96 protein-coding genes and 1 pseudogene (1 of these 97 cut by a window edge) are annotated in these 115343 nt (G+C 42.7%); 52 read left to right on the top strand and 45 right to left on the bottom strand.

Annotated elements, in window-relative coordinates:
* From OCV44_RS20845 to OCV44_RS20835, 3 genes are all read left to right on the top strand, one after another.
* Window positions 1-638 carry the 3' portion of a glycosyltransferase gene (locus tag OCV44_RS20845; RefSeq protein ID WP_139684279.1) on the top strand. 595 nt of this gene lie to the left of the window's left edge, so only the last 638 of its 1233 coding nucleotides appear in the window; the start codon falls outside the window, past its left edge; the stop codon is at window positions 636-638.
* A gap of 205 nt (window positions 639-843) precedes the next feature.
* The gene (locus OCV44_RS20840; protein ID WP_139684280.1) at window positions 844-1320 is read left to right on the top strand and encodes a YeeE/YedE family protein; all 477 of its coding nucleotides are present in this window, start codon (window positions 844-846) and stop codon (window positions 1318-1320) included.
* Entirely contained in the window at window positions 1320-1751 is a 432-nt protein-coding gene (locus tag OCV44_RS20835) for a YeeE/YedE family protein (protein WP_139684281.1), read from the top strand. Before OCV44_RS20840 ends, OCV44_RS20835 begins: the two co-directional genes overlap by 1 nt.
* Before the next feature lie 147 nt (window positions 1752-1898).
* Here the strand turns inward: OCV44_RS20835 and OCV44_RS20830 are convergent, their stop codons facing one another.
* Window positions 1899-2774 (bottom strand): endonuclease/exonuclease/phosphatase family protein, encoded by an 876-nt coding sequence (locus OCV44_RS20830; RefSeq protein ID WP_139684282.1) that lies wholly within the window; start codon window positions 2772-2774, stop codon window positions 1899-1901.
* A gap of 303 nt (window positions 2775-3077) precedes the next feature.
* On the opposite strand from OCV44_RS20830, the gene nrdD reads away from it, so the two are divergent.
* Both nrdD and nrdG read left to right on the top strand, forming a co-directional pair.
* Window positions 3078-5198, top strand: a complete 2121-nt coding sequence (gene nrdD / locus OCV44_RS20825) for an anaerobic ribonucleoside-triphosphate reductase (protein WP_017109601.1) — start codon at window positions 3078-3080, stop codon at window positions 5196-5198.
* A gap of 174 nt (window positions 5199-5372) precedes the next feature.
* Entirely contained in the window at window positions 5373-5843 is a 471-nt protein-coding gene (gene nrdG / locus OCV44_RS20820) for an anaerobic ribonucleoside-triphosphate reductase-activating protein (RefSeq protein WP_139684283.1), read from the top strand.
* A gap of 114 nt (window positions 5844-5957) precedes the next feature.
* On the opposite strand, the gene OCV44_RS20815 is transcribed toward nrdG, so the two are convergent.
* Window positions 5958-7343, bottom strand: a complete 1386-nt coding sequence (locus OCV44_RS20815) for an MATE family efflux transporter (RefSeq protein ID WP_139684284.1) — start codon at window positions 7341-7343, stop codon at window positions 5958-5960.
* A gap of 132 nt (window positions 7344-7475) precedes the next feature.
* Here OCV44_RS20815 and OCV44_RS20810 point away from each other — a divergent pair, with 132 nt between their 5' ends.
* From OCV44_RS20810 to OCV44_RS20795, 4 genes are all read left to right on the top strand, one after another.
* Window positions 7476-8315: an AraC family transcriptional regulator gene (locus OCV44_RS20810; RefSeq protein ID WP_139684285.1), complete on the top strand. Its 840-nt coding sequence runs from the start codon at window positions 7476-7478 to the stop codon at window positions 8313-8315.
* A gap of 268 nt (window positions 8316-8583) precedes the next feature.
* Window positions 8584-9768, top strand: a complete 1185-nt coding sequence (locus OCV44_RS20805; RefSeq protein WP_139684286.1) for an amino acid aminotransferase — start codon at window positions 8584-8586, stop codon at window positions 9766-9768.
* A gap of 11 nt (window positions 9769-9779) precedes the next feature.
* Window positions 9780-10466 (top strand): putative ATP-dependent zinc protease, encoded by a 687-nt coding sequence (locus OCV44_RS20800; RefSeq protein WP_139684287.1) that lies wholly within the window; start codon window positions 9780-9782, stop codon window positions 10464-10466.
* 292 nt (window positions 10467-10758) lie between these two features.
* Window positions 10759-12366 (top strand): ABC-F family ATPase, encoded by a 1608-nt coding sequence (locus OCV44_RS20795; protein WP_139684288.1) that lies wholly within the window; start codon window positions 10759-10761, stop codon window positions 12364-12366.
* Window positions 12367-12611: 245 nt separating this feature from the next.
* On the opposite strand, the gene OCV44_RS20790 is transcribed toward OCV44_RS20795, so the two are convergent.
* The 3 genes from OCV44_RS20790 to OCV44_RS20780 all read right to left on the bottom strand — a co-directional run bounded on the left by OCV44_RS20790 (window position 12612) and on the right by OCV44_RS20780 (window position 15797).
* Window positions 12612-14498, bottom strand: a complete 1887-nt coding sequence (locus OCV44_RS20790; protein ID WP_139684289.1) for a methyl-accepting chemotaxis protein — start codon at window positions 14496-14498, stop codon at window positions 12612-12614.
* A 272-nt stretch (window positions 14499-14770) separates the two neighbouring features.
* Window positions 14771-15295: a hypothetical protein gene (locus OCV44_RS20785; protein ID WP_009845348.1), complete on the bottom strand. Its 525-nt coding sequence runs from the start codon at window positions 15293-15295 to the stop codon at window positions 14771-14773.
* 112 nt (window positions 15296-15407) lie between these two features.
* Window positions 15408-15797: a YgiW/YdeI family stress tolerance OB fold protein gene (locus OCV44_RS20780; RefSeq protein ID WP_139684290.1), complete on the bottom strand. Its 390-nt coding sequence runs from the start codon at window positions 15795-15797 to the stop codon at window positions 15408-15410.
* Between the two features lie 264 nt (window positions 15798-16061).
* Between OCV44_RS20780 and OCV44_RS20775 the strand changes: the two genes are divergently transcribed.
* Genes OCV44_RS20775 through modC form a run of 4 tightly spaced genes read left to right on the top strand, consistent with a single transcriptional unit; the run spans window position 16062 to window position 20146 of the window.
* Entirely contained in the window at window positions 16062-17528 is a 1467-nt protein-coding gene (locus OCV44_RS20775; RefSeq protein WP_139684291.1) for a cobyric acid synthase, read from the top strand.
* Window positions 17529-17585: 57 nt separating this feature from the next.
* Window positions 17586-18344 (top strand): molybdate ABC transporter substrate-binding protein, encoded by a 759-nt coding sequence (modA, locus tag OCV44_RS20770; RefSeq protein WP_139684292.1) that lies wholly within the window; start codon window positions 17586-17588, stop codon window positions 18342-18344.
* A complete protein-coding gene (gene modB / locus OCV44_RS20765; RefSeq protein ID WP_139684293.1) occupies window positions 18345-19043 on the top strand; it encodes a molybdate ABC transporter permease subunit in 699 nt (232 codons plus the stop codon). It begins immediately after the preceding gene.
* Window positions 19040-20146: a molybdenum ABC transporter ATP-binding protein ModC gene (modC, locus tag OCV44_RS20760; protein WP_139684294.1), complete on the top strand. Its 1107-nt coding sequence runs from the start codon at window positions 19040-19042 to the stop codon at window positions 20144-20146. The genes modB and modC overlap by 4 nt, the downstream gene beginning before the upstream one ends.
* 383 nt (window positions 20147-20529) lie before the next feature.
* Here modC and OCV44_RS20755 read toward each other — a convergent pair whose 3' ends face one another.
* Window positions 20530-20967 (bottom strand): DUF3069 domain-containing protein, encoded by a 438-nt coding sequence (locus tag OCV44_RS20755; protein WP_004731036.1) that lies wholly within the window; start codon window positions 20965-20967, stop codon window positions 20530-20532.
* A 131-nt stretch (window positions 20968-21098) separates the two neighbouring features.
* Between OCV44_RS20755 and OCV44_RS20750 the strand changes: the two genes are divergently transcribed.
* On the top strand, window positions 21099-22070 hold the full coding sequence (locus tag OCV44_RS20750; RefSeq protein ID WP_211349756.1) for a diguanylate cyclase: 972 nt from the start codon (window positions 21099-21101) through the stop codon (window positions 22068-22070).
* A 101-nt stretch (window positions 22071-22171) separates the two neighbouring features.
* Window positions 22172-23158, top strand: coding sequence for a Solitary outer membrane autotransporter beta-barrel domain (locus OCV44_RS20745; RefSeq protein ID WP_390903466.1), 987 nt, complete (start codon window positions 22172-22174; stop codon window positions 23156-23158).
* 79 nt (window positions 23159-23237) lie between these two features.
* On the opposite strand, the gene OCV44_RS20740 is transcribed toward OCV44_RS20745, so the two are convergent.
* Complete coding sequence (locus tag OCV44_RS20740) at window positions 23238-24479, bottom strand: GGDEF domain-containing protein (protein WP_139684296.1); 1242 nt, start codon at window positions 24477-24479, stop codon at window positions 23238-23240.
* A gap of 393 nt (window positions 24480-24872) precedes the next feature.
* Between OCV44_RS20740 and OCV44_RS20735 the strand changes: the two genes are divergently transcribed.
* From OCV44_RS20735 to OCV44_RS22310, 11 genes and pseudogenes are all read left to right on the top strand, one after another.
* On the top strand, window positions 24873-25241 hold the full coding sequence (locus OCV44_RS20735; RefSeq protein WP_009845358.1) for a late competence development ComFB family protein: 369 nt from the start codon (window positions 24873-24875) through the stop codon (window positions 25239-25241).
* A 38-nt stretch (window positions 25242-25279) separates the two neighbouring features.
* On the top strand, window positions 25280-25561 hold the full coding sequence (locus tag OCV44_RS20730; RefSeq protein WP_012600627.1) for an HlyU family transcriptional regulator: 282 nt from the start codon (window positions 25280-25282) through the stop codon (window positions 25559-25561).
* 300 nt (window positions 25562-25861) lie between these two features.
* Window positions 25862-27409, top strand: a complete 1548-nt coding sequence (gene pntA / locus OCV44_RS20725; protein ID WP_139684297.1) for a Re/Si-specific NAD(P)(+) transhydrogenase subunit alpha — start codon at window positions 25862-25864, stop codon at window positions 27407-27409.
* Window positions 27410-27419: 10 nt separating this feature from the next.
* Window positions 27420-28817, top strand: coding sequence for a Re/Si-specific NAD(P)(+) transhydrogenase subunit beta (gene pntB / locus OCV44_RS20720; RefSeq protein WP_139684298.1), 1398 nt, complete (start codon window positions 27420-27422; stop codon window positions 28815-28817).
* Window positions 28818-29162: 345 nt separating this feature from the next.
* Entirely contained in the window at window positions 29163-30635 is a 1473-nt protein-coding gene (gene vxrA / locus OCV44_RS20715; protein ID WP_009845362.1) for a sensor histidine kinase VxrA, read from the top strand.
* Window positions 30610-31269, top strand: a complete 660-nt coding sequence (gene vxrB, locus OCV44_RS20710) for a response regulator transcription factor VxrB (protein ID WP_132763201.1) — start codon at window positions 30610-30612, stop codon at window positions 31267-31269. Before vxrA ends, vxrB begins: the two co-directional genes overlap by 26 nt.
* Complete coding sequence (locus OCV44_RS20705; RefSeq protein ID WP_139684299.1) at window positions 31269-32147, top strand: DUF2861 family protein; 879 nt, start codon at window positions 31269-31271, stop codon at window positions 32145-32147. Before vxrB ends, OCV44_RS20705 begins: the two co-directional genes overlap by 1 nt.
* A gap of 59 nt (window positions 32148-32206) precedes the next feature.
* Window positions 32207-33361, top strand: a complete 1155-nt coding sequence (locus OCV44_RS20700) for a conjugal transfer protein TraF (RefSeq protein ID WP_012600631.1) — start codon at window positions 32207-32209, stop codon at window positions 33359-33361.
* A 41-nt stretch (window positions 33362-33402) separates the two neighbouring features.
* The gene (locus OCV44_RS20695; RefSeq protein ID WP_004731009.1) at window positions 33403-33555 is read left to right on the top strand and encodes a YoaH family protein; all 153 of its coding nucleotides are present in this window, start codon (window positions 33403-33405) and stop codon (window positions 33553-33555) included.
* 1028 nt (window positions 33556-34583) lie between these two features.
* Window positions 34584-35204: pseudogene (locus tag OCV44_RS22315) on the top strand (methyl-accepting chemotaxis protein); the annotation flags it as partial.
* The gene (locus OCV44_RS22310) at window positions 35199-35684 is read left to right on the top strand and encodes a CZB domain-containing protein (RefSeq protein ID WP_390903465.1); all 486 of its coding nucleotides are present in this window, start codon (window positions 35199-35201) and stop codon (window positions 35682-35684) included. The pseudogene OCV44_RS22315 and the gene OCV44_RS22310, both read left to right, overlap by 6 nt.
* Before the next feature lie 311 nt (window positions 35685-35995).
* Here the strand turns inward: OCV44_RS22310 and OCV44_RS20680 are convergent, their stop codons facing one another.
* From OCV44_RS20680 to OCV44_RS20660, 5 genes are all read right to left on the bottom strand, one after another.
* Complete coding sequence (locus OCV44_RS20680; protein ID WP_261900941.1) at window positions 35996-37342, bottom strand: ISNCY family transposase; 1347 nt, start codon at window positions 37340-37342, stop codon at window positions 35996-35998.
* Between the two features lie 802 nt (window positions 37343-38144).
* A complete protein-coding gene (locus OCV44_RS20675; RefSeq protein WP_139685074.1) occupies window positions 38145-38996 on the bottom strand; it encodes an HNH endonuclease signature motif containing protein in 852 nt (283 codons plus the stop codon).
* Entirely contained in the window at window positions 38986-40458 is a 1473-nt protein-coding gene (locus OCV44_RS20670; RefSeq protein WP_139685075.1) for an AAA family ATPase, read from the bottom strand. The genes OCV44_RS20675 and OCV44_RS20670 overlap by 11 nt, the downstream gene beginning before the upstream one ends.
* Window positions 40459-41250: 792 nt before the next feature.
* Entirely contained in the window at window positions 41251-41562 is a 312-nt protein-coding gene (gene yciH / locus OCV44_RS20665; RefSeq protein ID WP_009845368.1) for a stress response translation initiation inhibitor YciH, read from the bottom strand.
* A 4-nt stretch (window positions 41563-41566) separates the two neighbouring features.
* On the bottom strand, window positions 41567-41938 hold the full coding sequence (locus tag OCV44_RS20660) for a DUF3319 domain-containing protein (protein ID WP_086051512.1): 372 nt from the start codon (window positions 41936-41938) through the stop codon (window positions 41567-41569).
* 100 nt (window positions 41939-42038) lie between these two features.
* Here OCV44_RS20660 and OCV44_RS20655 point away from each other — a divergent pair, with 100 nt between their 5' ends.
* Window positions 42039-43007, top strand: coding sequence for a tyrosine-type recombinase/integrase (locus OCV44_RS20655; protein WP_139685076.1), 969 nt, complete (start codon window positions 42039-42041; stop codon window positions 43005-43007).
* Window positions 43008-43212: 205 nt separating this feature from the next.
* Here OCV44_RS20655 and OCV44_RS20650 read toward each other — a convergent pair whose 3' ends face one another.
* Window positions 43213-44208 carry a D-alanine--D-alanine ligase gene (locus tag OCV44_RS20650; RefSeq protein WP_139685077.1) on the bottom strand — a complete coding sequence of 332 codons (996 nt, stop codon included), beginning with the start codon at window positions 44206-44208 and terminating at the stop codon, window positions 43213-43215.
* Between the two features lie 179 nt (window positions 44209-44387).
* Window positions 44388-44951 (bottom strand): SPOR domain-containing protein, encoded by a 564-nt coding sequence (locus OCV44_RS20645; protein WP_139685078.1) that lies wholly within the window; start codon window positions 44949-44951, stop codon window positions 44388-44390.
* A 219-nt stretch (window positions 44952-45170) separates the two neighbouring features.
* Here OCV44_RS20645 and OCV44_RS20640 point away from each other — a divergent pair, with 219 nt between their 5' ends.
* Entirely contained in the window at window positions 45171-47852 is a 2682-nt protein-coding gene (locus tag OCV44_RS20640; protein ID WP_139685079.1) for a bifunctional acetate--CoA ligase family protein/GNAT family N-acetyltransferase, read from the top strand.
* Here the strand turns inward: OCV44_RS20640 and OCV44_RS20635 are convergent.
* On the bottom strand, window positions 47844-48731 hold the full coding sequence (locus OCV44_RS20635) for a LysR family transcriptional regulator (protein WP_065679020.1): 888 nt from the start codon (window positions 48729-48731) through the stop codon (window positions 47844-47846). The two genes, OCV44_RS20640 and OCV44_RS20635, sit on opposite strands and share 9 nt — an antisense overlap.
* Window positions 48732-48955: 224 nt before the next feature.
* Here OCV44_RS20635 and OCV44_RS20630 point away from each other — a divergent pair, with 224 nt between their 5' ends.
* The gene (locus OCV44_RS20630) at window positions 48956-51094 is read left to right on the top strand and encodes a TonB-dependent hemoglobin/transferrin/lactoferrin family receptor (protein ID WP_139685080.1); all 2139 of its coding nucleotides are present in this window, start codon (window positions 48956-48958) and stop codon (window positions 51092-51094) included.
* Between the two features lie 423 nt (window positions 51095-51517).
* Here OCV44_RS20630 and galE read toward each other — a convergent pair whose 3' ends face one another.
* The gene (galE, locus tag OCV44_RS20625) at window positions 51518-52531 is read right to left on the bottom strand and encodes a UDP-glucose 4-epimerase GalE (protein WP_139685081.1); all 1014 of its coding nucleotides are present in this window, start codon (window positions 52529-52531) and stop codon (window positions 51518-51520) included.
* A gap of 459 nt (window positions 52532-52990) precedes the next feature.
* Here galE and OCV44_RS20620 point away from each other — a divergent pair, with 459 nt between their 5' ends.
* The 3 genes from OCV44_RS20620 to OCV44_RS20610 all read left to right on the top strand — a co-directional run bounded on the left by OCV44_RS20620 (window position 52991) and on the right by OCV44_RS20610 (window position 55608).
* Window positions 52991-53734, top strand: a complete 744-nt coding sequence (locus OCV44_RS20620) for a 5-oxoprolinase subunit PxpA (RefSeq protein WP_139685082.1) — start codon at window positions 52991-52993, stop codon at window positions 53732-53734.
* A 163-nt stretch (window positions 53735-53897) separates the two neighbouring features.
* On the top strand, window positions 53898-54665 hold the full coding sequence (locus tag OCV44_RS20615; protein ID WP_139685083.1) for a 5-oxoprolinase subunit B family protein: 768 nt from the start codon (window positions 53898-53900) through the stop codon (window positions 54663-54665).
* Entirely contained in the window at window positions 54658-55608 is a 951-nt protein-coding gene (locus tag OCV44_RS20610) for a 5-oxoprolinase subunit C family protein (protein WP_139685084.1), read from the top strand. Before OCV44_RS20615 ends, OCV44_RS20610 begins: the two co-directional genes overlap by 8 nt.
* 140 nt (window positions 55609-55748) lie before the next feature.
* On the opposite strand, the gene OCV44_RS20605 is transcribed toward OCV44_RS20610, so the two are convergent.
* The 3 genes from OCV44_RS20605 to OCV44_RS20595 all read right to left on the bottom strand — a co-directional run bounded on the left by OCV44_RS20605 (window position 55749) and on the right by OCV44_RS20595 (window position 60849).
* A complete protein-coding gene (locus tag OCV44_RS20605; RefSeq protein ID WP_139685085.1) occupies window positions 55749-57203 on the bottom strand; it encodes an FAD-dependent oxidoreductase in 1455 nt (484 codons plus the stop codon).
* Between the two features lie 531 nt (window positions 57204-57734).
* Window positions 57735-60173, bottom strand: coding sequence for an ABC transporter permease (locus tag OCV44_RS20600; protein ID WP_139685086.1), 2439 nt, complete (start codon window positions 60171-60173; stop codon window positions 57735-57737).
* Window position 60174: 1 nt separating this feature from the next.
* On the bottom strand, window positions 60175-60849 hold the full coding sequence (locus OCV44_RS20595) for an ABC transporter ATP-binding protein (RefSeq protein WP_009845334.1): 675 nt from the start codon (window positions 60847-60849) through the stop codon (window positions 60175-60177).
* On the opposite strand from OCV44_RS20595, the gene OCV44_RS20590 reads away from it, so the two are divergent.
* The 5 genes from OCV44_RS20590 (at window position 60848) to mrdA (ending at window position 68753) form a co-directional block, all read left to right on the top strand.
* Window positions 60848-61465 (top strand): arylesterase, encoded by a 618-nt coding sequence (locus tag OCV44_RS20590; RefSeq protein WP_139685087.1) that lies wholly within the window; start codon window positions 60848-60850, stop codon window positions 61463-61465. The two genes, OCV44_RS20595 and OCV44_RS20590, sit on opposite strands and share 2 nt — an antisense overlap.
* 81 nt (window positions 61466-61546) lie before the next feature.
* Window positions 61547-62746, top strand: a complete 1200-nt coding sequence (gene fabV / locus OCV44_RS20585; RefSeq protein ID WP_139685088.1) for an enoyl-ACP reductase FabV — start codon at window positions 61547-61549, stop codon at window positions 62744-62746.
* 178 nt (window positions 62747-62924) lie between these two features.
* A complete protein-coding gene (locus tag OCV44_RS20580; RefSeq protein WP_139685089.1) occupies window positions 62925-64832 on the top strand; it encodes a sensor domain-containing phosphodiesterase in 1908 nt (635 codons plus the stop codon).
* Window positions 64833-64950: 118 nt separating this feature from the next.
* A complete protein-coding gene (locus OCV44_RS20575) occupies window positions 64951-66606 on the top strand; it encodes an ABC-ATPase domain-containing protein (protein WP_086050960.1) in 1656 nt (551 codons plus the stop codon).
* 248 nt (window positions 66607-66854) lie between these two features.
* The gene (gene mrdA, locus OCV44_RS20570) at window positions 66855-68753 is read left to right on the top strand and encodes a penicillin-binding protein 2 (protein ID WP_139685090.1); all 1899 of its coding nucleotides are present in this window, start codon (window positions 66855-66857) and stop codon (window positions 68751-68753) included.
* A 201-nt stretch (window positions 68754-68954) separates the two neighbouring features.
* On the opposite strand, the gene OCV44_RS20565 is transcribed toward mrdA, so the two are convergent.
* Together OCV44_RS20565 and OCV44_RS20560 are read right to left on the bottom strand one after the other, a co-directional pair.
* The gene (locus OCV44_RS20565) at window positions 68955-69578 is read right to left on the bottom strand and encodes a DNA-J related domain-containing protein (RefSeq protein WP_139685134.1); all 624 of its coding nucleotides are present in this window, start codon (window positions 69576-69578) and stop codon (window positions 68955-68957) included.
* 280 nt (window positions 69579-69858) lie between these two features.
* Entirely contained in the window at window positions 69859-70698 is an 840-nt protein-coding gene (locus OCV44_RS20560) for an isopenicillin N synthase family dioxygenase (protein WP_139685091.1), read from the bottom strand.
* 199 nt (window positions 70699-70897) lie between these two features.
* On the opposite strand from OCV44_RS20560, the gene OCV44_RS20555 reads away from it, so the two are divergent.
* On the top strand, window positions 70898-71506 hold the full coding sequence (locus OCV44_RS20555) for a DUF2238 domain-containing protein (RefSeq protein WP_139685092.1): 609 nt from the start codon (window positions 70898-70900) through the stop codon (window positions 71504-71506).
* 79 nt (window positions 71507-71585) lie between these two features.
* On the opposite strand, the gene OCV44_RS20550 is transcribed toward OCV44_RS20555, so the two are convergent.
* The 5 genes from OCV44_RS20550 to OCV44_RS20530 form a co-directional block, all read right to left on the bottom strand.
* Window positions 71586-71837: a hypothetical protein gene (locus OCV44_RS20550; RefSeq protein ID WP_017082269.1), complete on the bottom strand. Its 252-nt coding sequence runs from the start codon at window positions 71835-71837 to the stop codon at window positions 71586-71588.
* 21 nt (window positions 71838-71858) lie between these two features.
* Window positions 71859-72764, bottom strand: coding sequence for a DMT family transporter (locus OCV44_RS20545; RefSeq protein ID WP_139685093.1), 906 nt, complete (start codon window positions 72762-72764; stop codon window positions 71859-71861).
* Window positions 72765-72794: 30 nt separating this feature from the next.
* Complete coding sequence (locus OCV44_RS20540; RefSeq protein ID WP_139685094.1) at window positions 72795-74486, bottom strand: SgrR family transcriptional regulator; 1692 nt, start codon at window positions 74484-74486, stop codon at window positions 72795-72797.
* A gap of 154 nt (window positions 74487-74640) precedes the next feature.
* The gene (locus OCV44_RS20535; RefSeq protein ID WP_139685095.1) at window positions 74641-74874 is read right to left on the bottom strand and encodes a DUF3389 domain-containing protein; all 234 of its coding nucleotides are present in this window, start codon (window positions 74872-74874) and stop codon (window positions 74641-74643) included.
* A gap of 70 nt (window positions 74875-74944) precedes the next feature.
* Complete coding sequence (locus OCV44_RS20530; RefSeq protein WP_139685096.1) at window positions 74945-75370, bottom strand: hotdog fold thioesterase; 426 nt, start codon at window positions 75368-75370, stop codon at window positions 74945-74947.
* Window positions 75371-75556: 186 nt separating this feature from the next.
* Here OCV44_RS20530 and OCV44_RS20525 point away from each other — a divergent pair, with 186 nt between their 5' ends.
* Window positions 75557-76345 carry a M48 family metallopeptidase gene (locus OCV44_RS20525; protein WP_139685097.1) on the top strand — a complete coding sequence of 263 codons (789 nt, stop codon included), beginning with the start codon at window positions 75557-75559 and terminating at the stop codon, window positions 76343-76345.
* A gap of 79 nt (window positions 76346-76424) precedes the next feature.
* Here the strand turns inward: OCV44_RS20525 and OCV44_RS20520 are convergent, their stop codons facing one another.
* The gene (locus OCV44_RS20520) at window positions 76425-77507 is read right to left on the bottom strand and encodes a site-2 protease family protein (protein WP_139685098.1); all 1083 of its coding nucleotides are present in this window, start codon (window positions 77505-77507) and stop codon (window positions 76425-76427) included.
* 357 nt (window positions 77508-77864) lie between these two features.
* Here OCV44_RS20520 and OCV44_RS20515 point away from each other — a divergent pair, with 357 nt between their 5' ends.
* From OCV44_RS20515 to OCV44_RS20505, 3 genes are all read left to right on the top strand, one after another.
* The gene (locus tag OCV44_RS20515; protein ID WP_139685099.1) at window positions 77865-79124 is read left to right on the top strand and encodes an outer membrane protein transport protein; all 1260 of its coding nucleotides are present in this window, start codon (window positions 77865-77867) and stop codon (window positions 79122-79124) included.
* 13 nt (window positions 79125-79137) lie between these two features.
* Entirely contained in the window at window positions 79138-81576 is a 2439-nt protein-coding gene (locus OCV44_RS20510; RefSeq protein WP_139685100.1) for a VolA/Pla-1 family phospholipase, read from the top strand.
* Window positions 81577-81795: 219 nt separating this feature from the next.
* Entirely contained in the window at window positions 81796-82353 is a 558-nt protein-coding gene (locus OCV44_RS20505) for a PhnA domain-containing protein (protein ID WP_004730927.1), read from the top strand.
* 68 nt (window positions 82354-82421) lie between these two features.
* Here the strand turns inward: OCV44_RS20505 and OCV44_RS20500 are convergent, their stop codons facing one another.
* Window positions 82422-83336, bottom strand: coding sequence for a LysR family transcriptional regulator (locus OCV44_RS20500; RefSeq protein ID WP_139685101.1), 915 nt, complete (start codon window positions 83334-83336; stop codon window positions 82422-82424).
* Between the two features lie 237 nt (window positions 83337-83573).
* Between OCV44_RS20500 and OCV44_RS20495 the strand changes: the two genes are divergently transcribed.
* The 3 genes from OCV44_RS20495 to OCV44_RS20485 are packed head-to-tail and all read left to right on the top strand — an operon-like array spanning window position 83574 to window position 86026.
* Window positions 83574-83786, top strand: coding sequence for a DUF1656 domain-containing protein (locus OCV44_RS20495; RefSeq protein ID WP_139685102.1), 213 nt, complete (start codon window positions 83574-83576; stop codon window positions 83784-83786).
* A 10-nt stretch (window positions 83787-83796) separates the two neighbouring features.
* The gene (locus tag OCV44_RS20490) at window positions 83797-84657 is read left to right on the top strand and encodes an HlyD family secretion protein (protein WP_139685103.1); all 861 of its coding nucleotides are present in this window, start codon (window positions 83797-83799) and stop codon (window positions 84655-84657) included.
* Window positions 84658-84670: 13 nt separating this feature from the next.
* Complete coding sequence (locus tag OCV44_RS20485) at window positions 84671-86026, top strand: FUSC family protein (RefSeq protein ID WP_139685104.1); 1356 nt, start codon at window positions 84671-84673, stop codon at window positions 86024-86026.
* An 85-nt stretch (window positions 86027-86111) separates the two neighbouring features.
* Here OCV44_RS20485 and OCV44_RS20480 read toward each other — a convergent pair whose 3' ends face one another.
* The 5 genes from OCV44_RS20480 to OCV44_RS20460 all read right to left on the bottom strand — a co-directional run bounded on the left by OCV44_RS20480 (window position 86112) and on the right by OCV44_RS20460 (window position 92351).
* Entirely contained in the window at window positions 86112-87401 is a 1290-nt protein-coding gene (locus OCV44_RS20480; RefSeq protein ID WP_139685105.1) for a DEAD/DEAH box helicase, read from the bottom strand.
* 143 nt (window positions 87402-87544) lie between these two features.
* Complete coding sequence (locus OCV44_RS20475) at window positions 87545-88285, bottom strand: DUF1223 domain-containing protein (RefSeq protein WP_139685106.1); 741 nt, start codon at window positions 88283-88285, stop codon at window positions 87545-87547.
* 232 nt (window positions 88286-88517) lie between these two features.
* Window positions 88518-88706 carry a hypothetical protein gene (locus OCV44_RS20470; protein ID WP_139685107.1) on the bottom strand — a complete coding sequence of 63 codons (189 nt, stop codon included), beginning with the start codon at window positions 88704-88706 and terminating at the stop codon, window positions 88518-88520.
* 313 nt (window positions 88707-89019) lie between these two features.
* On the bottom strand, window positions 89020-90021 hold the full coding sequence (locus tag OCV44_RS20465) for a TerC/Alx family metal homeostasis membrane protein (protein ID WP_139685108.1): 1002 nt from the start codon (window positions 90019-90021) through the stop codon (window positions 89020-89022).
* A 590-nt stretch (window positions 90022-90611) separates the two neighbouring features.
* Complete coding sequence (locus OCV44_RS20460) at window positions 90612-92351, bottom strand: bifunctional metallophosphatase/5'-nucleotidase (RefSeq protein ID WP_139685109.1); 1740 nt, start codon at window positions 92349-92351, stop codon at window positions 90612-90614.
* A gap of 238 nt (window positions 92352-92589) precedes the next feature.
* Here OCV44_RS20460 and OCV44_RS20455 point away from each other — a divergent pair, with 238 nt between their 5' ends.
* Window positions 92590-94404 carry an ATP-dependent endonuclease gene (locus tag OCV44_RS20455; protein WP_139685110.1) on the top strand — a complete coding sequence of 605 codons (1815 nt, stop codon included), beginning with the start codon at window positions 92590-92592 and terminating at the stop codon, window positions 94402-94404.
* A 197-nt stretch (window positions 94405-94601) separates the two neighbouring features.
* On the opposite strand, the gene OCV44_RS20450 is transcribed toward OCV44_RS20455, so the two are convergent.
* Window positions 94602-95096, bottom strand: coding sequence for a DUF1097 domain-containing protein (locus tag OCV44_RS20450; RefSeq protein WP_102250468.1), 495 nt, complete (start codon window positions 95094-95096; stop codon window positions 94602-94604).
* A gap of 204 nt (window positions 95097-95300) precedes the next feature.
* Window positions 95301-96206 (bottom strand): LysR substrate-binding domain-containing protein, encoded by a 906-nt coding sequence (locus OCV44_RS20445; RefSeq protein WP_009845304.1) that lies wholly within the window; start codon window positions 96204-96206, stop codon window positions 95301-95303.
* 272 nt (window positions 96207-96478) lie between these two features.
* Here OCV44_RS20445 and focA point away from each other — a divergent pair, with 272 nt between their 5' ends.
* A complete protein-coding gene (gene focA, locus OCV44_RS20440) occupies window positions 96479-97930 on the top strand; it encodes a formate transporter FocA (protein ID WP_139685111.1) in 1452 nt (483 codons plus the stop codon).
* A 380-nt stretch (window positions 97931-98310) separates the two neighbouring features.
* Here the strand turns inward: focA and OCV44_RS20435 are convergent, their stop codons facing one another.
* The 3 genes from OCV44_RS20435 to OCV44_RS20425 form a co-directional block, all read right to left on the bottom strand.
* Window positions 98311-98880 (bottom strand): YceI family protein, encoded by a 570-nt coding sequence (locus OCV44_RS20435; protein WP_086050990.1) that lies wholly within the window; start codon window positions 98878-98880, stop codon window positions 98311-98313.
* The gene (locus tag OCV44_RS20430) at window positions 98877-99416 is read right to left on the bottom strand and encodes a cytochrome b (RefSeq protein ID WP_139685112.1); all 540 of its coding nucleotides are present in this window, start codon (window positions 99414-99416) and stop codon (window positions 98877-98879) included. Before OCV44_RS20430 ends, OCV44_RS20435 begins: the two co-directional genes overlap by 4 nt.
* 184 nt (window positions 99417-99600) lie before the next feature.
* Window positions 99601-99846, bottom strand: a complete 246-nt coding sequence (locus tag OCV44_RS20425) for a DUF2164 domain-containing protein (protein ID WP_086050992.1) — start codon at window positions 99844-99846, stop codon at window positions 99601-99603.
* A gap of 289 nt (window positions 99847-100135) precedes the next feature.
* Here OCV44_RS20425 and OCV44_RS20420 point away from each other — a divergent pair, with 289 nt between their 5' ends.
* Together OCV44_RS20420 and OCV44_RS20415 are read left to right on the top strand one after the other, a co-directional pair.
* Window positions 100136-100771 (top strand): hypothetical protein, encoded by a 636-nt coding sequence (locus tag OCV44_RS20420; RefSeq protein ID WP_139685113.1) that lies wholly within the window; start codon window positions 100136-100138, stop codon window positions 100769-100771.
* A gap of 574 nt (window positions 100772-101345) precedes the next feature.
* Complete coding sequence (locus OCV44_RS20415) at window positions 101346-102083, top strand: EAL domain-containing protein (RefSeq protein ID WP_139685114.1); 738 nt, start codon at window positions 101346-101348, stop codon at window positions 102081-102083.
* Between the two features lie 223 nt (window positions 102084-102306).
* Here OCV44_RS20415 and OCV44_RS20410 read toward each other — a convergent pair whose 3' ends face one another.
* From OCV44_RS20410 to OCV44_RS20400, 3 genes are read right to left on the bottom strand one after another with little or no spacing between them, the layout of a single operon-like run.
* The gene (locus tag OCV44_RS20410; protein ID WP_139685115.1) at window positions 102307-105366 is read right to left on the bottom strand and encodes an efflux RND transporter permease subunit; all 3060 of its coding nucleotides are present in this window, start codon (window positions 105364-105366) and stop codon (window positions 102307-102309) included.
* Window positions 105363-106418 carry an efflux RND transporter periplasmic adaptor subunit gene (locus OCV44_RS20405; protein ID WP_139685116.1) on the bottom strand — a complete coding sequence of 352 codons (1056 nt, stop codon included), beginning with the start codon at window positions 106416-106418 and terminating at the stop codon, window positions 105363-105365. Before OCV44_RS20405 ends, OCV44_RS20410 begins: the two co-directional genes overlap by 4 nt.
* The gene (locus tag OCV44_RS20400) at window positions 106418-107506 is read right to left on the bottom strand and encodes an efflux RND transporter periplasmic adaptor subunit (RefSeq protein WP_139685117.1); all 1089 of its coding nucleotides are present in this window, start codon (window positions 107504-107506) and stop codon (window positions 106418-106420) included. The genes OCV44_RS20405 and OCV44_RS20400 overlap by 1 nt, the downstream gene beginning before the upstream one ends.
* A gap of 149 nt (window positions 107507-107655) precedes the next feature.
* Between OCV44_RS20400 and OCV44_RS20395 the strand changes: the two genes are divergently transcribed.
* Complete coding sequence (locus OCV44_RS20395) at window positions 107656-108402, top strand: TetR/AcrR family transcriptional regulator (protein WP_139685135.1); 747 nt, start codon at window positions 107656-107658, stop codon at window positions 108400-108402.
* Window positions 108403-108521: 119 nt separating this feature from the next.
* On the opposite strand, the gene OCV44_RS20390 is transcribed toward OCV44_RS20395, so the two are convergent.
* The 3 genes from OCV44_RS20390 to OCV44_RS20380 form a co-directional block, all read right to left on the bottom strand.
* On the bottom strand, window positions 108522-109793 hold the full coding sequence (locus OCV44_RS20390; RefSeq protein ID WP_139685118.1) for a DEAD/DEAH box helicase: 1272 nt from the start codon (window positions 109791-109793) through the stop codon (window positions 108522-108524).
* A gap of 57 nt (window positions 109794-109850) precedes the next feature.
* On the bottom strand, window positions 109851-110462 hold the full coding sequence (locus OCV44_RS20385; protein WP_139685119.1) for an acyl carrier protein phosphodiesterase: 612 nt from the start codon (window positions 110460-110462) through the stop codon (window positions 109851-109853).
* 174 nt (window positions 110463-110636) lie between these two features.
* Window positions 110637-110765, bottom strand: a complete 129-nt coding sequence (locus tag OCV44_RS20380) for a hypothetical protein (protein WP_017059831.1) — start codon at window positions 110763-110765, stop codon at window positions 110637-110639.
* Between the two features lie 448 nt (window positions 110766-111213).
* Between OCV44_RS20380 and OCV44_RS20375 the strand changes: the two genes are divergently transcribed.
* Together OCV44_RS20375 and OCV44_RS20370 are read left to right on the top strand one after the other, a co-directional pair.
* Window positions 111214-112437, top strand: coding sequence for an aromatic amino acid transport family protein (locus OCV44_RS20375; protein ID WP_139685120.1), 1224 nt, complete (start codon window positions 111214-111216; stop codon window positions 112435-112437).
* A 148-nt stretch (window positions 112438-112585) separates the two neighbouring features.
* A complete protein-coding gene (locus tag OCV44_RS20370; protein WP_139685121.1) occupies window positions 112586-114010 on the top strand; it encodes a methyl-accepting chemotaxis protein in 1425 nt (474 codons plus the stop codon).
* Between the two features lie 428 nt (window positions 114011-114438).
* Here OCV44_RS20370 and OCV44_RS20365 read toward each other — a convergent pair whose 3' ends face one another.
* Window positions 114439-115167: an HAD-IA family hydrolase gene (locus OCV44_RS20365; protein ID WP_139685122.1), complete on the bottom strand. Its 729-nt coding sequence runs from the start codon at window positions 115165-115167 to the stop codon at window positions 114439-114441.
* Window positions 115168-115343 lie beyond the last annotated feature (176 nt).

Here is a 115343-nt window from a genome sequence, read left to right as displayed (position 1 = left end):
TCATGACGATAGGTAACTTTAGACACGCACCGAACTGGGATGCAGTGCTTCAGTTACAGAAGATTTGGCCGAAGATTCGTAAACAGTTACCTGAATCTGAGCTTCATATTTATGGATCGTATCCGCCACCGAAAGCGACAGCTTTGCATAACCCCAAAACTGGTTTCCATATCAAAGGTTGGGCTAAAGACGCTCAAGAAGTGATGGAACAGGCACGTGTGTGTGTTGCTCCTCTACGATTTGGCGCGGGAATTAAAGGCAAGTTGCTTGATGCAATGAAGCTTCAAACTCCAAACGTGACCAGTGACATTGGTAGTGAAGGCATGTTGCCGCAAGGTGAGTTGCAATGGCCGGGCGCGGTTGCCGATGATATCGACGAGTTTGTTGAAGCTGCGGTTGCTCTCTATAAAGATGAAGAGAAGTGGCTTAAGGCACAAAGCCAATGTCATTCAATCCTTGAAGCGCACTACGAGCAGAATAAACTGGGCGACACATTGATTGAGCGATTGATTGCATTAGAGTCGGATCTTGAATCTCATCGGCTGGATAACTTCTTTGGTTCGATGTTCAAACACCACAGCATGGCTAGCACCAAGTACATGTCGCAGTGGATAGCTGAAAAGAACAAGATCAGATAGCTCCACTTTGATTGAGAGGACAGAATAGATCTTAAGCCCTTAGGTTAACGCCTAAGGGCTTTTTCATGTGGGAAGCTTTTTAATTCCAGATTTACAAACAGAAACATAGCGTCATTACATTAGCATTGACTAATTTATATTTATTAGTAAACTCTAATTTAAATTAAGAGTGATGAGTTAATCGACGTTATGGGAGAGGTCAGTGATGAGTTTAATACCTTGGGATGCGTTTTTTGGTGGCATGCTGCTAGGCGCGTCGGCAATTGTTTTGATGTTGGGAATCGGACGAGTAGCAGGTATTAGTGGAATCGTTAGCCGCTTATTACCGTCTACAAAGAATAAAAGATTAGAATCAGGATCTGAATCCAGCTCGGAAACTAGCATTGAGAAAACCGAGAAACATTGGCGACTTGCCTTTGTTGTCGGAATGGTTGTGAGCGGTTGGTTATTGATTCCGACTGGCTATCAACTTCCTCGGTTAGAAGAGATCAACGTAGTCGTGGTTATCGTTGCTGGCCTTTTGGTGGGATTCGGCACTAAGGTTGCGAATGGCTGTACTAGCGGCCATGGCATTGTCGGAATGGCTCGTTTATCTAAACGCTCTATTGTTGCGACCTGTGTATTTATGGGCGTGGCAATCGTAACTGTGTTTATAAAAAACCTGATTGGTTTGGGGGCGTAATGAAAAGCTTTTCATTTACTATCGTTATTGGTTTGGTCGCAGGTATTCTTTTCGGCTCAGGCATGATCATTTCAGGCATGGTTGATCCTAACAAAGTACTTGGATTTTTAGATATTACGGGTGATTGGGACATCAGCTTGGCATTCGTCATGGGTGGCGCTTTGTTGGTCTTCGCTCCGTTTTATCATTTGGTTATTAAAAAGCGCGCTCAAGCCATCAATGGCGAACCTCTAGATAGCAGTAATAACCCACTAATAGATAGAAAGCTAATCTTAGGTTCAACCGCCTTTGGTTTAGGCTGGGGGATTGCAGGCTTTTGCCCAGGCCCTGCAGTAACCAGCCTTAGTGGGGGTAGCCCAACGGTATGGCTGTTCGTCTTAAGCATGCTGATGGGAATGTGGCTGGCGGGTCGTACGAACAAAACCTGTTAGTAGCAAGCTTATAGCTAATTATATTGGCTTTGACGTTATTCGTTCTGAACTGACCAAGCATAGAGGTTGACTCGCTTTTAGCAAAAAAGCCAGTCAGCCTCTTTCTATATCTACCGTTAGCTATGATCTGCCGTTATCTAAAATCTACTATTTAATAGTCGTTGAAACTGGGCAATGGTCGCTAAGTTTGTAATCAAGCACATCTTGCGTTTCAAAGACCTTCTGTTTAGTAGGAGAGGCATCTAAGGATTTGCTCACTACAATATGATCAATCACAGAACGGAACTGGTGTGTGCGATGGTTATTGCGTTTAGAGCGTACCTTACAATCTGCTCGAGTTTTTCTTGTCGCCAACTGAGCATCGGCATTTTGAGTTAAGTCTTTCCACATCCAATCTCTTGAGTAAGAAAGGTTATGGTTGAAATCGCCTAATATTGCGTAATCCTGACCTTGGCGTTCTCTTTGCTGTATCCACTTATTAAGTTGTTGCGCTTGGTCTTTGAGCCTTGAACAGTCACGGTTCGACTTATAAGCGCCGCTGCAACCTGCCTTTAAATGCACAGACAGCATGTGAATTGGTTTTGTATCCGTTTCCACAACCATATAACTGGCAAACCTAAGCTTGCTGTTAGCGCTCGATTCGAGAGGAAAGTCAGCGTAGTCGGTGAGTATGATTCCTTTACGAACCGCGAAGCCCGTATATTGGTTCACTTCTTTGAATTGTCGGTTACTGTTTTTCGGCAATGAACGATCAGACATCAAGATTTCATATTGATCACCAGCGATGCGTTGAATGGCATTGACGTCATCGACTTCTTGAAAAGCAACCACATCCGCATCCAAGGATTGGAAATACTGTTCGAGTTTATCGAAATCCACTTGATCACGTTGGGCAGAAAACTTATTCACAGCCACATTGGTTGATAACCATTCGATATTCCAACTGGATATGGTCAAAGGTTCAGCAAATGCGTGGCTACTGAGTAAGCAAGTTAGCATTACCCACTTTTGAAGTCGTTTCATTCCAAATATCCCTAATTTTGTCGTCCAATATAGTTGAGCCGTTATCCTACAACACTTACCAAAAATTCAACTCTTTTTAGCAGTTTTTTTATTGTTACATTGTTTCTTTTCGACTTGAGAACTCACGTAATAATATTGGATTTATCTTGTTCAGCGTGCGCGTTTTATTGATCCAAATCAATACTCAAAGTTGGTGGTTCTCGTTAAATACGCCACAATATCTAGTGTTAGTTAAACGATAAATCGCTCTATATAGTGTGTTTGTGGATAAGTCTGTGAATACCTCAAGAGTAAGGAGAAGTGGTGAAATCAATCGTAATCAAGCGTGATGGCTCAAGAGCTCCATTCAGTAGAGATCGCATCCAAGCTGCAGTGGAAGCAGCATCAGACAAAGCCGATAAGGAAATTGCTATTTATGCTCTGAATGTGGCATTAGCAGTTGAGTTGAAGCTCGAAGACTACGATGAAGTTCATATCTCTGAAATTCAAACCATGGTCGAGAACGAGCTAATGCAGGGACCTTATAAGTCTCTGGCTCGTGCCTACATTGAATATCGTCATGACCGCGACATCGCACGTGAAAAGCAAAGCGCTTTAACTCGCGAGATCGAAGGTTTGATCGAAGAAAGCAATGTTGATCTGATCAATGAGAATGCCAACAAAGATGGCAAAGTAATCCCAACTCAGCGTGATTTGCTCGCGGGTATCGTGGCTAAACACTATGCGAAAACTCACATTTTGCCGCGTGACATCGTACAAGCTCATGAGTGTGGTGACATTCACTACCACGATTTAGACTACGCACCGTTCTTCCCAATGTTTAACTGTATGCTTATCGATCTGAAAGGCATGTTAACGCATGGCTTCAAGATGGGTAACGCGGAAATCGACACGCCTAAGTCTATTTCTACGGCAACAGCGGTAACAGCGCAGATCATCGCGCAAGTGGCGAGCCACATCTACGGCGGTACTACGATTAACCGTATCGATGAGGTTTTAGAGCCTTACGTAATGGCGAGCTACGAGAAGCATTTATCGTTAGCGAAAGAATGGGACATTCATAGCCCAGAAGCTTTTGCTATCTCTCGTACTGAGAAAGAGTGTTACGACGCGTTCCAGTCATTGGAATACGAAGTAAACACGCTACACACCGCTAATGGTCAAACACCATTCGTTACGTTTGGTTTTGGTTTAGGCGAAAGCTGGGGTTCAAAACTTATCCAGCAATCTATCTTGAAAAACCGCATTGCAGGTTTGGGTAAGAACCGTAAAACAGCGGTATTCCCTAAACTGGTATTTGCAATCAAAGATGGTTTGAACCACCAGAAGCAAGATCCAAACTACGACATCAAGCAATTAGCACTTGAGTGTGCGTCTAAGCGTATGTACCCAGACATTCTTAACTACGACAAAGTAGTAGAAGTGACAGGGTCATTTAAAACGCCTATGGGTTGCCGTAGCTTCTTGAATACTTACGAAGAAAACGGTGAGTTGATTCATGAAGGACGTAACAACTTAGGTGTAGTTAGCTTGAACTTGCCACGTATCGCGATTAACGCGAAGCAAGATATGGCTAAGTTCTACGAGCTGCTTGATGAAAAACTGAAGCTGGCTCGTCGTGCTTTAGAAACTCGTATCTCTCGTCTAGAAAACGTGAAAGCGCGTGTTGCTCCAATCCTATACATGGAAGGTGCGTGTGGCGTTCGTTTAAAAGCTGACGACTCTATTGCCGATATCTTCAAGAACGGCCGTGCTTCTGTTTCTCTTGGTTACATTGGTATCCACGAAGCGATGACAGCACTTTACGGCACTGACGTTCACCTGTACGACGACGGCGAAATGCGTGCTAAAGCACTTGAGCTGGTGGAGTACATGAAGCGTGAAGTAGAATCTTGGACGAAAGAGACAGGTTACGCGTTCAGCCTATACGGCACACCAAGTGAAAACCTATGTAGCCGTTTCTGCAGCATCGATACCAAAGAGTTTGGTGTGATTGATGGCGTAACAGACCGTGGTTACTACACCAACAGCTTCCACTTAGATGTGCAGAAGAAAGTGAACCCATACGACAAGATCGATTTCGAGATGCCTTATCCAGAAATTTCTAGCGGTGGTTTTATTTGTTACGGCGAATTCCCTAACATGCAGAAGAACATCGAAGCACTAGAAAACGTATGGGATTACAGCTACACACGTGTTCCTTACTACGGCACCAACACGCCGATTGATGAGTGTTACGAGTGTGGTTACAACGGTGAGTTTGATTGTACAAGTAAGGGCTTTACATGTCCTAAGTGTGGCAACCACGACTCAACTAAAGTATCGGTAACACGCCGTGTTTGTGGTTACCTTGGTAGCCCAGATGCACGTCCATTTAACTTCGGTAAACAAGAAGAAGTTAAACGCCGCGTGAAGCACCTTTGATCTAACCAAGGATCCTATTTAAGGTCTGCGATCTTTAGCTCGATCACTTAGAAGAGCTACGTTTCAAGAAATAAGATTGGTATCGGCTTCATGTCGGTACCAATTCTTTTGTTTCAGTTCTTACAGCATTTCGCTTCAAACTATTAAGCAATAACGAGTTTTCAATACTGCCTTATGAATTATCATCAATATCACCCAATCGACGTTGTAAACGGCCCAGGAACACGCTGCACTTTGTTTGTGTCGGGTTGTGTACACCAATGTCGTGGGTGCTATAACCAGTCGACGCAAAGGTTGGACTCTGGGCATTTGTTTACTCAAGAACTGCAAGACCAAATTATCGCTGATCTCAATGATCCGCGAATAAAGCGTCGTGGTTTATCACTTTCTGGCGGTGACCCAATGCATCCGGCAAACGTGTCTGAAGTGCTTAAGTTGGTTCAACGTGTAAAAGCGGAATGCGAAGGCAAAGACATCTGGATGTGGACAGGTTACGAACTTGATGAGCTTGATGAAAAGCAGAAGCAAGTATTGAAATATGTTGATACTTTGATTGATGGTCGCTTTGAGCAAGATAAAGCGGATCCAATGTTAGATTGGCGTGGCAGTTCAAACCAAATCATTCATCGATTTACTGACATATAACTGTTGTCGTGACTTAGCACATCCGTAAAGCGAAAAAGGGCGTCATGGTTAGCGCAATGCAACCAATCGGCCCTTGGGTGTGAGTTCTTTTCGTTTATTAGCTCAAACTATTATTCAAGCAGTGAGCTGGTCAGGTTCTTCTATTAGGTTGTTAATCCATTTCTTAGAGTGAATACGTTGGCTAGTTAAAATTATCTTGGCCAGTTCTTCTAACAGCACAATCATTAATACCCATTCTAAAGACCAACCCAACACTAAAGCGGTAAAATAGGCGAGGGGAATACCAATGGCCCACTGGCCGAATATGTCGATGAAGATGCTGTAGTTAATGTCGCCACCACTTTTTAAAACACCGCCAATGCCAACCATGTTGAATACTCTCAATATCATCCCAGCCGCCATGACCAAGGCAACGTTGACCGCTGTATCTTTGAGTTCCAGATGCGTAAAACCGATAAGCTGAACAATGGCTGGTTTGGCGATAAAACAGAGTAACGCGAGTAAAGCAGCAAGCGCACAACTGACGAACACATAGCCCCAAGCAGTATTTTCAACGCGTTGGTAGTTTTTCGCCCCAATCTCATTGCCCAAAATGATCGAAGCGGCGACCGCAAAGCCTAAGAACGCGGAGATTAAGATGCTTTCGACAGGCGATAACAGCGAAATGATCGCAAGCTCTCCAACACCCATTTGCCCAACGATTACGTTATAAATAAGAATCCCGCCAACCCATGCTGTGTCATGAACCAACATAGGTATCGCTATCGTGAAGTACTTCTTTCTATGCTTCGGTAATATCGCATTCCGCCAATTGCTTAATGTCGGAAATAGATGCGCATAATGTTTTCTCGCCATCACAAGCAATGCAACCGTCTGAAAGAATCGAGACACCGTGGTGCCAATTGCCGCACCAACTACGCCCAGTTCTGGAAATCCAAACAAACCAAAGATCAGCAATGCGTTGAGAATCGCATTAACGATGATTGCCCAGATGCTGATCTTGGTGGGTAGCTTGGCTTCGCCGACCGATCGCAGTGCGCTTTCTAGGGGCACTACGATCGCGGTACCAAAAAGGCTGGCTCCTGTTATCCAAAGGTAATCCGTTGCCAAGCGGACGTAATCAGGGTCTGAGGCCACCACAGACACCACTGATTCAGGAACCAATGTATAGATGAACACAAAGGGAATGATGGCAAAGATCGACAGTGCCCATGATTGCGCTAGTGTACGTCGAATTCCGTTGAAATCACCTGCGCCAAAATATTGCGAAGCTAGCACGCTCACTGCTCCGCTAATCCCCGACACCATGATCAAGTTGAAGAAGAAGATACGGTTGCCAACACCAACAGCGGCGGTTGCAGAATCACCAAGCTGATTGACCATAAAAATATCGACCACGCCAAGCAATGAAAACAACATGGTTTGCAGTGAGACAGGTAAACCGATGTGTAATAGTTTTTGCCAAAATTCTTTGTCTAAATGACGATATGTCGAGAGCATCGCATTTCCCCTCTAGTGAATATGCGAGAAGTTTATCGGCATTTGTTTTGCCTGTATTGTTCCTGTTCATCACAAACTTTTGCCAAACTATCCAGTTTGGTGGTTTGCAAATTTATACGAGCTAGCAATGGAATGAATGAGAAACAAGAACGGTATGAGATTTCAGACAAGACGCATCAAGAGTTTGTCGATCAAAGCCATGTCTTAGCATTTGAAGAGCTCGGCATCGTCCAGTGTGGGACGGCATCATGTCGAGATTTCTTTTCTGTCTATCGCAAGAACCAACAGAAACACATGCTGCTGTATACCGTGAGAGGCAAGGGTTGGCTCGAAAGCACAGGATGTCGCTATATTCTGGAACCGGGCTCGTGCATTACCGTTCCAGCAGGTATCGAGAATGGCTTTGGTATTGAAGAAGAAACATGGCAGATAGCGTGGATCTTTCTCTCTCCCGATAAACAATGGGAAAATGTCGTCAGTGAGGAAGTGAGTTATACGCTGTCTCCGGCAGCAGAAGTCGTCTCGTCGTGCATTCACACTCTGTTGAGAAGCATTGCTTTACCCATCGATTTGGGTGGAGCGATTGCCATACACAGCGTAGCCCAAATAGAATTCATGATTAATGCACCGGTACCACAACAACAGTCACGAAATTTGATTCGCTTAAGACGAGTGTTCGACAACGTACAAAAGCAGCTTCACAAAGAGTGGAACGTTCATGAACTCGCAAGTTTATTCCCGTGCTCAGAGCCACACTTCCATCGTTTGTGCCAGCGCTATTACTCACACAGTCCAATGACTCATATCATGCGTATGAGAATGGAGTATGCAGCACGCTTACTGAAGTCGAGTGATTGGTCGATTCAACATATTGGTGAGATAGTCGGATATCCAAATGCCGCTAACTTTAGCACTCGGTTTAAGGCGTGGTCAGGAATGACACCAAGACAATTCAAACAAAGTGCCCAATAGTAATCTTAATAGGGCGCATGGAAACATAAAACACATAGCAGCATAAGATACACAGAGGCATAAGATACATAGAATAAAGCGCTTCGAATCGTGTCATTGGTTATTAGGTGTTTGAAATTTGGCCTATTTATCCGTTTGAATTGACCAATCTCTGATTACTTCTAATTACTTATGGTAACTAAGCGCTTCTATTAAAAAATGTTTCTGATTTGTCTACGATAATGTTAACGTGAAACTCATACTTGAATTTCAAAGGGTTGTGACTTTCATGTTTTCACATCTACCAAAACCAACTTTAGATCCAATTTTATCTCTTTCTGTCGCTTACCGCGGCGATCCTCGTACTGACAAAGTCGACTTAGGCATTGGCGTTTACAAAAACGACCAAGGCGAAACACCTATCATGAAAGCCGTTTCTATGGCTCAAGATATTGTTGTCGAGACTCAGAAAACCAAAGCTTACGTCGGCCTAGCAGGCTGTGAAGAGTTTAACCAGAGCATGGTTGATCTGCTGCTTAAAGGAACTTCTGCAATAGGTCGCGTTGCTGCGATTCAAACACCGGGTGCAAGTGGTGCACTTCGTATGTTGGGTGACTTAATGAAAGTTTCTCAACCAGACACCACGGTTTGGATTTCAAACCCAAGCTACGTTAACCATAAACCAGTAATGGAAGCGGCAGGCTTAAAAGTCAGATATTACAATTACTTCAGTCCTGAAACGAAGCAAGTTGATACGGCTAAAATGTTGGACGACCTTTCAAAAGCGGGTCCATCAGACGTGGTACTGCTGCACGGTTGTTGTCATAACCCAACGGGTGCTGATATCAACTTTGAAGCGTGGCAGGAAATCACCAAACTCTCTCAGAAAAATGGTTTCTTACCATTCGTTGATATTGCCTACCAAGGCTTTGGTGATGGTCTAGAAGAAGACGCAAAAGGTCTTCAACATATGGCGAACAACGTCGAAGAGATGTTAATTACAACGTCATGTTCGAAAAACTTTGGTTTGTACCGTGAAAGAACGGGTGCCGCGATTGTTATCGGCAAGAACAGCGAACATGTTGGCAACGCCAAGGGTAAGCTTCTTACGCTGGCCCGTTCAACTTACACAATGCCGCCAGATCATGGTGCAGCTTTGGTTAAAACAATTCTTCAGAATCAAGAGTTAACGTCGATTTGGAAACAAGAGTTGAGTGAAATGCAGCAACGTTTGTTGAATCTGCGCCAAAGTTTATGTGATGAATTACGCAATACTTACAACACGTCACAATTTGACTTCATTGAAAGCCATAAAGGCATGTTTAGTGTACTAGGCTTTAAAGAAACTCAAATGAATCAACTACGTGAAGAATATGGAGTCTACGGTGTTGGTGACGGACGCATCAACATCGCAGGCCTTTCCGAATCTCATATTCCTTATGTAGCTAAAGCGATAGCCAACGTTTCAAAATAGAAGGTGACTGAATGTATAACTGGAAAGCGATTGTAGTTTTAATGCTAAGTGGTGGCCTGTTTGCTTGTTCGGCGACGACTACAGCTCCTGTCGAACCAGAGCAAAAACCTAAAGTAGAACAACCTGTTGTGGACGACTCTTCAAAGACAGACACAACGGAAGGCGAGAAAGTAACGGAACCTACAGAGAAGCCTGAAGAAGTAAAACCAACGGAACCAGAAGCGAAACCAAAGCCTGAACAAAAACCGGCAGCAAAACCAACGAAGACAAGTGATGGCAAGCTGATTCTTGGCGAAGAAGAGTGGGTGTTTGTTCCTGGTTTGAAAGAAGCATTTAAGGCGCGAGTTGATACAGGTGCAACAACATCATCAATCAGTGCGGTTGATATTGTAGATTTCGAACGTGATGGCAAAGATTGGGTTAAGTTCAAAATTGAACACGACGGTATCACAACTGAAGAGATCAGCTTACCGGTAGAGCGTTGGGTTAAGATCAAGCAGTCCAGCGCAGAAGGCACACAACGACGTGCTGTTGTTGTCGCTTCAATTCAAATCGGCGATCTAAAAGATAAGACTGAGTTTACGCTAGCAGATCGAACGCATCTTTCTTTCCCAATTCTGTTGGGTAGAAGCTTCTTTAGAGACGTTGCCGTTGTCGATGTTGGTCAAAAATACGTTCAGAAAAAAATAACTAAATAGCGTCAATTGGTATTCATTCGAATTAGAGTGTGATGCTTTTATTGATGATAAATGAAATCCCCACTGATGGAATGAGTGGGGATTTTTTCTTTTTATGATGTAATAACAGACGAAATACACTTTATTGTGCGTTGTTCTTCATTCGTTCACTGTTTAACCTCGACAATGTGATCCTGATCTCTATATAATCCGCGCTTCGTTTTATGTTTAATCCATACTTTCGTACTTCTTATTTTGGCTAATTGAAATAGCTAAATAATTATCTGTCAGTACACGCTTAGGAATTAGTTCTTTGATATCTACCGCGAACATCACAATGCAATTTGGCGCAGAGCCGCTGTTTGAAAACATCTCTGCTAAATTTGGTAACGGAAACCGCTATGGTTTGATCGGCGCCAATGGTTGCGGAAAATCAACGTTCATGAAAATCCTAAGTGGTGCATTAACGCCAAGCTCAGGTAACGTTTCTATCACTCCTGGAGAGAAACTGGGTGTTTTGAGTCAAGATCAGTTCGCTTTTGAACAGTACAGCGTTATCGACGTTGTGATCATGGGCGACAGAAAACTGTGGGAAGTAAAACAAGAACGTGAGCGCATTTATTCTTTGCCAGAAATGAGCGAAGACGATGGTATGAAAGTCGCGGAACTTGAAAGTGAATTCGCGGAAATGGATGGCTACACAGCAGAAAGCCGTGCAGGTGATATCCTAATCCAAGCGGGTATCGAAGAAGAGTTTCATTTCGGTCTGATGCAACAAGTTGCTCCAGGTTGGAAACTGCGTGTGCTATTGGCACAAGCACTGTTTGCAAACCCAGACATCCTGCTTCTTGATGAACCTACCAACAACTTGGACATTCATACGATCAACTGGCTTGCTGAAGAGCTAAACCAGCGTAAATGTACAATGATCATCATTTCGCACGATAGACACTTCCTGAACTCTGTATGTACACATATGGCGGACATCGACTACGGCGAGCTACGTGTTTACCCTGGTAACTACGAGTACTTCCTAGAAGCATCTGGTTTGATTCGTGATCAACTTCTAGCGAGCAATGCTAAGAAAGCGGCTGAGATCAGCGAGCTTCAAGATTTCGTAAACCGTTTTGGTGCTAACGCATCTAAAGCAAAGCAAGCAAGTTCACGTGCTAAGAAAATGGACAAAATCACGCTTGATGAAGTGAAATCATCGAGCCGTATGAGCCCATCAATTGATTTTGGTGAAGGCAAGAAACTGCACCGTCAAGCGCTTGAACTTAAAGAGCTTGGTCACGGCTTCGATGGCGAAATACTGTTTGCTGGTGGCAATTTACTGCTTGAAGCGGGTACACGCCTTGCAGTTATCGGTGAGAACGGTGTGGGTAAAACAACGCTACTGAAATGTCTAGTTCAAGAACTAGAGCAAAACGAAGGTATCGTTAAATGGTCTGAAAACGCATCTGTAGGCTACTGCCCACAAGATAGCTCGTCTGACTTTGATAACGACCTGAGCATCTTCGATTGGATCTCACAATGGCGTACAGTGAAGCACGATGATCTTATGGTACGTGGCATTCTTGGTCGTCTATTGTTTACTGCTGATGATGCGAATAAGAAAGCGCGTAACTGTTCTGGTGGTGAGAAGAACCGTCTGTTATTCGGCAAGCTAATGATGCAAGACATCAACGTGCTTGTGATGGACGAACCAACCAACCACATGGACATGGAAGCAATCCAAGCCTTGAACGACGCATTGAAGGTTTACACGGGGACGCTTATCTTTGTAAGCCATGACCGTGAATTCGTTTCTTCACTAGCAACACACATCATTGATGTAAAAGACCAACAGCTAGTGAGCTTCCAAGGTACTTATGAAGAGTACTTGGATCATCAGAAAAAGATGCTGATGGTTAGCTTATAACAGTCTTAGTTGGTCTATAACCGTATTGGTTGGCCTATCGTTGCATAGATAGATAGATAAATTGATAAACGGTTAAGCTAACCGTTTATTAGCTAACTATAATAAGAATGCAATGAGAAGAAGAAAGCCCCCGAACACAATAGTGGTCGGGGGCTTTTTGTTATTCTAATGTTGGCTCTAATTCTTAACCAGGGGTAAACAAATTTGCTTATCCCTGGTTAAACTAGAATCTAATATCCAAACATCTAGTATTTGAACAACTGAACTTGAGTATCTAACTGTTGAGCAATACCGCGCAACTCTTCAGAAAGATGACGAGAGTTATCAGCCTCAGTAGACATGTTTTCTGATACATCATTAACCAACTGAATGTTCTTACTAACTTCGCCGGTTACCGATCTTTGTTCAGAAGCTGCGTTCGAGATATGAGAAGCCATCTCCGAAATCTGCTGTATCGATGTCGCGATCTCTTCTAATGCAACTGTCGCATTGTTCGCATCATCGACACTTGATTGTGCCAAATCTTGGCTACGCTGCATTGATTCAACCGCACTGACGCTGTTTTTCTGCAAAGTTTCAATCATTTCGCGAATTTCGTCTGTAGAACTGTGGGTGCGTTGTGAAAGAACACGAACCTCGTCTGCAACAACAGCAAAACCGCGTCCTTGCTCACCTGCACGTGCCGCTTCAATCGCTGCATTTAGGGCAAGTAGGTTGGTTTGTTCTGCAATATCAGAAATGGTTGAAAGAATCGTGTTGATATCTAACGCGTTTTTCTCAACCTCTTGAATGATCCCTGAAGCGTTTTCAACTTGTTGAGCAAGGTTAGTGATCGAATCTTGGTTGCGAATGATCACTTGCTTACCTTGTTCACAGTTTTCTGTTGAACTGATCGCTGAATCAGCCGTCATTTGCGCATTGTTTGCTACTTCTTCTGCTGTTGCCGACATTTCATGTACGGCTGTAGCAATTTGTGAGATTTCGTGAAGCTGGACTGATAAGCCTTCACTTGTTTGACGAGCAACATTGGTGCTAATTTCAGATTGCTGGTTAAGCTGGTTTGAAGAGCCCGCAATATCACGCACTATCTCTTGAAGTTTTGCGATGAAAGCGTTGACGTGATGCGCTAGAGTGCCGATCTCGTCTTTACTATGAACTGTCATACGCTGTGTTAAGTCGCCGTCACCTTTAGACAGTGCTTCCATTGCTGAACTTAGTGTCGTTAGTGGCGCGAGTGCTTTCTTGATGATAAACATCGCAACAAATGCGATCACAGCAAGTTGTATTAGGCCAAATATTACCGACTGTCGTACTAATGAATAGTAAGAAGCAAAAGAGTGATCTTTATCGATAACAACAGTGAAGTACCAGTCCGTATGAGGCACTTTCTGAGCAGAAAGAAGGGAGTCGGTACCTTCAATCGTTAGCTCTTCAAATTCTGGATTTTGCGCAAGTGATTTGATTTTCTGAGCAGAAAGGTTGTTTGAAATATTAGAAACAGGCTTTAGCGTTAGGCTACGGTCTCTATGGGCAACAATGTTACCTTTACCATCGACAAGAAAAGCGTAAACACCAGGTTGCTCAATACTGACAATATCATTGATGAGGGTGTTTAAGTTCAAGTCTGCACCAATAACGCCAGAGAAACCGTTGGTACTGAATGGACTTGCAATTGTTACCACTAGGTCATTGGTAGCCACATCAACATAGGGTTCAGTGACTACTGTTTGACCTGCCGCCATAGGCGCTTTGTACCAATCTCGAGTACGTGGGTCATAGTCTTGAGGTATTGGCAAATCTCCACCTAGAAGAAAGCGACCGTCGGAAAGCCCAGCGTAGGCAATTTGGAATTTACCAGCACTTGTACTTTGAGTTAAATAGCTGGTTGGGTCATCGGTAAAAGTGAATGCATTTTTGGCTGCATTTACAACGTTGATCCGGCCTTCAATCCATTTTTCTATACCCGATACGGTCGTATCAGTGAGTGTATTTGAATATTGCTGAATGGAACGATAAGTTTCGTTGAGAAGTTGCTTACCTGTTACGTAAGTCTGAATCATAGTCATCGCGAAAATAATGACAACAAACATCAATGTTAATTTGTTTTTGATCGAAATATTGTTAACACCCATTTACGGTACTTCACTCTATTAGAAATTTGTGAGAGAGTAGCAGTACGCCGTATTAGGGTAAAGATATTTTATTAATAGATTTTAATTAATAAAATAATTATATAAACAACTAATACTAAAGTGTTATTCAGGGGGAGGGTCCTGCGGGTTTTACACTATGTTTCAGGTGCAGTGACGAGCACTTATTAAGTACTAATGGAGGCAAAACCGAGTATCTACTAGCCTCGAAGACGCAAAGGCACCAGCTCGTTGCAGATTTAATAATGTACAGTTTAAAAGCCAAATCGAGCTGACATTAAGAACTGGTGTCCGTAAGTACCGTTATTTCGAAGGTCAATACCTACTGAAAGCTGTTCTGTTGAGTGGAAGCGAGCCCCTACACCGACAATTGAACTCGTGTCGTCGCTGTCGACGAGTTGACCAAGGCGGGCGTTAACTTCAATGTTTGCCAGCAACCAAGCTCTTAAACCAATATTGATTTCAGTTTTAATGTGGTTACCATCATTACGTTCGATGTTGTGCAGTAACATCTGTCCAGTAATATCAGCCAACTGATTAATTGGGCCGTTGAACCCCATACCTACAGCCGCATCCCAATCCCCTTCAAATTCAGAATCGATTCGAGCAACAAAGTGTGAGTTTTGAGTGAACATTGTTGTGACTTCGCCACCAAATGTACTAGGGCTAATACCTGTGCGTAGCTCAAATGTGTTGTAGTTAAAGTTGTTTGCATACGCAGAGAATGAACACAGTGTAACCAACCCCAAAAGGACCGTCTTGTTTGCGCTACCTAGCATGGTGACTCCATATTAATTATATTTTTCGGCATTATAATGCAAAAAAGCCTGCAATATGCAGGCCATTTGTTATAAATCGTGTCTAGGAAGTCAACTGGACGGAGTTTAGAGCTTACAAAACTTGAATATGATCAACTTCGATCTCTGGCGTTTTGCCACCTTCGTATTCGCCAAATATACGAACTTTTGTATCTGCAGTGAGCGGCTGTGCTAGAAGGATATCGTCATCCAGTTCGATTTGAATTTCACTCTGACCATCAGAGAATACAAACGTATCATTCTTTAGTTGACGAACAATCTTGCCATCTACAATCGCTTCTTGCTCTGCGAACATGCTGGTGTCTGCTAGTAAAGTCGCAACCGAAACTGTTTCAATCGGTCCTGTGTAAGCAATAGCGCTCTGATGCTTGTTGTTTTCGCTGTTGTTGTGATGGTCACTAGCCATTGCGAAAGTAGGAGCAAGGATAATAGTAGATGCGATAGCTAATACAGTTTTTTTCATGGTGAATCCCTTAATGTTGTTTTTTTAGTAGAAACGTTTTTCTGAATTTGAAACGTTTCTTTTCGTTAGTGCGCTTATTTTGTTTGTAAGCTTCGTTTCGATGGAGCTATTAAACAACACTGAGGTTGAATCCATAGTGAGTAACACATTCATTTTCCATTCATTTTATTGAGCATCTACTTGGTAATGACGTTAAGATGGAAGCAGAGAAACATTGCCCACAGCTATAAATTGAAAATTAAGAAATAAAGGATTTAAGTACAGATGCGATCACCGTTAAACGCCCTTATGGTTCAAGGGACAACATCAGATGCCGGAAAAAGTGTTTTGGTGGCAGGTTTATGCCGTGTTTTGGCAAGGAAAGGCATCAAAGTGGCACCATTTAAGCCACAAAATATGGCGCTAAACAGCGCAGTAACAAAAGATGGTGGCGAGATTGGTCGTGCTCAAGCAGTTCAGGCACAAGCTTGTAATATTGAGCCTACCGTTCATATGAACCCTGTATTGCTAAAACCCAATTCAGATACGGGCGCGCAAGTGATCCTACAAGGTAGAGCACTGACGAATATGGAAGCGATCGGATATCACGACTACAAGAAAGTTGCGATGAATTCGGTTATCGATTCATTTGATCGACTTTCCGATGAATACCAAAGCGTGATGATTGAAGGTGCGGGCAGTCCCGCAGAGATCAATCTTCGAGAAAACGATATCGCGAACATGGGCTTTGCTGAAAAGGCAGACGTCCCAGTGATCATCGTTGCTGATATTGATCGTGGTGGCGTTTTTGCACATCTCTACGGCACGTTAGCTCTGTTATCTGAATCTGAACAAGCGCGCGTAAAAGGCTTTGTGATAAACCGTTTTAGAGGTGATATTGCGCTTTTACAATCGGGTTTAGATTGGCTAGAAGAGAAAACAGGTAAGCCTGTGATAGGGGTTTTGCCTTATCTACATGGTTTTAACTTAGAAGCGGAAGATGCCATTACCTCAGCCCAAGAATCTGACGGAGAAGCTAAACTCAAGGTTGTGGTGCCTGTACTAACTCGAATCAGTAACCATACAGACTTTGACGCTCTGCGACTTAACCCGTCGATTGATTTACGTTACGTAGGCAAAGGCGAGCGCCTGAACAACGCGGATTTGATTGTATTGCCGGGAACAAAATCGGTAAGAGCCGATTTGGAATACTTAAAACAGCAAGGCTGGGATAAAGATATTCAGCGTCACCTACGACTAGGCGGCAAAGTCATGGGTATTTGTGGCGGTTATCAGATGCTAGGGAACATCATTCATGATCCAGATGGTGTTGAAGGGAAACCTGGAAGCAGTGAAGGGTTGGGGTATCTTGATACTGAAACGACACTAACACAGCAGAAAACCTTAACTAATGTGTGTGGAACCATGACACTTGATGGCAAAACTGCACAAGTAAAAGGGTATGAAATCCACGTAGGTAGGACTGATGTCAATGAAACGGTATTACCGGTTCAGTTAGAATCTGGGAGTGTTGATGGTGCTATGAATCAAGATAACTCAATTTTTGGTACTTACCTGCATGGTGTATTCGATAACAGTGATGCATTGTCGCTTATTTGCGAATGGGCAGGCGCCAATGATGTGACAGCGATTGACCATGAACAGCTTAAAGAGTTGGGTATCAATCGAATCGCTGATGCCATCGAAGATCACTTGAACCTTGACCTGCTTTGGCCTGAATTAACAGCTTAGGCCGCAACTTAGAAGTTAGCTCAAGAATTTAAACGAACAATAGATTAAATGAGAATAATGAAAAAACGAGTCATCCTTTTAACTATCGTCTTAGCTTCGGCACTGAATTCTACTCATCTTTTGGCTGCCGAAAAGCTACGAGTTTATGCTGCGTCGTCTATGACAAATGCGGTTAACTTGTTAGTTGAAGAGTTTGAGAAAGATCACTCTGTCGATGTGATTCCAGTCTATGCGAGCACGTCTTCTTTGGTGCGCCAAATCGAAAGAGGTGCGCCAGCAGACATCTTTATCTCGGCAAACGAAAAATGGATGACGCATTTAGTCGATCGTCAATTGGCTTTTAGTGACAATGTCACTAATTTATGTAAAAACGAGCTTGTGCTGATTTCCCCTAAAGAGATGCCAATATCTTTGGAGCTATCAAACGGTGTTCAATGGTCTAAACTACTTACTAATGAAAGGCTTGCGGTTGGCAACACCATGTCGGTTCCTGCGGGTATCTATGCGAAGGAAGCGCTAGAAACGTTAGGCGTATGGGATGATGTGAAGACTCGATTGGCACCAAGTAACAATGTACGTATGGCATTGGCTTTGGTAGAGCGTAGTGAAGCTAAGCTTGGCATTGTCTACAAAACAGATGCGTTGCTTTCTAAGGAAGTGAACCTAGTGTCGACGTTCCCATCCGATTTACATACGCCAATACGTTACCCTGTAGCGAAATTGAGTGATAAAGTCGTCGCAGAACAGTTCTATACTTTCCTAAAGAGCGAAAAAGCGAAGGACACCTTGAACAGTTTTGGATTTGAAGTGCGCTAAATGATGTATTTATCGGAATACGAATACCAAGCGTTAATGCTGAGCTTGAAAGTCGCTGGGTTTGCCATCTTGTGGCTTATTCCTATCGGTATCGGCTTAGCATGGTTGCTTGCTAAGAAACAATTTGTGGGCAAAAGCATTGTAGAAAGTATTGTTCATTTGCCTTTGGTGCTTCCACCCGTGGTTATTGGTTATTTGCTACTAGTGATGATGGGTAGGCAAGGCATTATTGGATCGTGGCTTAATGACGTGTTTGGTATTGTATTCAGTTTTAGCTGGAAGGGCGCTGCTCTGGCGTGTGTGGTCGTGGCGTTACCTCTGATGGTACGTTCTATACGACTGAGCTTAGAAACCGTAGACAGTAAACTTGAAGAGGCTGCAGCCACGCTAGGCGCTTCACCTCTTCGTGTGTTTTTCACCATCACTTTACCTTTAATGATCCCTGGGATCATTACTGGCACCATGCTTTCATTTGCGAGAAGCTTGGGTGAGTTTGGTGCGACCATCAGCTTCGTTTCCAATATACCTGGAGAAACTCAAACCATTCCTTTAGCCATGTATACCTTTATTGAAACCCCTGGAGCTGAAATGGAAGCGGCGCGTTTGTGTGTCATTTCTATTGTTATCGCACTGAGTTCACTGATGTTATCTGAATGGCTCAACAAAAAGTCAGCAAAACGTTTGGGGGGCAACGCATGAGCGCTTTGGTCCTCCAATATCAGCAACAGCTTGGTGAAACGTTTTTTGATATTGACTTAGAATTGCCAAGTACTGGTATTACGGCAATTTTCGGTCGTTCTGGTGCAGGTAAAACTTCACTTATCAATGCCATTAGTGGTCTCACACAACCAGATAATGGCTTGATCAGCGTATCTGGAACCATTCTGTTTGATAGTGAAAATGGCATCAACTTACCAACTCACAAACGCAACGTCGGCTATGTATTCCAAGAATCGCGATTGTTCCCACACATGAAGGTAGCGGCGAATTTAAAGTACGGCGTGAAATGCGTCGATAACGTGCACTTTGAACAAATAGTCTCGCTGCTATCGTTGGGCTCGCTGCTTGATCGCTATCCAGCCCGCTTGTCTGGGGGGGAGAAGCAACGTGTAGCGATTGGCCGAGCACTGTTGTCTAAGCCCAGCATTCTATTGATGGATGAGCCATTGGCGTCTCTGGACTTACCTCGTAAGCGTGAAGTAATGCCGTTTCTGGAAAACTTATCTGAAACCGTCCAAATACCGATTATCTATGTCACTCATAGCCTCAATGAAATATTACGCTTGGCAAATCACCTTGTGATCATTGATCAAGGCAAAGTTATTTCATCGGGGATGACAGAAGAGGTATGGGCATCGAGAGCCATGCAACCGTGGCAATCTTTTTCAGAGCAAAGTTCGTTGTTTGAAGCGACGTTAACGGAACATAATGATGATTATGCGTTGTCACGTCTAACATTAGGTAAATCAACGTCACTTTGGGTTCAAAAGGTATCGAGCGAGCTTGGCACTACAGTAAGGCTGCAAGTGAGGGCAAATGATGTCTCTATCACGCTACAGCAGCCGGAAGGCACTTCGATACGTAATATCCTACCTGTCACTATTAAAAGGGTAGAGACGCACCAACAAGGCTCGAATAAGCAGAGTGTCGCTGTCGAGTTAGAACTTGAGGCCGGATGCTACCTATGGGCAACCATTACATTGTGGGCGCTGGATGAGCTGAATTTAGAAATTGGACAACGTGTCTACGCACAAATTAAAGGCGTGAGTGTCGCGCAAAGAGATATCGCGATTACGCACTAAACTTATGCACTAAGTTTATGCAGCAAGCTCATGCGACAAGATATTCAGATCTAGCGGTAATACATTAAGATCCCACGACGTACCTGGTTTTTGGTTTCATTTTAGAACGGGTAAAACTCGATCTTGATTCTGTGACTCGATGTTGATTCCATAAATGACTACATGCGTCATTTTTATACGGTATCACTGCCAGTTTTGCGTCATACTATATGAGTGTTTATGCGTATTTTTTGTGCAATGAGAAAAGTTAGAATTATAAGAGCCACAAAAGAACGTATAGAAAAAGCTGCAGGTACAAAAAAGCCGCATGTTTTAAATAACATACGGCTTAATCATTAAGCTTTCGTTAAGCATTCAACCTAAATTTAGATGCTCTGAATAGCTTAGCGGATGAAAACTTCTTTGAAATCACGCTTCAAGATAGCATCACGGCGCGCTTTCTTGATTTGCTTAGCCATGTCTTTTACACAGTTATGTAAAATTTGGTCAAGCAGTTGAGCTCGGTACTCTTCTTTTTCTTCATCAGACATGCCTTCTGGAAGTTTAAGAGTAGGGAACTCCTCCATCATGTTTACGCCAGCGAAAGCTTGGCTAACAGAGATTAGAGCGTGGAATTGCTCAAAGTTGTCCAAAACATTTTGTGCGCTTGCTGGAAGGCTGCTCCAAGTTTCACGCACTGCTTCTTCAGACACTTCGTGAATAGAAGTAACCATGTTGTGCATCTCTTTAGGCACTTCATCAAATTCGATAACTTGGCGAAGCTCTGGTGAGATAGTGGTTAAATCGATTTCTTGTACTTCGTTGTTTGTAGCGTCTGACATAGTATTTCTCTTTAAAAAGAAACAATGCTAAAAAGATCTGTAAAAAAGTCAATATAATATAGAGATTAGGGCATGATTTAAGCCCAAATTTGAGCTACTTTGAATATTCAACACTAGATAAAGGTGATGTGATGATAGAAAAGGGATCTTCGATGCGCATATTGCTAGTTGATGACGTTCAACTGGATAGGATGCAACTCGCTATTCGACTCAAGCAACTGGGTCATGTTGTAGAAGCTGTTGGTAGCGGAAAAGAAGCCCTCAATGTTTATTCTGATTTTGATCCTGAACTCGTGTTATTGGATATCAGCATGCCAGACATGGATGGTTTTGAGGTCGCTAACGAAGTTCGTCGACAATTCCCAGAATGGGTTCCGATCATCTTTTTGAGCGGTCATGAAGAGCCTGAAATGATCGCAAAAGCGATTGATGCCGGCGGCGATGATTATTTGATCAAACCGGTAAACAAAGTTGTTTTGAACTCTAAGTTGATTGCGATGCAGCGTATTGCGCACATGAGACGAGAGTTAAAACAGAGTACCGCCAAACTCGAAGAACTGAATATTTTACTGCAACAACAAGCCAACGAAGACGGCCTAACCAAATTATACAACCGTCGATATATGGATACTAAGCTTGAAGAGAGCATTGCGTGGCACGGACGACGTAATATATCCATGACCGTCATACTACTCGATGTTGACTTCTTTAAGCCTTACAACGATAACTATGGCCATATTCAAGGGGATAAGTGCCTGCAAGGGCTTGCCAATACTTTGAAAGATCTCTTTGTTCGAGCTGGAGAGTTTGTTGGACGTTACGGCGGTGAAGAGTTCGTCATCATTCTGAGTGATACCGACAGCTCCGCGGCTAATTTACAGGCCAATCGTGTAAAAGAAGCGCTGCATCAAATGAACTACGTCCACGACTACTCCACCGTGTCTGACAGGGTGACAGTGTCACAAGGTGTGCTGTCATTCGTGCCTGAAGGCGGTGAAGCTATCGCTTCTATTTACGAAAAGGTAGACCAAGCGCTTTATCAGGCTAAGCAAAGTGGAAGAAATACCTACATACAACGCGATATTATGGAGCTTGAGCAATAGTTGACGAGCTTCGGTAGTAACCTGAATTATACTTCTAGTAGCTTATAAGCCAGGAAGTGACTTAAGTGATAAAAGAAATGCAGCATTCCAAGTCATTCGTCATGACTAACTCAAACAAAGGTCTTGTATTAACTCTGTTTGTTTCCGTGTCTCCAACAACTGTTAACTCAGCTTCACTCTCTGAACTGGTCAGAAAAGACATTGAACAAACCTTCGCAACGAGTGTTTTGCTCAATGATACGGATGTGTTTACCTTTGGCATAAATAATTTTGATCCCAACAAAGTCTTTAGTTTGGACAATGAAGATATTGGCTCTAATGACTCAGTAAGTCGCAGACAAAATATCGCGTCCCTTAGCCTTCCTTATACCTTTGAAGTGCCAAGTTATATTGAAGACAACCATCAAGAAGTAACACTTCGTTTATCTGCGTTGCGGATAGAGAAGGATGTTCAATATGCCAGTTCAACGATAAGCGACTTTCAAAAAGAGTCTGTTGTTTCTGGTTACGTTGAGTATGCGAACGTATCCCAGTTGAACGAATACTGGAGTTTTAGTTCTGCAATTGGTAACCATATTTCCTATTATCGAAACGATTTTGAATATCGTTCTTCGTTGCTTGCACCAATTCAAGGTCAACTGGATGGTCTTTATCTGAACACGGATGCTTGGGCATACATAATAGAGCCTAAGATAAAGTTGATGTTTGAAGATAAGAATGACTGGGGTAAATATAAACTCAGTACCAGTTGGCATTACTTTAATGGTATAGGTTGGGGAGAAGCCAATAACGGTAATATTGGTCACCCAGAAGGTTGGTACATAGCAAATGAAGCTAAGATCTTCTATGACTTAGTTCGTTGGGACAAAAACATCACATCCATGTATTCGAGTATAAGAAGAATTGATATTGGTGGTGATACTGTCGCGTCTATGGGCACTACAGCTTACTACGAAGGTAGTGTAGGTTGGTTGCTTAACCCAAATCTGTTTAATGACTGGGTCGACAATGTAGGAATAGGGTTTACTATCAATTACGGAAGTAGTTTGAAAGGAGGGAGCTTAGTCATCTTCTTTAACCAAGACTAGTCTAAGCACCAACGCTTTCGATGTTCACACCGTTAAATTTCGATGTTCAGAGCTTTACATTCCACGAGTTTCAACGTCTTTAAATATCGACACACAGCTTGTTTCGGCCAGTTTCTTTTGCTTTGTACAGTGCGTTATCGGCAAGTTTCAAGACTTCTACGGGTTGTTTAGTGGTTCTACTATCAGACAGCCCAATGCTCACCGTTACGTTTACGACTTCAGTTGATTTGTTGTTCTGGCCACGCTTTTTAATGCCGACTTCATGGTCGTCAGGGCGATCGTTGCTATTTCGAATCGTCATATCGTAGTTTTGTACTTCGGAAATGAGAGCCTGTAGGTGTTCTTTAACCTGTTCCGAGTATTTCCCTTTAAAAATAATCGTAAACTCTTCACCACCATAGCGATAAGCTTTTGCACCACCGGTTGTTTCACTCAATATACGTGCTACCAACTTCAACACATCGTCGCCAATGTCATGCCCGTAGGTATCGTTAAATTTCTTGAAGTGGTCGATATCAACCATCGCCATTGAGTATTTTCGCCCTAAGTGCTTCATATCCACTTCTAGTGCGTGTCTACCTGGAATGTTAGTTAAACGGTCATTAAAGGCCATATCATGGCTAGCAGAGACGACATAGATAATGAATAGCGTACCAGACAACGAGAACATCGTACTAGAGATGTATTGCACATCAAAAAATATGAATGTACTAGTTGAAAGTAAAATTGCGCTGTATACGACAACATCAATCGCGCGGTTGTATACCAGCACTAAAATCGAAGTAAGACCAAGTAAGCACAGGCTATACAGAACTAAAACGAAAGGCAGCCTCGAGAATCCGTTAACGATAAACAGGATACCTTCGCTCCACGACTCAAATCCACCTGACTGGAAATGAGAAACAATTAATTGTGCCCATACCGTAAACAGAACGAGAACCAAAGCATATAGGAACATGGATTTCGAGTTAACGCCGTTATCTGGGAAGGCATACACCAGTAAGCACGTTACAGGAACTAAAGCGGTTAACAGAGACAGTTCTAATAGAGTGGTGCCTGTGTTGAGTGGCGTTTGTAAACGAACTTGAATGATGAGGTATGCGACGAGCATGGTTAAGGACACCATGGCCATACGACCTTGCTTAAATGTGTGGCACAGCAAAACCGCAACGCTCAATAGAATGTATGGGAGGTTGCTAGCAAACCCTAAGTTTGAATCCGTCACTAGGATGACGTTGTTCATACCTGCAAGTAATATTGCTAATAGAAGTAAGGGAAAGCAAAATCGAAATATGCTCGACGTGACGAAAGAAGATGTCATTTATGTGGTGAGCCTAACTATAATGATGATCTTATATTTTAATTTTATACGTAGGATACGGGTAAACAAGCAATTGCCAAGCTTTTTCACTAAATTATAGCAAAAACATGATCATAGCTCGCTAATTGTACAATTAAATTAATATGTGTTTCGGTTGCTATTAAGCTAAGAACGAGCTAAACAGTATATATGATAAATGAAACAGCTGTTATTGCTACTTAACTAGATTTAGATAGTTTGTGCTTAAGAGTTAGGTGGTTACGTAAGTAGCTATGAACAGATGTTATAACGACTAGCTGCAGAAGCGGTTAGCTACAACGGCGATTAGTTACAACAATGATTAGCTGCAACAACGATTAAACTAGAAACAACCGCTCAACATGGAGGTGTATTATGCAAATCAGTGTCGATGTCCATAACTATATGGAAACTTTGGTGGGAAATGTATTAGCGACAGAGGAGTATGTTTCTGGCTATACCAACGAGCAGTTAGCCGATCTTGCGTGTTTGGCTTTAGGTCAGCTTAAACCCATCTATATTCGCTTCGATGTCGATTTTCTATCGGCATTGCCAGAGGATAAATTGGTACTGTATAAACGAAATAGTGAGATCGCGGTCAAAAATGCAGAAAGTATGATCATTGACGACAGAAGACGCGAGCGTGACGACAATGTGCCCGTAATCTTTAGTCAACATAATTTTGATGATGACGTTGAATTACAATGGTATGAAAAGCCATTGTTGAGCGGCAAACAGTCATGATAGTTTACGGTTAATGCGGTCATTTTAGGAGTAAAAACGTGGGATTCTTTTCTAGATTATTTAGTGGCAAAGAAAAAACCGAACAAAAAGTAGAAATTGAGCCAGTCGAATACAAAGGCTTCAATATCTATCAAGATGCCATTGCTGAATCTGGTCAATACCGTGTAGCTGGGCGAATCGAGAAAGAATTTGATGGTGAAATCAAAACCCATCGTTTTATTCGTTCAGATGTTGTTTCAAACAAACAAGACGCCGATGAACTGATGCTTAAAAAATCGCAGATGTTCATCGACCAAATGGGCGATAGCATTTTTAGCTAACCAAATAGGGTTAGAATTGATGTTGGTCATAATTAGAAGGGCTTTCAGTGTATATGCTGAAAGCTCTTTTTAGTTTTAGGAACAAAGAACAGCTACTCGGTTGTTATTTAAAGGATTATTTGCAAGTGGTTTGACCTCTCAGTTCGAGACGGTCGTCATTTCTTCAAATGAAGCGCTCAAATTCCATCCAAATCGTTATAAGTAATAACTTTTTCTGTTCTTTGAATAAAACACTTGAAGTATTAGTTGTCGTTAGATACAAACGAATAAGTCATTCGTGCCAATAGTCAAGGAATAGCTATGCAAATTGGTGTACCAAGAGAAACACTCGCAGGTGAAACGCGAGTTGCTGCTTCGCCGAAATCGGTAGAACAGCTTCTAAAATTAGGATTTGAAGTTTGTGTTGAATCACAAGCAGGTGCGTTAGCAAGTTTTGAAGATTCAGCTTATGAACAAGCTGGAGCAAAAATTGTCACCGCTGATGAAGCTTGGAAATCCGATATTATTTTTAAAGTTAACGCTCCGATCGTTGACGAAACTAAAAATGAAATTGATCTTCTTAAAGATGGCGCAACATTGGTCAGTTTTATTTGGCCAGCTCAGAACCCAGAATTAATGGATCAATTGTCCACTCGTAACATCAACGTGATGGCGATGGATTCCGTACCTCGTATTTCAAGAGCTCAAGCACTGGATGCATTGAGTTCTATGGCTAACATCGCGGGTTATCGTGCTGTGGTTGAAGCGGCACATGAATTTGGTCGATTCTTCACGGGTCAAATTACGGCGGCAGGTAAAGTTCCACCTGCGAAAGTATTGGTTGCTGGTGCGGGTGTTGCTGGCTTAGCGGCAATTGGCGCTGCAGGCAGCTTAGGTGCGATCGTTCGTTCATTCGATGTTCGTCCTGAAGTAAAAGAGCAAGTCGAGTCTATGGGCGCTGAATTCTTGGAAGTGGATTTCAAGGAAGATACCAGCGCGGGCGACGGCTACGCAAAAGAGATGTCTGAAGCATTCAACAAGAAAGCTGAAGAACTTTATGCAGCTCAAGTAAAAGATGTCGATATCATTATTACAACGGCACTGATTCCAGGTCGCCCAGCCCCTAAGCTGATTACCAAAGAGATGGTAGACAGTATGAGTGCAGGTAGTGTGATTGTGGATCTTGCTGCTGCCAATGGCGGTAACTGTGAATACACGGTTGCGGATCAAGTTATTACAACGACTAACGGCGTGAAGGTAGTCGGTTACACCGATATGGTTGGTCGACTACCGACTCAATCATCTCAACTGTATGCAACGAACCTAGTTAACCTGCTGAAACTGCTTTGCAAAGAGAAAGATGGCAACATCAATATCGACTTTGAAGATGTCGTTTTGCGCGGTGTTACTGTGGTCAAAGAGGGCGAGGTCACTTGGCCAGCTCCGCCAATTCAAGTTTCAGCTCAACCACAACAAGCTAAGCCAAAAGCGGACAAACCTGAGCCTAAAGTTGAAGAACCTGCTTCTCCAATTAAGAAAGTGGCGGGTATGGTGGTTGCTGTTGGTGCATTCGCTTGGGTAGCGTCGGTTGCTCCGGCTGCGTTCTTATCTCACTTTACCGTTTTTGTTCTCGCTTGCGTGGTGGGTTATTACGTCGTTTGGAACGTAAGCCATTCTCTTCATACGCCTTTGATGTCGGTAACTAACGCGATCTCAGGGATCATTGTATTAGGCGCACTATTACAAATAGGACAAGGAAGTGGCGTCGTCACGTTCTTATCATTTATTGCCGTATTAATTGCAAGTATCAATATCTTTGGTGGCTTTACTGTGACCAAACGTATGCTTGAAATGTTCCGTAAAGACTAAGGAGTAGCAGATGTCTGAAGGATTAGTACAAGCAGCTTATATTGTTGCTGCTGTATTCTTTATAATGAGTTTGAAAGGGTTATCGAAACAGGAATCTGCGCGCGCAGGTAACTATTACGGTATCACGGGTATGGCAATTGCGTTGATCGCGACGATCTTTGGCCCCCATTCAGCAGGTATTGTGTGGATCATCATTGCTATGGTGATCGGTGGTGGTATTGGTATCCACTACGCACGAAAAGTCGAAATGACTGAAATGCCAGAGCTGGTGGCAATTCTCCACAGCTTCGTGGGTATGGCAGCAGTACTTGTAGGTTACAACAGCTACATTGATCCACCCGCTGCTGTTTCTATCAACCCTGCCGATATTCATGCAGAGCACGTTATTCACTTGGTAGAAGTGTTCCTTGGTGTGTTTATAGGTGCGGTAACCTTCACAGGTTCGATTGTTGCGTTTGGTAAACTTCGTGGCGTTATCTCTTCCTCGGCAATGAACATCCCTCATAAGCACAAGTGGAACCTAGCAGCTATTGTTGTTTCGACCTTGCTAATGATCATGTTCGTTAATGCTGACGGTAGCATGCTTGCGTTGATGGTGATGACACTCATTGCATTCGTATTCGGTTACCACTTAGTGGCATCGATTGGTGGTGCAGATATGCCAGTGGTTGTCTCTATGCTTAACTCGTACTCAGGTTGGGCAGCAGCGGCGGCCGGCTTTATGCTTGCGAACGATCTACTGATCATAACAGGTGCATTAGTTGGTTCTTCAGGTGCGATTCTGTCTTATATCATGTGTAAGGCAATGAACCGCTCTTTCATCAGCGTTATTGCTGGTGGCTTCGGTCAAGACGTGGTTGTGTCTGATGGCGATGAAGAGCAGGGTGAGCACCGAGAAACATCAGCTGAAGATGTGGCTGACATGTTGAAAAACTCGAAGTCAGTCATCATCACTCCTGGATACGGCATGGCAGTAGCTCAAGCTCAATACCCAGTGCATGAAATCACTGAGAAGCTGCGAGCGCAGGGCATCAATGTTCGATTTGGTATCCACCCAGTTGCCGGTCGGTTACCGGGTCACATGAATGTGTTACTTGCTGAAGCAAAAGTACCTTACGATATCGTTCTTGAAATGGACGAACTCAACGATGACTTCAATGAGACCGATACTGTTTTGGTTATCGGTGCAAACGACACAGTGAACCCAGCAGCACTTGAAGATCCAAACAGCCCAATCGCTGGCATGCCAGTACTTGAAGTTTGGAATGCTCAGAACGTTATCGTATTCAAACGTTCGATGAACACAGGTTACGCAGGTGTGCAAAACCCACTGTTCTTCAAAGAGAATACGCAGATGTTGTTTGGTGATGCGAAACAGAGCTGTCTCGGTATTCTAGAGCATCTATAGGAAACACTTTTTAAGTATTTTCTAAGCAAAAGCATTAAGTCGTAACCAAATAAGGAGCTCATTAGAGCTCCTTTTTTTTGTTCATCTGAAAGTCGCTGTATCCTAAAGCAACAATCTATGACCCATAAGCAGCAATCTATGGCCCATAAGCAATAAGCGCAGTCCGATCGACGGACGCAAAACTCATTCGAATGAAGTTATGACTAATCAAACGACTAGCGAGTGCACCTGTGCAACATGACCCTAATATGATTGAATTCGTCGCTACAACTCGCCATTCGAGCGGCTTTCATGCGCTTATAAATTTATCTTTGATAACGAATGGTATATATTTGATTGATCTATATAAATTTGCGTTGGTTTGTGATCATCAAAAGAACATTTACTCTGCTTATCGCTACGTTATCAGTTTCAGTAAACGCGTTTGCTGACTCTTTACCTGAGCGTATCGATAACTTCACCAAACTTTTTGATCATGAAATGGCAATTGAATCTTATGATATTCGATTGCTTCAGGCTGATTACCCGACTCGCTTGATCATGCCATCTTCTATGTTGCCGCAAACTGCAGAATACCCACTCAAAGACATTCAACGCTTATACCGGTTGTCAAAAACATGTAGCGGGAAGCTGCCATTAAGTCCTTTAATCACCGAGCCTTTAGTTTTTACTCGTGCAATGTGCAAAGGAACTAAGCTTTCTGATCGTTGGTTTACTCGTAGTGGTTTGATCCATCCTGGTGGCGGTTCATATGCCGCACGATACGTTGAGTTATACCCAGAGAAGTTTGACTCGTTAAAGCGCTACATGCACATTCAAGAGCGACCAAACACCGAACACGATGAACTACTGTCTCGTCTACAGAAGATGGACAACGAAGCCATAACAGCTTTGCTAGCGGGTGCGAGTATGTTTGTTGAGCTTGATGAAATGTGGGTCAAGCGCGGTGATAGATATTACCTGTATAAAGAATCAGTTTGGAACGAAAACGCTACGCTCGCGGGCTTATCCTTTAGTTTGTCCTCAGAAGGCAACAGCTGTTTCGTCCAGCGAGGCAATGTATGTTGGGAAATAGAAGACCATTCAGAGCTTCTACAAATCGCCATGTTTATATTGGTGATCGCCAACATCCTACTTGTGTTGGGTTGGGCGGTTTACCGTTGGAACAGTAAAAAACAAGAGATGAAGAGCCGGATGCTAGTTCTTCAAATTCTAACGCATGAATTAAGAACGCCGATTGCGAGTTTGTCATTGACGGTTGAAGGGTTTAGGCGAGAGTTCGAACACTTGCCAGAATCGGTATATGATGAATTTCGTAGGTTGTGTGAAGATACACGCCGTTTAAGGCAGTTGGCAGAAGCAAGTAAAGATTATTTGCAATCAGACAACCAGCCGCTTGCAACAGAGTGGGTGCCAAGTGTTGAAGAATGGCTTCAATACAAAGTTGAAGAAGACTTTGCACCGGGCATTGAACTCCGTGTAAATAAAGATATTGCTGCAAAAGTAAACGTATATTGGTTAGGTACTTGTATTGATAACCTGATCAGAAATGCCGTGAAATACGGTGTTGCTCCAGTGATACTAGAACTGAATACTTCTGACAAGAAGCTGACATTCAAAGTTATAGATAATGGAGACTTGTCTCGCAAAGATTGGGGGCAACTAAGAAAGCCATTCGTAAGTAAGAGTGGACTCGGTTTAGGTCTGACGATAGTGGAATCTATGGTCGGAAAAATGGGCGGTCACATGACGCTTATCGGCCCCCCAACAACATTTATTTTGGAGATACCTTGTGAAACAGACATTGCTTCTCGTTGAAGATGATAAAAATTTAGCTGACGGTTTATTAGTTAGCCTTGAGCAAGCTGGATATGAATGTTTGCATGCCGAGCTGATCTCTGAAGTTGAAGGCTATTGGGAACAAGCGGATCTTGTGATCCTAGACCGTCAACTTCCTGATGGTGACTCGGTAGATTCACTTCCAGGTTGGAAGAAAAAGAAAGACATCCCCGTTATATTGCTAACGGCGCTCGTGACAGTAAAAGACAAAGTAGCGGGATTAGACTCGGGTGCGAACGATTACCTAACCAAACCATTTGCAGAAGCTGAACTATTTGCTCGAATCCGTGCGCAGTTGCGCTTACCTGATGCTGAAGATCAAGACGCATCAAAAGTGATGGCTCAAAACCTTGTAATAGACAAAGCGACGCGTGAAGTGTTTTTTAATGAACAGGAAGTCACATTAACGCGTACGGAATTTGATTTACTATTATTCTTGGCAAGTAACCTTGGTCGAGTGTTTACACGTGATGAGCTACTAGACCACGTTTGGGGTTACAACCACTTCCCAACAACTCGCACCGTAGACACGCATGTTCTGCAACTAAGACAGAAGTTACCAGGTTTAGAAATTGAAACCTTACGTGGCGTTGGCTACAAGATGAAAGCGTAATGAAAAAAGCCTTACTTCCACTACTCATTTTATCCAGCGTCATCAATACTGCACAAGCAGCTGATTGGTTTAAGGATAGTGATACACTGACACAAGTACACAAGCACCTGCTAGATAACGATTTAGCCTTGATGTTTGATTCACTAGTGGAAGTTTGGCAAATTAATGCTTCGCAATCTCGCGAAGATCATCTCAATCAACTGTTCGATCAAGCATTGAACAAAGATTGTGGTAAAACGCTCACAAAAAAAACGTTACCGGATTGGGTCAGTTCGGTCGTCGTTAAAAGACACATTATTCAAAGCCCAGGTAGGGAAACATTCCGCGTGGCGATTGATGTTGAATCGGAAAGCAACATTCAAGACATCACCTTTGAGAAGTGGGTCGACAAAGTCGTTTCGTCTGATAGTGAGTTCACCAAAGGCAATCCAGTAATCAACAACGCTTCAGTGAGTATGTACAGCAAGCGTTATAGCTTAGCGTCTCAACTTGATTCAGGACTTTATCGCCTGACTGTGAAAGGAGACAGCGGTAACTCCTGGAGTACCTGGATCATTCTTGGCGAAGTGGTTATGCGTCAGCAAGTACGTTGGGCATCGAAAGATACTTGGCTGATCGATAAAAAAGCACTGCTTAATCCTTATTGCCCATTACCAAAGCTAGAAGTAGGTTTGTACGATTATGTCGATGAACGATATAAGCAGGTGTGGGGGAAAAGTTATGAATCCGATTATCCGACCAATTTAACGGGTGAAGAACTGCCCAATGATCGTTATGTTTTAGCTGTTTCAATGGTACATTCGCGCTGGCAAGGTGACATAGCGATAGAGCAAGCACAAACTATCAGTAAAACTTATGATATTTCTAGCGAAGAGTAGCTAAAGTAATTTAGAATTGAGCCGTTAATAATGTAAGGGATCTAACAAAGATAAACGGCATGAAAAATACAACTAAACTACTCGCAGCATCAATTGCATTCGCCAGTCTTCCTCTTTCAGCAGCAAACTACGCCATTGAAGCGCGTGGTGATGCGATGGGTGGTGTTGGTGTTGTTTCAGCAAATTTCCTAACAGCTCCATTCTATAACCCAGCACTTGTTGCTATTTATCGTCGTAACGATGATATGGGTATGATCACGCCAAGTTTTGGTGGTAGTTATAATGACCCCCAAGACATGAAATCAAATATTGATTCCGCTCTGGCTGCAACAAACACTGCAGATTTAGATGCAGCTCTTAAAAAACTCGATGGTAACCAAGCTAATGTTGAACTTGGTGGTGTTGTCGCATTCGCTATCCCAAATCAATTTATAGCGGCGAACCTATTCGGCAAAGCCTATACAGAATCGTTTGCTACACCAAATGTTTATAATGAAGCGTCAGCGACAGATGCCGATAAGCTTGAGTTGTCGACGGTAGAAGCCGTTGCTATTGGTGTTACCGAAGTTGGATTAACTCTCGCTAAATATCAAACCTTTATGGGGCAGCATATTTCATTTGGTATCACGCCTAAACTTCAACGTATTTACACATACAACTATGTTGCTTCTGTTAAGAGCTACGATTTGTCTGATGTAAGAGACAATGGTGAAGGTGAAACTTCTTTTAATATGGATGCTGGCGCGCTTTGGTTCACAGGTCCATTTCGAGTTGGTTTTTCGGCTACCAACTTAATATCTAGAGATATCAATACCAAAGATACATCTCAAACTTTAACGAGTACGACCAGCGGTGTGACACACAAAGTCGGTGGCCAATACGCATACAAACTAGAGCCTGTATATACCGTAGGTGCTGGTATCGTAGCGGACTACTTCACGCTTAGTGTCGACTATGACTTAAATGAAACCGAAAAGTTTACTTCGTTCAAAGATAACGAACAGATGATTCGTGTTGGTACAGAAGTTGATGTTCTACGCCAACTTCAGCTAAGGGCAGGGTACTACAAGAATTTGGCATACTCTGGTTCAGAAGGTACAGTCACTGCTGGTATCGGTTTGTCGCCACTCAATTTGTTCCAGTTAGATCTAAGTGCTAACTACACCAATGAAAATGCAATGGGTGCTTCAATCAATTTCCTTGCTAGTTACTAACAGTCCTTATATAGTTCTGCTCCTAAATAAAGGAGCAGACTATGCTAAACGACTTACCAACCCTTTCTCACGAAGAACAACAGAAAGCTGTTGAACGAATTCAAGAAATGATGACTCAAGGCATCAGCACAGCACAAGCGATCAAAATCGTTGCTGAGCAAATTCGTGAAGAAATGAGTAATAAAGAAGAGTAGGGCATCAGCCCTTCTTTTTTCACACCTTCGTGCACTATAACTAAATATTTTACCCTCTAGTAGATTATCTCGTACATACCAACTCTTTAGTTGCCCTAAATTCCTAGCTATTCAAAACCATTTAAATGCCGTTTATTCAGTAAGTTATGTTGGAGTAATCCACTTATCAGGCTTTTTTGGGCCTCTATTTGTAATTAAATTACAGCAAGATCTGAAAACAATACAACCATCATTTTTGGTGTCAGTATTTATGTCACCATTTCTAAGTGGTTAAATCTATGGCGTTTTTAAGGCTAGTGACGTTGTGACTTCTGTTTTGGCTAGGACCTGGCTTCGTTCGTTGTCTTGTAATTGATGGGGCTTTATTTAAGAGTATGTTTGGTGATAATTACGTTACACTGTAGCTTAATTTGTTGTGTGCAAGATAAGGCAGTTCGCGTGCGTGGTGGCCGTTTACCGTCTTAACATGGTCTAAATCGTCCAGAGTAATGTCAATTTTAACGGGCTTTAATCGGCACACGAATTTATCTTCAGAAAGGTGAATTCGTGTTTGCGAGAGTAACACTGTAATCAAGGTTGTCTTGCTAATGACATCGAGTTGGAATTAGTCATCGTAGTTATTTTGTATTCAACGTTTAGCACATACCAAAATATCGATTTTTGTATGTTGTTGACTAAGAAGTGCGATTTTACGGGGGTTGTGTTTAAACTGTTTATTTATAAAGTGTTGTCTGAGTGACCGGGTTTAGCTTTCTACGTACCTAACATATTAATTTTAATCTAAATATTAATATTCAAAAGACATCTAATTTCCAACCTCTACATGCATTTTAGTTGCAGTGTCACTTTAAAGAGTTGGTTTTATATGTTGGATAGTTACTTGGATTAAGTGAATAGAGAAACCTTAATCTAAGATATTGATTTTAGAGTTATAATATACTTGCCATAGCATACTATACACATATAATAACCACGCCTTATAACCATCTAAAAAGTGTGTTTATTTTTCCTCTATACGAGATTAATCCATGTACAAATTCATTTCCTCAAATAAAATCAATTCATTAACAAGTGAATTATTGCAATCTAAGCAAGACTTAAAATCTAATGTGAATATCCAAAATAACTTAAAGCAAAGGATTGCTGAGCTCGAAGCTGATAAAAATGCCATTGAAGAGAGGTATGAAGCAAGCCAAGTCATGGTCAACCGTGTCATAAACACCACATTGCCATTGCAAGATATTCGCAGTAGCCTAGCTGAATCAGCAGAGCAAACCGCTGCATTTCTGTCTTCGTATGAAGAAGAAACTCGTGATGGTTTAGCGCTGCTCGAACATTTTAAATCTAAGCTGCTCGAAACGAAAAGCAACACAATTAAAATTGGCGAGCAGGTTAATATACTTAAACTAAATGCAGAAGATATTGCTAAATTTGTCGTCACGATTGATGCCGTATCTGAACAAACTAACTTACTTGCACTCAATGCTGCGATTGAAGCTGCAAGGGCCGGTGAACATGGCCGAGGCTTTGCTGTTGTTGCTGACGAAGTAAGATCCCTTGCACAAACAGCAGGTCAATCAGCACAACAAATAAAAAGTGTAGTTTCAAAGATTAGTGATAATACAACGGCATGTCATGATGATATGCAAAAAGTTAATATGGAATTCGATACATTAGGAGACCAATCTGAAGAACTCGTTGATATTATTACTATTTTAGTAACCAACTCACATAAACTTTATGTGCTTGTAAAAAGAAGCTATAACCAAATATTTTTGAGGCTTGTTGCCTTAGACCATGTTGCTTGGAAAATCGACGTTTACAAAAATATTAACAGTAACATAACTGATATCGACAATATTGTAGACCACCATAATTGCCGATTAGGTCAATGGTATTATAAGGGGCGTGGTCGTGACTTATTATCCGATATAACCAGCTTCAAGAACCTAGAAAGACCTCATGAGGAAGTGCACCTTTACGGTAAAAAAGCGGTTCAAGCAAAAATTGATGGTGATCTAGAATTGTCATTTCAATATTTGGAACAAATGGAAAGCTCAGCAGATAACGTTATTTCTGGTTTGGAAATATTAGCTCAAGAGCTAAAAGCCTTGCTTACTCGAACTTAATCGGTTCAATTATGGTGAGTGGCTTGCTGCGCTTAACCGAATAAGATCGTGGGTACGTAACATGCTCAATGAGAAGGTCGGCTTGTCCGGCCTTTTTGATGCTCGTTAGAAAATCATTGTTAAACGTAATCAGTAACATAAGTTTCGAAGCACAGATGATTTTTCGTGCCAAGATCAATCAAGCCTTGTGGTGATGAACTTAAGGGACATTTTAACTTTGGAAAATAGTGACATTACAACTTTGCGCCTACATATTCTGTCAATCCCATTTTAAAATGTCCTTATTTGTCCCCAATAGAAATGTCCCCTTGTTAAGTCTTTCGACTGGAGGCTTTGAAGGGGTCAGTGAGGACAGGGTTGATGGCTCGAGGCGCGGTTTGTAAGGCTCTTTGTTGTGCACGGCGCTTGGGCGCTTTCTTACTGCGGGTTCGTTGCTGTTGTTGTTCGAATTCTTGTTGTTGTTGCTGAGCAAATTTTAAAACTTGGCCGAGGCGTTTGTTGTCGACGATTTGGGTTTGTTGAACGTGCTCGAGTTTGTCGAAGGTTTTGAATTCGAGTTTTCGATGCCCGTACTGAATGGCGATTTCTCCATTTGGGTAGTCGAGTACCTTCACGGTTTCGTGCATTAATCGGCTGTTTTCTTCGGTGGGCTCAATGAGATAAATTACTTTATCGTATTGAAATGTCAGTGATTTTGAGAGCTTGCGGCTTTCTTGCCAACTGAAAATATCGTCGAGTTCTTGCTTGGATTCTCGAACCGGACGATGCATGTTTTTCGGGTATTGAGCGGGCTTAGCAAAGCGGTGGTTAAAATCGGCGATGAAGTAGGGAAGCCAGGCGTTGGCTTGCTCGATGGTGTTGATGCCTTGTAAGCGCATCTCTTTAACCAGCCGGTCTTGCAACGTGAGATTGGCTCGCTCAACACGGCCTTTGGCTTGGGAGCTGTTGGCACAAATGAGTTCTATCGCCAGCTCTTTCAGCACGCGCCCGTATTGGGTCTGGCCAACTTGTTTGTGTTTCTCCTGATTCACTCTAAATATGGAGTGTTTGTCGCTGTAAAATGCGATGGGTTTACCGTGCTCATTGAGGTATTCACGCGTCGCCAACATGTAGTCAAACGCGGATTCCGTTTCGCTGAATCTTAGGTTCATCAAGCGGCCAGTTGCATCGTCAATGAACACCAATAGGCAGCATTTGTCGCTGCGGCCTTCAAACCAGTCATGATGGGAGCCGTCAATTTGAATAAGTTCACCCAAGCAATCACGACGGTAACGAGGCTGATAGATCCGAGGTTTTCGTTGTGAGTGCGGGATCCAAAGGTTATCGGCAATCATCCATTGGCGAAGTGTCTCTAACGAGATAGCTAAATTATGATTTTCTATGATCTTTTCACGTGCAAATGTGGGCGAGAAATCAGAATAGTGTTTATGGATAGTCGAAAGAATCTCTTTGCGATATTCGTCAGAATAACGTCGATTACTGGGTTTACCTCTAGAAGCATGGGTTAAACTAGCCGCACCATGTTCACGTAGTTTGTTCATTAACCTTTGAACTTGACGCTCACTTAACGAAAGTATCTCTGCCGCATCAGTACGACGCAAACGATGTTCACAGACGTCTTGAATAACTTTGAATCGACTAATTTCTTTTTCACTCATGGCAATCAACATCTCAGGAGTCCTTAGTAACCGAAGCTGGTACATGAAATGTAGTCAGCAACCAGTGCTAAGGTGACATTTTAATCTGGCTCAAAAGTGACATTACTATCTGGGGCTTACAGATTCGGTGCGTATTATGTACGTTATGTTAAATTCGCTGGGGTTAAAGATAAGTTCATGAGTGAGGTAGGATCAATGACTTACCCACACGGTTTGTCCGATACAAAACTTTTATGATAGCTTACCACTCACCATTACGGGTTTCTTATAAGTTCATATTCATCGAGATTTAACAGTATTTACCATAAAGCACTGTAAAGAGCTGCGATAACATCTTCATTCTTATGGGACTTTAGCTTTACAAAATCTAGGTCATCTAGTCCCTTGATTACTTTCTCAAATCCTTTGATGTTGCCCTGTTTGTACTATGATATCAGTCTTTTTAAAGTACGGTGATGCTCTCCAAGTTTGTTAAGAAGGTCTAGTCCTGATTACAAGTGATAGAACGAATCGTGCCCAATAGAGCTAACGACACGCAGGACAAGCGAACTGAAGTGGCTGAACGTCACGGTTAGAGAATCCTATACGACAATCTATCAAGGTGTCGCATGTATCGCATTTATAGCGAGTGCAAATATTCATGTTAAATCACTTTATAATAAGGACTTACTTCAATAATTCTTACTATATGCATCACTAATATAGTGAGTACAAATCCCCCCCCTCAGGTATGATGCACGGGTACGAAGCATGGTTTTCATTGATACAGAGCTCTTTGACCAGTTAAAACACACCATATTACCTAGCTATAATAACTATTGCAGAACCAATCAGAGCTGTATAATGCATCGAACAACGCATATTCTAAGTTTATGGGAAGAAATTTATTCTTATGATTTTCAACGAAAGCTGTTTTTCTAAGAGAACCAATATATTTTTTTAGGTTAGCTCCTCCTTTAGAGTCATATATTTCTTTAAAATCTTCGTCAACATCCACAAAGATACTATCTACATGTGTAAATAGTGTATCTTCTAAGTCATACGCTAAGATATGGTTAATTATCTTTAGTCTGTTTTTCTTGCTGAGGTTATTTGGAATTTTAAAAGTGAAATTTAATGGTTTTCTATTATAAACTTCAATCTCCAACCAGTGATTTTTAAATAAAAAACCATCAAAGTATGGGTGTGGCAAATTATCTAGGTGACTTGAAGGAAGCTCATCATTCTTGATTCTATTACAATCGCCACATGTTGGAATTAGGTTAAGTGGATAAACATAAAAGTTTGGGAAAATCGAAGAAGGAAGAAAATGATCTAAAGATGATCGTTCAGTTGCATATCCTTTTTGACAAGCTGGACATATTAAACTGGTAGAAAAAACTTTCTTTCTCATTCCGGTTTTAGGTAAATATGATTTATAAAGTAAATTTAGAGTAGTTTTGTTTTCGTCAGATATCGTTGATATATGACGTGATATGTTATGTAACTTGCCCAATTGACCGAGGGTTTTGTAAATTTTAAAGTCGTCTAAAAGATCTTTTTTAATCAGTTTTAATTCTTTTCTCTTAACCTTAGAACTACCTGTATTATTAAGGTAGAATTCAATTACACGGTCTTGTTGAAATTCGTGAATTTTATGGAATTTATTTATCATCTTCATTCCTATATAACTGCGTCCATGCCAGTTTTCTAGCTTCAGAACCGATAGTGTCTATCTCATCAATATTTTCCTTTGTAATATCTTCAGATGCTACTAAATCACTAATAGTTTTATGAAAACCGACCTTCTGGTAGCCGAAGGCGGTTCGTGTAAGCTTAGAAACGTTTTGACCGTATGTAGTTATATGAGGACGATCAAATATAGCTTCGTTATCTACGCGGCGGAGAACATAGACATTAGAAGACAAAATCTCTTGAAGGATAATTGGAGAATGTGTTGCAAATATGATCATTCCATTGTGAGTGTTACATATGACTTGCAATGATTGGAGGAAAGCACCTAACAAAGGTGGATGAAGATGAGTTTCTGGTTCATCGAACAGTGTAATCATACCTTGACGAAGTTTATTCATTAATAATACTAAAGTATGAATTACTATACGGTGACCAGAACTTAACTCATTATAGATAGAAATGATTTCATCAATGTTACTAAAGTTAGTCTGAATGTTATTTACATGCTCATATAAATACTCAACTTTACATAGAGGCTCGAATACTTCAGATAAATACTTTTGATCTGACCTTTCTATCAATTTCTCGAATGCAGACTTAAACTCATCTCGAAGATCTGCTGGACCTTTAAAACTACCTGAATCATTGTGCAACCCTAAGTAATCATACTTATAACCTTTTGGTATAGAAGGCAAGTTATTATCAAATGCAGAAAAGCTTGCATATATAACTCTATCTATATATGGTATTTCTAATTCTTGATTTAAAACATCAGATAACTCTGGAATACAAAGGTGACAAGTAAAATCATTGTGAGCAATTTTATTTACAAGCTCTTTTAAAATTGTTGTTTTACCAACACCATTATTCCCTATTAACGAATGGATATTTGAATTGCGATATATATTATCGTTATGATTTACAGAAAAATCAATTTCCTCATTATCATAGGTGAATTTGACGGTATAGCTTAATTTATCGTTTTTACCATTAAATACAAGATTGAAACTGACGACATCTAATGCTGTGACATCTCGCATCAATGAAATAATTAAAGCTGATTCACTGTAGTTCTCTACCCATAATTTATAGTTGAATGAAATATCATTTAAACTTGATAGAAATAGACTACCATAGTTTGTAGATAAGCTTCTTAGATTTGTATAGAACTCTTTATCTTGCCCTAAAGAAAAGTAATTTCCGTCCAAAGCTTCAAGCTTACCATTTTGTAATGGACGCTCGCCTTCAGTAAGACCTTTCTTTGCGACTTTAACATGTCCTATTATTTGATAACTTTTATCTTCACCTATAAAGTATAACTCGTAGGTCGTACGATACGAATAGTCATCCCACGAGTTATTTTTCAAGAAAAAAGAGTTTTTGCATCTTTGTGTAAAATCAGGGATGCTACTACCAACAAAGCAAATGAAGTCATTAGACATATCTACATAAATCCTTATATAACAATTAGATAATGAACAATTATAAATGGAATTACATAATTAAATACAGGTATTTTATAGCTATCTTTTTTTGAAATGTGAGCGCTAACACTAAAGTTGTATCAGCGTAACTAGGGATATATGAAGATACTACTATAGTTAAGTTTACTTGTTTTAGTTGTGAATTCGAATTAGTAAACTCGAGGGAACTATTGCTAGATTTTGCAGGCTAAAGTTTTGTCAGAAAACGGAGTTCAAAGTCGCTATTGATTCAAAATTCGCTCTTTGTGTTCTCGGGATTGAATAGTTGCTGTACTATAGCTTATACACACTAACTATTTAGGCACATTAATCGATCACAACTGGCGTTAAATGGTAAGTAATTGTTCGAGTTTTGAGTAAAGTAGGTTCAGTTTAGTTGTGTCATATCTCACGTATAGTATTCGTGAAGCTCATGAAGTTGAATAGACAGTTTTGGTTGATATTCATACAGCCATTCATAAGTTCATGAACTAAATTTTGGTTCATGAATTTTAGCGCGTCAATCCACTTGAGATAAAATATATTAAATATAATAGCTTATATGACTTGTACGCCACTCACTCACGTACCTTGACGAAACCCAGAATTCGGTATTTATAAGGCAGGTATCTTTGTGTGATGCCCTGCCTTTATTTCGTATCTGTACTCTCTGAATTCTACTGTGTATTTAACCATAGTGGCTATTTACCATAAAATACCTAATAACCAGTGATAATAATCTTCGATTTTACCCCTGGCATTAGTTAGAGCTTAACCGCCAGCAAATTTAACTTTGTAGCCTTTCTTTTCAAGATGCGCTTTGAGCTTGTCACGAGCGTCGCCTTGAATCTCGATGTTGCCATCTTTTACTGAGCCGCCACAGCCGCACACTTTTTTTAGTTCTGCCGCCATTAACTTTAATGGTGCGTCATCTAGGTCTAAGCCTGTTACGATAGAAACGCCTTTGCCTTTACGGCCTTTGGTTTCTTTTTGGATTCGAACAATACCATCACCTTTAGGGCGCTGGACTTTCTCTTCTTCAGGTTTAATACGACCTGTTTCAGTTGAATATACTAGGCTCATAATTTTACTTCTTTTGCTGTGCTGCTTTTTGTTTTGCGAGTAAGAAAGCCTCTATATGACGCTGGATTGCAATCTTGCCACCTTTAATTAGGCGCCCGTTAAACATGCAATACCAAGCGTTAGGCTCACCGGTATCATTTTTAATTTGGTAACCATGGAAGTTTTCAGTTAAGCCGCCACCAGACGCCCTCGACCTGTTTAACGCTGTAAACTCTTTCGGGTCAATAAGGGTCGCAGTATCAATCCACCAATCAATACTCTTTTTCACAGCAGGTAAATTGCCTTGAATAATGTTGTTTTTTAGCTTGGCACGCCAAACGGTGTTGTTTGCATCCGCTGATTGTAGAGGAACGCCTCGGTAAACTGAATTCGCCATATCCATTGATCATCGTTTTGTTTTCATTACGTTAATCATAAGTATACTTCTAATGATATCAAGCATAATATGGTAAAAACACCTGTTGAGGTACGGTAATTTGAGAAAAAAAGTCCCGATTTTAACCGACTCTGTGACAATTAATTCATTTGTTGAAAAATTAAACAGCCACGCGACAATTGAAATTATAGATGAGTTAACAGGATATCAGTACTCTCGAAACTCCTTATTGGGTATCTACAGTGACTGGAATCGCTACCATGCGTACTGTACTAAAAATCGTATCAACACACTTCCTGCATCGATTACTGCTGTTCGGCGTTTTCTTGAGACTGAATCCAGTGAAAGAAAATTTGCGTCTTTGAAACGTTACACTGCAACACTTAGCTTGTTACATACTGTGTTGAGCTTTGCCAACCCAATCAAGCATAGGCAAGTTCGCTTTACCCTGCTCCACTTGCAAGCCAGGATGGCTGGTGATGCGAAACAAACCAATGCCATGACATCCACACACCTCACAGAGTTAAACACGTTACTTTCCCATGAGAAATCGAGCTTAAAAGAGATCCGAGATATCGCGATTTATAATGTGATGTTCGAGTGTGCTTTAAAGCGATCAGAACTAAAGACGTTGTTGATGGATAATGTCGAGAGCGTTGAGAATGATTACCAGATTACAATAAAAGATTCAGTGTATAGGCTATCGCGAGTAGCAAGCGCCGCACTTGAACGTTGGTTTTCGTTTACTGGAACACAAGACGAGTTGCCTGTGTTTCGTGCGATAGATAAACATGAAAATATCAGTCTGCAACCTTTAGATGATTCGTCGATCTACAGAATATTGAGAAGAGCAAGTGACTTACTTCAATTGGCTGACAACCACCACTTCTCCGGGAATTCGATTCGTGTAGGTGCTGCACAAGAACTGTCGAAACAAGGCCTTAAGGTGAGAGAAATCCAAGATTTTGGTCGTTGGCTCAGCCCTGCAATGCCTGCGCAATATGTGGGTTATTCGGGTACATCTGAGAGTGAGAAGATGAAGTTTAAAGCACTAATCCCTTGGCAATAAGCTGATGGCCTTGTTCAGAGGCGGCTTGTTTATCTGCAGTTTTTTATAGGCAGGTTTTTTATAGGTAGATTGTAATAAACGACTTGGTCAATCAAACAACTGACTTGAAAAACGAAAAGCTTCCGACTTACATACAAATAGCGCCTTGGCAGGTAAGCTCAAGGCGCTATTATGCTATCTAATGAGTTATTTAAAACTGGATAAACTAAGCAAGGCTCGTTCTCACGCAGTTCTCTAAGAACTGGCTGAATTTGTGGCCATCATGTTCAACCATTTTTGGGAACATGGAAATTGGCGTCATACCTGGGAAGGTATTCACTTCGTTCAGGTAGATCTCATTGTCTTGTGTTAGGAAGAAATCGATACGAGACAAGTGACGAAGCTTCATCTGTGTGAATACCTTGCGGGCGCTGCCTGCAATCAATTCACGTTGTTCATCGGTTAAGTTAGTTGCTTCAACTTCAGTAATTGAGTGGCTGTCTGCACTGTACTTCTCTTCGTAAGAGTAAAATGCGCCATTCGGTGCAATCACCTCGCCTGGCTTACTTATCTGTAGCTTGCCATCGATTTCATAAGCGGCAACTTCTAGCTCTCTTGGCACCACTGATTTCTCAATAAGTACTTGATCAGAGAAGGTAAATGCCTTGTTGATTGCTTCACTTAAATCATCTACTTGATTGACTTGGTAGCAGCCAACGGAAGAACCCTGACGAGCCGCTTTGACGAACACTTTCCCCCAACTTTCAAAGGCTTGTGTCGCTTGCACATGAGCTTGTTCAGTATTGTCGGATAAGAACAGATACGGCGTATTTGGGATACCCAGAGCGTCGTACCAAAGTTTTGATGTGATTTTATTGAAGCTGTTGTTGCTTGCTTCAGAACCACAACCTAGGTACGGAATTTTAGCCATTTCAAACAGTGATTGAATGTCACCTGTTTCGCCAGGGAAACCATGAATACAAGGGACAATGAAATCGACTTTAGATGCTAAGTTGTCGCCACGTAAGGTTTGATCGTTAATATCAAGATAAACCAACTCACCAGAATCAAGACACCAGCCTTCGTTTTTAATTTCAACTCTCACAACGTTAAAATCTGCAACGCTATTAAGTTGTTCAAAAAGATAATTGGCTGAAACGATAGACACTTCATGCTCTGAAGATCCACCGCCGCAAAGTAGAAGGATGTTTGTGGTGTTCATGGGTAAATTCGGTCCTTGAAACTAGGAATACTGACTTCAATGATAAACAAAAGTCGAAATAGGTACAGTGTTTTGAATGCTAAAGTTGTCATCTAAGGAGTGAGCGATTAACTATTAAACAAAACCAACCGTCATAAAACAAAAGAAGGAGCATTTGCTCCTTCTTTATGATTTAAAACTTAGTTTAACTTGTTAAGCGTTGGGTATTCAGAGTTCTTGATGTCATCAATGCTTTTTACGAATGGCTTCAAGTTTTGAAAGCTGGTAGGCAGAGAGGAAATCGCCTTTTTAGCATCTAAGCGTGTCGCGTAGTCACCGTAAAGTACAGTGAACCACTTGGTACCGTTAACCATTTTGTAGTTTTCCCAAATTGGCTGGGAAGTCGTTGGTAGCATTTTCACAAAAGAATCGACTTTGGCTTGGCTGCCAACAGCCACAACTTGAACTGTGTAACCAAAGCGCTGGTTCATGTCTTGTTGCTTCTTGGTTGGAGCTGTGATTGTCGCAACCGGCTTAGCTCTAGTCGTGTGAGTGATTTTTTGTTCTACAGGTGCGGTTCTGACAACGTTAACCACGTTCTCTTCAACAACGGCAGTTTGCTCAGATTGAGATACAACAGGAGCTTCAACTTTAGCCGTTTTGAACTCTTCTTGATAACTATCTGACGTTACGTTGGTAACGTAGTTGTCAGATACACATGCAGCCAAGAGCAGTGGCAAAGTCACAATTGCAAGTTTTTTCATGGAAAGCTCTATATCCTTAATAATAATTACTACTATAAATCATGCCGATACGTCGGTTTAGAATCAAGTTAACTTTAAGATTATACACCATTAGTGGGTGACCTATTTCACAAACTTTATGCAGTGTCTGCTTATTCATCTTAATTCGGTGAATTTGCAATCAACCCGTGAGTGAAAAGTAAGTTACGATGAACTTACGTGCATTGCTAGGATATGTCTATGAATCATCTTGATCCCCTACTTAAACCCCGTTCAATCGCTGTTGTTGGTGCTTCTCAACGAGAAACGCGTGCAGGATATATCGTCATGAACAATTTGTTACACGGGGATTTTAAAGGTGCGGTGATGCCGGTAACACCAAAATACGATTCTGTGGCGGGCGTGCTCTCTTACAAAAACATTCTGTCACTGCCTATCGTGCCTGACCTTGCTATTCTGTGTACCAACGCGACACGCAATGTGACCATTTTTGAAGAGTTAGCCAAGAAAGGCATCGCTTCTGTCATTGTACTCTCCTCCGACATGCAACAGCAAAGTGATAATGGTGAGACGTTTGATGAGAGATGTATTGCAATAGCCAAAGCAAACAATATCCGGGTACTTGGTTCCAATAGCTTGGGAGTTATTCTTCCGTGGTTAAATTTGAATGCCTCTTTCTCTCCGGTGACGGCGCTGCCAGGTAAAATTGCCTTTGTTTCTCAATCCGCAGCAGTGTGTACCACGATTTTAGATTGGGCGAACGATAAAGAGATCGGCTTCTCGGCGTTTATCTCGATAGGTAATGGCAATGACATCGAATTCTCGGAGCTGTTGGATTATCTGAGTACCGACTCTCACACCGAAGCAATATTGCTTTATGTCGATAGTATTAAAGATGCGAGGCGCTTTATCTCTGCTGCGCGTGCAGCGTCACGTAATAGACGAATTCTGGTGTTGAAAGGCGGACGAACCGCTAAAGGCCGGGCGGCAGCAATGCTACATACTGGCGGTGCCGATACGTTAGATATTATCTATGACTCAGCGATCCGACGCAGCGGCATGCTACGAGTTAAGAACTTACACGAACTGTTTGCAGCGGTAGAGACTCTGACTCATTCAGTGCCATTGCGTGGAGAGCGCTTGGCTATTGTGACCAATGGCGGCGGCCCTGCGATCATGGCGGTGGATACCCTTTTTGACCGTGGTGGTAAGCTTGCCGAGTTTTCTGAAGATACGCTAGAGAAACTCAATAAGGTTTTGCCATTGAGTTGGTCTCAGAGTAATCCAATCGATATTGTGGGCGATGCAGGTGAGCAACGCTATATCGATACGATAAACATCTTGCTTGATGGTGATGAAGCGGATGCGATTCTTATCATGCACAGCCCTTCTGCGATCGCACATTCAGCTAAAACAGCTGAGCGAATTATTGATGCCATAAAAAAACATCCTCGCCACAAGCGTTTTAACATCCTAACGAATTGGTCTGGCGAGCTAACAGCAAAGCCAGCACGAAAGTTGTTTACTGAAGCGGGTTTTCCAACGTATCGAACACCTGAAAGTTCAGTGGTCGCATTCATGCACTTGGTCGAGTACAGACGTAACCAGCGTCAGTTAATGGAAACGCCAACCACGGCAGAAAAAGTCCATATTGAAGACTTAGCCGATGCAAAAAGTTGGATAGAACGACAACTACTGGATAAAGATACAGTTAGCCTTGATACGCATCAAAATAGCCAATTTTTCAAGCACTTCAACCTAGATGTATTACCAACTTGGATAGCTTCTGACCCAAGTGAAGCGGTACATATTGCCGAAACGATTGGTTACCCAGTCGCAGTTAAACTACGCTCGCCAGACATTGCACACAAATCGGACGTGCAAGGAGTCATGCTTAATTTAAGAAACAGCAATGAAGTCGCGAATGCGGCTCAGGCGATTCTCGATCGCTCTCAACTGTCGTTCCCTACTGCGCATATTCATGGCTTGTTAATTCAAGGAATGGCCAAACTCGCCGGCGGGCAAGAACTACGTGTAAAAGTGACAACGGACGAAACCTTTGGTCCTATCATTTTACTTGGTCAAGGAGGTTCAGAATGGGATGAATCCATTGATGCTGCTGCCGCCTTTCCACCACTCAATATGACACTGGCGCGTTACTTGATCATTCGGGCGATAAAAAGTGGCAAGATTCGCCTGCAAAAACTACCTAACCCGATTGATATTGAAGGTCTCTCTGAATTGTTGGTGCGTATATCTCAGATGGTAGTGGATTGCCCTGAAATACATGATTTGGATATCCATCCAGTACTGGCCAATGGTGACAAGTTCACGATATTAGATGCCGATATCATCTTGAAAGCATACCAAGGCGATCCTCAAGAACGTCTTGCGATTCGCCCTTATCCAGTCGAATTGGAAGAGAATATCGTACTTAAGGACGGCACTGAGGTGTTGTTACGCCCGATCCTTCCTGAAGACGAGCCGCTTCATGCTGATTTTATTCATCGTGTATCCAAAGAAGACCTTTACAAGCGTTTCTTTAGTGATGTGGGTGAATTCAATCATGAGGCGTTGGCTAACTTTACTCAGATTGACTTTGATAGAGAAATTGCATTTGTGGTCGTTCGAAAGGAACAAGGCGTACCCGCGATTATTGGCGTATCGAGAGCGCTGATTAACCCAGAGAACACCGATGCAGAGTTCGCTATTCTGATACGTTCCGATCTGAAAGGCGTCGGATTAGGCCGCATTTTGATGACTAAGGTTATTGACTACTGTCGTACAAAGCAGACCAAGCAGATGTCGGGCATGACGATGCCGACCAACCGAGGGATGTTGACACTAGCCCAGAAGCTGGGCTTTGAGCTAGATATCAGTTTTGAAGACGGCACTGCAGATATGGTGTTGCCGTTACTTTAACGCCCATGTTTTTTTTAGGTGTTGAATACACCAAGACTTGGCGTCGCCCATCTTGTTGCGTCGCCAAGCCATTACGATGTCGATAGGCTGTGGTTCGGTACCCGAAATTTGTTGTAGAACGCCAGATTCAATCAAAGGTTTAGCTACACTATTCGGTAAGGTGCCGATCCCTAACCCTGCAGTTAGAGCCTCTACCTTGGCTGGGAAGCTTGTTACGGTTAAACGTGGCTGCTTTTCTAGAATATTGATGCTTAATGCAGGTTGGTCACGCGCTGTATCTGCAATTGCGATAACCCTGTAACTTTCTCTCGCCTTTTGGTCGAAATCACCAGATCGCTTATGAACATAATGATTCGATGCTGCAACCCATACCATTTCCATCTTACCGATAATGTCACTTTTCATATCGTTTGGTATGGTGTCAACCTTTGGGCACACCAATAAATCAGCTCGGCCGTCTGAAAGAGATTCCCAACATCCAGCTAGAATCTCTTCTTGTAATCGAACCCTAGTTTTACTTATTTTTCCGAGTTCATCGACTAATGGGAAGAAATTAGCAATCGGAATAATGCCATCAAAGGCAATCGTTAAATCCAACTCCCAGCCATTAGCAAGAATACTCGCGTCATTAACGAGCTGTTCAGTGGCACCAAGAATGATCCTTCCTTGCTCTAATATTAACTGCCCCGCTTCCGTGAAATTTGCACGGTGGCCTGAGCGATCAAAAATCATAATATCTAAGTCTTGTTCTAGCTTCTGGATTTGATAACTCAATGAAGAAGGTGCTCGGTCCATTTCATTAGCCGCTGCCGCGAAGCTTCCACGACGATCAATGGCATCTAATATGTGTAAGGCTTCAAGTGTTATTGGGCTATGCATAACTTTCCTACTTTGTAAGTGAGATCTGAATCACAAAAAGAGAAGCATTCACGTAGTGAATGGAACTGAAAAACTCTTTTTAATACATGTGTTTAATGACGCTAATTATGAATTAGTTGATAACATTGAAAATTATTTAAATGCAAATAATAGTAATTATCATTTAGATCCAATATCATCTTTCGCAAATCAAGATGATATTATGGAACTAAGGTAACTATCAGATGTATAAGCAATCCCTACTCTCTGCTTCAATCGTTTTAGCGCTTTCATCAACATCAGCCTTTGCTGAAGATTATGCCCTATTTGACGAGGTTGTTGTATCAGCAACGCGTACCGAACAAAACAAAGAAGACGTTTCAAGCTCAATTGAGTCTGTCTCTGCAAAAGACATAGATAATCAAATGTCTAGCGACATAAAGCAAGCTCTTCAATACACGCCAGGGGTAGAAGCTCAAGGCGGTGGCCGTTTTGGTATTTCAGGCTTTAACATCCGCGGTGTTGAAGGTGATCGCGTTAAACTTATGGTAGATGGAGTTCAACAACCTACACCATATAACCCTGGCGCTTCTGAGCAACGTAAATATTCGAATGCGATCGAAGTCGATACATTAAGTGTCATAGAGGTGAATAAAGGCCCTGCTTCTACGCTTTACGGTTCAGATGCCATTGGTGGTGCAGTACTGCTAAGAACTAAAAATCCAGAGGATATGCTTAGAACTGACGGGGATGAAAACCGTTTTGGCATCAAATCTACCTATACATCTGCAGATGAACAGTTCAAGAACACAGTTTCTTGGGCGATGCGTAAAGATAAGTTAGAAACGATCGTTATGGCGACATACGCTCAAGGCCACGAGACAGAAACTCATTCATCAGGAAGCGAAGTTCAAGGTCCAGATCGTGGTGCAGAGAACCCGGCAGATACGGAATTAAGTAATATATTAGCGAAAGCATTCTACAATGTATCAGATTCAAATAAGGTTGGTATTACAGTAGAGCATTACCAACGTCAATATGATGAAGATGAGCTAAACTACAATGGCTATCAGCTTATGCCGGGTTTTGTATATACTGATAATTACAACAAAGACACCAACAAACGTTTTCGTGCAACATTGGAACAACAGCTTAAGCTAAGCTCTTCAATTGCTGACTCTTTAGACTGGTCTCTAAGTTACCAAGACTCAAGTTCTCTGAATAAAAACTACGATACAACTCGCTTCAACGGACGTCGACTTCGTGAGCGTGATGCTTCTGATGTAAACATGCAAGTTGATACACAGCTTTCTAAGCTAGTGAATATTGATGGTGCGGATCACGAATTCACATATGGTTTCACATACCTGAAGAATGACTTTGAGCTCGAAAACTACGACCATAAGTTTGACCGAGGCACTGTTACACCGGGTAGTACTGGTATCCCTGATGCAGAAATAACGCAATGGGGTGTGTTTGTTCAAGACCAAGCATTTTTCATGGAAGACAAGTTGATTGTAACTGGCGGTCTTCGTTATGACTCATTTGTTGCTGACCCATCAACGGATGAAGGCTACAAGACTCAATATGAGAAGAATAAAGATGACGCCATCACAGCTAAGCTAGGTTCAGTTTACCACATCAATGACAACCTATCGGTATTTGGTCAAGTTGGACAAGGGTTTAAAGCACCTTCAGTTTACGACCTCTACTACTTCTACACTCGAGGTGCCATCATTGAAGCCAACCCTAACTTGAAAGCAGAAAGAAGTATCTCTTACGAACTTGGTCTTCGTGGCAATAATGAACATGCTCGTTTTGAACTAAGCACTTTCTACACAGATTACTCAGATTTCATTAACCAGACGAAATCGGGTAAACAAGGCGGTAAAGACGTATACACCAAAGAGAACTTAGATAAAGTGACAATCTATGGTGCAGAGCTTTCGTCAACGATTAATCTTGACACCCTGTTAGACGCACCATTTGGTACCTACACTCGTTTAGCTGTGGCTTATGCTGATGGTGAAGATAAATCTACAGGTAAATCCATTGATTCAGTAGCACCACTAACGGGTACGCTAGGTCTTGGTATCGAACGCGAGACTTTCGGTTCAGCTTTAAATGTTAAGATGGTTGCTGCGAAAGATGAGTGGAACTCTGATGACAACGTAAACGTGGCTGGATACACAGTTGTTGATTTGACTGCTTATTACCGCCCTGTCACGGATTTAACCTTGCGAGCGGGTCTATTCAACGCATTAGACAAAAAATATTGGCTGTACAATGACATGTCAGGCCGTGGGCACGATTCTAAGTTCAACACCGATATTAAGTCTCAACCGGGTCGTAACTGGGGTATATCTGCAAACTACGAGTTCTAACTGGTTAGAAATCTAGTTCGTTGTAGAGCTAAGTTTATTAAAGGCCTAGGTCATTAAAGATCTAGGTCGTTCCAGAATAAAGCCATACAAAAAATACTGTAGAAACTAAAAAGCCAGCTTACTATAAGCTGGCTTTTGTTATTTCACTAAAAGTTGTATCAAAAAGGGGTAAAGTGAAATTATTTCTCTGCCATTTCTTTCTTTACCATTACTGCAGCAGCAATGATGAAAGTGATGATTAGGCCTAGTTCCATGATTAACTCCAAAGAAAATTAACATTAAACATATAATTCGCGAGCATGATAACAACAACCGATACAGAATGATACTTTTTAACCACCAAATCACTTTTTATTCGATTTAGATCAAAAAAGATGCCCTAGAGCATCTTTTTGTACGTTAACTATTCATGAAATCACTCAATCAACCAGGGAAACCATCAGGGTTTGTTGACTGCCAGCGCCATGTATCTTCAGTCATTTCAGCCAGTGTGCGTGTCGCATTCCACCCCAATTCTTTCTGAGCTTTCGCTGGGTCGGCCCAACACTCTGCGATATCTCCTGGACGACGCTCAACGAGTTTATAAGGTATCGCTTGGCCGCTCGCTTTCTCGAAGGCTTTAACCATATCTAATACACTTGAACCGTTTCCAGTACCTAGGTTATAGATGTGAAGACCGTCTTTACGCCCTACTTTCTCAAGTGCTGCAATGTGTCCATCAGACAGATCCATAACGTGGATGTAATCACGAACACCAGTGCCATCCTTTGTTGGGTAGTCACTACCAAATACAGATAGGAATTCACGTCGGCCAACTGCAACTTGAGATACAAATGGCATTAAGTTGTTTGGAATACCTTGCGGGTCTTCACCGAGTTCACCACTTGGATGTGAACCTACTGGGTTAAAGTAACGCAACAGTGTAATGCTCCAATCTGAATTAGCCTTTTGGAAGTCAGTTAAGCACTCTTCAACCATGAGCTTACTGCGACCGTAAGGGTTAGTCGCACTTGTTGGAAAATCTTCTGTGATAGGAACACTAGCAGGATCGCCATAAACCGTTGCTGAAGAGCTGAATACTAAGGTTTTAACACCAGCATCACGCATTGCATCGACAAGCACTAACGTACCGTTTACGTTGTTGTCATAGTATTCAAGAGGCTTAGCAACAGATTCACCGACCGCCTTTAGACCAGCAAAATGAATCACGGCTTCAATGTTGTGTTGCTTCATGGTTTCAGTTAAAAGCGCTTTATCACGAATATCGCCTTCTATGAAATCAGGGCGAACGCCAGATACTTTTTCGATGCGCTCTAAAACGCTTGGTTTACTGTTGTACAAGTTATCGAAAAGTACAGGTGTCATACCTGCGTTTATCATCTGAATACTTGTATGGCTACCAATGTAACCCATGCCACCTGTAACTAAAACATTCATGTTTAGCAGACCTTTTAATTAAAACACTTAAGCTAATGCTTATGATACAACAGCTTAAGGTAAGTCCACAAACTCTGAGCTGATAAACTTTTATTAGACAATGTTAACTGACCTTTTTCCTATGTGTTTTACTTGGTGTTTTCCCTATCGCCAACCCTCAGAGCTACATCAATGTTTCCATGTGATTCATCACCTTATGTTTGCTCCATAAACCGGAAACAAAATAGATGGAACGCTGTTTGTCGAACACTTCTTTTTCAATTATCTTTAACCATAGTTTCTATGCGTTATTGATGAAAGGAAGCATTTTTCACAATCCATACTTTAGCGGGTTTGAACCATGCAATGACCTTATAGCGAATGCAGTTTTTGGTGTCGAAAATTTGAGTTAGGTCACTGTTTATTTATGGTATTTATAAGACCGTCATTACTCAACTCAACGTAAAGGATTAGCATCACGTGACAACGAAGATTTTGCTTAATTGCGACATGGGAGAAAGTTTCGGTAATTGGAAGATGGGCGATGATGAATCGGTCATGGAATGGGTCGATATGGCAAACATCGCTTGTGGCTTTCACGCGTCTGATCCGCACGTTATGTCCAAAACCATAAAACTGGCGCAGCACTATCACACCCAAATCGGTGCTCACCCTGGTTATCAAGATTTAGTCGGGTTTGGTCGCCGTTCTATTCCTCATACTATGGACGAAATCAGTGAGCTGGTTTGTTATCAAGTCGGTGCATTACAAGCCCTTTGCCGCTATCACCACACCTCTGTTGGTTATGTGAAACCTCATGGTGCCCTTTACAACGATATGATGGCGAACATTGATGTGTTTAATGCGGTAGCCCAAGCCGTCGCTGAATTTAACATCCCCTTAATGATCCTCTCTTCATCCGACAATCAGCAGTATTTAGATATTGCTGACGGTTATGACTTACCCCTCTTGTTTGAAGCGTTTGCCGACCGTGCATACTTGAATAATGGGCAGTTATCGCCGCGAACTCAAAAAGGCTCTGTTTACGTTAATCAGGACGATATCTACAACCAAGTCATGCAAATCATTAACTACGGTTCAGTCACGACCATTGAAGGTGAAAGACTGCCTATTGAAGCCGATACCATTTGTGTTCATGGTGATAATCCCCAATCTATCGCATTAATTAGAAAAATCAGACAAGACCTCAACGCTTTTAACTAATATGAAGCGTGTGATTGGTATGGCGCATGGCCTAACCACTCGCTTAATCGAGCACCTAACCAATTGCTCGTAAGATCTAATTGCTTTGTATTGGTTTGGACACGGAAGTGAGACTCGCCAAGTCAGCTAATAAAAGGCAAGATAACAAACGTATGGAAACGAAATGACGACGAATCAAATTGAATTCAATATAGCGCCAGTCGCGGAATGCAGCGTTTTGGTCACCTTGGCGTTATCAGACACAAACCGCCAATCTAGCGCCGAATATGCGCAGTACATGGCTCATTTTTCCTGGGCTATTCGTCAACACTTAGCATCTGTATTGATGAATGTGACGCCGGCTTACCAAACAATATTAGTCGATTATCTACCTTATCGAATATCAGAACAGCTGCTCATCGAACAACTCAACTCTTTGTTGAGTCATGCTATTTCGTCCTTCTCTAGTGTTAGTAACACTCGTGACACTATCGAGCTTCCCGCTTATTACTCACCAGAAACGGCTCTCGACTTAGGTCGATATCAAGACAAAGGCCTGTCGCTCGACGATATTATTCAATATCACACCTCACAGACATACAGCGTCAGTGCGATTGGATTTACGCCTGGCTTTGCGTTTATGTCTGATGTGGTCAATGAGCTTGCTTTGCCCCGTCATTCAACCCCACGTTTAAGTGTACCGAAAGGCAGTATCGCCATCGCAGATACGAAAACGGCGGTATACCCTTCGGACTCACCGGGTGGCTGGAATATTATTGGCAATTGCCCGCTTCCGTTGTTCGATCACAGCCAATTGAAGAACGCTGATACCACGCAAACGCCGCTGTCTCTACTTAATGTCGGTGACACTGTTCGTTTCAAATCGATATCAAAACAAGAATTTGAGGAGCTTAGGGTTATGGATATGAGTGGAGGTGTCACTAATGGCTAAGACAAAAGCTAAACCAACGCTGACAGTCATTAAGCCCGGCCCGTTGAGTTTGATTCAAGACTTCGGACGATTTGGTGTCGCTCATCTCGGGTTGACACAAGGCGGTCCTGTTGATGATTACTCATATAGCTGGGCCAATCACCTGCTCGGAAACCCAGTCAACCAAGCGGCGTTGGAAATCACGCTTGGGCAATGTGCGTTACGAATCGATTTTGATTGTGAGATGGCATTATGTGGTGGCGATTTACAAGCGAAGCTCGATGGTGAGCCACAGTCGAACTGGCGTACTTTTCAAGCTTTCGAAGGGCAAGTTCTCTCATTTGGTTTACCTAAAAATGGTCTAAGGGCGTATTTAGCCGTGAAGGGTGGCTTCGATGTACCATCAACTCTTGATAGCTGTTCTACGGTGACTCGTGAAAAGATTGGTGGATTAACGCAAGATGGAGCGCCATGCCAGCAAGGGCAACAAATTGCGTTTACCCAACATGAACTCTCTCGCCCGTTTAAAGCGTTGAGTGTCACCTTCCGATACACGCCTGATTACAATCTACCAGTGAACTTACGAGTGATTGAAGGCTATCAAAGCGACCTGTTCTCTGACTCAGCAAAAGAGGCTTTGTATAACGCAAAGTATCACGTTGATCAAAATTCAAATCGCATGGGTTATCGACTGAGTGGTGAATCGGTTGATTCACCTGATATTTCGCTATTGTCAGAAGGTATTGCTTTAGGTGCGATTCAAATCCCCCAAGATGGGCAACCTATCGTGTTGCTTAATGACAGACAAACTATTGGTGGCTATCCAAAGGTTGGATGTGTCGCCAGAATCGATTTACCGCGCTTAGCACAAGCCAAACCTGGACATGAGGTGTCGTTTTGTAAAGGCGATCGCTTAGGCTTACAAGATGTGTGGTGTCAATGGGCTCAATTTTTCGGTTATTGATGTGCCCTGTAGATAGAAGCCTCTTAAATTAAGAACATGAAGCAAGACATATAAACTAAAAATCCAACTTACTGTTTGCAGCAAGCTGGATTTTTTTGTGAGGCCATCATGATTTATACGCTAGGTTAATAAGCGCAATTTTAAGCGTGATCTTGGCCTGATACCTTTGCAAGTGCATCTGGGTATCCACGTTCTTGTGTCAAATCTATTGCTCTGTTTTCAATCTCATTCATATTAAGTGACATTGTCACTGAGTGCGTATCTTCAATAGATACCGCCTCTGATACATCAAACCATTGCTCAGCGACCTTTTGTGCTGCCTCTAGGGTTGAAGAAGCTTTCACTACTTCAAGTCGAGCATAGCGATCACCACAGAATGAAACGTCTGAAGCTCTTAAGCTAGGATCGGTTCCCGGAATCTGTTGTGCTCCAAACAAAGGCTTGCCACCTACCAATGCCGAGCTGAAACTTGGGATGAACTGAGACATATGCGTTATCGCTGCGCGAGTTCTTAATTCAAGCTGCTCTTCACTCCAACCAGATACGATTTTCTTAAGAAGCTTAGAAGGCAGTTGAGGCTGTGATGAATCTGTTGATGATGAAACAAGCCCACCCTCAAACAGAGTAATCCCTTCTGTCATACCGTGAAGTTGGAACACACCATCAGCGTACGGTGTTAATTGAGCCATGCCTTGTGGTGTGCCTCTCGGGCCATGGAAGATAACCTCTGGCCACTCTTCCTTACATTCTTGTGAATACGGCCACTGCGTAACGTATGCGGCTTTGAACTCAACAAGCCTTTGTTGCTTAGAACCGACGAAGTCATCCACGATGCCCGTTTCAAAGCCACTTGCATTAATCAAGTAGTCGGTCGTTAGGTGACAGCTTTGGTTCTCAGCGTCTGTATAAGTCAAAGACCAACCTTGCTCTAACGATTCAACAGATTGCAATCGGCTGTTGGTTAACACGGTACAATTAGACTGTTGCCCCAAAGAGAGTTGAGCGGTTGCAGAAAGTCGGAATACACTCCAACCATACTCTTGAACCATAGCAACAGGATACTTAAGGGTTTCTAGATCCGTATGTTTAGCGAAAGGAATACACCACTCATCAAGCGATGTTGGTTTCAGAGGCTGTGTCTTTGTAGAAAGCGCTAACAAATCCTCTTTGCTATAAAGCTTGTAATACTCTTCCGGATCGCCAAGCACTTGATTGCTTTTATCTTGTTTAACAAGATCTGCATACGCTTGTTTGATGAGCTTAAGGCGAGGAAGTAGATCCAACGGCTCTCCACCATCACTGTGTGGAACAGCAATAATTGTCGGACGAATATTGAGCGTATGAGGAAACAAACGAACGGTATCAATTGACTGCTTGAGCAACTGAAGACATTGCTCTACAGAAATATCTCGATACAAATTGCCACCAGCGTGCAGATGGCAAATTGGTGGACCATTAACCAAACTCGGTCCTTTTTCCAAGATAGTGACCTTATAACCCAACTCACTAAAATGAATCGCGCTCGTGGTTCCGGCAATACCACCACCAACAATGGCAATAGAAGGCTGATTTGTATCCGTTTTGTTGTGGTTCATCGTGTTCTATAGAATATGATTAACTGCCACTATTCTACTTTTGTTCTGCTACGAATTAAAACACATTTTTATCAAGGTCTTAGATAGGCAGTATTTAATATCTATGTAAAAAACCTAAATAATCTCTTGACTCAATAACTCAAGATTGAGTTTTAAAGGTTATTATAACCGTCACATTTGTCCTAAGTGACGCCACATAAAGGCTGCCTCTGTACTCTTAAAACATAGAGGTTAACTTATCCCTAAAGTTATCCACCGTTTTTGTGGATAACTGTTGATAACGTTCTTGCTAAGTTGCGCAAACCCTTTGTTTACAGGGACTAACCGCTGTTCATTAAATCGGCATTATTGTGGGGTTAGTTTTAAAAAATGCTGAAAAGAGTGGAGAATAAGGTGCGATATTCGTTACTTGTGCTATGCATTGGTCAAATAAAAAACGGTCTAAAGCGATGCCTTATAAATAGTGCATGACTAAATATAAATAATGTCACTTTTAGACCGTTTTAAGCATTGGTTAGATCTTGCTAACGACTAACCAAAATCCTTGTTTACTGGTGCCAACAAACGTTTGATTAAGCTATTCACTACCGCGGCCAATGTGATGAACGTTAGCACGGGTAGCGCTATCCATAGCATTGGGTGGAGTGAAGGTTCTAACTCGAAACCAAAGTTTATTACCCCTGCAACACTGAGTTCAGAACCCAGCGCAGCAATTGAGCCAGCTACTAAGGCCATTAGCCCGTATTCACACCAAATGGTGTTAAGAATTCGCTTCTTACTCGCACCTAAGGTTCGGTACAAACGTATTTCTTGTTGTCTTTGAGATAAGCTCAATCGCAACAGGGTGAAGATAAGCAATAGCCCCGCCACCACACCTAACGCGGCAAGTACGGTTATCGACCAAACAATCTGTTTGAGCAACTCTTGTATCTTGCTACCCATTTTACGAATGTCCATCAAACTCACGGTCGGGTGATTTCGAGATAATTCGTTGAGCATTTGATTGTGTTGCTCTTCTAGTCTGAAACTCACCAACCAAGTAGAAGGAATAGCGCTCAAAACATCGGGAGTAAAAATGAAATAGAAGTTTGGCTTCATTTCACGCCACTCGACTTTGCGGATGCTATTCACCTTGGCAGAGACGTTCAGGCTGTTGATTGTGAATGAAAGATCATCGCCAATTTTCAAACCAAGTTGCTCTGCGACATCGGATTCCACAGATACGCCCTGCTCTTGTGTCCAGCTGCCTTCTAATACTTCATTGTACTCAGGCAGGCTATCTCCCCAAGTGAAGTTGATCTCGCGACTTAGTGCATCTGTTTCTTCTGAGGTCTCGCTGTATTTCGCCGCCTCAACGCCGTTAATGGTTGTGAGCCTTCCTCGTATAATTGGAAACGCTTGAGTACGCTCTACTTCGTTTGCATCAATCGTCTCGAGATAACTGTCTTTCTCATAGCTCGCAATATTCAGCGCAAACGCATTAGGTGCGTTCTCGGGCAAAGTTTGCTGCCAATCTGACAACAAGTCACTTCTCACTAGCCATATGATCGATAACAGCATCAAAGACAGCGCTAAAGAACCAAATTGAATCCCTGTTGCTAATGGTGTGCGATTAATTCGGCTTAATGCCAAACGCATAGATGTCGACGTCGGCAGTTTCCCGACCAAACGCAGAACGAACGTACTGACAATCACGAGCACTAAGAACAGGCAAGCGATACCCGCTAGGACTATCCATACCAACAGATTGTCACCGTACATCAGCATCATTGGAATAATAGGCACCAGCAACAACAGGTATTTCTTGTAGCTTTCATTGGACTGGTGACTTGATTGAATCACGCTGATTGCCGAGGTGTTGACCAAGCCAATTAACGGAATGCCAAGCGCAGGCACACCAATGAGGATACTTGATAAAATCGCCAGAATGACAGGTTCAATACCATAGCTTGGAAGTGGTGTTGGTAATAAGTCGCCCAGAGGTATACGAAGCAAAAATTCTAAGCCGATACCGATGGTAATTCCCAGTACTGCACCGATAACCACCAACAGAGACACCTGTACAGACAACCATTTAACGATCCACTGCTTGCTCGCACCTAAACTCTTAAGCATCGCAATAGTTTTACGACGACTCGCAACATAATGTTGGCAAGTGAGTACCAAAGTGGTCGCCGCCATGATCACAACGATAGCAACGGTTAGCGATAAGTATTGAGTAGTGCTCTCGAACATGTCGTTAGTGCGGCTCGCTGAGTCTTGCGTGCGCCAGCGATCGCTTGGTGTTAATTCTACGCTGTCTTGTGCGGCTTTCAGTTTAGTATCATCACCGTTTAGAAACAGCCTAAAACTAACACGGCTGCCAGGTTGAATAGCGCCAGTGGCATCGATGTCACTTGCATGAATAAGCACTGCGGGCATTTGTTGGAAAGGGTTAAAACTCAAGCCCGGTTCTTGCGTGATGCGCCCTGTGATTGTTAAATCGGCATCGCCTATCGTGACATTGTCACCTATATCAACTTCTAATTGCGAAAATATACGCTCATCAAGCCACAATTCACCCGGTTCAACATGATTGCTTACCGCGCTATCTGCTCCTTGCAGTATCATTTCGCCGCGTAAAGGATAATTGCTCTCTACGGCTTTAACGGTAACCAACTGCATCGAGTTATCACTGAATGCCATGGTTGAGAAGCGAGTTAACTGAGAGCTTTCTAACTGTTCAACCTGAGTCAGATCTAACAAGGGTTGCGGGATTGGGTTTGCCGATACAAATACACTGTCGGCGGTTAACGCATCTTTGCCCTGCTTTACGATCACTTGTTCCATACGCTCAGCTAAAGCTGAAAGCGCGAACACACAAGCTATAATGAGCGTTAGAGCAATGGATACCGGCCATAGCTGACCATGTCGAATCTCTTCGATACTCCATGAAAACAGTCGTTTGTTCAGTCCGTGTGATGAATTCAATTTACACTTCCTCTATGTGACCGACATGCATTTTCAAGGTTCGTTGGCAACGCTGTGCGAGCTTAGGGTCATGCGTGACCAGAACAAGCGTTGTACCGTGCGATGAATTAAGTTCGAACAACAGCTCGACGATTTTCGCTGCCGTTTGTTGGTCTAAGTTGCCTGTAGGTTCATCGGCGAACAAAATTTTAGGCTTAATCATAAACGCGCGAGCCAATGCGACCCTTTGTTGTTCACCACCGGACAGTTGAGACGGCAAGTGATCAAGCCTGTCTTTCAAGCCGACTGATTCAAGCAAAGCCGTCGCACGTTCGATGTCTTCGTCTTCACCTTTCAACAAACAAGGCAGCGTGACGTTTTGCAGGGCAGAAAGGCTTGGGATCAATAAGAAGCTTTGGAAAACAAACCCAACGGATTCACTGCGGATTTTGGCTCTCGCTTCGTCATCAAGCTGTGATAGAGGTTGGCCTAACAAACTGATTTCGCCAGAAGTTGGCACATCGAGCCCTGCAAGCAGTGTCATTAACGTGGATTTACCTGCGCCAGACGTGCCGACAATCGCGACAGTTTCACCTTCACGAATATCAATATCGACGTGCTCTAGGATTGTTAAATGTTCTTGATTAGTAGACACTGTCTTCGAAACAGCTTCTGCTTTAATGATGGATGTATGCATGACTCGACTAATTTCCTTTTTATTCTTTATTATATTTTCAACCGCTTCTTTGGCTCAAGATACCGAGTTAGATTCTAAATTACTGGTACTTGGTGATAGCTTGAGTGCTGGTTATAACATGGACATCAAACAGAGTTGGCCAAGCCTGTTACCAGACGCATTAGCAAAGCATGACAAAACGGTAACCGTGGTCAACGGCAGTATTTCAGGTGACACAACCGGCAATGGTTTAGCGCGTCTACCACAACTGCTTGAAGAACACGCTCCAGACACCGTTCTTATTGAACTTGGTGCGAATGATGGTCTTCGTGGCTTCCCACCGAAGCTGATGTCAGCGAACCTTGATCAAATCATCGAGCAAATAAAAGCTGCGGGCGCTAAGCCAATTATGATGAAGATCAAAATCCCACCGAATTACGGTAAGCGTTACAACCAGCAATTTGAATACGTTTTTGCAGCGCTTGCTGATCAACAAAATGTGCCGCTTTTGCCGTTTTTCCTAGAGCATATCATCCTCAAACCGGAGTGGATGATGAATGATGGACTTCACCCAAAACCAGAAGCTCAACCTTGGATCGCTGAATTCGTCGCCAAAGAATTATATCAGTATCTTTAAGTTTTAATGGTCTAGCTCAATAAATTTTACACAGCTTTACGTTAGCCTGAGTGCATATCACCGTTAACTGTAAGGTTATTTATGCTGATCGAACCTATTATCAAGGGTGTGGTAGCTAAAAGCGCTCACCCTCTAGGCTGTCAAGAAGCCGTAAAGCAACAAATCAAGTTTGTTAAGAGTGCGCCACAGATCAAAGATGGCCCTAAGCGAGTACTGATTATCGGTGCTTCCTCTGGCTTTGGCCTTGCCGCTCGCATTGCCCTTACCTTTGGCGGTGCAAAAGCTGACACCATCGGCGTCTCATTCGAGCGCGGTCCTAACGAAAAATCCCTTGGTAGTGCTGGTTGGTACAACAACATCTATTTCAAGAAAGAAGCTGAACGAGAGCAACGTACTGCTATCAACATCGTTGGCGACGCATTTTCACAAGAAACACGTTCTCAAGTTGTCGAAGCTATCGAAACCTACTTCGAAGGTGAAGTGGATCTGATTATCTATAGCTTAGCGGCGGGTGTTCGTCCTAAACCTGACTCTGATGAGTTTTGGCGTTCTGCTATTAAACCGATTGGTGAAAGCGTTACCGGCGCCACCATTTCTCTTGAACACGACAACTGGGTGACCAACACACTTGATGCTGCGACGGAAGAAGAAGCCGAAAGCACGCTCAAAGTCATGGGCGGCGAAGATTGGGAACAGTGGATAGATGAGCTGATCAATGCTGAATCTATTGCCCCAGGTTGCAAAACCATTGCTTTTTCTTACGTTGGTCCAGAAGTCACGCACCCTATCTATTTAGACGGTACTTTGGGCCGCGCTAAAATAGACCTTCATCAAACCAGTCACGCACTTAACCTTGAACTAGCAAACTTTGGCGGTAATGCTTACGCGACCGTGTGCAAAGCATTAGTGACCAAAGCGAGTGTGTTCATTCCGGGGCTAAGCCCTTACCTACTCGCTTTATATAGAGTGATGAAAGAAAAAGAGACCCACGAAGGTTGTATCCAACAAATGCAACGCTTATTCAGCAGTAAGCTGTATGGACAAACCAAAGTACCACTCGATGGCGAGCGCCTAATTCGGATGGATGAATGGGAACTCGACCCAGAAACCCAAGCTCATGTGACTGAACTACTTGAAGCTATGGATGAAAACAACTTCCAATCAATCGGTGACTATCAAGGTTTTAAAGAAGAGTTTTTACAGCTGAACGGTTTTGCTCAACCATCGGTAGACTATAAAGAGAAACTTAACACTGATGATTTTATAAAGTTAAAGCCTTAATCGAAACTTATCTCATTACTGAGACCCATATTCACATTTGAAAACCTCCGCAAAATAGCGGAGGTTTTTTTGTGCAACATTTCTTATACTTAGTTAATGTAATATTCACAGTTTATTTGGTTCATCTTAATTAACACAGGATGTGTTGATGCATTTAGCATAATTGACTCGGAGTCATATGAAGAAGATAAAAACGATAGACTTAGATATCCCTGACGATATGACCTCCAGTTGGCAGAATATTGTCGACCTATTGGCTCAAATCACTAAAGTGCCTGCTGCACTTATCATGCGTGTTCATACTAACTACATTGAAGTTTTCTCTACCAGCCACAGTCAGGCTAACCCTTACAACAAAGGCGATTCTGAGACATTAGGAAATGGGCTTTACTGCGAAACCGTAATGGAGTCTCAGCAGCAGCTTTTAGTACCCAATGCGCTTGCAGATGTTGATTGGAAAAATAACCCCGACACAAAGCTTGGTTTAATTTCTTATTGTGGCATTCCACTATTTTGGCCTAACGGCGAATTGTTCGGTACCATTTGTATCTTGGACTCGAAAGAAAATCACTACACACCTACCTATATTAAGCTATTAGAAAGCTTTCGCACCTCGATAGAATCTCAATTAAAAACCTTGTTTCAACACGCTAAGCTCACTCAAATGAATCGTGACTTAAAAAGCCGCGTTGCGACTCGCACTAAGGACCTCGCGAGTCTTAATTATTCATTAAACCAAGAGATTGATAAGCGAAGAGCGGCAGAACAAGAGATCAATTTCCAAAAAAATCACGACCTCGGCACGGGCTTTTTGAACCGAAGTGCTTTTGAGTCGCGCTTAGATCAGAAGTTGATGTCACAACAAAGGTTTACAGGTGGCTCACTCGCGGTAATCCATATTGGATTTACTAATGGCAGGCGCATTCAAGCTCGATATGGCTACAACGCGTTAGACCAAGTGCTGGTTGAATACCGACAACGCATCGACAGTATCTCTGATGTCGAGGTACTAACTGCGCGCCCTACTTCGGTTGACCTTGTGTTGGCGTTCAGCGTTAAAGATTTGCACCAGCGTATCGAAGAACTCTGCCAGACATTGGTAAAAGTGGGTCATTCAGAATTTGACATCGGTAGTGACAAAGTTCATCTGCATGCCTTTATAGGGATTGCGATTACTGATAACGACGATGGTGCTGATAGCATTATCCAAAAATCTTCAGAAGCGATGCTGGCATGTAAAGATTCAGGACAAAAGTTCGCTTACTACTCTCAGTCTCATGCTGAAGAACAAAGTCATATCAATAAGATTGAAGGTTATTTGCTCCAAGCTGTTCGTAATGATGACCTTATGCTCTATTTTCAGCCAAAAGTATGCCCGTTGACTCATCGCTGGGTTGGTGCAGAGGCTCTACTGCGTTGGCGACACCCCGTTCTGGGAGACATCTCTAACGAAACCTTAATACACATGGCCGAGCAAAATGGGTTGATTTTCGAAGTGGGAAATTTTGTTCTGCGCAACGCGATTGAGCAAGCGAAAGAGTGGTCCGAATACGTTGAAGATTTCAAAATTGCCGTAAATGTGTCGGCGATTCAATTAAAGAATGTTGATTTCGCAGAGCAAATTATACACCTGCTGGAAACCTATCACCTAGAACCTCATTTCTTAGAACTTGAAGTCACGGAAAGTTGCCTCATAGCTGATGAAGTCGTCGCGAAGAATACATTGGAATCGTTACACGACATCGGCGTTACATTGTCACTGGATGACTTTGGTACGGGCTATGCCTCATTTAGTTACCTTAAGAAATTCCCATTCGATACGATTAAAATTGATAAGAGCTTCATCGACCAAATGCTCAACTCGCAGGAAGACTCGGAGATCGTTCGGTCGATAGTCCAAATTGCGAAAAAGCTCGACTTAAAAGTCACGATTGAAGGCATAGAATCGGAAGTTCAGGAGCAATTTATCATCAATGAAGGCTGTGATGTGGGTCAAGGTTACCTTTACGGCAAGCCAATGCCGAGCCAAGAATTCGAACACAGCTTAATCAATCAAAACTATTTGGGGACAACTCGTTACGCTTAAAGCGAAAAAGAGCAGTTTGTTTTGGATTTAGGCCTAGTTTCTCTTTACTCTATAGGTGGTGATTTTTATAATCGCCGCCTTTCTGTTTTATCTTCCCTTTATATAGGCATTCCTCGTTATGGATCAGTTGACTGCAAAGCTTAAAAAGCTCGAAAAACAAAACTTCCGCGCATATCAACAAATTAAAGGTCAATACGACTTTGCTGATTTCGAATTACACATCGACCACGTTCAAGGTGACCCGTACGCATCATCTTCACGTTTTCGCGCAACACGCGCTTGGTCGTTAACAGGGTTAGGTTGGCTGAAAGAAAAGTCTTACGAATACCAAGTAGCAGCTCGTGATTTCATTGCACGTAGCTTCTCTGAATTTGCCAAGCAAGAAGCGACTGTGTCTATCGCGCTAACAGGTCAAACCGTTTTAGACAACACTGCTGTTGTTTTCACTGACCACGGTATCGAAATTCGTTTTCGTATTAACCTACCTGCTGATGGTCGCAGTATTCTTGCAAAGAAAGCAATCAACATCATTACATTCTATTTGCCTAAGTTCATTCGTCGCGCAACGCTTGAACGCGAACTCAACATTGAAGCGATGATTAAGCATTGTGAAGCCGTTGAAGACCAAGACGCATTGCGTGCTCAATTGGAAGAAAACAACCTAGCGGCATTCGTTGCAAACGGCAGTGTATTACCTCGTATTGCAGGTAACTGTGATTTACCAATGAAAGGCGCAGTTCCTTTCCTAGCACCAGAGTCTTTGAGTGTTACTTTAAACACACCAAACCAAGGTGATGTGACGGGTTTAGGTATTCCTAAAGGCATCACGCTGATCGTTGGTGGTGGTTTCCATGGTAAATCTACATTATTGAATGCCGTTGAACGTTCTATCTACAACCATATTCCAGGTGATGGTCGCGAAGGTATCGTGACTGCGACGGATACGATGAAGATCCGTGCGGAAGATGGCCGCTGTGTACATAACTTGAACCTGTCTAACTACATCAATCATTTACCGATGCAAAAAGACACGTCTGATTTTAGCACTCAAGATGCTTCAGGCTCTACGTCTCAAGCGGCTTGGTTACAAGAATCGATTGAAGCAGGCGTTCAAACACTACTTATTGATGAAGATACGTCAGCGACTAATTTCATGATCCGTGACGAACGTATGCAAGCGCTAGTATCAAAAGGTGCAGAGCCTATTACTCCACTTGTTGACCGTATTGGCCAACTACGTGAAGAGATGGATATCTCTACCATTGTTGTAATGGGTGGTTCTGGCGATTACCTAGATGTGGCTGACACTGTGATTCAAATGCACGACTACCAAGCGGTAGACGTCACTGAAAAAGCACAAGAAGTGATCGCTCAACACCCTACTCAACGAACTAACGAATGTGAGACCGCATTAGAAACGTTTGTTCCTCGCTCGTTAAACCGCGCTGCATTGATGAACATTCTTACTGACGGTAAGTTCCGTGTTAACGCGAAAGGCAAAGAGTCGTTGCGTTTTGGTAAGGAATTCGCTGATCTTTCTGCATTGGAGCAGTTAGAGTCAACGTCAGAAGTGAACGCGATTGGTTGGGCATGGTTCCAGTTTGCACAAACTCCAGGTTGGTCAAACAACCCTGCTAAAGAGTTTAGCGCTATCTTAAGCGATGAGTGGCACGTCAACATGCCAAGCTACGGTGACTTAGCGAAACCAAGAGTATTGGATGTAATGGCCGCTCTAAACCGTATGCGTAAATCTCAGTTCAAACCTTCGAACTAAGTTAGATTCAAGCATCATAAATTGTATTGACGGCTCTCATTGTGAGGGCCGTTTTTTTTATTCGCTAACTCTTTGCCTAAAGCGTTAAGGCTGACTCCTGCATCACTTTCTCTTGTTTAACGATAAAACCCACTAATATTGTGCTTATCCTAAAAATCATGACACAGCTTTTACAAAACTATGGCGTTATTCAGATAAAGTTCCGACTCGATAGGTGTAACTAAATGTAACAGACTCTTGAGGCTTCAATGAATCATAAACGCGTTAAGATGCGTGACCATAAAATCGAAGTAAACCTATTCAAAAACCGTGTAATCGTCGCGTTTTGTGGGATATTGCTGTTCACTCTCGTCTTAGTTGGCAACTTGTACCGACTTCAAGTCGACAATTTTGAAAGCTATCAAACTCGTGCCGATGGCAACAGAATCAAAGTATTACCAATCGCCCCTACTCGCGGGCTAATTTACGATCGTAATGGTGTGTTGCTTGCCGAGAACAAGCTTGTATTTAACCTGACGATGATTCCCGAACAAACAGATGATGTCGACGCTATGCTCGCCAAGCTAGACAAATACATCCCGCGTGATGTTGAGCAGATCGCTCGGTTCAAAAAACGTTATCACAACACGCGCCGTTTCAAATCTGTCACTATATTAGAGAATCTAAGTGAAGAAGAAATTGCTAAGTTCTCTGTGCACCAGTACCAATTCCCCGGCTTATCGATTGATACGAACTTAAAACGCTTTTACCCAAATGGAGAGGTGCTAACGCATGTCTTAGGGTATGTGGCACACATCAACGATAGTGACCTAAAGAAGCTAGAAGAAAAAGGCATTGAAACGAATTATCAAGCGACGACCATTATCGGTAAGCTCGGTGTCGAACGCTATTACGAAGATATCCTACACGGAACCAAAGGTTATCAAGAAGTTGAAGTAAACAGCCGTGGGCGCGTTGTTCGGACTATTGAGTACGTGCCGCCGGTTGCAGGCAAAGACATAGTATTAAATATTGACCTCGAGTTGCAAAAATACGTCTTTGAACAACTTGATCACAGAACCGGAAGTGCAGTGATTCTTGATCCGAAAGACAACAGTGTACTGGCGATGGCATCTAGCCCAAGTTATGACCCTAATCTATTTGTCGATGGCATTTCGAGTAAGAATTACCAACGTCTATTGAATGACCCTGCCCACCCGTTGGTGAATCGCACCACACTGGGCGTTTACCCTCCCGCATCCACCATAAAACCATTTATGGCCGTTGCTGGATTACAAGAGCATGTCATATCAGAAAACACCATTCGTGATGATCACGGTTCGTGGCAAATTCCCGGTTCCAAACGCAACTCTAAATCATGGCGAGACTGGAAACGCTGGGGTCACGGCCCTGTCGACGTAACTCAAGCCATTGAAGAGTCGGTGGATTCATTCTTCTATCAAACCGCTTTTGATTTAGGCATCGACCGCATCTCAAGCTGGATGAACCGTTTTGGATTTGGTGAACCTACCGGCATCGATATCTATGAAGAAAGCACCGCCAATATGCCGACTCGAGAGTGGAAGATGATGCGTTATCGTACCCCTTGGTATCAGGGTGACACCGTCCCTATTGGTATTGGCCAAGGTTATTGGACATCCACGCCAATGCAACTTGCCAAAGCAACCTCGGTACTGGTTAACCATGGGAAGGTAATGCCACCTCATATCTTGAGAGCGACCTTAGATCACGGTGAAGATTTTGATACGCAGCAACTTGTTGTACCGAAGACGATGACATCTATCACTGAAGTACCAGACGAGATATGGGATGTACCTATTAATGCGATGCGACTCGTAAACCACGGCAGTCGAGGTAGCGGAAGACGTGCATTTAAAGGAACTGACTACACTAGTGGTGGTAAATCGGGGACTGCCCAAGTATTTGATCTCGCGAAAGATCAGGTCTACAACTCCAAGAAACTGGCTCGGCATTTATTAGACCATGCGCTTTATACGGCCTTCGCACCTTACGAACACCCTGAATATGTCGCGACTGTGGTCATCGAGCACGGTAATGGAGGTTCAAAAGTCGGAGCACCTTATATCCGTAAAGTACTCGACTATGCATTTAAGCATAAAAGTGGCGAAAGCAAAGATCACTCGTAGCACAATAAGTGACACTGTGACGACGATTAATCTAGTAACAACATATATAACCTAGTAACAATGCGTAACCTAGCAACACACAAGCGTAATGACGATAAAGCCCCACTTGTGTCACTCACAACATGGGGCTTTTCAATTTTATCTATTAAGGTCTAAGTTTTACTCTAAAGGGTCAATAAACAGCGCAGTTGGATCTAGGTTCTATGATGAACTTCGTAATACATGCCACGCTTCACAAAGCGTCTGGAATTTTGCCGTATTGCCCTCATCTCTATCGGGATGCCATCTCAACGCCAACTGTCGCCAACGCTTTCTTATTTCCTTATGCGTTGCGTCTAAAGGGAGATCAAATAACTTCAATGCACGGTTTTTATCTAAATTGAGCGTATCGGCGCCAACAAACTTTCTGTACCGAGTCCAAAACTCGTTAAGCAGCCTTTTGACTTCACCTTCATCCGCTTCATAGTTAGTCCAATTAGTGTAGTAGTCTCGAAGTGGATCTTGGTGATCAATACTGTGGCTATTTCCATGATAGCTTCCATTCATCAATTCAATATCCATTGCTTGAACTTGAAGCCAACTATCAGGGTGTAACGTCTCTTGGAGTTGATACAGCGCATTCATAATGAGAAAGTTCTTTTTAAACAACTCCTTCTCGGGTACTGCGTCTAATACTGGCATAAACCCAAGGTCGTTTAGATGAGCCGCCAGAGTGTGTACTTTCCACCCACTCGGTTTTCGCTTAAGCACTTCCATAATGGGCCAAAGCAAAGGGTTCTCCATATGGCTATGAAAGCTTTCTCTCACACCTTGATTATTCGACATAGCTGACTCGTTTGAGGTAATTAGATTATTAGGCATGATGAATTGCCCTAGGTCAGTGGGCTGACTTTCTTTAATTGAAAGCGATTTTCTATGATTTGTCGAGCTTAATGAAACGGCACATTCAATAGCTTGGCTCAAAAGCCCGTTATCCATCAAAATTACGCAGCTAAGATGACCAGTGATTGACAATGATTGGTGTTGCTCTTTGGAAAATCAAAAAGGCCAGCAATTTTGCTGACCTTTGATATCTTTACCAATTTTAGAGCAAGACACTAGTTAATTAGATAACACCAAGCTCTCTTAAACGTTCCATTAGGTATTCATTTGCTGTGTACTTCTCAGACAGTACAACTTCCGGTTTTGGGTGTAGGAATAGCGGTAAAGAGATGCGAGATTTCTCTTGGCGTTCACCTGATGGGTTGATTACACGGTGAGTTGTCGATGGAAAGTAACCACCTGATGCTTCTTGAAGCATATCACCAATGTTTATGATCATGTTACCGAAGTCACATGGAACATCTAGCCACTCGTTATTCTGAGCTTTAACTTGAAGTCCCGGCTCGTTTGCTGCAGGAAGAACAGTCAGTAAGTTGATGTCTTCGTGTGCTGCTGCACGGATAGCGCCAGGTTCTTCGTCACCTTGCATTGGTGGGTAGTGAAGAACGCGAAGCAGTGTTTGTTCGCTGCCGTTGATCATTTCAGATAACGCGATGGAGAACTTCTCTTGTACTTCTTTAGGAGCATGAGCTTCAACCCAACCTAGAAGCTCTTGAGCAAAAGCATTCGCACGTTGGTAGTAATCTAGAATCTGTTCTTTCAGCTGCTCAGGAATTTGGCCCCAAGGGTATACGTGGAAGTACTCTTTGATGTCTTTTACAGTGTGCCCCTTGGCAACTTCAGACACTGAAGGTGGAAAATATCCATCTTGTGTTTCAACATTAAAGTGGAAGTTCTCTTTCTCTTCAGAAATAAAGAATTGGTACCAGTTTTCGTAAATTGACTCAACAAGCTCTTTCGGAATTGGGTGGTTCTTAAGAACACCAAACCCCGTTTCACGTAAAGAGCGAACAAATTGTTCTGCTGCGTCGTCAGCAAGGTAATCGACAGTTTCCAGTTTCATGACTTTCTTTCTTGTTATGTAGTTATAGAGCGATTTTAAGGATCGCTTTGTTGTAAATCAAACTTTTGTGAAACTCTAGCAACCGTTTGTCTAGATACTGGGCGATAGCACCAGTTTTCAACAATTCTGGTGATTAAACCACAATTGAACACTGTTCATTATTGTGTAACTATACATAAAACTTATACAGGATATGATGATGACAATTACGCCACTTGTTCAAAATAGACCTCTACTCTCATTAACTGCTGTCTATCTTGTTATCTTTCTCTTTTCAGCGTTTGCGCCATCTTCAAGAGCCGTTTGGATCGCTGAGATCGTCCCTGCTCTCGGTATTCTTATCGGGTTATGGTGGTTATCCACCAAGCTCACCTTTTCTAAGACCGCTTATGTTCTGATGTTTATCTGGCTTATTTTGCACACGATAGGCGCAAAATACACCTTTGCAGAGGTACCTTTTGATTGGTTCAATAACCTGATTGGCTCTGAGCGCAATAACTTTGACCGAGTCGCTCATTTCTCTATTGGTCTTTATGCCTATCCACTCGCAGAGTATTTGATTCGTAAGAAATTGGCTCAGCCGATACTAGCCTGTTTCTTTGCGCTATTTGCAATCATGAGTGTAGCCGCTGGCTACGAGATTATTGAGTGGTGGTACGCGGAGATAGCAGGTGGTGATGAAGGTATCGCGTTCCTTGGCTCGCAAGGTGATATTTGGGATGCACAGAAAGACATGCTGTGTGATACAACGGGTGCAATTGTCTCGCTATTCCTTCTTAAACTTCAAGGCAGAGTTAGAGCTCATTAACTTCGATTCTTTATCCTGAGCATAAAAAGCAACTTTGAAATGCCACACGCAAACTGTGCTGTGGCATTTATTTTCTCTACTATTTCATAGTTACCTTGCCACCCACAAACTTGTAGGCTGGCGTACCTCTGACTAAGGTATCTCGCGCAAATTCAATCCCACATTCCGGGCACACACATGGCTCTTTCGTGAAATCTTCAACAATACGTTCCTTAAAACACTTCACGAGTGCACCTTTGCCGCCTTTTCGATACTTAAAAAGTTGCGTTTTGCATTTGGCACAGAAAATCTGAACCGTTTTGGTCGGTTGTTTTTTGTTTGGTTTAGCCATAGAAGATAATGATTGAACCCTTTATTTCTTAAGTTTAGGTGCGATAAGAACCAAGCTTATCCCAAGTAAGATAACAGTCGATGAGATAATAAATTGCATAGTAACAGGTTCAGATAACAACAAAACGCCACCAAGTGTCGCGATAACGGGAACAGAAAGCTGTGCAATGGATGCAACCACTGTATCCAGTTTTTTCACCACGTAATACCACAAACTATAACCCACACCAGAAGCCACCGAACCAGACATTACCGCGTAAATTAGTCCTTGCTCGGTAATAGAGATTCGCGGTAACGCATTAGGTATCAAAACGAGCAAGCTTATAACCACAAGAATAGCTAACGAGCTGAAACTAAAATTGGCAGTCGTCGATTGCAGTGCGTTTGGTGATTTCTTTCCTGCCAATGTGTAAATGCCCCACCCAACTCCAGCCAGAGACATCAAGATGATGGAAACTAAGTCCGGTGCCTGCCTCGACTCCGTTGGCATGAGTAAGTAAACAAGCCCGGCGACGGATAACAAACAGCCGCTCCACTCAAGCAATGACATTCTGTTGCCAGAAAATAAGTGCGCGGCAATCATTGTAAATTGAACCGCGACAAACAGAACCAAAGCACCGAGACCTGCACCAAGCTCTAAGTAAGCAAACGAGAAGCCAAACATATAAACGAGGAGTGACAATATTGATGTGAATTGAAACGGTAATTTGAGCTTTGTTTCTACCGACGTGTCGTTGTTTACTAGCTCCTCTCTAGACTTACAGTGGGAAGATAAAGTTAAAATCAGAAGTGTAAGCGCACCCGATATGATACGAACGATCGAGAAACTCAAAGGATCAATGGTTTGATCCATCAAAGCCCAACGACACAACACTGAATTTGCAGCAAACGCCACCAGCGTTATAAATGTGATCATCACCGTTTGCATCGTGTTGTCCTAATCAAGTTATCTCTGGTCTTAGTCAACGTCCGGTTTTACCCAAACTTGGCTAAAGTCGAACCAACCCAATGCATTGCACTTGGCGTTCTGCAGCGTACCGCATTGATCTTTGTTAACGCCTAACCAACAGTGGAACATTGGAATCAATTGATTGCTTTGCACCAATTGTTTACCTAACTGTCTCGCTGGGAATTGCTCGAATTCGCCCGAGCGCCAACGATCGATCATGTGACACCATTGATCGAAGTCTTCTGCCGGGCTAGATTCATCGAGAAAGCTGTAATCCATCAACCAGCCCGCTAACGCGTCATCTCTATTGTTAGCGATACCCATTGGATTAATCCAAATATCGACATTATCGGCGTGTGGAGGATCGGTTTCGTAACCATAAAGTTCAACGTCGACGTCATATTGCTTCAACACTGTAACAATAGCCTTCGCAAGTGTTGGAAACATTGGGTGTTGGCATTGGTAAGCCAATCTAATGGTTGGTTTCGCATTCGCTGGTGGACAAACCGGCGTGTTCAACTTGATGTCATACCAACCGGGCTTTATCCCATAAGCGTGTAACACTCCCAAATCGATAACAGTTTCTTTCGGAATGTGTACAAACAAATCGGCGGCATTCAAAGTATTAGATAAGAATTGCGCCCATGCAGGATCATGTGCGATGCCCTTTTTTCGATTCAACAGTAAATAGGTACAGCCGGGGTCAAGTTCGACTTCGTCGCTATCACCACGGTCAGCCATTACAGGCTTAGAAAGACTTGGGTAAACCATTGAAGAGTAGGCCTCATCAACGACCCAAACCTCAACACGATCAATCAATGGCCTAAAACCAAAATATCCGTTGAAAGCCGTTAATACGAGTTGTTTATCATCATTCTTTTCAATGCGATACGGGCCTGTACCAATCGGTCGAATATCGTAGTCTTCACCACGTAAAATCATCGGTAAGGTGACTTTGGCAACGGATTCAGTCAGAGCGACTGGGAAGTGTTTATCTGGTCGCGTTAAAAAGACATCAACCACGCAGTTTGCTGGAGAAGAGACGTCTTTTATGTGTGAGAACATATTGAGAGGTTCGAGCGCTAGCAGCGTATCCACAACATGATTGGTTAAGAGAGGCTCGCCGTTATGAAAACGGACTCCAGGTCTCAAGAAGAATCGCCATTGATAATCGCTGATTTTTTGCCATGAATGAGCAAGATCGGGCTGTAATTGATCGTTCTCATCCAAACGTGTTAACCCACTGAATACCTGACAGGTAATATGCTGCTCAGATCGTCGCATCGACTTTGTTGGGTTAAGCATAGAAAGCGGTCGGTAATAAGGTAAACGAATAACCTGCTCACCTTCTTGATACTGTACACCCAAGTAATTTTGAATAACCTGAGTCAACTTGGCTGCATTGTGATCAAGCACTGACAGCGCTTGTCCAATTTTACCTTCTTGTAAGTAGCGTCTCGCTAAATTTTCACTGACATCGCAACGATTCTGCTTAAAAATAAGTTGAGATAACTTGCCTCGACCCGCCGCAGGTAACCACTCAACCCACCCTTCTTCTTCAAGCTTATTGAGTACCATCCGGGCATTACGACGGGTACAACAAAGCACATCCGTGATGTCGTCGAGCTGAACATCAGAATCTTTACCATCGAAGTATTCAAACAGGGTTTCAAATTGAACGCGAAGTCTTGGGCTGCTCATAAAGAGGAAAACTTATTCAAAGGACATTGAATTCAGTTTCCCTATTTTAAGACTTAAAATCAATCTTACTGATGTAATTTTCTTACGATTTATTAGGTATGGTATCCGAAGATTTGATTAAAATAGAAGGTCTAAGTACTTTTTCAGTATACGATTACATCACATCGCAGCCGATTTCACTGGCAATTTCTCGAAGCTGCTGTTCGTTGTCTAATTTTATCGACCACTTGCATTCAGAACCATTCGCTGAAATGACATTTGCCCCTTTTCCTATCAGTTGGATTGCATCAACTTGAGCTTGTAGCGTTACTCTGTGCTCACCATCCAAACGAACAACCAGCTCATGTGCCGTTGCAATGACTTTTCCACTTTTAAACGTTATGACCATGGATTTCTCGGACTATTCTTAAATACAGATTACTTCTTATAAATACACCAGCTAACTAATGCTTAACTTATTATCGCTTATGTTTCTTCACGGCAATAGTTAAACGGCTGGTACAGACTAAGCGTTGACGCTCATCAGTAATGTTTATCTGCCATACTTGGGTAGAGACACCTAAGTGAATAGGCTCAGCAGTACCAATAACATAACCTTCGCGCATGGATCTAACGTGGTTTGCGTTGATATCTAGCCCAACGCAATAGTAGCCTTCTGGAACGCAAAAATTAGCAGCCAATGAGCCAAGCGTTTCAGCTAAAACTACCGATGCACCGCCATGAAGCATGCCAAGTGGTTGATGCGTAAAATGACAAACCGGCATGGTTGCCACCAAGGAGTTGGCGTTAACCTCGGTATATACAATGTTGAGGTGCTCAATTAAGGTGTTTTTTGAGGTCGCGTTGAAGGTATCTAGGTCAACGGGCTTTTTCCAAATACTCATGTAGGTTCCTTAATTATTGACTTTGTTAGTGCGTGAGCAGTTTCATTAACGTTAATACTGTCGTTGAAGATAACTATGTTCTTAAAGAAAGCTGTACTCTTAAAAACAATAGTTATCTTACAGCTATTAGTTATTACACAAGTTGATGTTAACATGCATAAAAACCGAATACACAGAGGATATTGTATGACGTCATGGATGAAGTTTGCCTCGCTTCTTACACTCGCAGGGCTAAGTGCCTGCAGTGCTTCCCCAACAGGCAGAAACCAATTACTGCTTTTTTCAGATAAAGATATGTCTCAGCTTGGAGCACAGTCTTTTGAACAAATGAAGAAAGAACAACCCATCAGCAAAGATGCAAAAACGAACGCTTATGTACAGTGCGTTGCAAACAGCATCACGCAATACATTCCTAAACAAGGTTTTAGTGAATGGGAAGTTGTTGTCTTTGACAGTGACCAAGTAAACGCATTCGCCCTACCAGGCGGAAAAATTGGCGTCTATACCGGGTTACTTAAGGTAGCGGTTAATCAAGACCAACTCGCGACAGTTATTGGACACGAAGTGGCGCACGTTTTAGCGGATCACAGTAACGAACGTCTATCTCAATCTCAAATCGCTAACACTGGCTTATCCGTTACTAGCGTCGCGCTAGGTGCATCAGAATACAAGCAATATCAAGGCCTGACGATGGCGGCCTTAGGTTTAGGCGTTCAGTACGGCGTTATTCTACCGTATGGGCGAACTCAAGAGTTTGAAGCCGATGTTGTTGGCCTAGAGTATATGGCTAGAGCAGGGTTCGATCCTAACCAAAGTGTCGACCTATGGCAAAACATGGCGAAGGCATCGGGTGGTAATCAGCCCCCAGAACTGCTTTCTACACACCCTTCGCACAGTACGCGCATCAAAGATCTGCAAGCGACGATCAAAACGCTTCCTCAATCGGGTTCTCCAAGGCCAAATTGCAAAGTGTAATCCGAAGTTCTCTTCGTACCACGAATACAAAAACGCCCTATCCATATTGGCTAGGGCATTTTTTTTGTTTTGATTCTTGTTAAGTACCAAGAATTTGTAATGGTAGGCTTAACAACTGGTCACCCGTTGACGCGAAATACCAGATAACACCAATCAAGCTGCTCACTAAACCTACATACCAAACAAACGACACGACTTGACCGTATTTGTCTAATGGCAACAAGTGACTGTGGTGACGCCCTTTCCATTCGAACAGTATTTCCACACTACCCATAATCAATAAGAAACCAAACAAGGTCAGATTCAACTGGTAACTCAACACTACGCCAGCAACAGCTGCTGCGATACACAATACAATACCAAGCACGCTGTTCATTGAGAAACTGATACTTTTCAGTACATGACCGCCATCGAGAGGCAGAATTGGCAATAGATTAAACAAGTTCAATAGCGCGTTGAATACCGCAAGCCCAGCAAAGAACATCTCGCCAGTGATCCAGTACAACACGGTAAACACCAAAGACAATATCAATCCGAACAATGGCCCCATGATTGAGATAACTACATCTTGCCAGCGCGTATTGATCTTCTCATCGGATAACGCTAAACCACCAAGGAACGGTATCAAATAGATACCTTTAGTCTTCATGCCAAAGTATTTCATCGCTCTAATATGGCCGTATTCATGGAACATAAGGCAAGCGATTAGAGCTAAAGCAAACTGAATTGAAAATAGCCATGAATACGCAGCCAAGCTCGCTGAGGCAAGTACGACTTTGATTAGCTTGGCACTCTTTAATGCTTTCATACCAAGCGACACTAATCCAATTAAGCTAAAACGCTTCTCAGGTTTAGGTGCGACAACGGGGGTTTGTTGTTCGATGTCTTTAGTGTCGCGGTTACCTTCGGCAATCATTTGACCATTGACGGAGGCTTTGTAATACATCTCAAATGGCTGCCATTGAACTGACGCCTCAACGTGACACTGCAACGTATCTTCGCCAGATTGCAGCATAAATGTGTGAGTGCGAGCATTCTCTTGCTCTGAGGTCGCATCCAGCTGAGACACAAGTGTATTGTCCCAGAACAGCTGTTGCCAACCTGCCATTGAACCTTCTAAACGAAGCGGTTTTCCAAGAAACTCTATCGCGAGTAATTCCAAACTTAAATTCCAATTTAATGCCATCGTAAATGAAACCGTATTATGCCGATTTAGCGATTAACGGTAAACACAAACAAAGTTGTTACATATTTAAGCAATTGAACACTATTTATGCCGATAATGCGCATAAACATTCTGGTCACACCTCCAACCACGAATAAACCATTGATTGTATGAATATTATTAGTGTTAAAGTCCCGCCCCTTAAAATTATAACTTCACAAAATGATAACTCATTCTTTGACTTTACATGAAACATGAATTTAACATGTTATTTACATTGACGCATCACTAATAAGAATGCTCAGTGTGTTTTCAACAATAAGAATGAGATTTGATGCCCTAGGAGGGTCAAGGATGAAAACAATACAACGCTCTCTCGTTTCGCTTTCTGTGCTATTTGCATGTAATTCACTTGCGGCTGGTTTCCAAGTTGCTGAGCACTCTGCCTCAGGCCTTGGACGCGCATTCTCAGGTGAAGGTGCAGTTGCCGACAACGCGAGTGTACTTGCGAGAAACCCCGCTGCAATGACCCTATTTGATACAGCCCAATTTTCAGGCGCGGTTTCTGTCGTTGATCCAGAAGTAGACATTACTCAAAACAATGTTCCAGGTTCTGGCGGGCAAAGTCAGACATCTAAAGACGTCGCTCCCCTTCAGATTGTACCTGGTGCTTACTACATTAGCCCAATCAATGAGCAATGGGCTTGGGGTATTGGTATGTTTTCCAACTACGGTGTTGCTACCGATTACCCAGATGATATCTACGCAGGTGATCTAGCCGGTGATACATCACTCATGTCTGTCAATTTAAACCCCAACGTAGCGTATAGAATCGACGACCAATTCAGCGTCGGTGCTGGTGTAAACCTTGTTTATGCAGAAGCTGAACTCAATCGCCACCAAGGTGCTATTTCGAATGTTACTGGTGATCCTGCATCGACGAAGCTAATCAGTATGACCGGCGAAACATTCGCATTTGGTTGGAATGTGGGTGGCTTATATGAATTGAATGAAAACAATCGATTTGCTATCGCTTATCGTTCAGAGGTCGACCTTGACTTTGACGATGGTGAGTTTACTGATTACACAGGTGGCATAGTCAAAGGTAGCGCAACAGCAACGACTGGCCGTCTAAAAATCACGCTACCTTCAATTCTAGAAATTTCCGCTTTCCACCAATTGACCGATCAATGGGCTATTCATTATGGTTGGCAACAAACGGGTTGGAGCAGCTTTAAAGAACTTAAAGCGACTAGTCCAGATTGTACAAATGGCGAATGTTTTAAAAAGACGGAACACTACGAGGATAACAACCGTTACTCGTTAGGTGCGACTTATCAGTTAAATCAAGAGTGGACACTAAGAGCTGGATTTGCGTATGACGAACAAGCTGGTCAAGCAACGTTAAGTATCCCAGATAGCGATCGTTACTGGTACAGCACTGGCTTAACTTACCAATACAGCCCTGACCTTTCTATTGATGCAGGTTTCGCTCTTGTTCAAAGTAAAGGTGATGACTTCACGGAAACCAATAAACTGGGTCAAAAGCTTGAGTTTTCTGGCGATGCAGTCGCTTACCTATCTGCAATTCAATTGAACTACACCTTTAACTAAACGGAATTCACACATGAAAAAGTTATTTAGTGTTTCGCTGCTTGCTTCAGCGATATTTCTTGCTGGTTGTGGTGATGACTCTTCGAGTTCAGGTGCTTCAACTACCGTTAAATACGATCAATACATTCAAGATTCACTTGCTCGCACAACAAGTATCAAGTTTCACCTAAGTGGTGCTAACAAAGCAGTTCCATTGCCAAGTTTCGCTCTGATGGACGCGACGGATGGCACTCTTGGGTTACCAACGGGTGGTAAAGATTCATTAACTAACCCAATTGCGGCAATGAACACAATGGATGGTTGGTCTACTTCGATGCCAATCGTAATGAATTTCGAAGGTACAGGTCTTGCCGACGGTGTCGCAACTGGTGGGATTTATATTCTAAAGCTTAGCAGTTCACTTACATCCACAACACCACCAACGGTTGAAGGTGTGTTGACTCTAGGTACACATTTTAATGTGTTATCGAGCGCGGCAACCGATGCCTTTACTATTGTATTTAAAGATTCACTCGATGCTTCAAGCGAATACGTGTTGGCACTGTCGAATGAACTGACCGATGTGAATGGCGATCCGGTAGGAATGTCGTCAAGCTACGCGGCTCTGAAATCAAGCTCAGTAACGTATACTGACGGTAGCTTAGCTCAGGCACAAAAAGTAACTCAAGGTGTTGAGAAAATCTTTGCAGGGGCGAATGCAGCGGGCAAAGTTAGCCTTGATAGCAAAGACATCATCTACTCGACGTGGTTTACCACCCAATCTGTTGGCGGTTCCCTTTTCGCAACAAAAGCAGCAACAGCGACCGGGTTGGCTTCTGCGAATCTAAATGGTGTATGGAAAGGCAGTGCAAAACCTAATTCGGTTGACCTAAAAGCCGCTTACACTATGTCGTTCCTTCCTGCAGTAACATTCAAAACAGCATTAGCAAATGACACTGATTTTGACAAATACATTGGTGGTGGTGACGCAACTAAGATTGCCAAAGCCAAATTTGCAATCGGGGCGATGTACGATGCATCAAGTGCAGATGTCAATGTAAGCCAAGGATCGGTTAAGTTACCTTACTACTTAGAAACAAGCAGCAGTAAATGGAATTCTCAGCCGTTTGAATCCGCTATGCCTAGCCTAGCTAAGGTTTCAAGTGCCCTAAGTAATAGTGCAGAAAAGGCGAACATGGCAGCTCAGCTTATTGCTGCGGGTATTGATGCAAGTATATTATCGACAAGTCAAACAGAGCAGCTGAAACTCATTGGGTTAAACTTGACTCTCAAAGATGGTTCAGCACTTGATAGCGAAAGAGTCATCACCAAATACTCTCCTGTCCCTCAAGTTAAATCATTGGAAGACGTCGAATTATTACTGTTTACGCCAAATGGTTCTGATCCGACGAATGTAGTGATCTACCAACACGGCATCACTTCGGCTAAAGAAAACGCTTATGCTTTCGCTTACAACCTTGCAAAAGCGGGTGTAGCAGTATTAGCCATTGACTTACCTATTCACGGTACACGTAGTTTGGATGATACTCGTTCGGCAAACGCTGACGTTTTGGCTTATCTAAACTTAGCGAACTTACCCGTCGCTCGCGATAACGTACGCCAAAGTGCGCTTGATGTTATGGGCTTACGCGCAGCTTTAGCTGTATCATTAAAAGCTGGGGCACTCACAACGTCTCCACTGAAGGCATTTAATCTAGCTACTGGCTCACAAGTGAAGTTCTTAGGCCACTCACTCGGCGGTATTGTTGGAACGACTGCAGTTGCAGCCTCTAACCGTACACTCGGTAGTGTCGCAGCTAATTCGCTTTACTCATTCAGTTCAGCAGCGATAGAAAACTCAGGCGGCCAGATATCGAACCTTCTATTAGGTTCTACAGAGTTTGGCCCTCAAGTTAAGCACAGCGTGGCATTGAGCGCTTCAACGGAATACGCAGGTTTTGCAACGGCGAACTGTGGAAGCCTCTCTAGCAAACAGTGTTACACAACGTTTGAAGCAAACGCGACCGCTGCGCAGAAAGCAACCATGACAGCCGCTTTTCAACAGTTCGCTTATGCTGCACAAACTGTGTTAGATACTGTTGATCCGTTTACCAATGCGGCTTATCTAGTTGCTTCTGGCTCACCTGTTCTGCCTATTTATATGGGACAAGTTCAAGGTGATGATACAGTACCAAACACAGTCGCAAACGCTCCGTTCGCGGGAACCACACCGTTAGCAATGAAGCTGAAACTAAAAGTCGTTGATTCGAGTAATACGAGCCCAGACGGAGCGAAGGATTTTGTTAAGTTCAGTGATGTTGCTGCGCACAGTACGTTTGTAATACCGCAAGATAAGACGACACCGACACCTTTGGACGCAGGTCATCATGTAAGCATGCAGACACAAGCTGTAGACTTCTTAATAGACAACGCGTTAACTTCAGCATCTATTACTGGTTCCTTCCTGGAATAATAAATAGAGCAACTCAACAAATGCCAGCCTAACCGCTGGCATTTTTGTTTCTATGACCAACCAACCTTCCCTAGTTAACCGTTTGCATAAAACGCTAAAACACAAATGGTTGATCTCGGCTAAAATTAATCAAGACAGAATACCGTACGACCTCTTTCTTTATTGTAAATAAAGTGGATAATAGCCCCGTAATTAATACCTAATAAATGTGAGTCCATTATGTCTTCTGAAGCTACTATGCTTGAACGCTGCCAATCTAAATGTGAACTATGTGGTTCTGATTCTTCTCTTACTGCGTACGCAGTGCCGCCACACAGCCACGTAACAGTGGATCACGGCATCATGGTATGTGACAAATGCCTAGGTGAGATTGACGATCCAAAAGATATCAACCACTGGCGTTGCCTAAGCGACAGCATGTGGAGCCAAGAAGCGCCAGTTCAAGTAATGGCATGGCGTCAACTTACTCGTCTGAACTCTGAAAGTTGGGCTCAAGACGCGCTAGACATGATGTACCTTGAAGAAGAAACATCAGTTTGGGCACAAATCGGCATGTCTGCTGATGATAAGCCTCTTGATGTGAACGGCGTTGAGCTTAAAAAAGGTGACGACGTAACAGTAATCAAAGACCTGCCAATCAAAGGGACTAACCAAGTGATTAAGCAAGGTACTGTTATCCGTGGCATCAGCGTTGGTGACGATCCTAAGCTTGTTTCTGGTAAAACAAACGGCGGTCAATCAATGTACGTAATCGCTGAGTTCTGCCGTAAGAAGTAATCTTACTGTAAGAAAGTGATAGAAAAAGAAAAGGCGCTAATTAGCGCCTTTTTTAACATCTCAAGTTCTTACAACTTAAAGCTATCAATAAGATGTTTTCGATAGTTCTTAATGACCGATACCAAAGAGCCTTTGATACCACTGATTTGCTTTGAGTGCGGGCACCATAATGCAAATCCAAACTTGAAACCTTCTTCCATTTGTTCGGAACAAATAGGTTCGATCGAATATTTAGAAAATTCATAGTCAGTAAAAAAAGCCTTAGGCAGCAACGACCAACCTAACCCCGCTTCAAGCATTTTAATAATCAGTGCGAGTTGATCGATTTCTTCATAATCAGAGCTCACAATAATCTTCTCAGACATCCCTTCATCAACCAGAGACTTCAATACGAACTGTTTAGAATTTCTGAGTGCCACTAATACTTCATCTTTGCTCAAGGTAGATAACTCTCCACCTTTTTGCGCAAATGGGAAGAATTCGAAATGCCCTAGAAAAGTAGCATCTAAACTGTGCATAGCACGGCTATCATGAACATTAACCAGACCAAAATGATAATCGCCAGTCTGTAAGCCAACTTTAATTTCGTTCTTATTCCTGACGAGGAAGTTTACTCGCATCATCGGAAAATCGTGTTTTAACTGCTTACGAATATCCACCAGTACGCGCTGTGGTATCACACTAGAGTAAGCAATCGTAATGTTTTCTAATCCACCATAAGACAAACTCAACGCGACCTTGTCAAAAGTACGAGCTTGTTCAATCGTCTGTTTTGCGTAGTGATAAAGGAGGTGCCCGTCCTCTGTTGGTTCTACAGAGCGACCGATCCTTTCAAAAAGATTAACAGCAAGGTGATCTTCCAAGTTTGTAATAACCTGCCCGACGGTCGTTCTGTGCTTGTTGAGTTTTACGGCTGCTTTGCTGAATGACCGTTGTTCATAGACGGTCACAAACGCCAGAAGTTGTTCAATACTGAAGTTCATTTTGATGTGCTTACTTTCTTAGTCATGCATATGAGATAGAAAAATATCTACTGCATCAGAATAATAATGATAAAAAGACAGAGCTAAATAGCTAATGATTTGTGCCTTTTGCTAACCCTTCTTTCTAGTATATACCTAAATCTACCTACGTTTGATGGATCTGATCCTCTATATACGATTATTAACATTGCCATAGTTCCTTTATCGTCACCTTATTCAAACGATAGAGACAGAGCCATGAACACAATGCCACATGAACTCGTGTGGGGTGAGATCTACTTCCCGCCTTTGCTTTTAGTTATCGCGTTAGCGTATGTATTGACGATATTGACTGGCTCAATCACGACAAAGCTTGGGCTACATAAATATGTCGCCTTTCCTGCAATCGCCGAAATAAGCTTACTCGTTATTTTCGTCGGCGTTATCGGCCAATTTATTACCATTTTCTGAGGCATTCACCTTGATTAAACGTTATCTCATTACGCTACTACTGGTCGTTTCCGCAAGCTTTGTGGTTTATAGCTATTACCAATCTTATACAAGCAACCCTTGGACGAGAGACGGGCAAGTCAGTGCCTACATAGTGTCTATTACTCCTCGTGTAACCGGACAAATCATTAAAATCCACGTAAATGACAACTCTCAAGTGTCTAAAGGCGATCTACTTTTTGAGATCGACCCTAGTATTTATAGAGCGGCTTACAACAAAGCACTAGCGACACAAAAACAAGCGCTTGCTCTACTTGCGAAAGCAAAAAATGAAGAGCAACGTGCAGCGAACCTTGAAAAAAGAACCCCTGGTGCCGTTCCCGTTTTAACGTTGAACAACTTAAGTAATGCTGTCGAAACCTCATCAGCGAATGTTCAACTAGCCAAAGCCAATGTTGAAGAAGCTCATTTAAACCTCGAATTTACCAAAGTCTATGCACCTACGAACGGATACATAACAAATTTTAACCTACGTGTTGGTTCTCAAGTGGTAGCGAACTCGCCCGTGGTTGCATTGATCGATGAAGATAGCTTTTGGATTGAAGGTTATTTTAAAGAAACCGACCTCGTTGGGGTCTACCCAGACAATACAGCGTTTGTCACACTCATGATGCACGACAAAGTCCAACTCAAGGGGCATATCCAGAGCATTGGTTTTGGCATTGCTAAACAAGATGGCAGCACAGGTAACGACCTTCTACCTAACGTGAATCCAAACTTCCAATGGATTCGCCTTGCTCAACGTATACCAATTAAAGTGAAGCTCGATATGATTCCTGAGGACATACAACTTCGCGTTGGGATGACAGCTTCAATCAAAATAATCAAATAGTTGGATGGCTTTTATGTTCAATGCATCGACCAAAGAAGCAATTAAGGCTTCTCTCGCTATTGTTATCTCTATCTGTCTTGCGTTGTGGTTTCAGTGGGAAAAGCCGTACTGGGCGGCAATTGCGGTTGCAGTCATGGCATTGAACGAGAGTTTTGCCCATTCAATAAACAAAGGCCATAACCGACTAATGGGAACCTTGTTAGGGACGGGTTATGCGTTTTTCTTGATTGCGATGTTTTCTCAGGACCGCTTTCTATTTCTGATGTTTTTCACCTTATTTCTTGGTACATGCATCTTCATGTCGAGTGATGAAAAATACGGTTATGTCTTTTCTATAGGCTTTGCTGTCTGCTCCATCATCTCGTGCATGGGCGGATTCGATAACCAAATTACATTTTATTTTGCGGTGCTACGAATACAAGAAACTTTGCTAGGCGTTATCACCTTCTCAATTGTTTATCGTCTTATCTGGCCGGTAACCACTGAACAAAACTTTGTACAGCGCTTTGAAGTAAGCAGAGAGACATTGTTAACTGCAATGCGTAACACCGACAGCTTGGATATAGAAGCCTTAGAATCCAACACCGCGAATATTGATAAGCTTTACCAACTGCTAGATTTACCATTAAACGGCAGTTATCACCTTAAAGCGAATATTCTAGACTGGCGTTTGAGAATCCATGAAATGGCGCATATTCAGGCTCGACTGCTTGAACTCGCCTCAGATGAGCTAACTCAAGCTATTGATTGGCCAATTCTCACCGAAAAACTGGAAAAATTAGAATTGCTGGCGCCACACTTGTTATTGATTGATGATGTGCCGTTTGTGAAGAGTGAGAAGATAAACGTTTCTTGGCACCATGAGCACCGTACCTTTGTTCAACATCTGAATGAGGATGGGAGAAAGGTTTTACAAGGTGTCTCGATGTTCGTAACGTCGCTATTGGTTTGGATATATCTACCTGTTCCGGGTGGTTTTATTTTTCCGATGATTGCAGGCGTATTTTCTTCCATGTTGCCGACGATGCCACCAAGTGTTATCAAAGATGCGTTTTTCGGGGTGATAGGCACGGGTACCATTATTTTACTTCAATACGTGTTTATCATGCCGATGATGACTGAATTGTGGCAATTGGCACTGTTCTATTTCATTAATAGCATGGTGATATGGAAAGTGTTCGCAACACCTAAACTGATGGTACACCGAATACTTGGCATTAACTTGTTGGTCGTCCTGACATCTGGCGCGCTCAATCTAACACCAGTTTATCAGATTCAAACACCATTGCTGATGTTGACCACAGTCCTTGTTGTCTTGATGATCGCTAAGCTATTTACTGACCTCTTCAGAGTAAAGAGCGCTGCTTAAGCACGTTATTTTAAGAACCGAACGACAGGCACAAAAAAGGCGCAATTAAGCGCCTTTAAAAAATCTATTTTTTACTGACTCAAAATCAGTTATTTCTCAACCAAACATCTTGGTTAGTCTGTGGTTTTTTCTTTTTCTTCTTCTTGCCTGTACCAGCCGGTGGCGCTACGGGTTTTAGCGCAGCAACAAGTGCAGCGGTTGCCTCTTCATCCACTTCAAAGCCTTCAATTTGCTCGCGCTCAAGACGAATTTTGTTCTTCTTCTCGATGATTGTGAAGTGGTGGTAATCTTCGTGATCGATTAGTGATAACGCAAGGCCCACCTCACCCGCACGACCGCTTCGGCCAATACGGTGCATGTAGTCTGATGGACTACGTGGTAAGTCAAAGTTGATTACTACAGGAAGCTTTTCAATATCCAGACCACGAGCTGCGATGTCTGTCGCGATCAGAACGTCAATCTCGCCAGATTTAAAATCTTCTAAGATACGAGTACGTGAACCCTGACCTTTATCACCGTGGAATACTTCTGCAATGATACCGCGCTTGTATAGCTTGTCTGCCAAATGTTCACAGCTGTTCTTCGCGTTAACGAAGATCAGAGCTTGTCGCCATTCGTGCTGTTGAATCAGGTGCGCTAACAAAGCTGTCTTACGGCCTTTTTCGACTTCGAATACTCGCTGAACTAGCGTGCTCGCATTGGCACTTTGAAGTTGGACTTCAATTGGGTCGTTCAGTAATTCGTGAGTCAACGTTTTAACTTGCTCAGGGAAAGTCGCAGAGAACAACAGAGTTTGCTTCTTGCTTGGCAGCAGCTTCAAGATCGCGTCGAGCTCTTCGGTAAAGCCAAGGCTCAACATTCGGTCAGCTTCATCAAGCACTAACGTTTTTACTTTATCGAGTTTGATAGCGTTGCTTGAGATTAGATCAAGCAAACGACCCGGTGTTGCCACCAAGATGTCTGTGCCGCCACGTAGCGCTTGCATCTGAGTGTTGACCGATACACCACCAAATACACAAACCGTTTTAATCGCACCATTGAAATGCACAGCGTAAGACTTAACACTGTCAGCGACTTGCTTAGCAAGTTCACGAGTAGGAACTAAGATAAGGCCGGACACAAAGTTACCTTTGCCTGCTCTTCGGTCTAAAGGTGCAGCTTCATGGATTTGTTGTAACAGCGGCAGTGCAAATGCTGCAGTTTTACCTGAACCTGTATTTGCGCCTGCAATTAGGTCGCGTCCTGCTAACACACTTGGAATAACTTGCGCTTGGATAGGCGTTGGCTGTTGGTATTCAAGCTCGGTAAGACGAGCCATCAAAGGAGAGATTAAGCCAAGATCAGAGAAGTTGGTTGGTGTTGTGGTGTTAGTCATTAATTGCAGGAACTCAAAGCTAAAATATTAGCGCGCTATATTAACGTATTTCAGCAGTATTACGTAACTAAATCGCCCCTTTCTCTCGTGTTTTAGCAATTAGCCCCTACTACAACACACCCAGCTATCACGTTATCGCAAGTTTAATTCAGCCATCCTGCTACCGTTTGTTCCGGTGTATACGAGTTAGGTTCAGTTAACCACACGGCGACGGCGTCTGGTGTGGTGACTAAAAGAGAGAAATCGATATTGAATTGCCATTCAGATTCACCACGTTGATAGCCGTCGTAAACCACGACAAAATCGTGCTCAAGTTTCTTACCTCTGTTCTCGCCCGCTTTAACGGTGGTGACTTCGTTCATCGCCAACAAGGCAATATGAGCGACATAATCCCCTTTACCTTCGTAATTCACACTGAACGTATCGCCTTTATGATTGACGGTTAGCTTAGGGTTACTTTGTTGTTGGATCGAAGGGAGATTTCTATCGAGCCAGTTAAAGTAACCGCGCCACTCTTTGCCATCGACGATAAAGCCCGGAGTATAAACGCCACTTGTTACTCCATAAGCTTTGTACAAGCGTTGCTTCTGACTGAATGCCTTGCTAGCGAATTTGTCTCCCCACCCTAGGTAATCCCAGTAATCGACGTGATAGGCGAGCGGAATGACTTGTGTCCAAAGATTAGGGTGGTCTTCAAAAGTACTAAGGTAGGCATCAGCAGGCGGACAACTTGAACAACCTTCAGAGGTGAACAGTTCGATAACCTGCGCAGGTTGACCTTCATTACTCCAGGTTTGTGCATTCGACACAGAAGAGTAAAAGCCGATCGGTAAGGCAAATAAACAGAATTTAATCAATGGTGAGTTGCGACTGGCGTGTGACATACCGTGATCCTTGTACAAAGCGAATTTACTGGCGCTCAAATACAGACCGTTATGCCTAGATTTTTCTTTCAGGTGCTGAGTTTATTTCAGGTGCTGGGTTTATTTCAAATGCTTAGTTTCTTTGAGATGCAAAGCTTATTCCAGATACACAGCTTCTTTCAGATACAAAAATGCCAGCTTCAGAAGCTGGCGTTTTCTTAAAATTCTATATTTTTACATGTTAACGCAGAGATTAACGGTTGATACCGATATCGCGTTGCATGTGACCAGATAGTTCGCTTGAGTAGTAACTACGTGGAGAGTTGTCTACAAAAAGAATATCGAAAATGTGTGCAATCAATCCTTTGAAGTTAACCGAGTAGGTCTTCTTATCCATAGAGTTAGGAACAGCGATAGTATTCATTTGCATTGCTTGAGCCATGATTGCCTCTCTATAAATTTGTTTAAGTGGTTCGTTCTGATGACAAGAATATTAGGTGATTTTTTGCACGTTAAAAAATGACTAAATTTGGATATTCAGATTAGTTTTTCTAATAAAACAAGCCGTTAACAACGCATGAAAATAGATATTCACAAATGGTGGGTATAAATTCACAATGACGTTAATATCATGCATTTAGTACAATTAACCCTCAAACAACGGTGGCTGATGTCACATAAAATTTACATAAATAAATTTTCCACTTCATCAGCCACGTGTTCATTATGGATTTTTCGATAAGTTATATTTGTTTTTAATTTACTTGTTCAATAGCTGGCTTCTTCACATAAACCGACGCTATAACTGCAATCGTCATCGTAGAAACCAGCACTGCTAGCGACCAATAAGTTGGGATAGCCCACTCACTGTCAACCAGTAGCATTTTTACACCGATGAAGACCATGATGAATGCCAATGCAGGTTTCAAGTAAATGAACTTATCCATCATGCCCTGAAGAACAAAGTACAATGAACGAAGGCCAAGCAATGCAAATACGTTCGCGGCCAGTACTAAGAATGGCTCTCGCGTAACAGCGAAAATGGCAGGGATAGAATCCAATGCAAACATCACGTCCATGACTGCAATCGCGCCGATCACCAACATCATTGGAGTGAATGCCCATTTTGCACCCTGTTTAACCATTAATGCAGGACCTTGGAAGTCTTCTGTCACAGGCATCACTTTACGAAGTAACTTCTCAGGTAGCGTATTCACACTCTCCTCTTCGCCCTTATCTAGCGCCAGTTTAATACCTGTACCAATTAGGAACGCAGCAAATACATAAAGCACCCAGTGGTATTCAGCCAAGAGCTGAGCACCTAATGCGATCATAATTGCACGAAGCACCAATGCACCAATTACGCCCCAAAGAAGCGCACGAGGTCTTAGATGCTCAGGAACTTGGTATTGAGCAAAGATCATCGCGAAAACAAACAAGTTGTCTACGCTCAATGATTTTTCTAGCAAGTAACCGGTAATAAATGACACGGTTGCTTTTTGGGCTGTGTATTCACTATTCGGCGCATAGATGTCCCAAAATAGGTAAATGGAACCAGCAAATAAAAACGCGAGCACAAACCAGAAAACGCTCCAAATTGCCGCTTTCTTGATGGTTACACTACCACCACGAGTCTGATAGATATCAATAGAGACGAGAATGACTGTCAGCAGGAAAAAGCCCGCATAAGTCGTCATGATTGGCGATGAAAAAAAGGATTCACTATGTGTAGATAATAGAGATTGAGTTGAGTTCATTATTCCTCCGGGCGGAAGAACTGTACAAAGACCTTCCGCAAACAAAACTATCAAGTTCCACGACGGATCTTGATTGTGATTGCGTTGGTCTCGTTGAAGTGAAATATGGGATTTCACCTTTACATACCGGATAGACTCTTGGCCTAACGAGATGACGATATGTAAACTTGCGCTAACTACTCCCCAAACGCGTGGATAATATTCCTCTATCTTTGTTTCGTCTAGAAAAATTTGCACTAGAAATGCAAAAAGGAGCAAGTGCTCCTTTCTTATTGATGCCACTCTGTCAAATAGACACTCGAATTGATTCTAAGAATAAATTCACTATCCAAACTCGCTATGGCACTGCGTGATCAAGTTATAATTTTGAGTAAATTACAATTCTGCGTAAATTATAATCCTGCCGTCGGTATCAAATACACTAACGCAGACCAAACCGATACCCAGCCAACAACCGCTACCGCATCTAACCAATCTTTCTTATCCATGTTTATCTCCACAAGAAGGCGACCTGCAGGAATAAAGCATAAACAATGCCAAATTTATAAATAAACTGCAGCAATAATATCAAGCACAAGTATTATTGCTGATTATCTAAAGCACTCCATGCAATTTAATGGCTCATTGTGTTGAAGCGACTCTGGGTGGTCTTGTAGAAACTCGATGAAACAATCTGCCATTGAGTCGGTCGTCACCACACCATCACCTATCATATCCAAAACGGCGTTATAGCCCTCTTTTCCTTTCATAGTGTAGGCTGACGACGTGCCCCGATAGACTCGATCTCGAGAAACAGCCTGCCATCCCAATGCTTCAGAATGAATTTCTAAATGATGGATTCTATGCCCAAGAGGCGCTTCCTTGTGGTAACAAAACCTTAGGTTATGCGTATAAGGAAAGCTGCCTGAGCCTGTCCCTACAACGCCATTATCCAATGCGTTATTGATTGCCCCTTCAAGCATACCCGCGATCGTTTCACCTTTTACTTCATACACACCAATGGGTACGGCAAACGGTAGTAGTTTTCCGGCAATATCGGCAACGGATACATCACCACTATTGAGTGAATTTCGCACTCCACCAGAGTTGTGGATAGCAAACTCAACTTGATGTCCTTTCTTATTCATCAAGTAGTGAAATGATTGAGCAACCAACGGAGCAAGCTGACTTGGACCTTTCTCATCCGGGATCCGAATATGGCGCAGTGTAGTGTCTGCATGAGCAATAACTTGTTGTTGAAGTTTTCGAACTCTCGGCTGGTATTTATCCGTCAGAATGCTCTGCAGCTCAGGATCTTTTTTACACACTGCAATATTAGGGTGATTGTTTAAAAACTCACACGCCATGTCGTGGGCATCGTCTTGCCCTACTTCACTCAATTTCGCGTCTATAAACAGTCGACGTCCTAACAGCAGCTCATTTTTGCCGTTAAAGTGCGTCACTTTGCCTTGAGAATCGAACTCGATTTCGCAGTGCCCTAGGCTAATGGCGTGGAAACCCGCTTGTACTACATAGGTGTCACCGACTTTCACGCCGTAATCATCGTCTTTAACTAAGCCGATATCAGAGAAGTCACCTTGCAAACGGTGGCTATGCCCTCCAACAATGACGCCAATACCTGAAACGTTGGCCGCTAGCTCTAAATCAGCTTCGTAACCAAGGTGACTGAGCAACACAATCTTGTTGATGCCAGCTTTATGAATCTGCTCAATGGTCGCTTTTGCGGTTTCTAAAGCATTTTCAAATGGTGTATCGATATCTGGATTAGCAATGCCTGCCATCTTGTCGATGCTTAAGCCGAATATTGCAACCTTCTCGCCATCAAACTCTTTCGTTATAAAAGAGGCACTTCGCGTTACAGTCAGATAAGGCTTAACAATTTCGTTGTCCGCTAAGGTATGAGTTTTATTGATATCCTCATTCGATAGGTTCCAGTTACCTGCTAACAATGGAAATTTAATTCTTTTAGCGAAAATCGCAACGGGCTCATTCCCCATGTCTAACTCATGGTTGCCAAGAGTCATGGCATCTATATTAAGGGCATTCAACAGATCTGCGTTGGCTTTTCCCTTGAATAAGGAGAAGTACAAAGTGCCTTGAAAGCAGTCACCAGCATGCAGGAACAGGGTTCCAACCTTCTGACGCTGAGCATCTTGTTCAATTTGCTTAAAGCGTGTTGAGATTCGAGCAAAGCCACCAGTACTCACATAAGGTTCTATGATGTGGCTGTTCATTTTAAGTGATAACTGTAATGAGGTTGGTTCAAAGTATGAGTGGGTGTCGTTGATGTGTGCCAACACTATTTTTGTCGGCTTATTCTTTTTAGTCATATTTTCTTCTCTCTTTGTCCCTTCATACTAGGTCGAGAATCATGACAGAATCGTGAATTTTATGAAACTGCACTGCAAAAAAATACTCGAGATAGATCAAAAATCTCATTTTGCACCGTATAAATAAACAACGGGTTTTGTGACAGATGAGCATACCGGATTGGTGTTTTTCGATTATGATTAAAGATATCTGTTAGCTTTCAAACAATTAGCAGAGCCTTCCGTTAGGAGTAAGCCTATGCAACTAGAAAGAATCGAGATTTCTGGCTTTCGAGGTATTAAGCGCATGTCTCTTGCGTTTGATGAGCTAACCACGCTTATTGGTGAAAATACTTGGGGTAAGTCTTCATTATTGGATGCCCTTTCCGTCGTTCTTCCTTCAGACGGTGTTCCATATCACTTCGAAATGACCGATTTCCATGTCGATTACTCGGTTTCACATCCACAGTCTCAACACCTTCAAATTGTTCTCGCATTAAAAGCCAACGATAAAAGTGAGCTAAATGCAGGACGTTATCGCAAACTGAAGCCGGTGTGGGTTCAAGACGAGTTTGGTGTCTTTCGTATCTATTATCGAATCAGTGCCACGTTAGAGCAGTATGAAACGACCACACACTACGCATTTTTAGGTTTAGACGGTAATCCGCTTAAACTTCATCACTCCGAAAAACTCGCTCAAGAGTTAATGACCTTGCATCCTGTGATCCGTTTACGGGACGCAAGGCACTTCGATCGTCCTTTTAACAGCAATTCACTTAACCACAATGCTCACCTGCCGACTAATGTTCACGCGAATAATGCAAACGGAAATGGGAACAACAATCCAAATAACGGACATGGGAACGGACATGGGAACGGACATGGGAACGGACATAATCACACGACCAATGGTCATGGCACGAATGGAAACGGCAGCAGCGGCAATGGCAATGGCAATGGCCGTCAGGCAAGAATAGAAAAGCGCATCGACAACACCTGCCGCCGTCTTATGGCGATACCCGGACATGTTAATAAAGGTGAAATGCGCAGTAGTCTTGAATCAATGCAAAGCTTAATAGAACACTACTTCTCATTTAAGAGTGTCTCACGTAAGAATCCGAGAAAACCGCGTGACGGGCTACTGTACTCAGCTGGTGCGAACGACAAGAGCATTCATCAATTGGTCGAAGAGACCAAAAACAAACAAACGCGCTTATTATTCATGGGGTTACTTAATGCCTATTTGCAAGCAAAAGGGCCAAATGACTTAAGACGATGCGCGCGCCCTCTTTTGATCCTTGAAGATCCAGAGGGCCGACTGCATCCGACGCATCTAGCAAGGGCTTGGAGCTTGATGCAAAAGTTACCCATGCAAAAAATCCTGACCACCAACAGTGGCGATCTACTTGCTGCTGTGCCACTTCAATCGATTCGTCGCTTGGTGCGTCAGTCGGATAAAACCATTGCCAACCAACTTAACATGAACCACTTCAGCAAAGATGAACTTCGTCGAATTGGTTTTCATATTCGTTTTCACCGGTCCGGTGCTCTGTATGCTCGCTGTTGGTTGTTGGTAGAAGGTGAAACCGAAGTATGGTTGTTTAACGAGTTAGCCAACCAATGTGGGTATAACCTTGCTGCGGAAGGCGTTCAGATTATTGAGTTCGCTCAATCAGGACTCAAGGCACTGATCAAAGTCGCGCAAGAGTTTGGAATAGATTGGCATGTCGTCACCGATGGCGATGCTGCCGGTAAAAAGTATGCCGCAACGGTGCTCTCTAAACTCGGTAATGATCAAGAGCGACATCGCCTGACAGAACTGCCTGATAGGGACATCGAGCACTACTTGTATATGAATGGGTTTGAGAACTTTTTCAGAGACATGGTTAAGATTCCTTATGATCACCCTATTCCAGCAAAAAAAGTTGTGGCAAAAGTTCTCAAGAAACACGCAAAACCCGATCTGGCTTTAGCGATCGTGTCTCATTGTGAAAATCAAGGACAAGACTGTATTCCATTGTTGTTGAGATGGACTTTAAAACGCGTGATCACCATGGCAAACGGAAATACCTAGCTTCTTGCTTATCTGATAAGTGCTATTAGTTCTTCTGTTTATAATTTCTTGAATTGACTAAGGAACCAAAACCAAAAAAGGCACACCAAGTGGTGTGCCTGTATAAATCGATATACAAATTAATTGGGGGTTATCTTGCAAGAGTTCACAGTGACTAAACTAAGGTTAGGTTAACGAATTAAGGCTAGGTTAACGAATTAAGCCTTAGCTTGCTTAGCGTGTTGTTCAACCGCTTCCGAAGATTGAGTCGATTTCTCGTGAAGCCATAGCCCCGTTGCTTTCATCAAGTATCCAAAGACACCACCAAGCAGTAAAGATGGCACGACAAGTTGCCAATCACCGCCTGCAGCAAACGTCGCACAGCAACCAATGAAGGTGCCTGGGATATAACCTAACCACGCTTGTTTGGCTTGAATACACATAAAGAAAGCCACAATAGCAGTAATCATATAGCCTAAAATCTCTAACCCTGCGAAGGTTGAGCTTTCGATAATCACCATTGCCCAGAATACACCTGTCATGTTGGTCAGTAAGCTGCCTGCTAGTCCTTTAACACCGCCTGTTGGCGAAGCAAAATAACTGGTGCAACCTAGGAAACCTGCCCATGACAATAAGCCGAAAGAGATAGCAATCCATCCCCAAAGACCAGACAAAATACCTGTTGTTAATGAAATCGCGACTAATGTACTCATACTATTTCTAAAGCCTAATTACGAAATTCATCGCAACCGGATTTAGCCTCACTTAAAATCAAGTAAGCATATTATGGGAAGAACGCCTTCTTTTGGCCGATCATGATCACATTAATAATGTATGCGGATGTGCATTTATCACCAGTTGGAGACCGGTATCGCTTATTCAACACAATTGGTTATCAGAAATTTGTCGAATATCCGCTAAAGAACCGACGGCTTGCCTTTCATCATGCGCTTACCTTCTCGCTTAATACACTCAGCAAGTGGGTTTTCTGCCATGTCGGCACGCCAAATAAACGAAAGCGTACGTTCCATTTCAAGCTCAGGAACATTCAGGGTCACGAGCTGGCCAGATTCAACAAACTGCTCAACATCTAGATAAGGCAAACACGTCAAATATGGGCCGTTTGCAACCAAACTTCTTAAAACAGGAACGTGTTCATACTCTCGCCAAACATCAAGATCGCCAATTAAATGATGAATAGAGCTATCAAAAACTTTGCGAGTACCCGAACCATGTTCACGCAATACCCACTTCGCTTGTTCTAGTTGCGCCAAGCTTACTCGTTCACGTTTTGCAAATGGGTGATGAGCCGATGCAACCACCGTTAAATGGTCGGTACACCACACTTCTTGGTGAACACGGTTGTCGTCACAGCGCCCTTCGATAACACCAAGGTCATATTGATAATCTAATACGCCATCTATAACCGCATCGGTACTTTGTACACCAAGCGAGATTCGCATCTCAGGAAAGTCGTTATCAATAATACTGATGAGGTCTGGAACCAGGTGTTCCGCCGGGGTTTGGCTCGCACCGAGTTTGAGCTCTCCACTCAATAAATGTTGCTCGTAAAATCCCATCTCAATTTGCTGCGCATCTTGCAGTAAACGCTTCGCTTTTGGCCTTAGCCACATGCCCCAATGAGTGAGCGCCATTTGCTTGCCCTGCCTTTCAAACAAAGGCCTGCCGAGCATTTTTTCCAACTGTGCAAGAGACATACTGGTCGCCGACTGAGTCAATGCAAGCCTATCAGCCGCCTGACTTACGCTTCCCGAATCTGCTACCGCGTCAAAGACGGCGAGTTGCTTTAATGAATAACGCAAAATCTATCCTTAATTCTTTTAATAACTTGTGTCCTGTTGCTCGTTTTTTGTTAAGCCGATGAGCAATCAATTTCATTCTACGCCTAACCCAAGCTATATCAATAAATTTGATGTGGTTTCTAAAAATTATCAATTTTACCTCTACCCCTCAACACCCTAATCTGGAATGGCAGGACACAACGAGCCCTGCAAACATTACTGATTAACCATTACGGATTAACCAAGTTACTAAGACTAGGAATTACACATGACGGATTGTTCAAGGGGGGGATATGGCAACCAGCACTTCTGAAAATCAGCAACTGTTCTCACCAACAGAAATGATGGCGGAAGCCGAGAAGTTTGCATTAAGCAAAGCAAACAAAACCAGCAGCATGACATTGAGTTTGGCAATCATGGCTGGCGCATTCATCGGGCTTGCTTTTTTATTCTACATCACGGTGACCACAGGTAGCGCTGATGCAGGATGGGGATTAAGTCGTTTAGCCGGTGGTCTTGCATTCAGTATGGGGTTAATCCTGATTGTGATTTGCGGTGGCGAGCTATTTACCAGTTCGGTGTTATCAAGCATCTCATGGGCTAACAAACAAATCACCTTCACCAAGATGCTGTCTATCTGGGGCAAGGTTTATGTAGGCAACTTTATCGGTGCCATGTTCCTACTGGCTTTGGTAAGCGCAGCAGGCTTGTATCAACTGGATGGCGGGCAATGGGGCTTGAACGCTCTTAACATTGCTCAACACAAGCTACATCACAGCCCTGTTCAAGCGTTTGCTTTGGGTGTGCTTTGTAACTTGCTGGTGTGTTTAGCGATTTGGTTAACGTTCAGCTCTGCTAACGCCATGACCAAAGCAATGATGACCGTGTTACCCGTTGCGATGTTCGTTAGCTCAGGCTTTGAACACTGTGTGGCGAATATGTTCATGGTTCCGCTAGGCATCACGATTCAAGCATTCGCACCAGAAAGTTTTTGGACGCAAATTGGCGCAACCTCAGCCCAGTACGCAGACCTAAACATCATGAAATTTGTCACCGCAAACTTAATACCAGTGACAATTGGCAACATTGTAGGTGGTTCAGTATTGGTTGGCTTAGCCAATTGGAGTATCTACCGTCGCCCGCAGCTTAAAGCAGCAAAAATTACAGCAATAACTCAAACAACAGAAATTACGTCAGTTAAGGAAATCACTATGAACACTACAACAACTATCAAGCAAATCATGAACACTCAACCAATTACACTGAGCGTAGAAATGCCTACTTCAGTCGCGATTGATTCACTTTTAGACGCTCAACTTGTTAGCGCTCCTGTTTGCGATGTTGAAGGCCGCTTAGTAGGTATCTTCTCTGTTCACGACGTAATGGTTGATCTTTGGTGCCAAGACTACATTCCGACTAAAGGTCAGAAAGTGGTAGACCTAATGAGCCGTGACGTCGTCGCTATCTCTGCTAACGATAAGCTAGTTGATGTTGCTGAGTTCCTATGTATCGACAAAGAGCAACTGTACCCTACGACAAGCATGGGCTACGCAACTCGCCTGACTTCTCTTTCTTTAGAAGAACGTGCAAAAGCGATGAAAGTAAGCCAACCGCACATGCTTCCAGTGCTAGAAAATGGCGTGATGGTCGGCGTGCTGACTCGCACTGAAGTGATGCAAGCACTACGTCCTATCTACGGTGACCGCTTAAACGTGGTTCCAAAGGCTGAACTAGAAACGGCTTAACTAGCTAATGGTTTAACTTACTGTGGCTTAATCTACAGTGGATTGACTTGCAACGGTTTAACTAGGAAGCGTATAGCTAACGACTGTTTTACTAGGAAGTGGTTAGTTAACTAGTACAAAGTTGAACAATTAGGGATTAGTTGTTCACTTAGATAAATCAGTCATGGCAACGTTGACTGGCTAAAAGTAAATGGTGGCTTAAGCGCAACTAAAGATTTGACACAAAACAGGTCTAAACGCGTGACCATTTACCATAATAAAAAGGCGCAAAGTAAATACTTTGCGCCTTTCTCTTTTTCTAACTGTTGCTTCTAGGTATCTATTCAATTTTTGATGTTACATAAAAGATTGATACCAGCCAGCGATGATTAATAGCTAGATTACTTCTTTACACCTTCAACGTGTAGATCCATGTCTACGTAGCTTGAAGCACCCATTACTGGAATGTTGAAGTCAGCAAGCTCTAGACGAGTTGTACCTACGAAACCAGCACGCTCACCGCCCCATGGGTCTTGACCAGCACCGATGAATTCAGCTTCGATAACGATAGGCTTAGTTACGCCGTGAAGTTTAAGGTCGCCCATAACTTCAAGTTTACCTTCGCCTTTATCAACCACTTTTGTGCTGTTGAAAGTCGCATCAGAGAACTTACCTGCATCGATGAAGTCTCCGCTACGGATGTGCTTGTCACGCTCTGCGTGGTTTGAATCAAGGCTTGTAGTATCAACCGTTACGTTGATTTTAGACGCTTCAACATTGCTTTCATCAAATGAGAAGTCACCAGAGAACGTGTTAAAACGTCCTTGGATAAAGCTGTAACCTAGATGGCTAACTTTGAAGTTAACTGAAGCATGCGCACCTTTTGTATCAATCACGTAATCAGCGGCGTTCGCAGCGAAAGGCATTGCCATAGCAAATGCTAATCCTGTAGCGATAATTGACTTTTTCATTTTGAAGCTCCTATCATTTTTCGTAGCGTATCGTCTTTGTCGATAACGTGGTGTTTTATCGCCGCTAATGCGTGCACTGATGCCATAATGATCAGTACCCATGCAGCATAGTAGTGAACCGTTCCTGCGAGATCAGATTGGTTTGCAAACAGTTCACCCATACTTGGTACAGTGAACCAATTGAATACCTCGATCCCACGGCCATCTGATGTCGAAATCAAATAACCTGAAATAAACAAAACCGCTAAGTTAATGTACATAAAGCCGTGAGCTATCTTCGCGGCTACAACTTCATAGCTTTTACCATCCACTTTTGGTGACGCGGTAACTAACTTCCAAAGCAAGCGAATAATGGTCACTGCAGCCAAAAGAATGCCTACCGAACGGTGGTAGTCTGGTGCTGTTTTGTACCACTCACTGTAGTAAGAAAGATCAACCATCCATAGGCCTACACCAAATAAGCCAAATACTGCGAGTGCTGAGATCCAATGCATTGCTCTTGCTAAAGGATTATAATTTCTGACGTTGCTGTTCATACATCTCTTCCGAATGTTAACGTGTCGTGTAGTTTTGAAAAGCGTACCCTACACCAAGTTTGCGTAACATATTATTTACCAAGTTTTACATTAGTCACATCATTTCAAATTAAACGAGTTATTCAAAAATGTTGAACAAGTTGCTTTATGGGCAAATTTCTTTGTCGAACAATCGCTTTCTGATTTATATTTCAACGATTTGTTCAATTTCATAGAGCTCGTCCGAGATGTCTAACATTTTTCGTTCCATGACTTTTTGAGCGTCTTCTATCCCCTTGTTGTAATAGACTGCACCAAACTTTTTACTAATGAAGTCGACTAAGAATTCAGTGTCGAACTGACCAAGATCTACATCTAGTTCATCTTGCAGGTACTTTTGTAATGTCTGAGTGAGCTCAGACTTTTGTTTCGAATCTAATTGAATGGTCATGAATGTGTCCAAATAAAGAGTAAGTAGAACAATTGTGATTAGCCGACTAAGCTATAATTTCGTTAGCTCACTGCAACTCTGCCAATCAGCTGAAATTTTCTAACTAGCTATAATTCCTCATAATTTAGTTTACAGACCAGTAGAGTGCCAGTGCTATCCATAAAATCGCTTAGTAATGGTTAATTTTGATAGAGGGATCAAGAACTCGCACTTTGGCGATAGGTAATGGCGCCAAAATTACCGTACTATTGCCCATCAATAAGATAGCAACTGTGTATAAGAGGCTTCATTGTTATTAGATCTGGTGATTAAAAGCGTCAATCAGTTTCAAGACGATTGCTTGAAACTTTGTGAACGTCATTACCCTACCGTACACAATCAAGGGATCAGTGAACATCACATAGGCAAAGCGTTTGCCAGACGAATGGAGCACACTTTCGTCAGCTTCAATCATGCAAGTAACGTAAGCCCATTAGAAATGCTCTCTTCTGGTGAAACACCACGACACTTTCGAATCTCTTCTGAAATTGGTACCGTTTGGATGATTAGCCACCATATGGTGAGCGCAGGAAAGACTTGTCGTAGAAAGTTGATGTTGGACATCCATAACTGGCAGCAAGAGTACGGATTTGCCATTCAACCCAATGACCTATTGATCATTGTCTCCGACCATTGGATAAGTCGAAGCAAAAACAGTGGTGAACTCTTGCATTGGTGGATGGGGGAACTCCCAGACCAGATTAGCGACTACAGCCTACAAGGTATCACGCTAAGAAAGAGTGATACTCAATTCGCAGATGATTTAAATAGTAACTTCAAAATCAGTCCGTGTTTTATCAAATTCGCTCACCCGCTAAAACGCTCTGGAAATCAACAGCTAGTTCGTAAATACTTACAACTTTATGCGGTAATACAATGGCAATAAAATACAAATAAACTTTTCCATAAAATATATAAACCAAATAACCATATCTAAAGTTTATCGTTTTATAAAATATAACCTATGTTTTATATCATTTATTATTCGCGCTATTAACTTTAATAATTAATAACTTAACCTCCCGCTATTATTAATTTTTAGACATTGTTTCCATTTCGATACAACACCATTGCCTACTTATATTATTACTTTGACATTCATCTACAATCTAAGCCTTTATCGCTATTTTTCTCTTGTTCATACACGTTAAACCTTTTCATTGACTCATTGGATATAAAACAGGTCACTCAGCCATTAAATTCACTGAGCTTATGAAAGCCAGTCAATAATAACCAATTCTAATGGGTAATGGCATTTATCATGCTGATTTTTAAGAAAGTTTATTTAATTAAATATTGGGTCTAAAGATGAATTTTTATTATTTGACAATTTGTCAGCACCTGTCAATATTGTGACAGCCGCGACGTACTTTCTCGTCACTGAATAAACACCTTTTATAGCGATTATGATTTTATCAGACAGAAGTGAATTTATTAGTTGTATATCTGTGGATGCTGATATGCAGTTTATTGCGAAATACCAAGACTTAACACTTACAAGTGTCTACCAACCTATATTTGACTCTACGATGGTTCAGATAGGTGTAGAGGCTTTAGTTCGAATTTCAAATACTAACGGGGATACTGTTCGCCCTGATCACTTCTTCCATTCCGACGAAACCTCGTACACCGATAAAATCAACGTAGAAAGGCTGAGTCGCGCTATCCATGTCCGCAACTTTGCACAATCGACAGTCCGTCACTTAAACCTGTTTTTAAACGTTCTTCCAAACGTTGGTGAGTTGTTTGCTTCAGAAAAAGTAAAAGACACTCTGTTAGCTAAACGTCTTCAAGAGCTTAACTTACCGTGCGAACAAATCGTCATGGAGTTGGTCGAGCTTAATGTAGAGAGTGAAGAACGTTTAAAAAACGCGGCCCACTCACTTGCGGATAATGGTTTTCAAATCGCTGTTGATGACTTTGGAACACAGGCGTCAACAGAGCAACGTGTTCGCCATATCACCCCTCATATCATCAAAATCGATCGCTCTGTGATGTTGGATTTTGAAAACGGTGACACAGGGAAAATGGAATTGGTGCTTAAACTTGCCAACCAAATCGGTGCAAAGACGGTAATCGAAGGTATAGAGACTCAACAACAACTGAATGCGATGCAAGATTTGGGTTTCGATATGTATCAAGGCTATCACTTGGCAATGCCAAAGCCGATTGAGTTGGATATCCGCCTAGCAATCTAGAATATGGCCCCTATTCTCAATTATACCGGAAGCCGCTTTACCATTGGCTAACGACTTTTGTAATACCTATCTTTTAAAACGCTCCTTGTTAAGTCGCGCATTGCTATCGCAACGTCCTCTTAGTTCGGCCTTATCTTCGTCTTGTTTTATCAAACCATATCCGTAAAAAAGCCCAATCAAAATTGACTGGGCTGGCTTAAAAGAATCTGTTTTATATCAATCCCTAATAACCCGCAGTGGACGGTTTGATTCTATATAGAATGGCGAACATCACTGGTACTACTATTAGCGTTAGTACTGTAGCAAAGCCTAAGCCTGCCATGATGGTAATCGCCATCGAGCCGAAAAATGCATCGAATACCAAGGGAATCATGCCCAAGATAGTCGTTAGTGCTGCCATAGATACCGGTCGTACACGACTGATCGCGCTGTCGACAACCGCTAGGTATGGGTCTTTACCTGTTGAAAGTTCAGTGTTTATCTGGTCAAGCAGGACAATACCATTTTTCAAAATCATGCCGCTTAAGCTCAGTAAACCTAAGAAAGCCGTGAAACTGAATGGCATATTGGTACCTAGCAGACCAATCGAAACACCGATAATAGAAAGTGGTACCGTAAACCAAATCACAAGTGGCTTACGAACCGAGTTAAACAGAAGCATGGTGATGATAAACATCAGCAAGTAACCCATTGGCAGTGAACCAAATAGGGACTCTTGCGCATCTTTAGAGCTTTCGTACTCACCACCCCAGTTAATGTTGTAACCGGCAGGTATATCTAGCGCTTCAACCTTTGGTTTAACACGTGCAAATAAGCTAGCTGGCGTTTCATCACCCAATACGTCGTGGTCAGCCAATACGGTTAACGTCCGTTTTCTATCACGACGTTGAATCAGTGGTTCAGACCATTGCAGCTCTACGCCATCAATCACTTGCTCTACAGGAATGTAGGTTTGCAGTGATGGACTCCAGATTTTCACGTTGTTTAGTGATTCAAAATCAAAACGCTCTTCTTCAGGCAGGCGTGCCACGATAGGTAACATATGGGTACCATCACGCAGTAAGCCGATGTTGTAGCCGCCAAACGTCATTTGTAACGTCTCAGACAAATCCGTCTTTGAAATGCCAAGACGACGAGCCTTTGATTCATTGAACAGTGGCACTAGATCTTTAGTGCGTTCACGCCAGTCGTGGCGAACATTTCGAGAGCCAGGATCCGCTAACAAAATGTCTTCTACCTGAACAGCGATGCTGCGAAGTATTTGCGGATCTGCACCGCTAATACGCGCTTCGATTTTTGAAGCTGGCGACGGGCCAAACTCAATCAGTTTAAATTGGAACGTGGGTTGTTCAAATTTATTGGCCAAGTCCTTGTCTAGCCCATCTAAGACTTTAAACATGGTGTCTCGGTCAGTCGTTCGTACCTGCAGTTGGCTGTACGCTTCGTAACTTTTCTCTGGTTGATATGTCAGCGCAAAACGTTGCATACCCTGCCCAACCGTTGCTGTCACAAACTCCACGTCACCTTGTTGACGAATGTAACTTTCAACTTTTTCTGTCTGCTTGATCGTTTCACGAACATCGGTGCCTTCTGGCATCCACATATCTACGTAAAACATTGGCGTGTTTGATGGTGGGAAAAACTGTTGCTTCACCATGCCAAAGCCAACAACGGAAACCGCTAATAGCGCGACCATGCTAGCTACTGTAAGCCATCTAAATCGAAGAGCGACTTTCAGACACGCACCAAATACAACAAACAGAATACCTTTGTATGGGTCTTCGTTTTCATCGACCTTGTCTTCTTCTTTAAGCAACATCTCAGCAAGGAATGGTGTCAGCGTTAGCGCCGTTACCCAACTCAAAAACAGAGAGAAACACAGTACCCAGAACAACGAGCCCATGAACTCACCTGTCGCATCTTTCGACAAACCGATAGGCGCAAAGGCCGTGATAGCAATAATGGTCGCACCCAATAGTGGCCACTGTGTTTGTGTCACGATGTCCTTCGCTGCTTGAAGTTTGGTCTTACCTTTCTTCAAGCCAACCAGAATACCCTCAACGACAACAATCGCGTTATCCACCAGCATACCCAGTGCGATGATCAAAGCACCCAGCGAGATACGGTGCAGTTCAACATCGTTGTAGTCCATAAGAATGAATGTACCAAACACCGTCAGTAGAAGAACCAAACCTATTATTAAGCCACTGCGTAAGCCCATTGCGAACAGCAGTACAATGATAACGATGGCTACCGCTTCAACTAGGCTAATTAAGAAGTCAGCCACTGATTTGTCTACTTCTTGCGCTTGGTTGTAGAAGTAATTCAATTCTACACCTGCTGGTTTAATGCTTTCTAAACGATCCAATTCGGCATCTAACGCGTTACCAATTTCGACCACGTTTACGCCTGAAGAGAACGCAATACCTAGGTTTATCGCTGGTTTGCCGTTGTAAGTTAGTACATTGCCCGGTTTTTCTTGGATACCGCGAGTAACCTCAGCGACATCTTTCAAGCGAATCAGATTACCAGTATCACGACCATGAATGATCAGGTTTTCTAGCTCTTCAACCGTGCTCAAAGTGCCATTAGGTTTGATCGTTAGGCTTTGGCCATTCAACATTACCTCACCTGCCGATACCACACTGTTTTGTTGTGCTAACAGTGACGTTACCATCGACATATCTAGGTTTAGCGCCGCTAAACGCTCAAGTGACATCTCAACAAACAATTGCTCTTGTTGGTCGCCCGCGATGCTTACTTTTCCTACACCATCGACCAGTTCGATTTCACGCGTTAGATAATCCGCATACTGCTTTAGCTCGACATAATCGTAGCCATCACCAGTCAGCATGATCATCACACCAAATACGTCACCGAAATCATCAATGATCTGAACTGAGTTAACACCACTTGGCAGTGTTGGCTGTAGATCGTTGATTTTACGACGCATTTCATCCCAGATTTGGGGCAACTCGTCTGGACCGTAGTCCATCTTCATGCTGACCATAATTTGAGACATACCATTCGACGAGGTTGAGGTGATCTTGTCGATATAAGGCAGCTGTCTTATCTCTTTTTCAAGCGGGTACGTTAGCTCTTCTTCAACTTCCATAGACGTAGCGCCAGGGTAAGTTGAAATAATCATTGCATCTTTAATGGTAAAATCTGGGTCTTCTAAACGGGATAGGTTGCCAAAAGACGTCACACCGCCAATGGCCAAAATGACTAGAAACAGCCAGCTGATTACTTTGTTTTTTATTGAATATTCTGCGATGTTCATTCTGCTTTTCCTGACAATTGGATTCCGTCACGGAGTTTTCTTAGATTCGAGTTTACGAGTCGATCACCTTGCTCAACACCATGAGCGATTAATGCGCCTTGGCCACTGATCTTGTCGACTTCCACTTCGCTTTTGTAAGCTTGGCCATCTTCCATCTTCCACACGTAAAATTGGTTCGCTTCAGCGCCTGCTTGTAGAGTCGTCATTGGTAACTGGTAACCTTGAACATCACTCAGGCCCGCTTTCGCCATATCGACATTTACCGTAACGCTGGTACCCGGCAGAATTTCACTTTCAGGTTGTTGCATCTGCATCCAAAACTCGTAAGTGCGAGATTGCGGGTGCAGTTCACTGGTGTGCTCTAGATACGTTAGAGGGTATTTTCCAGAGTGGCCGCCAAAGGTTGCGTCAGGTCGATAGCTGTTCGAACGCATATCTGGGCTGATAGACGCCAAGATCGAATCTGATACTTGAATTCGCACATACACCTTATCGTTCTGGTACACACTCAGGAGTGTTTCTCCAGGAGTCGTGTTTTCGAATCGTTGCTTATCTACGGTCGAAACTGTTCCAGAAAATGGTGCTAAAAACTCTGTGTAACTCAGCTTACGCTCTGCCGCAGCCAAATTAGCCGATGCCAGTTTGTAGTTAGCGGTCAGTTGGTCGTGTTCTGATTGCGACAACATCTTGCTGTCAAACATCTCAGAACCACGCGCCAGTTGCTTGCTCGCTAATTTGAATTGAGATTTAGCGTCTGTCAGATCTTGAAGGTATGTCGCGTTGTCTAAGGTCGCTAGTAGCTGACCTTTTACTACTTTGTCACCGGCTTCAACCAATACTTGTTGAATCTCACCAGCAAGCTTAAATGCCAATGGTGTGAGTTCAGCAGGCATCACCTGTCCGTTAAAACTTCTGAATTGATCAGTCAGTGGCGCACCAACTTCAAAGGTTGAAACCAAAAGTGAAGGTTGCTCACGGTGCTCGGTTCCATTGTTACAGGCTTGAAGCAATAACGCAGATACAACCACAACTGATAATTTGGAAAAGTTCATTAAATACCGCCCTCACGTAACCAAGCTTTTACTTGTTGCCCATCAGATAACACATCAACACCCGCTTCTACGATCAAGTCGCCAGAAGTCAGGCCTTCAATAACCTTGCCTTGCCCATCAAGGGTGACTTGTACTTTAGAAATCAATTGAGACTCTGGGTTGTAGCGCCACAGTTCACCGTGGTCTGCTTCTTTGCTTAACCAAGCTGAATCAACAATGCCAATACCGTAGTCCGACTTATTTTTCTGAACTTCAACTTGTGCCGTCATGCCAGAAAGCAGATTAATACCTTCGGGTTTCTCGATAGACACAACCGCTTGGTAGCTGTTGGTGTCTTCGTCTGGTTGCGTTGAGATCTCTTTAAAACGCGTTGGGATACGAATGCCGCGGTGGCTATCCATCACAACCCACATGTTTGAGCTAGTTAGGTCTTGGATAGAACGGTCTTCAAGCTTTGATACAGGGATAGAGAAAGTCACATCCATCTCGCTGTGATTCAAAATATTAAGTACTGGCTGCTTTTCAGCGATTAACTGATATTGCTTACCAAACACCATCGATACCACGCCATCGAATGGAGCAACTAATGTGGTGTAACCAAGGTTTGTTTGTGCTTGGTCCAACTCAACTTCAGCGGCAGTAAAGGTGTTTACAGCTTGGTCGTAGTAATCTGTGCTTACAAGCTTCTTCGAGTACAGCTCTGACGCTTGCTTGTATTGGCTGTTCGCCAGATCAAATTTAGCTTGTGCTGCATCAACCGCAATGCGGTAGTCCGTTGCATCTAGCACAGCGAGTACTTGGCCTTTCTTCACCTCTTGTCCCATACGAACAGAGAACGTTTCAATATCTCCACCCACTTGGAATGAAAGTGCGGCACGGTCGGTCGCATCCACTTTTGCGATAAAGCTATCAAGCTCGATATCCGTCTGCTGAGGGATCTCAAACAGCTTGACTGGCTTAACAACTTGAACCGTTTCTTCTGACTGAACCTTATTACATCCGGTCAAAGAGCCTGCGAGTAATAGTGCAGCAAACGCCACTCCTATCTGCTTACCCGTCTTGGCTTGAATAGACAACTTGGATTGCATGATGCTTCTCCATTTAATTATTATGATTTATTACACAGGTGTGCAGTATATTCAAAATATCGGAATCCACAAGCTTTACTTTCCACCTGTGCAGTATTTTTATTTGAGTAAAAACAGTGTAGAATGTGGTAATCAGGTAAATGTGTGAAATGAAGATGACTGAAAAGAAACAAGGTAGAAGAAGCGCTAAAGACGCTGAAGAGACTCGATTTCAAATAATGGCTGTTGCAGCAGATATGTTTTGTGATGCAGGTTACGAACGAGTTTCGTTACGTAATATCAGCGAAAAAGCTGGGGTGTCTCATAGCCTCATTCGCCACCATTTTGGTAGCAAAGAGAAGATATGGCATGCAATAAGTGATTGTTTGCACGCATATTTTCAGTCTTATATCAGCAAAATCATGCAAGAGCTACCAAAAGACATTGCGCCAAATATTTCGATCTATTTATTCGCGATGCGCCTTTTTACCAACATGATTCACTCACGCAGACCGATGCAACTTCTCTCGGATTCTGTACGTCAAGAAGACAACCTCGTCGATTACTTCATCGACAACGTGGGCGACCTTGAGTACGAAATCAATATGCTGGCTGACCAATACAACAAAGCAAATCCGGAAAAAACCGTTAATATTTTCGAAATAAAATGGCAAATGATCATGTTCGCCAACGGAGCGGTTTGTTTAACTCCTTTCATGGAAAGCACTTGGAACGAAGGCGAAATGGAAACGAGTGCAGAGGAAGCTTTAATGAAGCATTGGCAAATGTTCAATTCGCAGATGATCAATCAATTTAGTATTGAGGATAAATGGGTACTTAACCCGGCGACTCTGGAAGAGCTAATTTACGAAGTGCCTTGCGTGTGGAAGTGTAATACAGAACACAATAAATCCTGATACTGTTCTCCAAGTCCGAAGCAAGTGTACTTAATACAAAAACGCGCCGTTACAGAACCAACTGTAACGGCGCGTTTTTATATGTATAGATCTTTAATCTAGTTCTTTAGATCGGCTTATTAGCGACGCGCTTTACCGCGGTTTTGGTGAATCTTAAGCTTCGCTTTCATCTTACGTTTTTCTGATGAACGACTTTTACTGCGACCACCGCGATCGGGTGCTACATCTTTTTCCAGGCTTGGTTCAAAGCCCTCTAACCACTCTTGAGGCAAGCGAGTATCAAGTAAGCGTTCAATGTCACCCAGAAGATAAGCTTCATCCTGGCTCATCAAAGAGATCGCTAAACCGCTGTTGCCTGCGCGGCCTGTACGTCCAATACGGTGAACGTAATCTTCGGCTTTGAATGGCATGTCATAGTTAACCACTTGTTCTAGCTGTTGAATATCGATACCACGAGCTGCCACGTCGGTTGCAATCAACGCACGCACCTTGCCTGATTTGAAATCGTCCAGTGCCTTTTGGCGAGCACCCTGGCTCTTATCACCATTGATTGATGCCGCTTTAATGCCGTCTAGCTTAAGTTCTTTGACCAGAGCATCCGTACCCTGCTTAGTTTTTGTGAATACCAACACTTGCTGCCAGTTCTTTGAACCGATCAGGTAAGCCAACAGCTCACTCTTACGTGATTTATCAACCGGATAAACCATCTGGGTAACCGTGTCCGCCGTGCTGTTTTTTGGCGTCACTTGAATTTCACTTGGCGACTGCATCATTCGATGTGCCAGAGCTTTAATTTTGTTATCAAACGTCGCAGAGAAGAACAGAGTCTGTCGCACCTCATTCATACGAGAAAGAATGCGTTTGATATCAGGCATGAAACCCATGTCTAACATGCGGTCTGCTTCATCCAGTACCAACACTTCAGTGTGGCTCAACATGATGTTCTTAGTGAACATATGGTCGATAAGACGGCCCGGAGTCGCGACAAGAATATCTGCTCCCCCGCGTAGATTTTCAGTTTGAACCTTCATGCTAACGCCGCCGTAAGCCACCACGACTTTGATGTCGGTGGCCTTTGCGTAGCTGGTTACGTTATCGAAAACCTGTTGCGCTAGTTCACGTGTTGGTACCAACACAAGCGCACGAACTAGCTTCGGGTTTGGAATAACGTTGTCTTTTGTCTCGATTAATCTTTGGATAATTGGCAAACCAAATGCGGCCGTTTTACCCGTACCCGTTTGCGCACCAGCCAATACATCTTTGCCTTCTAGCACCAATGGAATCGCTTGCTCTTGAACACTGGTTGGAGCCGTAAAGTTAAGCTCGGTGAGTGTTGTAAGCAGTTGGTCAGACAATCCAAGTTGGTTAAAAGATTTAGTAGGTTCAGACATAGTATGATGCTCAAAGATTAAATAGGCGCGGATTGTAGCAAACCTGCATTACGCTGTTTACCTTTCCTTTTGATTTTTCGTCAATTGAAGCGCACTAAAGTGGTTTGCTTCTTCTAAAACGCTTGGATATAGCTCATTAAAGTGACACTGCAACTTATCATAGTGGCGTTCTAGGTCTTCGTAACAGTTTTTGAGCATACCTAGCTTAGGCCTTCGTAACGCCATTCGCTGTAATACCAACTCGATGGAAGACATGTCTTGATAGCTTTCCAACCACCGTTGTTCCGCCATCTTCTGATGAATAGTGACGAAGTTTTCAGGCCAGTGTGACTCTTGATGTTCGAAAATCTGCTGATGACTGTCTGAACAAAAATGCTCTAACGACTGTGTCGAGAACTGCCCCCAGTGATTGGCCAAGCAGTGATCCCAGAAGACATCGAGCGCGATAGGAGCAAAGCGCTTTGTTTGATCTGAAAACAGAGATTTTGCAGAGCGAGACACATCATGACGGTCGGTATAGCTATCGACGAATCGATGAAGTCTTATCCCGTTAGAAAGCGAATCTGAATAGTGTTTATTAGGGTCACCCTTAACGAAGTCACCTAACAGATTACCGGCTAAGTTACTGTTGCAATGTTGGGCGATGTGCAGGTGTGCGAGAAAGTTCATTGAACCTCATTAAAGTATCGAGAACTAAGTAACATGGTAAACGTACTCGTTTATCTTCGCGAACTTTAATGAGGATAGTTTTGATATGACGTGTGAGCGAATGAGATTTGCTCAGTTTAAGAATTGTCTAATTTGAGAACGTTGAACTACAGAAACCTTTAGTTCAGGTAAAACTTAGTTCGAAGACTTAAAAAGTTCTTCTGCTAGTTGTTTAACTGTTTGTTCATAGTCAGATAAATCAATGCCAATTTCCATAGCATCTAACAACTCAAGACTTTCGTCATTATAAGATTGGTCACTCATAGTGCCCCCTCTATTCCTTGATGTGGACATAATGTCCTGTTAACTAGTGCACCATCTTGGACTTATATTATGTCACTTTGATGAACGCACTCTACTCTACCCATTCCATATTTATAGCTTGAAAGCTACTCGCGATCATTAACGCTTGTTTACGTCAAAGGGGTATACGCGAACGACATATGTACTGCCACCTTACACCAAGTACAACAAATTACTCTACAAATTTTGAAGCAGATCATAGTCAAACGTTTGCTTAGGCATTTTCGATGCCCTGCCCACCCAACGATGTAAATATAAATTTACAGTGGATATTTTTAATTACATTAGAGATTGCATTTGGAATTAAACTCAATCAGAATACTTCAAAATCGAGATATTCTTTGGGTTTATGCGCTTAAGCTAGAAGAATTACAATGAAAACACACTCTAACGTAAAGAATTATATACAATGAATAAATCAAAGGTTTTTGGTAGTACTTTGATCATTGCAGGCACAACCATTGGTGCCGGCATGCTCGCTCTTCCACTTGCTTCTGCAGGTATTGGCTTTTCAACTTCACTTTTCTTGATGCTGGGTTTATGGGCATTGATGGCCTTTACGGCTCTGTTAATGGTAGAGCTTCATCAATTCGCTGAATCTGACGCAACCCTACACACGTTAGCTCACACTATTTTAGGAACAAAAGGAAAGTGGATAGCGAGCTTCGCGGTGATGTTTCTTTTCTACGCTCTATGTGCGGCATACATAGCGGGCGGTGGTGCTCAGTTCAACCAACGTATCTCAGATATCGCTGGCATTGAGCTCAATGGTCAAATCACCACGCTTCTATTTACACTATTAGTTGCAGGTGTTGTGACGATTGGTACACACAGTGTTGATAAAGTTAACCGTGTTTTATTTGGACTTAAACTGATTGCGATGGTTTTGGTACTCAGCTTCCTAGCACCAAACATCACCTCTCAATATCTTATGAGCATGCCTCTACAACAAGGTCTGATTGTTGCTGCAATCCCAGTTGTATTTACCTCTTTTGGTTTCCACGGCAGTATCCCTTCAATTGTTCGATACTTAGATGGTGACGTTCGCTCTTTACGTAAGGTAATGATTATAGGTTCTGCACTACCGTTGGTTATCTATGTTTTCTGGCAGAGTGTTACGTTGGGTGTGGTTAGCCAAGAGCAATTATTATCAGATACTAGCTTGGGCGCACTTCTAGTTTCACTATCGCAAACCGTTCATCAATCAAACTTAAGCTTGATCGTGGGCGTGTTCGCAGATCTTGCATTGTTGACCTCATTTATTGGCGTGAGCTTGGGGTTATTTGAATTCATGGGAGACTCTCTGAGTAAGAAACTAGGCAATGCCAAACGTGCTAAAACAGCCGCAATTACTTTCTTGCCGCCATTGGGTTTTGCCCTGTTCTACCCACAAGGCTTTATCATGGCTTTAGGTTACGCAGCCATTGCACTTTCAGTGCTTGCGATTCTTCTGCCGACAGTGATGGTATACAAGGTTCGTTACACAAATTTCTCAGTAAAACCTCACGCTACAGAATCAACTTACCAAGTGTTAGGTGGAAGCAAAGCGCTGTTTTTAGCGGGTAGCGTTGGCGTGTTTATCATTGCAATACAAATCCTTATTTCAGTAGGGTTATTACCGTCATTAGGCTAATAAACCCATCGAGAGCAAAAATACTTGATTGATGTCTCATGAACGATATATTGCTATCATGAATTTTCATAATTAATCGATCGGAATCACATTTTTATTGAGGTCGGTTATTTAGAGTCCACGGTAAAGGATTTACCGTGGAGTTTTTATGAAAGAAGTACAATTTAGAACGATAGACAAACTGTTTATTAAAATGTCGATTAACGACAAGTTTTGGGTCATTTTCTTGATCTTTTTCGCCGCTGTAGCAAGCCTCGCTGGCTTCAACTACGTCAACAAGGTAGAACAAATTGACGCAAGTGCAAAACAGCAGGTCGAGTTTCAATTGCAAGGCATTTTGTCAGCATCAGACTCCCCAGGTTCGGTTCGTTCAGTTAGCCAACAAACACGCCTTCAAGAAACCACTATTTCCAACACGGGTTCCGTGACTGCTACGGCACTTGCACAAGATGGCAATTACTACTCTCTTACCGTTTCAAATATCGATACACAGAATCAAAAGCAGCAAGCACTTTACTCTTTATTACTCAGTTTTTTATGGTGTGTGCCCTTTGGTCTTTTCTGTTATTGGGTAGCAACTTTCTTAGGTGGCGCACTGTGGGTACTTTACTCAACCACTCAAAAGATTGGTGATGGAGATTTAACGTCTCGCCTTGGTTTCCATCCGGGTCGTGATGAGTTTGGTACGATTGGTTGCGCGCTTGACCGTTCGATGGATACGCTAAGTGAACTCGTCAATAACGTAAACCAAAACGCAGCGACACTGAGTGAAACGTCGGCTTCTTTCGAAACAGAGATGAAGCGCAGCGAAACACAAATCATGAGCCAAAACGCGTCTCTTGACTCTGTTGCAACCGCAATGGACCAAATGACGGCATCAGCGAATGAAGTATCGAATATCTCTGCGCGCTCTACAGAGCAAGCAGAGCAAGATGCTCAACAAATCAATGATAGCCATGCTATGGTTCAGCAAGCAATCTCAGAGATAACCACCCTTTCTTCTTTGATTGAGCAAACCTCGTCTTCTGTTACGAGCTTGAATGTAAATACAAGCCAAATCAACGAAGTGATCACCACGATCAACGCAATTTCAGAGCAGACTAACCTACTCGCACTGAATGCCGCGATTGAAGCTGCCCGTGCAGGTGAACAAGGCCGTGGATTCGCCGTTGTTGCTGATGAAGTGAGAACGCTCGCTAGCAGAACTCAGTCCGCTACGGTTGAGATCCAAACGATGATTGAACGCTTACAGCAAGAGAGTCAAAATATTGCTAAGATCACGGTGCAAACGGTTGATCAAGCGCAGACCAGTAGCCAACTAATTTCACACATCGGTGATGACGTAAACTCGATTGCAGATTCCGCACAAGCGCTAATGGACATGAGTCTACAAATAGCAACGTCAGCTGATGAACAAAGCAACGTAGCGAATACCATCGCTGCTGAGCTTAATGATATACGAGGCCAATCAGACGTAATTAAAGATGTCGCTCAAAACTCTTCAAAGGGCGTATCTAAGCTGACTGAAGCATCGGTTTCTCTGTCTCAAACTTTGGCAAGATACCGCACTTAGCAAATAGCTATCAGCTATTTTCACTTAATGCTTAATGCTTAATGGCTTAAGGCTTAGAATTAAGAACAAACCCAAGAAGGACTCATATAGAGTCCTTTTTTATTGGCGTCGATTAATAACCATGGCAAATCCATACTCCTCAGTTATTAACATGAAGTAAGTCGCAAAGGAGGGATTAAGAGGAGCCAAAACTGTCTAATAATCGAGCTTAGGGGTAATCTATTTGAACGGGTCTTATTTTCGCTTACCCTTTTGCTGCAGGTGACACATAATGAATAAAACAGATGCACCATACACCGACGACATCACATGCCCTTTATGCCAACATGACGAATATCTACTTTCAGAAAGTGGAGAGAAGTTCACTTGTGCTGCATGTGGTTTCCACACAACACAATTAAGCAAAGTAGTCAGCCTTCAATTAGGCTCTACCCCACCAAAGCTCCAGAGTGCGGTATACCACCACTTGAGCAGCGCTTGCCATTAATCCAAATCGATATTTCTTCCAAACTGTAAATATCCTGAGCCGCTAGCTCTGCTATGTCGGCTTCGGTATTATCACTCAATGAACCTTCAAACGTTGGTCGCAATCTAAAAGATTGAATACCTGCACCAACCCCAGCTTCAATGCCTTTCACCGTGTCATCAACATAAATACATTCGTTTGGTAAAAAGCCCATATTCATTGCGGTATACATGATCAGATCAGGCTCTGGCTTCCAGCTATTGGCATCAAAAGCTGAAAATACTTTGCCTTTGAAGTCGTCGAGCATTCCTGTCATTGCCAATGAAGATTCAACTCGAGATTTAGGCGCATTGGAAGCAATACAAAACTCGATGTCTTGTTGCTTGAGGAATTCAATAAGCTCGATAGCGCCATCCATCGGTTTTAAATGCCGTTGGAACAAGGCTTCTAATTCAGTGCGGTAAAGCGGCTCGAGTGTATCAATGGAGATAGACAGCCCTAAACGTTCTTGAGTATCCATTAAGATGTCAGCTAGCTTCCCACCTTGAAAGTGCACATAGCAGTCATTAACGTTTAACTTAGCGCCAAAGCCAGAAAACACATTCACTAAGGCTTGGCAACACAGCTTCTCGCTATCGATGAGTGTTCCATCACAATCGAAAATTACACATTTAGTTTGTTCTAACCGCATAGCTCTCTCACTCGCATTGAATTCAAGTTTTATCCTATAGTGTTCTTTCAATACGCGGGATGATTAAGGTAACACTTTATCTATCGGCCCTTATTTCTCTACGCGAAATATGCAGTGGATCACCTTATGCCTAACCATAAGCAACAGCACTCACTAAATTAATATGCTTTGAGCGT

This window comes from Vibrio tasmaniensis, from assembly GCF_024347635.1.
GTDB lineage: Bacteria > Pseudomonadota > Gammaproteobacteria > Enterobacterales > Vibrionaceae > Vibrio > Vibrio tasmaniensis.
The sequence above is the reverse complement of the archived record's forward strand: the minus strand, read 5'-3'. Positions and strand labels throughout refer to the sequence as shown.

What these genes read in the sequence shown, in the direction of transcription:
- OCV44_RS20840 (WP_139684280.1), top strand. Translation starts at nt 844, where the DNA reads ATGAGTTTAATACCTTGGGATGCGTTTTTTGGTGGCATGCTGCTAGGC.
- OCV44_RS20835 (WP_139684281.1), top strand. Translation starts at nt 1,320, where the DNA reads ATGAAAAGCTTTTCATTTACTATCGTTATTGGTTTGGTCGCAGGTATT.
- OCV44_RS20830 (WP_139684282.1), bottom strand. Translation starts at nt 2,774, where the DNA reads ATGAAACGACTTCAAAAGTGGGTAATGCTAACTTGCTTACTCAGTAGC.
- nrdG (WP_139684283.1), top strand. Translation starts at nt 5,373, where the DNA reads ATGAATTATCATCAATATCACCCAATCGACGTTGTAAACGGCCCAGGA.
- OCV44_RS20815 (WP_139684284.1), bottom strand. Translation starts at nt 7,343, where the DNA reads ATGCTCTCGACATATCGTCATTTAGACAAAGAATTTTGGCAAAAACTA.
- OCV44_RS20810 (WP_139684285.1), top strand. Translation starts at nt 7,476, where the DNA reads ATGAATGAGAAACAAGAACGGTATGAGATTTCAGACAAGACGCATCAA.
- OCV44_RS20805 (WP_139684286.1), top strand. Translation starts at nt 8,584, where the DNA reads ATGTTTTCACATCTACCAAAACCAACTTTAGATCCAATTTTATCTCTT.
- OCV44_RS20800 (WP_139684287.1), top strand. Translation starts at nt 9,780, where the DNA reads ATGTATAACTGGAAAGCGATTGTAGTTTTAATGCTAAGTGGTGGCCTG.
- OCV44_RS20790 (WP_139684289.1), bottom strand. Translation starts at nt 14,498, where the DNA reads ATGGGTGTTAACAATATTTCGATCAAAAACAAATTAACATTGATGTTT.
- OCV44_RS20785 (WP_009845348.1), bottom strand. Translation starts at nt 15,295, where the DNA reads ATGCTAGGTAGCGCAAACAAGACGGTCCTTTTGGGGTTGGTTACACTG.
- OCV44_RS20780 (WP_139684290.1), bottom strand. Translation starts at nt 15,797, where the DNA reads ATGAAAAAAACTGTATTAGCTATCGCATCTACTATTATCCTTGCTCCT.
- OCV44_RS20775 (WP_139684291.1), top strand. Translation starts at nt 16,062, where the DNA reads ATGCGATCACCGTTAAACGCCCTTATGGTTCAAGGGACAACATCAGAT.
- modA (WP_139684292.1), top strand. Translation starts at nt 17,586, where the DNA reads ATGAAAAAACGAGTCATCCTTTTAACTATCGTCTTAGCTTCGGCACTG.
- modB (WP_139684293.1), top strand. Translation starts at nt 18,345, where the DNA reads ATGATGTATTTATCGGAATACGAATACCAAGCGTTAATGCTGAGCTTG.
- modC (WP_139684294.1), top strand. Translation starts at nt 19,040, where the DNA reads ATGAGCGCTTTGGTCCTCCAATATCAGCAACAGCTTGGTGAAACGTTT.
- OCV44_RS20755 (WP_004731036.1), bottom strand. Translation starts at nt 20,967, where the DNA reads ATGTCAGACGCTACAAACAACGAAGTACAAGAAATCGATTTAACCACT.
- OCV44_RS20750 (WP_211349756.1), top strand. Translation starts at nt 21,099, where the DNA reads ATGATAGAAAAGGGATCTTCGATGCGCATATTGCTAGTTGATGACGTT.
- OCV44_RS20745 (WP_390903466.1), top strand. Translation starts at nt 22,172, where the DNA reads ATGACTAACTCAAACAAAGGTCTTGTATTAACTCTGTTTGTTTCCGTG.
- OCV44_RS20740 (WP_139684296.1), bottom strand. Translation starts at nt 24,479, where the DNA reads ATGACATCTTCTTTCGTCACGTCGAGCATATTTCGATTTTGCTTTCCC.
- OCV44_RS20735 (WP_009845358.1), top strand. Translation starts at nt 24,873, where the DNA reads ATGCAAATCAGTGTCGATGTCCATAACTATATGGAAACTTTGGTGGGA.
- pntA (WP_139684297.1), top strand. Translation starts at nt 25,862, where the DNA reads ATGCAAATTGGTGTACCAAGAGAAACACTCGCAGGTGAAACGCGAGTT.
- pntB (WP_139684298.1), top strand. Translation starts at nt 27,420, where the DNA reads ATGTCTGAAGGATTAGTACAAGCAGCTTATATTGTTGCTGCTGTATTC.
- OCV44_RS20705 (WP_139684299.1), top strand. Translation starts at nt 31,269, where the DNA reads ATGAAAAAAGCCTTACTTCCACTACTCATTTTATCCAGCGTCATCAAT.
- OCV44_RS20700 (WP_012600631.1), top strand. Translation starts at nt 32,207, where the DNA reads ATGAAAAATACAACTAAACTACTCGCAGCATCAATTGCATTCGCCAGT.
- OCV44_RS20695 (WP_004731009.1), top strand. Translation starts at nt 33,403, where the DNA reads ATGCTAAACGACTTACCAACCCTTTCTCACGAAGAACAACAGAAAGCT.
- OCV44_RS22310 (WP_390903465.1), top strand. Translation starts at nt 35,199, where the DNA reads ATGCAAAAAGTTAATATGGAATTCGATACATTAGGAGACCAATCTGAA.
- OCV44_RS20680 (WP_261900941.1), bottom strand. Translation starts at nt 37,342, where the DNA reads ATGAGTGAAAAAGAAATTAGTCGATTCAAAGTTATTCAAGACGTCTGT.
- OCV44_RS20675 (WP_139685074.1), bottom strand. Translation starts at nt 38,996, where the DNA reads ATGATAAATAAATTCCATAAAATTCACGAATTTCAACAAGACCGTGTA.
- OCV44_RS20670 (WP_139685075.1), bottom strand. Translation starts at nt 40,458, where the DNA reads ATGTCTAATGACTTCATTTGCTTTGTTGGTAGTAGCATCCCTGATTTT.
- yciH (WP_009845368.1), bottom strand. Translation starts at nt 41,562, where the DNA reads ATGAGCCTAGTATATTCAACTGAAACAGGTCGTATTAAACCTGAAGAA.
- OCV44_RS20660 (WP_086051512.1), bottom strand. Translation starts at nt 41,938, where the DNA reads ATGGCGAATTCAGTTTACCGAGGCGTTCCTCTACAATCAGCGGATGCA.
- OCV44_RS20650 (WP_139685077.1), bottom strand. Translation starts at nt 44,208, where the DNA reads ATGAACACCACAAACATCCTTCTACTTTGCGGCGGTGGATCTTCAGAG.
- OCV44_RS20645 (WP_139685078.1), bottom strand. Translation starts at nt 44,951, where the DNA reads ATGAAAAAACTTGCAATTGTGACTTTGCCACTGCTCTTGGCTGCATGT.
- OCV44_RS20640 (WP_139685079.1), top strand. Translation starts at nt 45,171, where the DNA reads ATGAATCATCTTGATCCCCTACTTAAACCCCGTTCAATCGCTGTTGTT.
- OCV44_RS20635 (WP_065679020.1), bottom strand. Translation starts at nt 48,731, where the DNA reads ATGCATAGCCCAATAACACTTGAAGCCTTACACATATTAGATGCCATT.
- OCV44_RS20630 (WP_139685080.1), top strand. Translation starts at nt 48,956, where the DNA reads ATGTATAAGCAATCCCTACTCTCTGCTTCAATCGTTTTAGCGCTTTCA.
- galE (WP_139685081.1), bottom strand. Translation starts at nt 52,531, where the DNA reads ATGAATGTTTTAGTTACAGGTGGCATGGGTTACATTGGTAGCCATACA.
- OCV44_RS20615 (WP_139685083.1), top strand. Translation starts at nt 53,898, where the DNA reads ATGACGACGAATCAAATTGAATTCAATATAGCGCCAGTCGCGGAATGC.
- OCV44_RS20610 (WP_139685084.1), top strand. Translation starts at nt 54,658, where the DNA reads ATGGCTAAGACAAAAGCTAAACCAACGCTGACAGTCATTAAGCCCGGC.
- OCV44_RS20605 (WP_139685085.1), bottom strand. Translation starts at nt 57,203, where the DNA reads ATGAACCACAACAAAACGGATACAAATCAGCCTTCTATTGCCATTGTT.
- OCV44_RS20590 (WP_139685087.1), top strand. Translation starts at nt 60,848, where the DNA reads ATGACTCGACTAATTTCCTTTTTATTCTTTATTATATTTTCAACCGCT.
- OCV44_RS20595 (WP_009845334.1), bottom strand. Translation starts at nt 60,849, where the DNA reads ATGCATACATCCATCATTAAAGCAGAAGCTGTTTCGAAGACAGTGTCT.
- fabV (WP_139685088.1), top strand. Translation starts at nt 61,547, where the DNA reads ATGCTGATCGAACCTATTATCAAGGGTGTGGTAGCTAAAAGCGCTCAC.
- OCV44_RS20580 (WP_139685089.1), top strand. Translation starts at nt 62,925, where the DNA reads ATGAAGAAGATAAAAACGATAGACTTAGATATCCCTGACGATATGACC.
- OCV44_RS20575 (WP_086050960.1), top strand. Translation starts at nt 64,951, where the DNA reads ATGGATCAGTTGACTGCAAAGCTTAAAAAGCTCGAAAAACAAAACTTC.
- mrdA (WP_139685090.1), top strand. Translation starts at nt 66,855, where the DNA reads ATGAATCATAAACGCGTTAAGATGCGTGACCATAAAATCGAAGTAAAC.
- OCV44_RS20565 (WP_139685134.1), bottom strand. Translation starts at nt 69,578, where the DNA reads ATGTCGAATAATCAAGGTGTGAGAGAAAGCTTTCATAGCCATATGGAG.
- OCV44_RS20560 (WP_139685091.1), bottom strand. Translation starts at nt 70,698, where the DNA reads ATGAAACTGGAAACTGTCGATTACCTTGCTGACGACGCAGCAGAACAA.
- OCV44_RS20555 (WP_139685092.1), top strand. Translation starts at nt 70,898, where the DNA reads ATGACAATTACGCCACTTGTTCAAAATAGACCTCTACTCTCATTAACT.
- OCV44_RS20550 (WP_017082269.1), bottom strand. Translation starts at nt 71,837, where the DNA reads ATGGCTAAACCAAACAAAAAACAACCGACCAAAACGGTTCAGATTTTC.
- OCV44_RS20545 (WP_139685093.1), bottom strand. Translation starts at nt 72,764, where the DNA reads ATGCAAACGGTGATGATCACATTTATAACGCTGGTGGCGTTTGCTGCA.
- OCV44_RS20540 (WP_139685094.1), bottom strand. Translation starts at nt 74,486, where the DNA reads ATGAGCAGCCCAAGACTTCGCGTTCAATTTGAAACCCTGTTTGAATAC.
- OCV44_RS20535 (WP_139685095.1), bottom strand. Translation starts at nt 74,874, where the DNA reads ATGGTCATAACGTTTAAAAGTGGAAAAGTCATTGCAACGGCACATGAG.
- OCV44_RS20530 (WP_139685096.1), bottom strand. Translation starts at nt 75,370, where the DNA reads ATGAGTATTTGGAAAAAGCCCGTTGACCTAGATACCTTCAACGCGACC.
- OCV44_RS20525 (WP_139685097.1), top strand. Translation starts at nt 75,557, where the DNA reads ATGACGTCATGGATGAAGTTTGCCTCGCTTCTTACACTCGCAGGGCTA.
- OCV44_RS20515 (WP_139685099.1), top strand. Translation starts at nt 77,865, where the DNA reads ATGAAAACAATACAACGCTCTCTCGTTTCGCTTTCTGTGCTATTTGCA.
- OCV44_RS20510 (WP_139685100.1), top strand. Translation starts at nt 79,138, where the DNA reads ATGAAAAAGTTATTTAGTGTTTCGCTGCTTGCTTCAGCGATATTTCTT.
- OCV44_RS20505 (WP_004730927.1), top strand. Translation starts at nt 81,796, where the DNA reads ATGTCTTCTGAAGCTACTATGCTTGAACGCTGCCAATCTAAATGTGAA.
- OCV44_RS20500 (WP_139685101.1), bottom strand. Translation starts at nt 83,336, where the DNA reads ATGAACTTCAGTATTGAACAACTTCTGGCGTTTGTGACCGTCTATGAA.
- OCV44_RS20495 (WP_139685102.1), top strand. Translation starts at nt 83,574, where the DNA reads ATGAACACAATGCCACATGAACTCGTGTGGGGTGAGATCTACTTCCCG.
- OCV44_RS20485 (WP_139685104.1), top strand. Translation starts at nt 84,671, where the DNA reads ATGTTCAATGCATCGACCAAAGAAGCAATTAAGGCTTCTCTCGCTATT.
- OCV44_RS20480 (WP_139685105.1), bottom strand. Translation starts at nt 87,401, where the DNA reads ATGACTAACACCACAACACCAACCAACTTCTCTGATCTTGGCTTAATC.
- OCV44_RS20475 (WP_139685106.1), bottom strand. Translation starts at nt 88,285, where the DNA reads ATGTCACACGCCAGTCGCAACTCACCATTGATTAAATTCTGTTTATTT.
- OCV44_RS20470 (WP_139685107.1), bottom strand. Translation starts at nt 88,706, where the DNA reads ATGGCTCAAGCAATGCAAATGAATACTATCGCTGTTCCTAACTCTATG.
- OCV44_RS20465 (WP_139685108.1), bottom strand. Translation starts at nt 90,021, where the DNA reads ATGAACTCAACTCAATCTCTATTATCTACACATAGTGAATCCTTTTTT.
- OCV44_RS20460 (WP_139685109.1), bottom strand. Translation starts at nt 92,351, where the DNA reads ATGACTAAAAAGAATAAGCCGACAAAAATAGTGTTGGCACACATCAAC.
- OCV44_RS20455 (WP_139685110.1), top strand. Translation starts at nt 92,590, where the DNA reads ATGCAACTAGAAAGAATCGAGATTTCTGGCTTTCGAGGTATTAAGCGC.
- OCV44_RS20450 (WP_102250468.1), bottom strand. Translation starts at nt 95,096, where the DNA reads ATGAGTACATTAGTCGCGATTTCATTAACAACAGGTATTTTGTCTGGT.
- focA (WP_139685111.1), top strand. Translation starts at nt 96,479, where the DNA reads ATGGCAACCAGCACTTCTGAAAATCAGCAACTGTTCTCACCAACAGAA.
- OCV44_RS20435 (WP_086050990.1), bottom strand. Translation starts at nt 98,880, where the DNA reads ATGAAAAAGTCAATTATCGCTACAGGATTAGCATTTGCTATGGCAATG.
- OCV44_RS20430 (WP_139685112.1), bottom strand. Translation starts at nt 99,416, where the DNA reads ATGAACAGCAACGTCAGAAATTATAATCCTTTAGCAAGAGCAATGCAT.
- OCV44_RS20425 (WP_086050992.1), bottom strand. Translation starts at nt 99,846, where the DNA reads ATGACCATTCAATTAGATTCGAAACAAAAGTCTGAGCTCACTCAGACA.
- OCV44_RS20415 (WP_139685114.1), top strand. Translation starts at nt 101,346, where the DNA reads ATGCAGTTTATTGCGAAATACCAAGACTTAACACTTACAAGTGTCTAC.
- OCV44_RS20410 (WP_139685115.1), bottom strand. Translation starts at nt 105,366, where the DNA reads ATGAACATCGCAGAATATTCAATAAAAAACAAAGTAATCAGCTGGCTG.
- OCV44_RS20405 (WP_139685116.1), bottom strand. Translation starts at nt 106,418, where the DNA reads ATGAACTTTTCCAAATTATCAGTTGTGGTTGTATCTGCGTTATTGCTT.
- OCV44_RS20400 (WP_139685117.1), bottom strand. Translation starts at nt 107,506, where the DNA reads ATGCAATCCAAGTTGTCTATTCAAGCCAAGACGGGTAAGCAGATAGGA.
- OCV44_RS20395 (WP_139685135.1), top strand. Translation starts at nt 107,656, where the DNA reads ATGAAGATGACTGAAAAGAAACAAGGTAGAAGAAGCGCTAAAGACGCT.
- OCV44_RS20390 (WP_139685118.1), bottom strand. Translation starts at nt 109,793, where the DNA reads ATGTCTGAACCTACTAAATCTTTTAACCAACTTGGATTGTCTGACCAA.
- OCV44_RS20385 (WP_139685119.1), bottom strand. Translation starts at nt 110,462, where the DNA reads ATGAACTTTCTCGCACACCTGCACATCGCCCAACATTGCAACAGTAAC.
- OCV44_RS20380 (WP_017059831.1), bottom strand. Translation starts at nt 110,765, where the DNA reads ATGAGTGACCAATCTTATAATGACGAAAGTCTTGAGTTGTTAGATGCT.
- OCV44_RS20375 (WP_139685120.1), top strand. Translation starts at nt 111,214, where the DNA reads ATGAATAAATCAAAGGTTTTTGGTAGTACTTTGATCATTGCAGGCACA.
- OCV44_RS20370 (WP_139685121.1), top strand. Translation starts at nt 112,586, where the DNA reads ATGAAAGAAGTACAATTTAGAACGATAGACAAACTGTTTATTAAAATG.
- OCV44_RS20365 (WP_139685122.1), bottom strand. Translation starts at nt 115,167, where the DNA reads ATGCGGTTAGAACAAACTAAATGTGTAATTTTCGATTGTGATGGAACA.